Source organism: Amycolatopsis sp. Poz14 (assembly GCF_006704225.1).
Taxonomy (GTDB): domain Bacteria; phylum Actinomycetota; class Actinomycetes; order Mycobacteriales; family Pseudonocardiaceae; genus Amycolatopsis; species Amycolatopsis nivea.
On sequence record NZ_JACLHD010000001.1, the window covers coordinates 4,298,842 to 4,412,824 of the forward strand.

At 70.3% G+C, this 113,983-nt stretch carries 103 protein-coding genes and 1 riboswitch (2 of these 104 running past the window's edge); of the genes, 60 read left to right on the plus strand and 43 right to left on the minus strand.

The window, feature by feature from the left end; all coding sequences use genetic code 11:
• The 7 genes from ileS to FKO37_RS20555 all read left to right on the plus strand — a co-directional run.
• On the plus strand, positions 1-3,027 hold the 3' portion of the coding sequence (gene ileS / locus FKO37_RS20525) for an isoleucine--tRNA ligase (RefSeq protein WP_238605459.1). Its footprint begins 135 nt before the window's first position; only the last 3,027 of its 3,162 coding nucleotides appear in the window; the start codon falls outside the window, past its left edge; it ends in the stop codon at positions 3,025-3,027.
• Positions 3,028-3,120: 93 nt separating this feature from the next.
• Positions 3,121-3,711: a helix-turn-helix domain-containing protein gene (locus FKO37_RS20530; protein ID WP_037812410.1), complete on the plus strand. Its 591-nt coding sequence runs from the start codon at positions 3,121-3,123 to the stop codon at positions 3,709-3,711.
• A gap of 59 nt (positions 3,712-3,770) precedes the next feature.
• Positions 3,771-5,162: an amino acid permease gene (locus FKO37_RS20535; protein WP_238605460.1), complete on the plus strand. Its 1,392-nt coding sequence runs from the start codon at positions 3,771-3,773 to the stop codon at positions 5,160-5,162.
• Between the two features lie 127 nt (positions 5,163-5,289).
• On the plus strand, positions 5,290-6,891 hold the full coding sequence (locus tag FKO37_RS20540) for a penicillin-binding transpeptidase domain-containing protein (RefSeq protein WP_238605461.1): 1,602 nt from the start codon (positions 5,290-5,292) through the stop codon (positions 6,889-6,891).
• Positions 6,892-7,162: 271 nt separating this feature from the next.
• Positions 7,163-7,858, plus strand: a complete 696-nt coding sequence (locus FKO37_RS20545; protein WP_238605462.1) for a helix-turn-helix transcriptional regulator — start codon at positions 7,163-7,165, stop codon at positions 7,856-7,858.
• Positions 7,859-7,957: 99 nt separating this feature from the next.
• Positions 7,958-9,436, plus strand: a complete 1,479-nt coding sequence (locus FKO37_RS20550) for a potassium/proton antiporter (RefSeq protein WP_037812405.1) — start codon at positions 7,958-7,960, stop codon at positions 9,434-9,436.
• Positions 9,437-9,531: 95 nt separating this feature from the next.
• Positions 9,532-9,646, plus strand: a riboswitch (SAM riboswitch).
• Positions 9,647-9,686: 40 nt separating this feature from the next.
• Positions 9,687-11,018, plus strand: a complete 1,332-nt coding sequence (locus FKO37_RS20555) for an aminotransferase class V-fold PLP-dependent enzyme (protein ID WP_238605463.1) — start codon at positions 9,687-9,689, stop codon at positions 11,016-11,018.
• A gap of 160 nt (positions 11,019-11,178) precedes the next feature.
• On the opposite strand, the gene FKO37_RS20560 is transcribed toward FKO37_RS20555, so the two are convergent.
• Entirely contained in the window at positions 11,179-11,505 is a 327-nt protein-coding gene (locus tag FKO37_RS20560) for a hypothetical protein (protein WP_238605464.1), read from the minus strand.
• Positions 11,506-11,593: 88 nt separating this feature from the next.
• On the opposite strand from FKO37_RS20560, the gene lspA reads away from it, so the two are divergent.
• Both lspA and FKO37_RS20570 read left to right on the plus strand, forming a co-directional pair.
• On the plus strand, positions 11,594-12,202 hold the full coding sequence (lspA, locus tag FKO37_RS20565) for a signal peptidase II (protein ID WP_134670196.1): 609 nt from the start codon (positions 11,594-11,596) through the stop codon (positions 12,200-12,202).
• Positions 12,199-13,125 carry an RluA family pseudouridine synthase gene (locus tag FKO37_RS20570; protein WP_107051029.1) on the plus strand — a complete coding sequence of 309 codons (927 nt, stop codon included), beginning with the start codon at positions 12,199-12,201 and terminating at the stop codon, positions 13,123-13,125. Before lspA ends, FKO37_RS20570 begins: the two co-directional genes overlap by 4 nt.
• Here the strand turns inward: FKO37_RS20570 and FKO37_RS47785 are convergent.
• Complete coding sequence (locus FKO37_RS47785) at positions 13,122-14,618, minus strand: AsnC family protein (protein ID WP_374204361.1); 1,497 nt, start codon at positions 14,616-14,618, stop codon at positions 13,122-13,124. The two genes, FKO37_RS20570 and FKO37_RS47785, sit on opposite strands and share 4 nt — an antisense overlap.
• A gap of 340 nt (positions 14,619-14,958) precedes the next feature.
• Between FKO37_RS47785 and FKO37_RS20585 the strand changes: the two genes are divergently transcribed.
• The 5 genes from FKO37_RS20585 to FKO37_RS20605 all read left to right on the plus strand — a co-directional run bounded on the left by FKO37_RS20585 (position 14,959) and on the right by FKO37_RS20605 (position 21,961).
• Positions 14,959-18,273, plus strand: coding sequence for a DUF885 family protein (locus FKO37_RS20585; RefSeq protein ID WP_037812399.1), 3,315 nt, complete (start codon positions 14,959-14,961; stop codon positions 18,271-18,273).
• A complete protein-coding gene (gene fahA / locus FKO37_RS20590; RefSeq protein ID WP_051728905.1) occupies positions 18,270-19,469 on the plus strand; it encodes a fumarylacetoacetase in 1,200 nt (399 codons plus the stop codon). Before FKO37_RS20585 ends, fahA begins: the two co-directional genes overlap by 4 nt.
• Positions 19,470-19,553: 84 nt before the next feature.
• Positions 19,554-20,594, plus strand: coding sequence for an LLM class F420-dependent oxidoreductase (locus tag FKO37_RS20595; protein ID WP_037812396.1), 1,041 nt, complete (start codon positions 19,554-19,556; stop codon positions 20,592-20,594).
• A 159-nt stretch (positions 20,595-20,753) separates the two neighbouring features.
• The gene (locus FKO37_RS20600; RefSeq protein ID WP_037812394.1) at positions 20,754-21,716 is read left to right on the plus strand and encodes a Ppx/GppA phosphatase family protein; all 963 of its coding nucleotides are present in this window, start codon (positions 20,754-20,756) and stop codon (positions 21,714-21,716) included.
• 41 nt (positions 21,717-21,757) lie between these two features.
• A complete protein-coding gene (locus FKO37_RS20605) occupies positions 21,758-21,961 on the plus strand; it encodes a hypothetical protein (protein ID WP_238605465.1) in 204 nt (67 codons plus the stop codon).
• Between the two features lie 39 nt (positions 21,962-22,000).
• Here the strand turns inward: FKO37_RS20605 and FKO37_RS20610 are convergent, their stop codons facing one another.
• From FKO37_RS20610 to FKO37_RS20630, 5 genes are all read right to left on the minus strand, one after another.
• On the minus strand, positions 22,001-24,370 hold the full coding sequence (locus FKO37_RS20610; RefSeq protein WP_043838518.1) for a glycoside hydrolase family 65 protein: 2,370 nt from the start codon (positions 24,368-24,370) through the stop codon (positions 22,001-22,003).
• A complete protein-coding gene (locus tag FKO37_RS20615; RefSeq protein ID WP_238605466.1) occupies positions 24,367-25,098 on the minus strand; it encodes an HAD family phosphatase in 732 nt (243 codons plus the stop codon). Before FKO37_RS20615 ends, FKO37_RS20610 begins: the two co-directional genes overlap by 4 nt.
• 370 nt (positions 25,099-25,468) lie before the next feature.
• Complete coding sequence (locus FKO37_RS20620; protein WP_199817639.1) at positions 25,469-26,626, minus strand: ROK family protein; 1,158 nt, start codon at positions 26,624-26,626, stop codon at positions 25,469-25,471.
• 229 nt (positions 26,627-26,855) lie between these two features.
• Positions 26,856-28,160, minus strand: coding sequence for a carotenoid oxygenase family protein (locus FKO37_RS20625; RefSeq protein ID WP_134670145.1), 1,305 nt, complete (start codon positions 28,158-28,160; stop codon positions 26,856-26,858).
• A gap of 4 nt (positions 28,161-28,164) precedes the next feature.
• Positions 28,165-28,725 carry a hypothetical protein gene (locus tag FKO37_RS20630; RefSeq protein ID WP_037812383.1) on the minus strand — a complete coding sequence of 187 codons (561 nt, stop codon included), beginning with the start codon at positions 28,723-28,725 and terminating at the stop codon, positions 28,165-28,167.
• A gap of 89 nt (positions 28,726-28,814) precedes the next feature.
• On the opposite strand from FKO37_RS20630, the gene FKO37_RS20635 reads away from it, so the two are divergent.
• Together FKO37_RS20635 and FKO37_RS20640 are read left to right on the plus strand one after the other, a co-directional pair.
• Positions 28,815-29,339 (plus strand): PadR family transcriptional regulator, encoded by a 525-nt coding sequence (locus tag FKO37_RS20635; RefSeq protein ID WP_107051028.1) that lies wholly within the window; start codon positions 28,815-28,817, stop codon positions 29,337-29,339.
• Positions 29,340-29,341: 2 nt separating this feature from the next.
• On the plus strand, positions 29,342-29,899 hold the full coding sequence (locus tag FKO37_RS20640) for an NUDIX hydrolase (protein ID WP_238605467.1): 558 nt from the start codon (positions 29,342-29,344) through the stop codon (positions 29,897-29,899).
• Positions 29,900-29,922: 23 nt separating this feature from the next.
• On the opposite strand, the gene mgrA is transcribed toward FKO37_RS20640, so the two are convergent.
• Positions 29,923-30,951 carry an L-glyceraldehyde 3-phosphate reductase gene (gene mgrA / locus FKO37_RS20645; protein ID WP_308196536.1) on the minus strand — a complete coding sequence of 343 codons (1,029 nt, stop codon included), beginning with the start codon at positions 30,949-30,951 and terminating at the stop codon, positions 29,923-29,925.
• A 168-nt stretch (positions 30,952-31,119) separates the two neighbouring features.
• Here mgrA and FKO37_RS20650 point away from each other — a divergent pair, with 168 nt between their 5' ends.
• From FKO37_RS20650 to FKO37_RS20675, 6 genes are all read left to right on the plus strand, one after another.
• Positions 31,120-31,479 (plus strand): hypothetical protein, encoded by a 360-nt coding sequence (locus FKO37_RS20650; RefSeq protein ID WP_051172698.1) that lies wholly within the window; start codon positions 31,120-31,122, stop codon positions 31,477-31,479.
• Entirely contained in the window at positions 31,476-32,219 is a 744-nt protein-coding gene (locus FKO37_RS20655; RefSeq protein WP_037812380.1) for a hypothetical protein, read from the plus strand. Before FKO37_RS20650 ends, FKO37_RS20655 begins: the two co-directional genes overlap by 4 nt.
• Positions 32,220-32,237: 18 nt before the next feature.
• Positions 32,238-32,999 (plus strand): hypothetical protein, encoded by a 762-nt coding sequence (locus FKO37_RS20660; protein ID WP_238605468.1) that lies wholly within the window; start codon positions 32,238-32,240, stop codon positions 32,997-32,999.
• On the plus strand, positions 32,992-33,480 hold the full coding sequence (locus tag FKO37_RS20665) for a hypothetical protein (protein ID WP_158691474.1): 489 nt from the start codon (positions 32,992-32,994) through the stop codon (positions 33,478-33,480). Before FKO37_RS20660 ends, FKO37_RS20665 begins: the two co-directional genes overlap by 8 nt.
• 148 nt (positions 33,481-33,628) lie before the next feature.
• Positions 33,629-34,510, plus strand: a complete 882-nt coding sequence (locus tag FKO37_RS20670) for a MoxR family ATPase (protein ID WP_009080300.1) — start codon at positions 33,629-33,631, stop codon at positions 34,508-34,510.
• Complete coding sequence (locus FKO37_RS20675; RefSeq protein ID WP_037812376.1) at positions 34,507-35,880, plus strand: VWA domain-containing protein; 1,374 nt, start codon at positions 34,507-34,509, stop codon at positions 35,878-35,880. The genes FKO37_RS20670 and FKO37_RS20675 overlap by 4 nt, the downstream gene beginning before the upstream one ends.
• Here FKO37_RS20675 and add read toward each other — a convergent pair.
• A complete protein-coding gene (add, locus tag FKO37_RS20680) occupies positions 35,858-36,841 on the minus strand; it encodes an adenosine deaminase (RefSeq protein WP_238608304.1) in 984 nt (327 codons plus the stop codon). The two genes, FKO37_RS20675 and add, sit on opposite strands and share 23 nt — an antisense overlap.
• 119 nt (positions 36,842-36,960) lie before the next feature.
• Here add and FKO37_RS20685 point away from each other — a divergent pair, with 119 nt between their 5' ends.
• Complete coding sequence (locus tag FKO37_RS20685; RefSeq protein WP_037812373.1) at positions 36,961-37,164, plus strand: antitoxin; 204 nt, start codon at positions 36,961-36,963, stop codon at positions 37,162-37,164.
• A 62-nt stretch (positions 37,165-37,226) separates the two neighbouring features.
• Here FKO37_RS20685 and FKO37_RS20690 read toward each other — a convergent pair whose 3' ends face one another.
• Together FKO37_RS20690 and recQ are read right to left on the minus strand one after the other, a co-directional pair.
• Positions 37,227-38,537 carry a serine hydrolase gene (locus tag FKO37_RS20690; RefSeq protein ID WP_238605469.1) on the minus strand — a complete coding sequence of 437 codons (1,311 nt, stop codon included), beginning with the start codon at positions 38,535-38,537 and terminating at the stop codon, positions 37,227-37,229.
• A 139-nt stretch (positions 38,538-38,676) separates the two neighbouring features.
• The gene (gene recQ, locus FKO37_RS20695) at positions 38,677-40,521 is read right to left on the minus strand and encodes a DNA helicase RecQ (protein ID WP_037812369.1); all 1,845 of its coding nucleotides are present in this window, start codon (positions 40,519-40,521) and stop codon (positions 38,677-38,679) included.
• Positions 40,522-40,763: 242 nt separating this feature from the next.
• On the opposite strand from recQ, the gene FKO37_RS20700 reads away from it, so the two are divergent.
• Positions 40,764-41,198, plus strand: a complete 435-nt coding sequence (locus tag FKO37_RS20700) for a DUF6314 family protein (protein ID WP_238605470.1) — start codon at positions 40,764-40,766, stop codon at positions 41,196-41,198.
• A 77-nt stretch (positions 41,199-41,275) separates the two neighbouring features.
• On the opposite strand, the gene FKO37_RS20705 is transcribed toward FKO37_RS20700, so the two are convergent.
• A complete protein-coding gene (locus FKO37_RS20705; RefSeq protein ID WP_238605471.1) occupies positions 41,276-41,425 on the minus strand; it encodes a hypothetical protein in 150 nt (49 codons plus the stop codon).
• Positions 41,426-41,673: 248 nt separating this feature from the next.
• Here FKO37_RS20705 and FKO37_RS20710 point away from each other — a divergent pair, with 248 nt between their 5' ends.
• A complete protein-coding gene (locus FKO37_RS20710; RefSeq protein WP_037812365.1) occupies positions 41,674-42,180 on the plus strand; it encodes a DUF664 domain-containing protein in 507 nt (168 codons plus the stop codon).
• 916 nt (positions 42,181-43,096) lie between these two features.
• Here FKO37_RS20710 and soxR read toward each other — a convergent pair.
• Positions 43,097-43,564, minus strand: coding sequence for a redox-sensitive transcriptional activator SoxR (gene soxR / locus FKO37_RS20715; RefSeq protein ID WP_037812758.1), 468 nt, complete (start codon positions 43,562-43,564; stop codon positions 43,097-43,099).
• Positions 43,565-43,659: 95 nt separating this feature from the next.
• Between soxR and FKO37_RS20720 the strand changes: the two genes are divergently transcribed.
• Positions 43,660-44,220, plus strand: coding sequence for an NADPH-dependent FMN reductase (locus FKO37_RS20720; protein ID WP_134670126.1), 561 nt, complete (start codon positions 43,660-43,662; stop codon positions 44,218-44,220).
• A 551-nt stretch (positions 44,221-44,771) separates the two neighbouring features.
• On the opposite strand, the gene FKO37_RS20725 is transcribed toward FKO37_RS20720, so the two are convergent.
• On the minus strand, positions 44,772-46,007 hold the full coding sequence (locus FKO37_RS20725; RefSeq protein ID WP_238605472.1) for an FAD-dependent oxidoreductase: 1,236 nt from the start codon (positions 46,005-46,007) through the stop codon (positions 44,772-44,774).
• Between the two features lie 56 nt (positions 46,008-46,063).
• Here FKO37_RS20725 and FKO37_RS20730 point away from each other — a divergent pair, with 56 nt between their 5' ends.
• A complete protein-coding gene (locus FKO37_RS20730; RefSeq protein WP_238605473.1) occupies positions 46,064-46,657 on the plus strand; it encodes a TetR/AcrR family transcriptional regulator in 594 nt (197 codons plus the stop codon).
• Here the strand turns inward: FKO37_RS20730 and FKO37_RS20735 are convergent.
• From FKO37_RS20735 to FKO37_RS20745, 3 genes are read right to left on the minus strand one after another with little or no spacing between them, the layout of a single operon-like run.
• Positions 46,654-47,136 carry a hypothetical protein gene (locus FKO37_RS20735; protein WP_037812357.1) on the minus strand — a complete coding sequence of 161 codons (483 nt, stop codon included), beginning with the start codon at positions 47,134-47,136 and terminating at the stop codon, positions 46,654-46,656. The genes FKO37_RS20730 and FKO37_RS20735 overlap by 4 nt on opposite strands.
• Positions 47,133-48,479 carry a HAMP domain-containing sensor histidine kinase gene (locus FKO37_RS20740; protein WP_238608305.1) on the minus strand — a complete coding sequence of 449 codons (1,347 nt, stop codon included), beginning with the start codon at positions 48,477-48,479 and terminating at the stop codon, positions 47,133-47,135. The genes FKO37_RS20735 and FKO37_RS20740 overlap by 4 nt, the downstream gene beginning before the upstream one ends.
• A 59-nt stretch (positions 48,480-48,538) precedes the next feature.
• Complete coding sequence (locus FKO37_RS20745; protein WP_308196537.1) at positions 48,539-49,219, minus strand: response regulator transcription factor; 681 nt, start codon at positions 49,217-49,219, stop codon at positions 48,539-48,541.
• A gap of 112 nt (positions 49,220-49,331) precedes the next feature.
• Between FKO37_RS20745 and FKO37_RS20750 the strand changes: the two genes are divergently transcribed.
• Positions 49,332-50,237 (plus strand): phosphatase PAP2 family protein, encoded by a 906-nt coding sequence (locus FKO37_RS20750; protein ID WP_134670430.1) that lies wholly within the window; start codon positions 49,332-49,334, stop codon positions 50,235-50,237.
• 33 nt (positions 50,238-50,270) lie between these two features.
• Here the strand turns inward: FKO37_RS20750 and FKO37_RS20755 are convergent, their stop codons facing one another.
• The 3 genes from FKO37_RS20755 to FKO37_RS20765 are packed head-to-tail and all read right to left on the minus strand — an operon-like array spanning position 50,271 to position 53,253.
• The gene (locus FKO37_RS20755; RefSeq protein WP_238605475.1) at positions 50,271-51,245 is read right to left on the minus strand and encodes a pirin family protein; all 975 of its coding nucleotides are present in this window, start codon (positions 51,243-51,245) and stop codon (positions 50,271-50,273) included.
• A 21-nt stretch (positions 51,246-51,266) separates the two neighbouring features.
• A complete protein-coding gene (locus FKO37_RS20760) occupies positions 51,267-52,085 on the minus strand; it encodes an alpha/beta fold hydrolase (protein WP_238605476.1) in 819 nt (272 codons plus the stop codon).
• A gap of 10 nt (positions 52,086-52,095) precedes the next feature.
• On the minus strand, positions 52,096-53,253 hold the full coding sequence (locus FKO37_RS20765) for a hypothetical protein (protein WP_238605477.1): 1,158 nt from the start codon (positions 53,251-53,253) through the stop codon (positions 52,096-52,098).
• Here FKO37_RS20765 and FKO37_RS20770 point away from each other — a divergent pair.
• A complete protein-coding gene (locus FKO37_RS20770; RefSeq protein WP_238605478.1) occupies positions 53,252-54,172 on the plus strand; it encodes a hypothetical protein in 921 nt (306 codons plus the stop codon). The genes FKO37_RS20765 and FKO37_RS20770 overlap by 2 nt on opposite strands.
• Before the next feature lie 6 nt (positions 54,173-54,178).
• Here the strand turns inward: FKO37_RS20770 and FKO37_RS20775 are convergent, their stop codons facing one another.
• Positions 54,179-54,646, minus strand: a complete 468-nt coding sequence (locus FKO37_RS20775; protein ID WP_037812343.1) for a MarR family winged helix-turn-helix transcriptional regulator — start codon at positions 54,644-54,646, stop codon at positions 54,179-54,181.
• Positions 54,647-54,782: 136 nt separating this feature from the next.
• On the opposite strand from FKO37_RS20775, the gene FKO37_RS20780 reads away from it, so the two are divergent.
• The 5 genes from FKO37_RS20780 to FKO37_RS20800 all read left to right on the plus strand — a co-directional run bounded on the left by FKO37_RS20780 (position 54,783) and on the right by FKO37_RS20800 (position 60,543).
• Positions 54,783-55,970 (plus strand): FAD-dependent monooxygenase, encoded by a 1,188-nt coding sequence (locus tag FKO37_RS20780; protein WP_238605479.1) that lies wholly within the window; start codon positions 54,783-54,785, stop codon positions 55,968-55,970.
• A 175-nt stretch (positions 55,971-56,145) separates the two neighbouring features.
• Positions 56,146-57,978, plus strand: coding sequence for an FUSC family protein (locus FKO37_RS20785; RefSeq protein WP_238605480.1), 1,833 nt, complete (start codon positions 56,146-56,148; stop codon positions 57,976-57,978).
• Positions 57,979-58,050: 72 nt separating this feature from the next.
• Positions 58,051-58,818, plus strand: a complete 768-nt coding sequence (locus FKO37_RS20790; RefSeq protein ID WP_205670206.1) for an NPP1 family protein — start codon at positions 58,051-58,053, stop codon at positions 58,816-58,818.
• A 69-nt stretch (positions 58,819-58,887) separates the two neighbouring features.
• On the plus strand, positions 58,888-60,081 hold the full coding sequence (locus FKO37_RS20795; RefSeq protein WP_238605481.1) for a CaiB/BaiF CoA-transferase family protein: 1,194 nt from the start codon (positions 58,888-58,890) through the stop codon (positions 60,079-60,081).
• A 33-nt stretch (positions 60,082-60,114) separates the two neighbouring features.
• Complete coding sequence (locus FKO37_RS20800) at positions 60,115-60,543, plus strand: MarR family winged helix-turn-helix transcriptional regulator (RefSeq protein ID WP_037812335.1); 429 nt, start codon at positions 60,115-60,117, stop codon at positions 60,541-60,543.
• A gap of 25 nt (positions 60,544-60,568) precedes the next feature.
• Here the strand turns inward: FKO37_RS20800 and FKO37_RS20805 are convergent, their stop codons facing one another.
• From FKO37_RS20805 to FKO37_RS20825, 4 genes are all read right to left on the minus strand, one after another.
• Complete coding sequence (locus FKO37_RS20805) at positions 60,569-61,495, minus strand: LysR family transcriptional regulator (RefSeq protein ID WP_043835726.1); 927 nt, start codon at positions 61,493-61,495, stop codon at positions 60,569-60,571.
• A 465-nt stretch (positions 61,496-61,960) separates the two neighbouring features.
• Positions 61,961-64,336, minus strand: coding sequence for a CoA transferase (locus tag FKO37_RS20815; protein ID WP_238605482.1), 2,376 nt, complete (start codon positions 64,334-64,336; stop codon positions 61,961-61,963).
• Between the two features lie 21 nt (positions 64,337-64,357).
• Entirely contained in the window at positions 64,358-65,539 is a 1,182-nt protein-coding gene (locus FKO37_RS20820) for an acyl-CoA dehydrogenase family protein (RefSeq protein ID WP_238605483.1), read from the minus strand.
• Between the two features lie 2 nt (positions 65,540-65,541).
• Entirely contained in the window at positions 65,542-66,603 is a 1,062-nt protein-coding gene (locus FKO37_RS20825; protein ID WP_134728618.1) for an acyl-CoA dehydrogenase family protein, read from the minus strand.
• A 218-nt stretch (positions 66,604-66,821) separates the two neighbouring features.
• On the opposite strand from FKO37_RS20825, the gene FKO37_RS20830 reads away from it, so the two are divergent.
• The 6 genes from FKO37_RS20830 (at position 66,822) to FKO37_RS20855 (ending at position 73,200) form a co-directional block, all read left to right on the plus strand.
• Positions 66,822-68,006 carry a thiolase family protein gene (locus FKO37_RS20830; RefSeq protein WP_238605484.1) on the plus strand — a complete coding sequence of 395 codons (1,185 nt, stop codon included), beginning with the start codon at positions 66,822-66,824 and terminating at the stop codon, positions 68,004-68,006.
• The gene (locus FKO37_RS20835; protein ID WP_134667710.1) at positions 68,003-68,422 is read left to right on the plus strand and encodes a Zn-ribbon domain-containing OB-fold protein; all 420 of its coding nucleotides are present in this window, start codon (positions 68,003-68,005) and stop codon (positions 68,420-68,422) included. Before FKO37_RS20830 ends, FKO37_RS20835 begins: the two co-directional genes overlap by 4 nt.
• A complete protein-coding gene (locus tag FKO37_RS20840; protein ID WP_238605485.1) occupies positions 68,412-69,206 on the plus strand; it encodes a crotonase/enoyl-CoA hydratase family protein in 795 nt (264 codons plus the stop codon). The genes FKO37_RS20835 and FKO37_RS20840 overlap by 11 nt, the downstream gene beginning before the upstream one ends.
• 79 nt (positions 69,207-69,285) lie before the next feature.
• Positions 69,286-71,937: an FtsX-like permease family protein gene (locus FKO37_RS20845; protein WP_238605486.1), complete on the plus strand. Its 2,652-nt coding sequence runs from the start codon at positions 69,286-69,288 to the stop codon at positions 71,935-71,937.
• The gene (locus tag FKO37_RS20850; protein WP_037812325.1) at positions 71,924-72,586 is read left to right on the plus strand and encodes an ABC transporter ATP-binding protein; all 663 of its coding nucleotides are present in this window, start codon (positions 71,924-71,926) and stop codon (positions 72,584-72,586) included. The genes FKO37_RS20845 and FKO37_RS20850 overlap by 14 nt, the downstream gene beginning before the upstream one ends.
• Entirely contained in the window at positions 72,583-73,200 is a 618-nt protein-coding gene (locus tag FKO37_RS20855) for an ABC transporter ATP-binding protein (RefSeq protein ID WP_238605487.1), read from the plus strand. The genes FKO37_RS20850 and FKO37_RS20855 overlap by 4 nt, the downstream gene beginning before the upstream one ends.
• 1 nt (position 73,201) lies before the next feature.
• On the opposite strand, the gene catC is transcribed toward FKO37_RS20855, so the two are convergent.
• The 4 genes from catC to FKO37_RS20875 are packed head-to-tail and all read right to left on the minus strand — an operon-like array spanning position 73,202 to position 76,378.
• Positions 73,202-73,480 carry a muconolactone Delta-isomerase gene (gene catC, locus FKO37_RS20860; protein WP_037812322.1) on the minus strand — a complete coding sequence of 93 codons (279 nt, stop codon included), beginning with the start codon at positions 73,478-73,480 and terminating at the stop codon, positions 73,202-73,204.
• A gap of 15 nt (positions 73,481-73,495) precedes the next feature.
• Positions 73,496-74,338: a catechol 1,2-dioxygenase gene (gene catA, locus FKO37_RS20865; RefSeq protein WP_037812320.1), complete on the minus strand. Its 843-nt coding sequence runs from the start codon at positions 74,336-74,338 to the stop codon at positions 73,496-73,498.
• A gap of 31 nt (positions 74,339-74,369) precedes the next feature.
• Positions 74,370-75,473, minus strand: coding sequence for a mandelate racemase/muconate lactonizing enzyme family protein (locus tag FKO37_RS20870; protein ID WP_037812318.1), 1,104 nt, complete (start codon positions 75,471-75,473; stop codon positions 74,370-74,372).
• Positions 75,470-76,378 (minus strand): LysR substrate-binding domain-containing protein, encoded by a 909-nt coding sequence (locus FKO37_RS20875; protein WP_037812316.1) that lies wholly within the window; start codon positions 76,376-76,378, stop codon positions 75,470-75,472. The genes FKO37_RS20870 and FKO37_RS20875 overlap by 4 nt, the downstream gene beginning before the upstream one ends.
• 229 nt (positions 76,379-76,607) lie before the next feature.
• Between FKO37_RS20875 and benA the strand changes: the two genes are divergently transcribed.
• From benA to FKO37_RS20900, 4 genes are read left to right on the plus strand one after another with little or no spacing between them, the layout of a single operon-like run.
• Positions 76,608-77,978 (plus strand): benzoate 1,2-dioxygenase large subunit, encoded by a 1,371-nt coding sequence (gene benA, locus FKO37_RS20880; RefSeq protein ID WP_037812314.1) that lies wholly within the window; start codon positions 76,608-76,610, stop codon positions 77,976-77,978.
• Positions 77,975-78,484, plus strand: coding sequence for a benzoate 1,2-dioxygenase small subunit (benB, locus tag FKO37_RS20885; RefSeq protein WP_037812312.1), 510 nt, complete (start codon positions 77,975-77,977; stop codon positions 78,482-78,484). The genes benA and benB overlap by 4 nt, the downstream gene beginning before the upstream one ends.
• 12 nt (positions 78,485-78,496) lie before the next feature.
• Positions 78,497-80,986, plus strand: coding sequence for a benzoate 1,2-dioxygenase electron transfer component BenC (gene benC, locus FKO37_RS20890; RefSeq protein ID WP_134728624.1), 2,490 nt, complete (start codon positions 78,497-78,499; stop codon positions 80,984-80,986).
• 29 nt (positions 80,987-81,015) lie between these two features.
• Positions 81,016-83,652 (plus strand): LuxR C-terminal-related transcriptional regulator, encoded by a 2,637-nt coding sequence (locus tag FKO37_RS20900; RefSeq protein ID WP_238605488.1) that lies wholly within the window; start codon positions 81,016-81,018, stop codon positions 83,650-83,652.
• A gap of 596 nt (positions 83,653-84,248) precedes the next feature.
• On the opposite strand, the gene FKO37_RS20905 is transcribed toward FKO37_RS20900, so the two are convergent.
• Positions 84,249-85,160, minus strand: coding sequence for a DUF5829 family protein (locus tag FKO37_RS20905; protein ID WP_238605489.1), 912 nt, complete (start codon positions 85,158-85,160; stop codon positions 84,249-84,251).
• 211 nt (positions 85,161-85,371) lie between these two features.
• Here FKO37_RS20905 and FKO37_RS20910 point away from each other — a divergent pair, with 211 nt between their 5' ends.
• Positions 85,372-86,211 (plus strand): GH25 family lysozyme, encoded by an 840-nt coding sequence (locus tag FKO37_RS20910; RefSeq protein ID WP_078870432.1) that lies wholly within the window; start codon positions 85,372-85,374, stop codon positions 86,209-86,211.
• Here FKO37_RS20910 and FKO37_RS20915 read toward each other — a convergent pair.
• The 3 genes from FKO37_RS20915 to FKO37_RS20925 are packed head-to-tail and all read right to left on the minus strand — an operon-like array spanning position 86,168 to position 88,350.
• Complete coding sequence (locus tag FKO37_RS20915; RefSeq protein WP_238605490.1) at positions 86,168-86,836, minus strand: DUF3159 domain-containing protein; 669 nt, start codon at positions 86,834-86,836, stop codon at positions 86,168-86,170. The genes FKO37_RS20910 and FKO37_RS20915 overlap by 44 nt on opposite strands.
• Entirely contained in the window at positions 86,833-87,444 is a 612-nt protein-coding gene (locus FKO37_RS20920; protein ID WP_238605491.1) for a TetR/AcrR family transcriptional regulator, read from the minus strand. The genes FKO37_RS20915 and FKO37_RS20920 overlap by 4 nt, the downstream gene beginning before the upstream one ends.
• A gap of 39 nt (positions 87,445-87,483) precedes the next feature.
• The gene (locus FKO37_RS20925) at positions 87,484-88,350 is read right to left on the minus strand and encodes a LysR family transcriptional regulator (protein ID WP_238605492.1); all 867 of its coding nucleotides are present in this window, start codon (positions 88,348-88,350) and stop codon (positions 87,484-87,486) included.
• A gap of 98 nt (positions 88,351-88,448) precedes the next feature.
• Here FKO37_RS20925 and FKO37_RS20930 point away from each other — a divergent pair, with 98 nt between their 5' ends.
• A complete protein-coding gene (locus tag FKO37_RS20930; RefSeq protein ID WP_037812305.1) occupies positions 88,449-88,805 on the plus strand; it encodes a DUF488 domain-containing protein in 357 nt (118 codons plus the stop codon).
• Positions 88,806-88,808: 3 nt separating this feature from the next.
• Here the strand turns inward: FKO37_RS20930 and FKO37_RS20935 are convergent, their stop codons facing one another.
• Entirely contained in the window at positions 88,809-89,141 is a 333-nt protein-coding gene (locus tag FKO37_RS20935) for a helix-turn-helix domain-containing protein (RefSeq protein ID WP_134667726.1), read from the minus strand.
• A 74-nt stretch (positions 89,142-89,215) separates the two neighbouring features.
• On the opposite strand from FKO37_RS20935, the gene FKO37_RS20940 reads away from it, so the two are divergent.
• Together FKO37_RS20940 and FKO37_RS20945 are read left to right on the plus strand one after the other, a co-directional pair.
• Positions 89,216-89,980 carry a group II truncated hemoglobin gene (locus FKO37_RS20940; protein ID WP_134667727.1) on the plus strand — a complete coding sequence of 255 codons (765 nt, stop codon included), beginning with the start codon at positions 89,216-89,218 and terminating at the stop codon, positions 89,978-89,980.
• Positions 89,981-90,365: 385 nt separating this feature from the next.
• A complete protein-coding gene (locus FKO37_RS20945; RefSeq protein ID WP_238605493.1) occupies positions 90,366-91,274 on the plus strand; it encodes a LysR family transcriptional regulator in 909 nt (302 codons plus the stop codon).
• Between the two features lie 544 nt (positions 91,275-91,818).
• Here FKO37_RS20945 and FKO37_RS20950 read toward each other — a convergent pair.
• From FKO37_RS20950 to FKO37_RS20970, 5 genes are read right to left on the minus strand one after another with little or no spacing between them, the layout of a single operon-like run.
• Complete coding sequence (locus FKO37_RS20950) at positions 91,819-92,094, minus strand: hypothetical protein (protein WP_238605494.1); 276 nt, start codon at positions 92,092-92,094, stop codon at positions 91,819-91,821.
• Positions 92,095-92,118: 24 nt separating this feature from the next.
• The gene (acnA, locus tag FKO37_RS20955) at positions 92,119-94,662 is read right to left on the minus strand and encodes an aconitate hydratase AcnA (RefSeq protein WP_238605495.1); all 2,544 of its coding nucleotides are present in this window, start codon (positions 94,660-94,662) and stop codon (positions 92,119-92,121) included.
• Positions 94,659-95,501: a citryl-CoA lyase gene (locus FKO37_RS20960; RefSeq protein WP_238605496.1), complete on the minus strand. Its 843-nt coding sequence runs from the start codon at positions 95,499-95,501 to the stop codon at positions 94,659-94,661. The genes acnA and FKO37_RS20960 overlap by 4 nt, the downstream gene beginning before the upstream one ends.
• The gene (locus tag FKO37_RS20965) at positions 95,498-96,703 is read right to left on the minus strand and encodes a CaiB/BaiF CoA-transferase family protein (protein WP_238605497.1); all 1,206 of its coding nucleotides are present in this window, start codon (positions 96,701-96,703) and stop codon (positions 95,498-95,500) included. Before FKO37_RS20965 ends, FKO37_RS20960 begins: the two co-directional genes overlap by 4 nt.
• Positions 96,700-97,476 (minus strand): IclR family transcriptional regulator, encoded by a 777-nt coding sequence (locus FKO37_RS20970; RefSeq protein ID WP_037812737.1) that lies wholly within the window; start codon positions 97,474-97,476, stop codon positions 96,700-96,702. The genes FKO37_RS20965 and FKO37_RS20970 overlap by 4 nt, the downstream gene beginning before the upstream one ends.
• 155 nt (positions 97,477-97,631) lie before the next feature.
• On the opposite strand from FKO37_RS20970, the gene FKO37_RS20975 reads away from it, so the two are divergent.
• From FKO37_RS20975 to FKO37_RS20985, 3 genes are read left to right on the plus strand one after another with little or no spacing between them, the layout of a single operon-like run.
• Entirely contained in the window at positions 97,632-99,017 is a 1,386-nt protein-coding gene (locus tag FKO37_RS20975) for an FAD-binding protein (protein ID WP_238605498.1), read from the plus strand.
• Positions 99,018-99,034: 17 nt separating this feature from the next.
• A complete protein-coding gene (locus FKO37_RS20980) occupies positions 99,035-100,345 on the plus strand; it encodes an MFS transporter (protein ID WP_238605499.1) in 1,311 nt (436 codons plus the stop codon).
• 24 nt (positions 100,346-100,369) lie between these two features.
• Entirely contained in the window at positions 100,370-101,854 is a 1,485-nt protein-coding gene (locus FKO37_RS20985; protein WP_238605500.1) for an aldehyde dehydrogenase, read from the plus strand.
• Between the two features lie 45 nt (positions 101,855-101,899).
• Here the strand turns inward: FKO37_RS20985 and FKO37_RS20990 are convergent, their stop codons facing one another.
• The gene (locus FKO37_RS20990; RefSeq protein ID WP_238605501.1) at positions 101,900-102,430 is read right to left on the minus strand and encodes a flavin reductase family protein; all 531 of its coding nucleotides are present in this window, start codon (positions 102,428-102,430) and stop codon (positions 101,900-101,902) included.
• 156 nt (positions 102,431-102,586) lie between these two features.
• On the opposite strand from FKO37_RS20990, the gene FKO37_RS20995 reads away from it, so the two are divergent.
• The 6 genes from FKO37_RS20995 to FKO37_RS21015 all read left to right on the plus strand — a co-directional run bounded on the left by FKO37_RS20995 (position 102,587) and on the right by FKO37_RS21015 (position 108,659).
• On the plus strand, positions 102,587-103,447 hold the full coding sequence (locus tag FKO37_RS20995) for an alpha/beta fold hydrolase (protein ID WP_238605502.1): 861 nt from the start codon (positions 102,587-102,589) through the stop codon (positions 103,445-103,447).
• The gene (locus FKO37_RS21000; protein WP_238608307.1) at positions 103,447-105,093 is read left to right on the plus strand and encodes an FAD-binding protein; all 1,647 of its coding nucleotides are present in this window, start codon (positions 103,447-103,449) and stop codon (positions 105,091-105,093) included. Before FKO37_RS20995 ends, FKO37_RS21000 begins: the two co-directional genes overlap by 1 nt.
• Positions 105,090-106,094, plus strand: coding sequence for a ferredoxin--NADP reductase (locus tag FKO37_RS21005; protein ID WP_238605503.1), 1,005 nt, complete (start codon positions 105,090-105,092; stop codon positions 106,092-106,094). Before FKO37_RS21000 ends, FKO37_RS21005 begins: the two co-directional genes overlap by 4 nt.
• A 7-nt stretch (positions 106,095-106,101) precedes the next feature.
• Positions 106,102-106,227 (plus strand): hypothetical protein, encoded by a 126-nt coding sequence (locus FKO37_RS47195; protein ID WP_255807020.1) that lies wholly within the window; start codon positions 106,102-106,104, stop codon positions 106,225-106,227.
• 87 nt (positions 106,228-106,314) lie between these two features.
• A complete protein-coding gene (locus FKO37_RS21010) occupies positions 106,315-107,799 on the plus strand; it encodes an MFS transporter (protein WP_238605504.1) in 1,485 nt (494 codons plus the stop codon).
• Positions 107,800-107,831: 32 nt separating this feature from the next.
• Positions 107,832-108,659 carry an alpha/beta fold hydrolase gene (locus tag FKO37_RS21015; RefSeq protein WP_238605505.1) on the plus strand — a complete coding sequence of 276 codons (828 nt, stop codon included), beginning with the start codon at positions 107,832-107,834 and terminating at the stop codon, positions 108,657-108,659.
• A gap of 23 nt (positions 108,660-108,682) precedes the next feature.
• Here the strand turns inward: FKO37_RS21015 and FKO37_RS21020 are convergent, their stop codons facing one another.
• The 3 genes from FKO37_RS21020 to FKO37_RS21030 form a co-directional block, all read right to left on the minus strand.
• Positions 108,683-109,474: an SDR family oxidoreductase gene (locus FKO37_RS21020; RefSeq protein WP_238605506.1), complete on the minus strand. Its 792-nt coding sequence runs from the start codon at positions 109,472-109,474 to the stop codon at positions 108,683-108,685.
• A gap of 247 nt (positions 109,475-109,721) precedes the next feature.
• Positions 109,722-110,870 carry a Rieske 2Fe-2S domain-containing protein gene (locus tag FKO37_RS21025; protein ID WP_238605507.1) on the minus strand — a complete coding sequence of 383 codons (1,149 nt, stop codon included), beginning with the start codon at positions 110,868-110,870 and terminating at the stop codon, positions 109,722-109,724.
• A gap of 105 nt (positions 110,871-110,975) precedes the next feature.
• Positions 110,976-111,800 (minus strand): IclR family transcriptional regulator, encoded by an 825-nt coding sequence (locus tag FKO37_RS21030; RefSeq protein ID WP_037812275.1) that lies wholly within the window; start codon positions 111,798-111,800, stop codon positions 110,976-110,978.
• Between the two features lie 159 nt (positions 111,801-111,959).
• On the opposite strand from FKO37_RS21030, the gene FKO37_RS21035 reads away from it, so the two are divergent.
• The 3 genes from FKO37_RS21035 to FKO37_RS21045 all read left to right on the plus strand — a co-directional run.
• On the plus strand, positions 111,960-112,808 hold the full coding sequence (locus tag FKO37_RS21035) for an LLM class F420-dependent oxidoreductase (RefSeq protein WP_238605508.1): 849 nt from the start codon (positions 111,960-111,962) through the stop codon (positions 112,806-112,808).
• 1 nt (position 112,809) lies between these two features.
• The gene (locus tag FKO37_RS21040; RefSeq protein WP_238605509.1) at positions 112,810-113,295 is read left to right on the plus strand and encodes a nuclear transport factor 2 family protein; all 486 of its coding nucleotides are present in this window, start codon (positions 112,810-112,812) and stop codon (positions 113,293-113,295) included.
• 89 nt (positions 113,296-113,384) lie between these two features.
• On the plus strand, positions 113,385-113,983 hold the 5' portion of the coding sequence (locus FKO37_RS21045; RefSeq protein WP_238605510.1) for a class I adenylate-forming enzyme family protein. Its footprint extends 1,009 nt past the window's final position; only the first 599 of its 1,608 coding nucleotides appear in the window; the start codon lies at positions 113,385-113,387; its stop codon lies beyond the right edge, outside the window.

The following is a 113,983-nucleotide window of genomic DNA, read 5'->3' on the forward strand; positions in this document are numbered from 1 at the left end:
GGCACGAACGGCGACAACGAGTACGTCTTCTACGACGGCCCGCCCTTCGCCAACGGCCTCCCGCACTACGGGCACCTGCTCACCGGGTACGTCAAGGACATCGTCCCGCGCTACCAGACGATGAAGGGCAAGCACGTCGACCGGCGGTTCGGCTGGGACACCCACGGCCTGCCCGCCGAACTCGAAGCGATGCGGCAGCTCGGGATCACCGAGACGACCGAGATCGAAGAGATGGGCATCGCGAAGTTCAACGAGGCCTCGCGCGAGTCCGTGCTGCGCTACACCGACGAGTGGCGCGACTACGTGACCCGCCAGGCCCGCTGGGTCGACTTCGACAACGACTACAAGACGCTCGACGTCACCTACATGGAATCGGTGCTCTGGGCGTTCAAACGGTTGTGGGACAAGGGACTCGTCTACGAGGGCTACCGCGTCCTGCCCTACTGCTGGCGCGACGCGACGCCGCTGTCCAACCACGAGCTGGGCATGGACGCCGACGTCTACCGCAACCGGCAGGACCCGGCCGTCACGGTCGGATTCCGCCTGGAGGGCAACGACAACGACCTCGACGGCACGTACCTGCTGATCTGGACCACGACCCCGTGGACGCTGCCGTCCAACCTCGCCACCGCGGTGCACCCCGAGGTGCAGTACGTCGTGGTGGAAAGCGACGGCAAGCGGTTCCTGCTCGCGGAGGCCCGCGTCGCCGCGTACGCGCGTGAACTCGGCGAGGAGCCGGCCGTCGTCGCGCGCTACACCGGCGAGCAGCTGCTCGGATCCCGTTACGCGCCGCCGTTCCCGTACTTCGTCGGCACGGAGAACGCGCACCGCGTGCTGTCTGCGGACTACGTCACCACCGACGACGGCACCGGCGTCGTGCACATCGCGCCCGCCTACGGCGCCGAGGACAAGGTGGTCACCGACGCGGCCGGGATCGCCCCGGTGACGCCGGTGGACGACCACGGCAAGTTCGACGAGACCGTTCCGGACTACGCCGGGCAGCTGGTGTTCGACGCGAACCCGAACATCGTGCGGGACCTCAAGAACGGCACCGGCGGCGCGGAGCGCCAGGGCGCGGTGCTGCTGCGCCACGAGACCTACGACCACTCGTACCCGCACTGCTGGCGCTGCCGGAACCCGCTGATCTACCGCGCGGTGTCGTCGTGGTTCGTCGCGGTGACGCAGTTCAAGGACCGGATGGTCGAGCTGAACCAGCAGATCACCTGGTACCCGGAGAACGTCAAGGACGGCCAGTTCGGCAAGTGGCTGGAGAACGCCATCGACTGGTCGATCTCCCGCAACCGCTACTTCGGCACGCCGATCCCGGTGTGGCGCTCGGACGACCCGGCCTATCCGCGCATCGACGTCTACGGCTCGCTGGACGAGCTGGAGGCCGACTTCGGCGTGCGGCTGGACAACCTGCACCGGCCCTACATCGACGAGCTGACCCGGCCGAACCCGGACGACCCGACCGGCAAGTCCACGATGCGCCGCGTGCCGGACGTGCTCGACGTGTGGTTCGACTCCGGGTCGATGCCGTACGCCCAGGTGCACTACCCGTTCGAGAACCGCGAATGGTTCGAGCACCACTACCCGAGCGACTTCATCGTCGAGTACATCGGGCAGACCCGCGGCTGGTTCTACCTGCTGCACGTGCTCGCGACCGCGCTGTTCGACCGGCCGGCGTTCCGCACCTGCGTGTCGCACGGCATCGTGCTCGGCTCCGACGGCCAGAAGATGTCGAAGTCGCTGCGGAACTACCCGGACGTCAACGAGGTCTTCGACCGCGACGGGTCCGACGCCATGCGGTGGTACCTCATGGCGAGCCCGATCCTGCGCGGCGGCAACCTCGTCGTCACCGACCGGGGGATCCGCGACGCGGTGCGCCAGGCCGTGCTGCCGCTGTGGAACTCGTACTACTTCCTTGCCCTGTACGCGAACGCCGAAGGCAAGCAGGGGCAGTGGCGCACGGATTCGACGCATCTGCTCGACCGGTACGTGCTCGCCAAGACGCACGAACTCGTCACCGACGTCGAGTCCGCGATGGACGGCTACGACATCGCGGGCGCGTGCCAGACCGTGCGGGACTTCCTCGAGGTGCTCACGAACTGGTACGTGCGCCGGTCGCGCGACCGGTTCTGGGCGGGCGAGCAGGACGCGATCGACACGCTGCACACCGTGCTGGAGGTGACCTGCCGGGTCGTCGCGCCGCTGCTGCCGCTCACCACGGAAACCGTGTGGCGCGGGCTGACCGGTGGCCGTTCGGTGCACCTGACCGACTGGCCGAACGCGCTCGACCTGCCCGCCGACGCGGCGCTGGTGACCGCGATGGACAAGGTGCGGCAGGTGGCGTCGTCGGCGCTGGCGCTGCGCAAGGCGAACAAGCTGCGCGTGCGGCTGCCGCTGGCGAAGCTCGTCGTCGCGGCCGAGGACGTCGAAGCGCTGCGCGGGTTCACCGAGATCCTGCGGGACGAGGTGAACGTGAAGTCGGTGGAGCTGACCACCGACGTCGCGGCGCACGGCACGTTCGAGGTCGCGGTGAACGCGCGGGCGGCCGGGCCGCGGCTGGGCAAGGCCGTGCAGCAGGTGATCAAGGCGGTCAAGGCGGGCGACTGGACGACCAACGCGTCCGGCGCGGTCGTGGCGGCGGGCGTCGAACTGGTCGAGGGCGAGTACGACCGGCGCCTGGTCGCGTCCGGCGGCGGCGCGGCGGCCGAACTGCCCGGCGGGGCCGGCCTGGTCGTGCTGGACACCGAGGTCACCGGGGACCTGGCGGCCGAGGGCCTTGCCCGCGACCTGGTCCGCGTGGTCCAGCAGGCGCGCCGCGAGGCCGGTCTCGACGTCGGCGACCGGATCTCGCTGACCGTGGACGCCGCCGGCGAGGTGACGGCCGCGGTGCGCAAGCACGAGGAGTTCGTGGCGTCCGAGACGCTCGCGACGTCGGTGTCCTACGGCGAGGTGGCCGAGGGCTTCGACGGCACGGTCGGCGAGGGCGTGAAGGTGCGCGTGGCGGTCGCTAAGGCGTGACGTGCCGCGGTCTTGCTCCGGGCCTCCGGGGCAAGACCGCGGTTTCGGCAAAATTCTTGGCGGAAACCGCAAAGCCGCCCGCACCATGTGGGCATGAGCGAAGAGTTCGACGCCGTGCTGGCCGCGGTCGGGCCGCGGCTGCGGGAGCTGCGCCGCCGGACCGGGATCACCCTCACCGCGTTGTCGGAGACCACCGGGATCGCGGTGAGCACCCTGTCCCGGCTGGAATCCGGGCAGCGCAAACCGGGCCTGGAACTGCTGCTCCCGCTGGCCAAGGCCTATCAGGTGCCGCTCGACGAACTCGTCGACGCCCCGCCCAGCGGCGACCCGCGCGTGCATCTCCGGCCGTTCGACCGCAACGGCATGACCGTCCTGCCGCTGACCCGCAAACCCGGCGGGCTGCACGTGTACAAGCAGATCCTTCCCGCTGGGCGGACCGACCGGCTCGACCCGGATCCGCGTTCGCACGAGGGATACCACTGGCTGTACGTCCTGAGCGGGCGGCTGCGGATGATCCTCGGCGACCAGGATTTCGTGCTGAAGGCCGGCGAGGTCGCCGAATTCGACACGCATCTGCCGCACTGGTTCGGCAACGCCGACGAGCACGCGGTGGAATTCCTCAGCATCCTCGGGCCGCAGGGCGAACGATTCCACCTCAGGGCCCGCTACCGGCCCAGCCGGTGACTCCGGACGGACGGGCCTCGGCTCCTGCGCCGCGGAACGCGTCTGCTAGGGATTTCCCCATGACTTCGAAAGCCGCCGCCGAACCGGCCGCCGAGGGGCTGGCCGCCGGCCTGCGCCAGCGGCACCTCGCCATGCTCGCGATGGGCGGCGTGATCGGTTCGGGACTGTTCGTCAGCTCCGGCGTCGGGATCAAGCTCGCCGGGCCCGGCATCGTGCTGTCCTTCGTGCTCGCGGGCACGCTCGCGATGCTGGTCATGCGCATGATGGCGGAAATGGCCGCCGCGATCCCGTCCAGCGGGTCGTTTTCGGTGCACGCCGAGCGCGCGTTCGGGCCGTGGGCCGGGTTCGCCATCGGCTGGCTGTACTGGGCCGCGCTCGTGGTCGTGCTCGCCGTCGAGGCCACCGCGGCCGCGATCATCGTGAACAGCTGGCTGCCCGGCATTCCGCAGTGGGCGCTGGTCCTGCTCTTCATGGCCGTGCTGACCGCGGTCAACTTCACCGCGGTGTCCCGCTTCGGCGAGCTCGAGTTCTGGCTGGCGCTGATCAAGGTCGTGGCGGTCGTGGCCTTCCTCGTCCTCGGCGTGCTCGCGTTCCTCGGCGTGCTCCCAGGAACGTCCTTCGTCGGCACGGCCAATCTCCTCGGCAACGGCGGACTGCTCCCGAACGGCTGGGAAGGCGTCGGCACCGGCTTGCTCGCGGTGGTCTTCACCTTCGGCGGCCTGGAAGTGGTGACCATCGCGGCCGCCGAATCCGACGACCCGGCGCACGCGGTCGGCAAGGCGGTCCGCAACGCGGTCGTGCGGATTTCGGTGTTCTACATCGGTTCCATGCTGGTCATCGTGTCGCTGCTGCCGTGGTCGAGTGTCCACATCGGACAGAGCCCGTTCGCCGCGGTGCTCGAGCGGATCGGGATCCCGGCGACCGGGCAGATCATGAACGTGGTCGTGCTGTTCGCCTTGCTGTCCACGCTGAACACCAACATGTACGGCGCGGCCCGCATGGTGTACTCGCTGGCGCAACGCGGCCACGCCCCGCGCGCACTGACCAAAGTGGACCGCAACGGCGTACCCGTCTTCGCGGTCGCGGCTTCGGTGCTCTTCGGGTTCGTCGCCGTGGCGCTGAACGCGCTCTGGCCGGACACCGTCTTCCAGTACCTGCTCAACGCGGTCGGCTCGGTGCTGCTGATCGTGTGGATCCTGGTCGCCTGCACGCAGTTGCGGGTGCGCAAGCAGCTGGAACGCACCGCGCCGGAGAGCCTGACCGTGCGCATGTGGGGCTTCCCGTGCCTGACCTGGGCGACGCTCGCCGCGATGATCGCGATCCTGGCGGTGATGACCGGCGACGCCGACGCCCGGATCCAGCTGATCAGCTCAGGCGTCCTCGTGGCGGCGCTGGTCGTGGCCGGGATCTGCTGGCAACGCGCCCGCCGGGCGGCTGACCAGACTGTATAACGACCTATACGGCCCGGCGTTGATCACGAATCCGTCGCGTTCCCCGAGGTAACGCCCGGTCCCGCGATGCGATGGGCAAGCTGAGCCACGGACGCGGGCGGACCGCGTGGGCGAGGGGGAGGCGACGGTGAGTCCTGCCGGGAAGAAGGGCGTGCTGATCGGGGGCGCGCTGGTCGTGGTCGCGATCGTCGTGGCCGCGGTCGTGCTGCTCAACGGCAGCGGAACGACAGCGGCCTCACCAGGCACGGAGCCGGCCTCGACGGCCGCGGAGCCGAGCGACCCGACGTCGGCGGCCCGCACATACCTGCTCGCTTTCGCGGGGAAGGACGCCGACGCCGCCAGCAAAGCCACCGACGCTCCGATGGACGCCTCTACCGCACTGCAGGACGCGTGGGCGACGCTCAAGCCCAAGGAACTGACCGCGAAGCTCGGCGACGTCGGCGCGGCGCAGGGCGACAAGGCCACCGCCGGCTACACGATCACCTGGAACCTCGGGTCGGGCCACGTCTGGACGTACACCGGCAGCCTCGGGCTCGTCCAGGCGCAGGGCAAGTGGCGGGTCCACTGGGCTCCGACGGTGCTGCACCCCAAGCTGGAAGCGGGGCAGCGGCTGGCGATCGCGTCCTCGGATGTCCCGGCGGTCGTCGACCGCGACGGCAAACCGCTCGTCGTCTCCGGCGGCGGGGGACTGAAGCTGGCTGACGACAAGGCGTTCCCGCTGCTCCGTTCTGCGCTCACCGGGCACGGGCAGTCGTCCGAAGCGTTCGCGGTCGAGCGCGTGGACGCCTCGGGCAAGAACCTCGAAGCGCTGTTCGGGAACCCCGAAGGAGACCACAAACCGGCCGCCACCGGGCTCAGCGTCGCGACGCAGAACGCGGCTCAGGCCGCCGTCGACGGGTATCACGGCAAGGCTGTCCTGGTCGCCATCCAGCCGTCCTCCGGCGACTTGCTCGCGGTGGCGCAGAACGCCAGCGTCACCAACGCCGCGTCGGCGTTCAGCGGCCAGTACGCGCCGGGGTCGACGTTCAAGATCGTCACCGCGACCGCGGCACTGGAGGCCGGGATCGTCACGCCGGATTCCACAGTTCCGTGCCCGCTGACCGACCGGATCGGCACCCGCACGCTCTCCAACGAGGGGTTCGACCTCGGCACGACGACCGTGCACAAGGCGTTCGCGAAGTCCTGCAACACCACGTTCGCCCGGCTCGCGTCGCAGCTGCCCGCCGACGGGCTCGCGAAGGCGGCCACCCAGTTCGGCCTCAACGCCGACTTCTCGATCGAGGGCCTGTCCACCGAGATGGGCCGCGTCGACCCGGCGGCGAACGCGGACGAACAGGTCGAGGACGGCATCGGCCAGGGAAAGGTGCAGGTCAGCCCGATGGGCGCGGCGGTGATGGCGGCGACCGCGGCGTCCGGGCGCGCGGTCGTGCCGCGGCTGTGGGAGGACGGCACCAAGGTCAACACCGGCTACCACCCGCCGTCCGGCCCGGTCCTGGCGGCGCTGCGCGGGATGATGCGCGAGGTCGTCACCGGCGGCACAGCGACCGGCCTGGCACACTCCGGCCCGGTGTTCGGCAAGACCGGCACCGCGCAGTTCGGCGACGGCGCGGAGGCACACGGCTGGTTCGTCGGCTACCGCGGCGACCTGGCGTTCGCGGTGTTCCTGGAGGGAGCCAACGACTCCAAACCGGCCGTCTCGCTGGGCGCCAAGTTCCTCGACGCGCTGTAGGGACTCAGCAGCGCGGGTGTGCGGCGGGTTCCTCTCCCGTTGAAAGTCCGTGAAGGGCTCCTTGAAGGAATCTGATTCCCTCAAGGAGCCCTTCACGGACCTCGCAACCGCGCCAGCTCCGCGAGCGAGATGCGTGAAGCTGTCCCGGTCCGATGGGCGTGATCCGGCCGGTGCTGGTTGCCGCGCATCGCGGCAACCAGGACGCACGCCGCGGCTGCCGAGAAACCTCACTTCGGCCGCGGCCGAAGCGTCCCCGCTCTACCGTGGGCACATGGAAACCGTCGCATTGGCCGAGGTCGCCGCCGTGCTCGCCGACCCGAGCCGCGCGACCATGTGTCTCGCCCTGCTCGACGGCCGGGCCTGGACGGTCGGCGAACTGGCCGCCGCGGCGCGGATCGCGGTGTCGACGGCCAGCGAGCACGTGACGCGGCTGGCCGAGGCCGGGTTCGTCGCCCGGGTGAAGCAGGGGCGGCACGCGTACGTGCGGCTCGCGAATCCGCGGGTCGCGGAGCTGATCGAGCATCTGGCGCAGCATGCCGAACTGAAACGGCCGTCCGGGCTCCGGACTTCGTTGCGGGTGCAGCGTTTGTCGTTCGCGCGCAGTTGCTACGACCATCTCGCCGGGACCCTCGGCGTCGCCTTGCGGGACGGGATGGTCGAGCGGGGCCTGATCGACGTGTCGGACGGGCTCGCGCTCACCGACTCCGGACGCGACGTGCTGGCCGATCTCGGTGTCGCGGTGCCGGATCGGCCGCGGCGGCCGCTGTTGCGCGACTGTCTGGATTGGACAGAGCGGCGGGAGCACCTCGCCGGCGCGGTTCCGGCGGCGGTGCTGGAGCGGGCGGTCGAAGCGGGATGGCTGACGCGGGACCAGCAGCGCGCGGTCCGCGTCCTGCCGGGCGCGCGGGGGCCGTTCGCCGCGCTCGGTGTCGATCTCGCGACGGTGAGTGCCGCCGAGGCTTCGTAACACACCGGCGAGGTCCCCCGGACCGGTGGTGCGCGCTCGGGAACCGGACACTGCCTCACTATTCTGGACGCCTGCGGGCGACCGGGAGGGAGGCGGAGGGTGAACGAGCTTCCCCTGGTGCTGGGCGTCGGAGCGCTGGTTCTCGTCGTCTCGGTCGTCGCGGTGCGGGTGTCCATCCGGCTCGGATTCCCGTCGCTGCTGCTGTATCTCGGGATCGGCGTCGTGCTCGGCGAAGCCGGGTTCGGCATCCGCTTCGACAATCCGGCGCTCACCCAGTCCCTCGGGCTCGCCGCGCTCGTCCTGATCCTCACCGAGGGCGGGCTCACCACGCGCTGGTCCGCGGTGAAACCCTCGCTGGGGCCCGGAATCCTGCTGTCCACAGTGGCCGTGGTGATCAGCATCGCGGTCACCGGCGCGGCATTGCACTGGCTGCTCGGCCTCGACTGGCGGCTCGCTCTGCTGTGGGGCGCGGTTCTCGCGTCCACCGACGCGGCGGCGGTGTTCTCCGTGCTGCGCACGGCCGGGGTCGGGAAACGGCTCGTCGGCGCGCTGGAACTGGAATCCGGCATCAACGACGCGCCCGCCTACATCGCGGTCGTCGTGCTCGCGTCCGGCGAGGCGGTCGACTGGTCGCTGCCGCTGCTGGTGGTCTACGAACTGCTCACCGGCCTCGTGCTCGGCCTCGCGTTCGGCTGGCTGGGCGCGCAGGCGCTGCGCCGGGCAGCGCTCCCGGCGACCGGCCTCTACCCGCTCGCCACGGTCGCGGTGTGCGTGCTCGCGTACTCCTCGGGTCAGCTGGCGCACGCGTCCGGCCTGCTCGCCACCTACGTCGCCGGCCTGGTGCTGGGGAATTCCAAGCTCCCGCACCGGTCGGACACCCTGTCGTTCGCCGAAGGGCTCGGCTGGCTCGCGCAGATCGGGCTGTTCGTCTTGCTCGGCCTGTTCGCGTCGCCGACCCGGCTGCTCGAAACGCTCATCCCCGGCCTGGTCGCGGGCGCGGTGGTGCTGCTGCTCGCCCGGCCGCTGTCGGTGGTCCTGTCGCTGCTGCCGTTCCGTTTGCCGTGGCGGGATCAGGCGTTCCTGTCCTGGGCGGGGCTGCGCGGTGCGGTGCCGATCGTGCTCGCGATGATCCCGCTGTCCGAGGGCGTGCCCGGTGCGCAACGGCTCGTGGACGCGGTTTTCGTGCTCGTCATCGTGCTCACCGTGCTGCAGGGCGCGACGCTCAGCCCGCTCGCGCGGATCCTCGGGCTGGCGAAGGCGACGCAGGCGCACGAGATCGAGGTCGACGCCGCCCCGCTCGACGAGCTCGGCGCCGAACTGCTGCAGGTGCGCATCCAGAAGGGGTCGAAGCTGCACGGCGTGTACCTGTCGGAGCTGCGGCTGCCCGCCGGGGCGACGGTCAGCCTCGTGGTGCGCGGCGGGACGGGCTTCACCCCGCAGAAAACGAGCCGCTTGCAGGTCGAGGACCAGCTTCTGGTGGTCACGACCGCCGCTGACCGCGACGCGACCGAACGGCGCATCCGGGCCGTCGACCGGGCCGGCCGCCTCGCGCGCTGGCACGGGGAATCCGGAGCCTGATCTTCTGTCCTTTGTGGACGCACCCTGTGACTGCCGTCTCAGATCACGAGACGGGTCTGGTTTCTCCCGGGGGTCGTCCGCTATCTTCGGTTCCAGGTCATGAGTGCCAGCGCGAAGCCCCGGCTTGCTGGCCGGCAACCCTCCTACCGCGGTGGGGTGCCCCGGGTGAGGACCAGGCCGGTCGCGCAGTGCGGCGGGCAAGCGCGGGCCCCTCGCCGGGGGTCCCCCGGAACGCCGAGGAGGCGCCGTCATGACTCTCGCACTCGACCGGTCCACGGAAACTGTTGCCGCTGCCGTTCCCGCTGTCGCCGGTGCGACGCTGCGGGTCCCGCTGGTCACCGGCGGCGACATCGGCTACGCCAACCTCGACCACGCGGCGAGCGCGCCGTGTCTGGACGCGGTGCGTTCGGCGGTCGACGAGTTCCTTCCCTGGTACGCCAGCGTGCACCGCGGCGCGGGCTTCGCTTCGCAGGTCTCGACGCGGCTTTACGAGCGGACGCGCGACGTGCTGCGCCGGTTCGTGGACGCGCGCAACGGCGACTCGGTGATCTTCACCCGCAACACCACTGACGCGTTCAACCTGCTGGCGAAAGCGTTGCCGCGCAAGACTTCCGTGGTGGTTTTCGACAGCGAGCACCACGCGGCCTTGCTGCCGTGGCGCGGCCCGAACGTCCGGCGCGTGCAGCTGCCGCGGACCCGGCTCGCCGCAGTGTCCGTTGTGGACGAAGCGCTCGCGGAATGCCCGCAGGGGCCGCGGTTGGTGGTCGTCGCCGGTGCGTCCAATGTGACCGGCGAGCTGCTGCCGGTGGCCGAGATCGCTGCGGTGGCCCGGAAACACGGCGCCCGGGTGGCCCTCGACGCCGCGCAGCTCGCTCCGCACCGGCAGATTTCGTTGCGGGAGCTGGATGTTGACTATGTCGCGCTGTCCGGGCACAAGCTGTACGCGCCCTTCGGGGCCGGTGCGCTGATCGGGCGCAGCGACTGGTTGCGGGCGGCCGAGCCGTACCTGGCCGGTGGTGGCGCTACGAAGCTGGTGACCGAGGAAGCCGTGGTGTGGAACAGCGGCGAGGAGCGGCACGAGGCCGGGTCGCCGAATACCGTTGGCGTGTATGCGCTCGGGGTGGCTTGCGAGCAGCTGGCGGCTCAGTGGGATGCTGTGGGTTCGCACGAGGCCGCGTTGCTGGATCGGTTGCGCAAGGGGCTTGAGAGCCTGCCGGGTTTCGCCGAGCTGCGGTTCTTCGACGCGCCGGTGGACCGGGTCGGCACGGTGAGCTTCGTGGTCGACGGGTTCGAGCCCGGGTGGCTGGCCGCGGTGCTCTCGGCCGAGTACGGAATCGGCGTGCGGGACGGGGCGTTCTGCGCGCACGTGGCGGCCCGGCGGCTGATCAGGGAAGCCGGAAGCGAAGGCCAGCAGGCGGTCCGGGTGAGCCTCGGGCTGGGGAGCACCGAGGAACACGTCGACCGCTTGGTGCTGGCGCTGCGGCGGATCGTCGCCCGGGGAGCCCGCTGGGAGTACGCGAAGGTGGACGGGCGGTGGGCACCGGTCGGGGACCCGCGGGAGCTGCCGCCGTTCTGCGCCTGACGGGGCGGGTGCTGGGACTGGCGCGACAGGAAACGTGACCACAACGCGGGATCGCGCCGACGTTTGGGCTGAGCGGCGTGACAGGCCGAAGGCCCCTCGCGTCGCTCAGCCCAAACGTCGGCTTAAGGGCGATCCCGCCGCGGCGGCGGAGCCGACGCCATCAAACACAGTCCGCGTGCAGGTCGTTCAGCAGGCCGCGTTCGCTGAGATGGCCGTTGAGGAACAGCCGGGCCAGATGAGTGAACGCGGCTTCAGCTGCGTCGGCCACCGCAGGAATGGGCGTGCGGCAGTCCGCTAGCGCGGCCTCCTGCACGTCGTGGATTTCCCGCGGTTCGCTGCGGGACAGCCCCGCCAGGTGACGCAGGTGCTCGCCGTCCTCGCCGTCGGCCAGCCAGTGGGCGGCCCAGAGGGGGAGGTCGCTCGTGGGGGAGAGGTCGAGGGCGATCCAGGCCGCGGCCGCGGCGGGGGCGGGGATCTCGGCGGGCATGGCAGCGATGATGGCGGGCGAGGGGCCTCCGGGGCGACTGAATTCGGCCGCTGTGACCTGCTCGGGCGCGGTTGTGGACAATGGGGGTGTGAGCACCGATCCTTCGCCGTCCGAGTCCGAGGTCGAGCCGTCTGCGGAACCGCCTGAGCAGGAGGCCGCCGGGGACGGCGCGCCGCTGCCCAAGCGGCGGGTCTGGGTGGTGTTCGCGGTCGCGGCGCTGCTGTGGGCGATCGACCTGATCACGAAGAACCTCGTGGTCGCGAACCTCGAGGGCAAGGAGCCCAAGCCGATCCTCGGCGGGCTGATCTACCTGCAGGTCATCCGCAACCCGGGCGCCGCGTTCTCGATGGCGACCGGCATGACGTGGGTGCTCGCGCTGGTCGCGATCGGCGTCGTGATCGCGATCGTGTGGATCTCGCGCAGGCTGCGCTCGGTCGGCTGGGCGATCGGCCTCGGGCTCGTGCTCGCCGGCGCGCTCGGCAACCTGACCGACCGGTTCTTCCGCGAGCCCGGACCGCTGCGCGGCCACGTCGTCGACTTCATCTCCGCGTTCGCGCCCAACGGCCAGGGTTTCGCGATCTTCAACATCGCCGACTCCGCGATCTGCGTCGGCGGCGCGCTGATCGTGCTGCTGTCCCTGCTCGGCAAGGACTACGACGGCACCTCCACCCGCGGCAAGAAGAAGGACTCCGAGTGAGCGCGCGCATGCTGCCCGTCCCCGACGGGCTCGACGGGATGCGCGTCGACGCCGGGCTCGCCAAACTGCTCGGCCTGTCCCGCACCGCGGTCGCGGACCTCGCCGCGGCGGGCGACGTCCTCCTCGACGGCCGTCCGGCGGGCAAATCGGACCGGCTGTCCGCGGGCGGGCTGCTCGAGGTGACGCTGCCGGAACCGGAACGTGCGGCGGAAATCGTCGCGGAGCCAGTCGAAGGCATGAAGATCCTGCACGATGACGACGACATCGTGGTGATTTCGAAACCGGTCGGCGTCGCCGTGCACCCCAGCCCGGGCTGGACCGGTCCGACGGTCGTCGGCGGACTCGCCGCGTCCGGGCTGCGCATCTCGACCTCCGGCGCGGCCGAACGACAGGGCGTCGTGCACCGGCTCGACGCGGGCACCACCGGGGTGATGGTGGTGGCGAAGAGCGAGCACGCGTACACCGTGCTGAAGCGGGCGTTCAAGGAACGGACCGTCGACAAGGGCTATCACGCCGTCGTGCAGGGCCACCCGGACCCGACGCGCGGCACCATCGACGCCCCGATCGACCGCCATCCGCGGCACGACTACAAGTTCGCCGTCGTCGCGGGCGGACGGCCGAGCGTCACGCACTACGAGGTGGTCGAGGCGTTCCGGGCGGCGTCGCTGGCGCACGTGAAGCTGGAAACCGGGCGTACGCACCAGATCCGCGTGCACTTCTCCGCGCTGCGCCACCCGTGCGCGGGCGACCTGACCTACGGGGCGGACCCGGTGCTGGCCCGGAAACTCGGCCTGACGCGCCAGTGGCTGCACGCGCGGACGCTCGGTTTCGCACACCCCGCGGACGGCCGGTGGGTCGAGTTCGAGGCGGAGTACCCCGACGATCTGGCCAGTGCGCTGGAGATCCTGCGCGACGGGAACTAGTCGACGGCCCAGGTCAGGGTGCGCTCGTCCGGCTCGGGCCGCGGGCTCCAGCGCACCGAGACGACGCGGGTCGCGGTGGGGAGCACGTAGACGGTGTGCCCGCCGAGCGTCTCGCCCGGCTGCACGCCGATCTTGTGCGGCGGCCGGGACGTCAGCGAAACCGGGGCCTTCGCGACCGTCTCGCCGCTGTCGGTGACGAGCTCGAGATAGTTGTCGGGCAGCGACGCGAACGGGATCGGCCCGCGATTGGTGATCTCGGTGTGCACGACGACCGCGCGCTCGCCGTCCTCGAGCCGGTAGCCCGCCGCGCCGAAGAGGAAGTCGGCGGGATCCTGGACCTCCAGCAGCTGCACGGAAAGCTGTTCCCCTTCGAGCCCCTGCGACTGCATCGTCTCGCCGATCCGCCCCTGCTTGGCAGGCGCCGCGGCGGGCCGGGGTTCGTCGCCGCGGGCCCAGGAAGCGGTCTGCGGGACGCCCCACGTGCTGACGACCGGGTCCGGAGCAGGGTACGGCCCGGAGGGTCCATTGTGGACATTCGCGCCGACGGGAACCTGGTGCGGCATCCCGGTTTGCCCGGGGGAGTACGCGCCGGACACCCCCGGCCCGGCGGGGATCCCGTTTGATCCCGGGGGATAGGCACCCGATACCCCCGGCCCGCCGGGAATTCCGTTCGGTCCCGGGGGATACGCGCCGGAAATCCCGGCCGGTCCGGGGGCGTACGCGCCGGACACGCCCGGACCTGGCCCGGTCGCCGGTAGGCCGGTCTGCCCGGGCGGGTACGCGGCGGAAGTCCCCGGGCCGGGCATGCCGTGCTGCCCCGGACCCGCGGGGATCCCGGTTTGCCCTGGCGGGTAGGCACCGGAGGTTCCCGGGCCGGGCATGCCGTGCTGTCCCGGCGGATGCGGTCCGGAGTGCCCCGGCATCCCGGCGGAATCGGGGATCCCGTTCGGCCCGGGCGGATGCGGACCGGAGCCCTGCGCGCCCGGCATTCCCGCCGCCCCGCCTCGCACGGGGACTCCCGCCGACGCCGGGCCGGCGCCTGGCGCCGCACCCTGGCCGGACGTCATCGGCCCCGGCATACCGCCCTGGTTGGGCCCGGGCATCCCGCCCTGGTTGGGCCCGGCAGCCCCTGGCATTCCGCCCTGGTTAGGTCCAGCAGCCCCGGGCATCCCGCCCAGGTTCTGTCCCGCCGTCCCGGGCCCCGCGTTCGGTCCGCCCGCAGCGGGGAACGGCACCGACCCGGGCCCGCCCGGATAGCCGCCCGGGGGACGCTGCCACGAAGCCGGAGCCCCGGAAATCGCCGCGCGGAGGCCGTTCGGGTCGCTTTCGACCCCGACCAGCAGCGGCAATCCGCTCCCGGACAGCGCGACCAGCCGGTACGCGACCTCCCTCGGGTCCATCCCGACCTTCGCCGCCAGCTCGTGCACAGCCCCCTTGCCCAGCTCGGCGAGCGCGGCGAGCAGGCGGATGTCGGCGGGATCGGTCACGGCCACTCCGGCAACGCTACCGCCTCGCCCGCCCGGCCCGGCCGCACCACGCGCCCGGCGTGCCCCGCGCCACCGCGACCTCGGCGATCGGCGCGTCCCGGGGCGGGCGCGACCGCGCGAGTTCGACGCCCTGGCACGCCGGTACGGCCTGCCGCGCCACCGCGCCACCGCGCCACCGCCGATCGGCGCGTCTCGGAAAGGCGGGCGGGACCGCGCGAGTTCCACGCCCCGGCACGCCGATACGGCCTGCCGAGGGACCGGCCGCCGAGGACACGGGCGTCGGCGCCCCTGTCTCGATTAGGGTCGGGAGCAGCACTCGCTCCGCCTACCCTGGGGGTCCACGCCGATGACCGTCGTTTCCGATCTCGCCGACGAACTCGTCGAGGTGTCGTTCGACCACGAGCCGCTCGACGCCGCCATTCTCGGCATCCGGCCGGACGCGCCGGGGCTCGGCGATCCGTCGGCCGCGGCGGAGGCGGCGCTGCGCGGGAAGCTCGCCGGGATCCGGGAGCGGGCCGAGGCGGTCGACCCGGCCGGGCTCGACGACGTCGACCGCGTCACCCGCGACGTCCTGCTCAGCTCCGTCGACGGCACCCTCGACCGGATGGACAGCCGGGTCGTCGACTTCACCGTCACCGACCTGTTCGTCGGGCCCGCTTCCGGGCTGCTGTCCGCGCTGCCGATGGTCACCGTCACCGCGGAAACCGCCGAGGTGCATCTCGGCAGGCTCCGCGAGATCCCGGAGTACCTCCGCGCCGTCGCGCAACGGCACCGCGACGGCATCGCCGCCGGGCTGCTGCCGATCGAACGCCTGGTCAAGGCCGCGATCGCGCACCTCGACCGCTACCTCGCCGAGCCCGAGAACGACCCGCTGCTGCGCCAGCCCGCCCCGGACGACGAGTTCGCCGCGCGCCGCAGGCAGATCCTCGAAGACGTCGCCCGGCCCGGCTTCCGCGAGTACCGCGACTTCCTCGAGGCCGAGGTCCTCCCGCACGGCCGTCCGGACGACAAGGCAGGCGTCTCCTGGCTTCCCGGCGGCGACGAGATCTACGCCCGTCTCGCCCGCACCCACACCACCAGCGACCGCACCCCGCAGGAGCTGCACGACACCGGCCTCGCGGTGATCGCCGGCCAGGTCGAGCAGTACCAGGCGCTCGGCGAGCGCGTGTTCGGCACGCGCGAGCTGCCTGAGATCTTCGAGCGGCTGCGCACCGACCCGAAGCTCCGCTGGACGAGCGCCGAGGACCTCCTCGAAACCGCCCGCACGGCCATCTCCCGCGCCGCGGCCGAGGCGCCGAACTGGTTCGGCAAGATCCCGGAGCACCCGTGGACCGTCGAGGCGGTGCCGGAGGACTCCGCGCCCGGCGCGCCCCCGGCGTACTACATGCCGCCCGCCGCGGACGGGTCCCGGCCGGGCGTCTACTTCGCGAACACCCACCAGGCCACCGAGCGGTTCCGGCACACCGCCGAGGTCATCGCGTTCCACGAGGCGATCCCGGGCCACCACTTCCAGCTCAGCACCGCGCTCGACCTCGCCGACCTGCCGCTGCTGCGCCGCATCGGCAACTTCACCGCGTACGCCGAGGGCTGGGGCCTCTACACCGAGCGCCTCGCCGACGAGATGGGCCTGTACTCCGACGACGTGTCGCTGCTCGGCATGCTGACGATGGAGTCCATGCGGGCCGGCCGGCTGGTCGTCGACACCGGCCTGCACGCGCTGGGCTGGAGCCGGCAGCAGGCGGTCGACTACCTGCTGGAGCACACGCCGATGGCGCAGGTCGAGATCGAATCGGAGGTCGACCGGTACCTCGGCTACCCGGGCCAGGCGCTCGCGTACCTGGTGGGGCGGCTGGAGATCGAGCGGTTGCGCAAGCAGGCCGAACAGCGGCTCGGCAGCCGCTTCGACGTCAAGGCCTTCCACGACACGGTCCTCTCCGGCGGCTCCCTGCCCCTGTCGGTGCTGGACGCCGTTGTCACCGAATGGGCCGCGGGCTACGGCGACACCGTCGTCGGTCTGGCGGACGAGCTGGTCGAACTGGACTTCGAGCGGGAACCGCTGGAGCGCACCGTCCTCGGCCTCCCCGGCGACCACACGAAGCTCGCCGACCCGAGCCTCGCCGCGGCCGAGCGCGACCGGGCCAAGTACGCCGCGATCGCCGAACGCGCCGACGCGATCGACCCGGCCGGGCTGACTCCGTCCGAGGTCATCACTCGCGAGGTGGTGCGCACGCACGCCCGCGGCGCGATCGACACGATCGACTCGCGGCTGTCCGGCTTCGCGGTGAGCGACGGGTTCAGCTCGCCCGCGCTGAACCTCATGACCATCCTTCCCGCGCTGGCCCCGGACGACGCGGACAAGGCACGCGACTACCTCACCCGGCTGGCGGCGATCGGCGGCTATCTGGACGCGGTGATCGAGGCGCAGCGGACGACCGTCGCGGACGGGTTCGCGCCGCCGGACTTCCTGGTGCGCATCGGGATCGAGTACGTCGAGCGGTACCTCGCGAACGAGGACGGCGACCCGTTCCGCGTCACGCCGTCGGTCGAGGTCGAGGGCTTCGCGGCGGAGTGCGACCGGCTGCTCGCCGAGGTCGTGCGGCCCGCGTACCGCCGCTACCGCGACTTCCTCGCCGAGGACGTGCTGCCGGTTTCGAAGACGGACAGCCAGCCGGGCATCAGCCACCTGCCGGGCGGGCTGGAGAAGTACCAGGGCCTGATCCGCGCGCACACCACCACGGACCGCACCGCGCAGGAACTGCACGACACCGGGCTGCGGCTGGGCGAGAAACTGGCCGAGGAGTACCGCGAACTGGGCTCCCGCGTGTTCGGCACCGGAGAGCTGCGGGAAATCTTCGACCGCCTCCGCACCGACCCGGAGCTGCGCTGGCGCGACGGCGAGGAACTGCTGGAAGGCGCTCGCACCGCGATCGCCCGGGCGGAAACCGTTGCGCCGCAATGGTTCTCCCGGGTGCCGGACGCGAAGTGCGCGGTCGAGCCGGTCCCGGAGGCGGACGCGGCGAGCGGCACCATCGCCTACTACCTCCAGGCCGCGTTCGACGGTTCCCGGCCCGGCACGTACTACGCGAACACTTACGAGGCGAGTTCGCGGCCGCGGTTCACCAGCGAGGGGATCGCGTTCCACGAGGCCGTTCCCGGGCACCACTTCCAGCTCACGTTCGCGCAGGAACTCACCGATCTGCCGCTGCTGCGCCGGATCGCGCCGTTCAACGCCTACATCGAGGGCTGGGGCCTGTACGCGGAGCGCCTCGCCGACGAGATGGGCCTGTACTCCGACGACGTCGCCCGCTTCGGCATGCTCGCCCAGGACTCGATGCGGGCCGGGCGGCTCGTCGTCGACACCGGTCTGCACGCGCTGGGCTGGACCCGGCAGCAGGCGGTCGACTACCTGGTCGAGCACACGCCGATGGCGAAGATGGAGATCGAGGCGGAGATCGACCGGTACGTCGCGAATCCGGGCCAGGCGCTCAGCTACATGGTGGGGCGGCTGGAAATCCAGCGCGTCCGCGCCGAGGCCGAACGGGCGCTGGGCGACCGGTTCGACATCCGCGCGTTCCACGACGTGATCCTGGGCAACGGGATTCTCCCGCTGTCCGCTTTGGACACCGTGGTCGGCGCGTGGATCGCGGAGGCGTCCGCGTGACCTGGCTCGACCTTCCGGCCGACACCCTCTTCGGCCTCGACAACCTGCCCTACGGCGTCTTCTCGCACGGCGAGCGGACCCGCCGGGCCGGCGTCGCGGTCGGGGACCAGGTGCTCGACCTGACCGCGGCGGCCGAGGGGGAGTCCTTCGGCCGCCTGCTCGGCGCGGGCGTGCTGAACCCGCTGCTCGCCGCCGGCCCGGACATCTGGGCCGATGTGCGGGCGCGGGTCCGCGAATGGCTCTCCGAACCGCGGCACGCCGACCGGATCCGGCCGCATCTGGTGCCCCGCAACGAAATCACGAGCCATCTGCCAGTAGAGGTCGCGGATTACGTCGACTTCTACTCCAGCGAACAGCACGCGATCAACGCCAGCCGGATCTTCACCGGCGGCGACGATCTGGTGCCGGCGAACTGGAAACACCTGCCGATCGGCTACCACGGCCGCGCGGGCACCGTCGTCGCGTCCGGCACGCCGGTGATCCGCCCGGCCGGGCAACGGAAACCGCGCAAGGCGACGCAACCGTCGTTCGGCGCGGCCAAGCGGCTCGACTTCGAGGCGGAGGTCGGCTTCGTCGTCGGCGTGGGATCGGAGCTGGGCGCGCCGGTGCCGATCGACGAGTTCCCCCGCCACGTCTTCGGTGTCTGCCTGGTCAACGACTGGTCGGCGCGCGATCTGCAGGGCTGGGAATCGCAGCCGCTCGGGCCGTTCCTCGGCAAATCGTTCGCCACGTCGATGTCGCCGTGGCTGGTTCCGCTGGCCGCGCTGAAGCACGCCCGCGTGCCGCAGCCCGCGCAGGACCCGGAGCCGTTCGAATACCTGCGCGCGGCCGAGCCGTGGAGCCTGGACCTGACGCTGGAAATCCGGATCAACGGACGGCTCGTGTCCAGTCCGCCGTTCGCCACGCAATACTGGACGGGCGCGCAGCAGTTCGCGCACCTCACCGTCAACGGCGCGAGCCTGCGCACCGGCGACCTGTACGCGTCCGGCACGGTCACCGGCCCGGCGAAGGACCAGCGCGGCTCGCTGCTGGAGCTGAGCTGGGGCGGGCGCGAACCGCTCGCGGTCGGCGAGGAGACCAGGACGTTCCTGGAGGACGGCGACGAGGTCGTCATCACCGCTTCCGCCCCAGGTCCAGGCGGTGCGCGGATCGGGTTCGGCGAGGTGCGCGGGACGGTGGCGCCCGCTGTGGTGTGACCCACGCCGTAGCGTCGTCACCCGGGCGGCCGCATAATGAGCAAACGCTTAGTCACAGTCGACCGGCACGGGAATGAGGGATCGATGAGGATCGGCACCGGCGTCAGCTACTCGGGCGGGTTCGCCGAAAGCGTCGCGGACATCGTGGAGCTGGAACGGGTCGGGCTCGACATCGTGTTCGTCCCCGAGGCCTACAGCTTCGACGCGGTGAGCCAGCTCGGCTTCCTCGCCGCGAAGACCGAGCGCGTCGGACTGATGTCGGGCATCTTCCAGATCTACACCCGCACGCCGAGCCTCACCGCGATGACCGCGGCCGGGCTGGACTTCGTGTCCGACGGCCGGTTCACTCTCGGCCTCGGCGCGTCCGGACCGCAGGTCATCGAGGGTTTCCACGGCGTGAAGTACGACGCGCCGATCGGCCGCACCCGCGAGATCATCGAGATCTGCCGCCAGGTGTGGAAGCGCGAGCGCGTCGTGCACGACGGCAAGCACTACACGATCCCGCTGCCCGCGGACCAGGGCACCGGGCTCGGCAAGCCGCTCAAGCTGATCAACCACCCGGTGCGCGAGCGGATCCCGGTCGTGCTCGCCGCGCTCGGGCCGAAGAACGTCGCGCTCGCCGCCGAGGTCGCCGAAGGCTGGCAGCCGATCTTCTTCCACCCGGAGAAGGCCGCCGACGTCTGGGGCGCTTCGCTCGCCGAGGGCAAGGCCAAGCGCGACCCGCAGCTGGGCGAGCTGGACGTGTTCGCCGCTCCGCCGCTGGCCATCGGCGACGACGTCGACCACCTGCTCGACTGGGTGCGCCCGGTGTTCGCGCTGTACATCGGCGGGATGGGCGCGCGCGGCAAGAACTTCTACAACACGCTGGCCTGCAACTACGGCTATGAGGCCGAGGCCAAGCAGATCCAGGACCTCTACCTCGACGGCAAGAAGGAAGAAGCCGCCGCGGCGGTCCCGACGGAGCTGCTGCGCGCCACGTCGCTGGTCGGTCCGGCGGGGTATGTGAAGGAGCGGCTGGCGGCGTTCAAGGAGGCCGGCGCGACGACCCTGGCGGTCAACCCGCTGCAGCCCGGACGCGAGGCGCGAGTGGCCGCCGTCGCCAAGCTGAAGGAGCTGCTCGGGTAGGTCCGCTATGATGCGGGCTACTGAGAGTGTGAAAAAACCGCACCTCAGGTCGATGCCGCCGTCGAAATGCCGTCAACTCCCCGCGCGGGACGCGAATTCGGGAGTAAGAACGGGTTCAACGGGGAATCCGGGCGGGGCGAAAGCGAGGTAGGCCGGGCTGTGCGCAGAATCGAAGGACCCGCTGCTGCGGTGCTGGACGTCGGGTCGTTCAGCGCCCGGCTTGTCGTGCTCGAACCCGGCGGATCCCCGATCGACCCGGCCTTGACGCACCAGACCCGGCTGCGGCTGGACCGCGAACTGGACGACGACGGACGGCTCAGCAAGTGCGGCATCGCCGCCATCGCCAAGGCCGTCTCGAACGGGATGGAATTCGCCCGCGAGCACGGCGTCGAAGACGTGTTTCCGCTGGCCACGTCGTCGATCCGGGACGCGGTCAACTCCCGCGACGCGGTCCGCGAGGTCGCTCGTGAGACCGGGGTCGAACTGCGGTTCCTCTCCGGCCGCCGCGAGGCGGAACTGACCTACGTCGGCGCGCGCCGCTGGTACGGCGCGTCCGGCGGCCCGCTGCTGGCGCTCGACATCGGCGGCGGCACGGTCGAGCTGTCCGCGGGAGCGGGCGAGCAGGCCACGTTCGCACGGTCGCTGCCGCTGGGCGCCCGGTCGGTTACGCGCGATTGGCTGCCCGCCGAACCGCCGGTGCGCAGCAAGCAAGTGCGTGCGCTGCGTGACCACGTGCTGGAGGAAGTCTCCGCCGCACTGGGCGACGTGAAGGACGAGCTGGCCGAACACCGGGTGGTCGGCTGCTCGAAGGTGCTGCGGCAGCTGGCGCGGCTGGCGGGCGACCGTCCGGGCAAGGCTCGCGAGCTGCACCTGGACGACGTGCGCGCGTGGATTCCGCGGCTGTCGGCGATGCCGTTCGCGCGGCGCGCGCAGCTGCCGGGGATTTCGCGGCAGCGGGCCCAGCAGGCGCTCGGCGGCGCGGTCGTCGCGGAGGCGCTGCTGACGGTCGCGGGCGGGAGCCTGTCGATCTGCCCGTGGTCGACCCGGGACGGGCTCCTGCTGACGCTGCTGGACCAGCTCACGGACGCGACCGGAAAGCAGCGCTCGCGTCCGGCCGCGTGAACTCCCTGGTGCGGGCGCGGTAAACCGGGTATCCCGGAGAGATGACCCCGCGCAGCGAATTCCATCCCCGCGACCGGTCCGAGGACGACGACGAGGAAGCGCCGTTCCCCGCGCGCCGCAAACGCGAGCTGCCGGACTCGGACGAGCTGCCCGGCGAGGTGGCGAACGCGCCGGGGCCGGATCTGAGCCCTTCCCGGACCGACGAGGTGCCGCGGGTGCCGGGCACGGACGAAACGCCGTCGTGAGCGGCAATCGCGGTTCTCTCCGCGATTGCCGCGCACGAGTCAGGCCCGGTCGAACTGCCGCACCTTCGACGGGTCCCGGCGCGCCGGGGCCCGGCCGATCGGCTGGACCGGCGCGGGGCCCGGGTCGAGCTTCGGGATCGGCAGTTCCACCGGCTCCTCGGTCACGGTGAACCGCTCTCCGTGGTGGAGCAGGTCGAGCGGCGGGCCGTTGAGCACCCGGTACGTCGCCGCGCCGGGACGGATCGACACCTGGAACCGCGTTTCCCGGAACGCGAGGCGGAAGGTGAGGCCGCCGAGCTCGTCCGGCAAGCGGGGCGCGAACGACAGCTGGCCGCCGTAGTCGCGGAAGCCGCCGAATCCGGCCACCGCGGCTTGCCAGGCGCCGGCCAGCGACGCCATGTGCAGGCCGTTGCGGACGTTGTTGTGCACGTCGTGCAGGTCGGTCAGCGCGGCTTCGGCGAGGTAGTCGTACGCCAGCTGCAGGTGCCCGACCTCGGCGGCGATGACGGCCTGCGTGCCCGCGGACAGCGAGGAGTCGCGGACCGTCCGTGCCTCGTAGTAGGCGAAGTCGCGGGCTTTTTCCTCCGGGCTGAACGAATCGCCGCAGAGGTGCAGGGCGAGCACGAGGTCGGCCTGCTTGACGACCTGCTTGCGGTAGAGGTCAAAATACGGGTAGTTCAGCAGCAGCGGGTAGAAATCCTCGTCGGTGGCGGCGAAATCCCACTCGTCGTGCTGCAGGAAGCCTTCCGACTGCGGGTGCACGCCGAGTTCCTGGTCGTACGGCAGCGCCATCGCGTCCGCCGCGGCGCGCCAGGAATCGATCTCCGGAGCGTCCACTTCGAACTGTTCGGCGACGTCCGGATGCCGCTGGCACACCTCAGCCGCGGCGAGCAGGTTCCGGCGCGCCATCAGGTTCGTGTAGACGTTGTTGTCCGCCACCGCGGAGTACTCGTCCGGCCCGGTGACGCCGTCGATGCGGAAGTGCCCGTGGTGGTCGAAATGCCCGAGGGACGCCCACAGCCGCGCGGTTTCCAGCAGCAGCTCCGCGCCGCAGGTGCGCTCGAAATGCTCGTCCTGGGTGGCGTTGACATAGCGCACGACGGCATCGGCGATGTCCGCGCTGACGTGGAACGCGGCGGTGCCGGCGGGCCAGTACGCGGAGCATTCGGCCCCGTTGATGGACCGCCACGGGAAAGCCGCGCCGCGCAACCCGAGCTGGGTCGCGCGTTCCTTGGCTTTGTCTATTGTGGAGTGTCGCCAGCCGAGTGCGTCGCGGGCGGCGTCCGGCATCGTGTACGTCAGCACCGGCAGCACGAAAGTCTCGCTGTCCCAGAACGCGTGCCCGTCGTATCCCGGTCCGGTGAGGCCTTTTCCGGCGATAGCGCGGGTTTCGCCGCGGGCACCGGCCTGCAGCAGGTGGAAGAGCGCGAACCGGACGGCCTGCTGGAGTTCCGGGTCGCCGTCGATTTCGATGTCCGACGTGGCCCAGAAATCGTCCAGGAACTGGCGCTGCTCGGCGGCGAGCCCCTTCCAGCCGGTCTGCCTCGCGCCCGCGAGCGCGGCTTCGACCTGCGCCCGCAACGCCGGTGCGGAGCGTTGCGCGGACCACCCGTAGGCGAGGAATTTGGTGACCCGCAGCCGTCCGCCCTTGGGCACGTCGACCGCGGCGGTGAGCCGGGCGAGGTCCTCCTCGGCGTGGATGCGCGTGCGCAGGCCGTCGTCCACCTCGATTTTGTGGTCCATCGCGGCGGCGACCCGCAGCCCGGACATCCGGGTCTGGTGCACCAGCACGGCCTGGTAGCCCGCGGCGTGGCTGAACTCGCCGACCAGCGGCGCGTCGAGCGCGGCGGCGACGCGCGGATCGTGCGTGTCGGACTCGACCGGCTCGTTGGCCAGCAGGTCGGACTGCACGACGAGCTGCAAATCCTCGTCCAGCGGTTCGACCTCGTAGCGGATCGCGGCGACTGCGCGCTGGGTGAAGGAAACCAGCCGTTCGGTGGTCACCCGCACCCGCCGGCCGGTGGGCGAGGACCATTCGGTGACGCGCCGCAGCGTGCCGCGGCGGAAATCGAGCACACGGTCGTGCGCGGTCGCGATGCCGTAGCGCATGTCCAGCGGCTCGTCCTCGACCAGCAGCCGGATGATCTTGCCGTCGGTCACGTTGACGACGGTCTGGCCTTCCTCCGGATAGCCGTAACCGCCCTCGGCGTAAGGGAGTTCGTGCTGTTCGTAGAAGCCGTTGAGGTACGTACCGGGCAGCCCGCGCGGTTCGCCTTCCTCAAGCGTGCCGCGCAGTCCGATGTGTCCGTTCGACACCGCGAAGGCGGATTCGGTGCGCTGCAACGCATCCACGTCGAGCCCGCGCCAGCGCAGCTCCCACGGAGCGCATTCGTAACCGGATTCCGTCACTTGTCCTCCAGCAGGTCGGCGAGGTCTTCCACCACGACGTCGGCGCCGTGCGCGCGCAAGGCGTCAGCCTGGTTTTCCCGGTTCACGCCCACGACGTAACCGAAACCGCCGGCTTTGCCTGCTTGGACGCCGGATTGTGCGTCCTCGAACACCGCGGCCTGCTTCGGGTCCACGCCGAGTTCCTTGGCGCCGGCGAGGAACGAGTCGGGTGCGGGCTTGCCTTTGAGGTGGTCACGGCGGATGACCAGGCCGTCTACGCGGGCTTCCACGAAGCGGGACAGGTCTGCTGCGTCGAGGACTTTCGCGCCGTTCGCGGAGGAGGTCACTACGGCGATCCTGAGTCCGGCTTGCTTGGCGGCTTCGAGGTAGCGGACGGAGCCCGGGTAGGGGTTTACGCCGCGTTCGTCGATGATCTTCAGGACTAACTCGTTTTTGCGGTTGCCGATGCCGTTCACGGTCGGGGCGTCGACGGGGTCGTCCGGGGTGCCTTCGGGGAGGTCGATTCCGCGGGAGCGGAGGAATTCCCGGACGCCGTCGGCCCTCGGGCGGCCGTCTACGTAGGTGGCGTAGTCGGCGTCGGTGAATTCCTGGAAGTTCGCGGTGTCGCGGGTGCGGAGGTATTCGTCGAACGTCCGTTTCCACGCCTCGCGGTGGAGCACGGCCGTCCCGGTCAGTACGCCGTCCAGGTCGAAGAGGCAGGCGGTGATGGTGTCGGGCAGTCCGATCATGCCTGCAAGGTACCGGTCTCCGGCTTTGTTCGCGGGTTCCTGGGGGTGGGTGGGTCTCGTCGCCTGGGGGCGACATTGGCCCGTTGGTTGCGTGGGGCACCCCGAAGCTTGATTGTGCTGACGGGCGGTGGGTGCTTGTCAAGGCGGGAAAGATGCCTTGACAAGCACCCACCGCCCGCAGGGAGGCTTCGTATCGGGGTGCGGGGGAGGGGCTGGGTGCCTCGCTCGTGGGTGCATCGGCTGCGGTTTGGGTGGGGGCTAGCGCCCCAATGTGGCATTGGGTGCGTGGGATGCACCCAATGTGGCGTTCGGTGCGTCTGACGCACCCAATGCCACATTGGGGCGGCATCCCGGTGGCTGCGGCGGAATGCTAGGCGGCGCCTACTCGGCGGTCGAAGACCAGGCGTTCCGCTGCGCGTAAGCCGACGCTGATTGCGCCGGTTAGTACGCCGTCGTCGCCTAGTTCGCCTTGTACCACTGTGGTGGTCAGGGGGGTGAAGGCGCGGAGTGCTCGGTCGATGGGTTCCAGCAGGAGGTCTGCTGCCGTTCCTACGCCGCCGCCCAGGACGATGAGTTCTGGGTCGATTACTGCGGCTACCGAAGCGACTGTGTAGGCGAGGCGGTCCGCTTCCGCGGAGACTGCGCGTTGGGCCAGTTCGTCGCCTTCGCGGGCTAGGCGGAAGACTTCGCGGGCGGATCGTGCTGTGCCCAAGCCTAGTTCTCGTGCGCCGCGGACTACCGACTGTGCGGCGGTGGCTTCTTCCAGGTGTCCGCGCGCGGGTGGTTCGGCTGGTTCGTCGGCGACGCGGGTGCGGCCGTAGGGGAGGTAGCCGATTTCGCCTGCGGCGCCGGTGGCGCCCCGGAAGACTCGGCCGTCGACCATCAGGCCCATGCCTACGCCGGTGCCGATGGTGATGCAGCCGACTACCGATGCTCCGCGGGCGGCGCCGCTTTCCCATTCGCCGACGGCGGTGAGGTTCGCGTCGTTTTCCACCACCAGTTCCGGGCCCAGGACCTGCTCCAGGTCGTCGAGCAAGCCCGGGCGGCCCCAGCCGGGCAAGTTCGGGGCGTGCCGGAAACAGCGTTTCACCGGGTCCGCGACGCCGGGGGAGCCCAGTACGCGGACCACGATGTCGTCGTTGGTCAGGCCCGCCTCGGCCACGATGTCGGCGGCCAGTTTGCCCAGTGCGGAGATCAGTGCGCTGCCGGAGCGGGCCGTGTTGCGCACGTCGCGCCGGGCGACCGTGGTGCGGCCCAGGTCGGCGACCGCGACCCGGATGTGCTCGCGGCCGATGTCCAGGCCCAGCACGTACCCCGCGGTCGGGTCCGCCTCGTAGAGCACCGCCGAACGGCCGGTGCCGGTGGACGTGTGCCCGGTCGCGCGGGCGAGCCCGGCGGCCTCCAGCGCCAGCAGCGCCTGGCTCACCGTGGGCTTCGACAGCCCGGTGTCCTTCGCCACCTGCGGCCGCGTCGCGGGCCCGCCGCGGCGCAGCAGGTCGAGCACCGCCCGCTGGTTGATCATGCGCATCCCGGCCGGGGTGCCGACCGGTGGTGTACCCGACCCTGCCACCTGCTGAGTTTCCTTCCCGTTCGGACTTCCGTCCTGCCACGGTAACCGGATTCGCCCCGCTTTGGCAGGAAAGTTTCTTTTCTTCCGGCTCGGGAGGGCAGGCGGGAGGTCTTGCCCGACGATACGGGCTCGGCGGGCAAGACCCGGGGACGGCACGCGGAGTGTGCCGTCCGCTGATCGAGGCGGATCAGGCGTCGGGCAGCCAGTTGCCGTGGAACCCGGCGGGCACGCGGCCGGGCAGGTGGACCGTCGCGACCGGATCGGCTTCGAGGTCCTGTGCGTCGAGCACGACCAGATCGCTGCGGTCGTTGGGGCCGTCGTAGACGTAGGCGAGCAGCCAGCCCGCGCCGTCCGGACGGTCGTCCGCCGGTACGAAAACCGCTTCGCCCGGGATGTGCCCTTCCGGGAACAGGTGCTCGCGCGACGCGTTCGTGTGCAGGTCGTACCGGCGCAGCACGAGCGGGCCTTCCGGGCTGTGCCATCCGGTGACGTGGCCGAAGCGAGCGTCGAGCCCGGCGAGCCGGTCGTCGATGCGGGGGAACTCGCCGTCTCGGTCGTCGAGCAGATCCTCGGCGACGGTGCCCGCGCGCGGGTCGATCGTCCACCGCCACAGCACGCCCTTCGGATTCGGGACGTCCGGCTTGGACAGATGCCCGTACCGCACGACGTGCACCACGATCCGGCCGTCGGCGGTGTCGTGCGCGTTGAGGGTGTGGAAGACGTAGCACGGGTCGATTTCGAACCAGCGCACGCCGTCCTCCGGCCGGTCGCGGCTGAGCAGGCCGAGCCGCGCGCCGTACGTGTCGCTCCAGCGGTACGGGATCCCGCCGTCGGTCGCGTGGTCGAACACCACCGGGAGGTCGAAGAACACCACGTGCCGCCGGGTGAGCGCGAAGTCGTGCATCATCGTCAGCCCGGGAACGTCGATCGGCTGCTGCACCACGAGTTCCCCGGCGGCGTCGGCACGGTAGTAGCTCACGTGCGGGGCGGTGATGCTGCCGTAGCCGAAGAAATGCAGTTCGCCGGTTTCCGGGCAGATCTTGGGATGCGCGGTCATCGCATCGGCCAGCTTGCCGCCGAAATCGTAGACGCCGACAGTGTCGAGATCCGTGGTGATTTCGTACGGCAGCGAGGATTCCACGAGCGCGAGCGTGCGTCCCGCGTGGTTGACGACGTGGGTGTTGGCGACGCTCCACCGGAGATTCCGGGTTCCGTCGGCGTTGTAGAGCGCCGGATCCGGAAGATCGAAGCTTTCGGTGCGCACCCAGCGATTGCGATACCAAGCGGCGCGGCCGTTTTCCAGCCGCACGCCGTGCACCATTCCGTCGCCGGTGAACCAATGCGCGCTGTCCTGGCGCGGATTCGGCCCGTTGCGCAGATACCAGCCGGTGAGTTCCGGCGGCAGCGCACCGGTGACCGGCAGGTCGTAGGCGGTGAGTTCATCGTGGACCGGGGCGTAGTGGCCCTTGAGGTGGAAATCGGTGGTGGTCATGGATTCACGCGGCTTTCTGGGCACGGGCCCGGACGATGCGCGGATAGCGGATGGTGAACGAGATCGGAATCGCGAAGCCGAGCACCTTGATGACGACCAAGCCGACGGTGTCGTGCGGCGCGTAATGCAGCAGGACGGCTTCGGCGATTCCGGCGACCGTGAAGCTGGCCGCCCATACCGCGGTGATGACGACGTTGACGCGGCGGAACACCGCGGTCGCGGCGATTTCCGGCGGGACCATCGTTTTCGCGATTCCCAGGGTGAACGGCCGTTTCGCGGCGACCGACCCCCAGGCGGTCGCCGCGAGCCACAGATCGGTGAGCGCGCCGACGTAATCCCGGAGCGGCGAGGCCGGGTCGCTGAAGGACCAGATCGACAGCGCCGCGAAGAAAACGACCGCGGAGACCTCGATGACCAGCGTGTCCCAGCCCTTGCCGCGCCGGCGTTCGAGCAGGAGCAGTCCGCCCGCGAGCACCAGCCCGGTCAGCCCGGACCAGCGCCAGTCGGCCTGCGTCGACACGACCGCGAAGGCGATCCACGGAAGGAAACTCTTCAGGTAGTTCATCGGTGCCCCTCGCTCACGTTCCTGTGGTGACATGTCAAAGCTAGAACGTCCGGCGTGCACATGTCAATAGTGGAAGGTAGGGTGAGCGCATGACCTTGCGACACGCGGTGCTGGGGCTGCTCGCCACTGCCCCCGGCAGCGGCTACGACCTGCTGAAACGCTTCGAAACGGCGATGTCGAGCGTCTGGACGGCCACGCAGAGCCAGCTGTACGGGGAACTGGGCAAGCTCGAGAGCGCGGACCTGATCGAGGTCTCCGCAGAAGGCCCGCGCGGCCGCAAGGAGTACGCGATCACCGACGCCGGCCGGTCGGAACTGCGCAAGTGGCTGCTGGAAGAGCGGCCGCCGGCGGCGCGGCGGAACGAGATGCTGCTGCGGGTGTACTTCCTGGGCGAGGTCACGCCGGAGGAGGCCCGCGGATTCCTGCGCAGGCACGGGGCTTTCGCCGAGGGACTGGTCGACGAACTGGCGGCGATCGACGCGTCGGTGGACTGGGACGACAGCGATCCGTCGCTGTACGGCCGCCTCGCGCTGGAGTGGGGCAAGCGCTACGCGGCGATGGAACGCGATTGGGCGGAGTGGGCGGCGGAGACGATCCGCGCGGCCCGCGGCTGATCATGACTGACAGCCGGGCCCGCCATTGCGGCGACGACGCGGTTTTCGCGCGCGATCTTCGGGACGAGGGCGAACCGGAGGCCGAGTTCAACCCGGGCATCGCCGAACGGTTTCCGCGCAAGAACGCGGCCGCGGGAGCGCTCGTCCGAGACGAACACGGCCGGATCCTGTTCGTCTGCCCGACCTACAAGCCGTTCCTGGAAATCCCGGGCGGCTTGGTCGAAGACGGCGAATCACCGTTGGCGGCGTGCCGTCGGGAGGTCCGCGAGGAACTCGGCATCGAAGTGCCGGTGGGGCGTCTCCTCGTGGTCGATTGGCTGCCTGCGCACGGAGTCTGGCGGGACAGCCTGCAATTCGTCTTCGACGGCGGCGTGCTGAGCCGCGAGCAGATCGGCGCCATCCGCCTGGCAACGGACGAGGTGAGCCGGTTCGAGTTTCTTGACCTCGAGGCCGCGCAAACGCAATTGCGGCCCTCGAAGGCACGGCGGATCGCGCTGGCGCACCAAGCGTTTCTGACCGGGGAGACGGTCTACGGCGAGTTCGGCCGGAGGCTCGGGTAGCCCTCGCCTCCGGCCGTGCCGGGTCATCCGTCGGAAGACCGCTTCCAGATGTTGATGCCTTCTTCGGTGGCGTTCTGGTCGATCTCGGCCAGCTCCTCCGCGGTGAACGACAGGTTGTCCAGCGCGGCGACGTTGTCCTCCAGCTGCTTCACGCTGCTGGCCCCGATCACCAGCGACGTCATCCGCGGATCCCGCAGCGCCCACGCCAGCGCGAGCTGCGCCAGCGTCTGCCCGCGCCGCGCCGCGATCTCGCCCAGCGCCCGGATCTTGGCGAGCTTCTCCTCGGTGATCGTGTCCGGGTTCAGCGATTTCCCTTGCGCCGCACGAGAATCCGAGGGCACCCCGGAAAGGTACTTGTCGGTCAGCAAGCCCTGCGCCAGCGGCGAGAACGCGATGCACCCGGCCCCGGCCTGCTCCAGCGTCCCGAGCAGATCGTCCGTCTCGGTCCAGCGGTTGAACATCGAATACGACGGCTGGTGGATCAGCAGCGGCGTGCCCAGTTCGCGCAGCAACCGCGCGGCTTCCGCGGTCCGCGCGGAGTTGTAGGACGAGATCCCGACGTACAGCGCCTTGCCGGACCGGACCGCCCGGTCGAGCGCGCCGACGGTCTCCTCCAGCGGCGTCTCCGGGTCGAAGCGGTGCGAGTAGAAGATGTCGACGTAGTCCAGGCCCATCCGCCCGAGCGACTGGTCGAGGCTGGCCAGCAGGTACTTCCGCGAACCCCATTCGCCGTACGGGCCGGGCCACATGTCGTAGCCGGCCTTGGTGGAGACGACCAGCTCGTCGCGGTACGGCTTCAGGTCGCTGGCCAGCAGCCGGCCGAAGTTCTCCTCGGCGCTGCCGTAGGGCGGGCCGTAGTTGTTGGCCAGGTCGAAATGCGTGATGCCGAGGTCGAAGGCGCGCCGGACGATGTCGCGCTGGACGGTGAGCGGGCGGTCGTTCCCGAAGTTGTGCCACAGCCCCAGCGAGATCGCGGGCAGCTTCAGGCCGCTGCGCCCGCAGCGGCGGTAGGGCATCGAGTCGTAACGGGCGTCAGCGGCAGCGTAAGTCACGCCGCGATGCTAGCCCGCGACCCGCCGCCGGAGCCCGCACACTGCCGGTGACCTCCTGATCGGTGGCAAAAGGCGGTTTTGCGCGCGACATCCCATTTGGCTCCGTACTATGCGGGCTGTGGCGCCCGTCACGGCCGGGCAGCCCGACGGCGAACGAGGGAGGAACGCATGGCCGGTTACAAGGTCATCACCGGCGCTTTGCGCACCGAAGCGAAGAAGTGGGATCCGCACGCGGAGAAGATCGCCGGCGTGCACACGGCGGTTTCCGGCATGACGCTCGACATCTCGGCGTTCTGGATCGGCGACGGCGTGAACTTCCTCCTCACCGCCGGGGTCGCCGCGATCGACAAATCCGCCTACGACAAGCTCCAGCAGTTCATGGAGCAGAAACTCTCCACGGCGGGCGCGGACATGGGCCACATCGGCGACGTGCTGGTCAAGGCGGCCAACACCTACGACCAGAACGAAGAAATCGTCGAACTCGACCTCAAGGACTGGTCGAAGAAGATCCCGGAGGGCGGCTCGTGAGCGAGGACGCGGAAAGCACCACCGCCGAGTTCAAGAAACTGATCGACCAGCTGGTCCAGTGGGTCAACGACATGGTCAACGGGTTCCGGGAGTTCGTCGGCAAATGGGCGGACTCCGCGTGGCGGTACGTCCTGGGCCCGGCGGTCATCGCCTTCGACCGGGGAATGAAGGCGCTCAGCGAGAAGCTGACGAAGATCGTCGAGGACATCAAGAAGATCCTGGAGCATTCGACCCCGATCGTCTCGATCATCGTCCAGGGGTTCTCCTGGCTGGAGGACGCCCAGCGTCCCGCGTCCCAGCTCCAGGGCGTCGTCAAGGAACACCCGGACGCGAACTTCGGGTACTGGGAAGGCGCGGCCCGGAACGCGTACAACGACGCCGTCGACCTGCAGCACGCCGCGCTGGGCGCGATCAAGACCAAAGCGGACAACATCAGCAGCTGGCTGCTCGACATCGCCAAGGCGAACATCATGTTCGTGAAGGAACTCGGCGACGCCTTCGCCGCCATCGCGGGGGAGTTCGTCGCCGTTCTGGTCGAGGCCGGGACGATCGTCGGCGCGCTGGAAGCCATCGGGGAAGCGGGCAAACTCGTCGAGAAGCTCGTCACCACCGCGGGGCAGCGGCTCACCAAGGTGGTCGAGATGTACAGCGAGGCGGTCGGGCGCACGCGCGACGCCACCAGCATCCAGTACGACGCCGCGGAATTCCCGCACGACAAATGGCCGAGCCTGGCCGGCTAGCCGCACGGAGGAACGACAATGACCGATCCGGTCGCCTCGGCGAACACGCTCGACGCGGGGCTGGAAGCACTTCGGGACATCAGTGCACGGCTCGATCGGGCCCCGGAGCCGCAGGCACTGCCGACCGTCGCCGAACCCGTGCTGGTCGGCACCGGGCACGCGCGCGGTTTCCGCGCGTCCGACCGGACCGGCGTCGTCACGATCACGCTGGACGAGGACCTCAAGCTGGTCGAGGCGACGGTCCTGGACCACTGGAAAGACCGGGTCGAGCCGGCTTTCCTCGGCGAAGCGCTGACGGAGGCGTACCTGTCCGCGCTAGACGCGGCGGTGCAGGCCAGATCCGAACGCCTGGCTTCGGAACCGCCGCCCGCCGAGGCCCCGGGCGACGCGGACGGTCCCGTGGTGGTCCCGACGCTCGACGAAGTGGTCGCGGCAGCCAGGGCCAGCCGGGAGCGCAACGAGAACGAACGGCTCCGGCAGCAGCGAGAACGCGCTTCGGCGGCGGAGCCCGAAGCGCCGCGTGAGGTGCGCGGAAGCTTCGGCTACCTGACCCTGCGCGTCCAGGGCGGCGCGATGATCTCGGCGACCCCGAACGCCAGCGCGCTGGACAACGCCGGCACGGCCAACATCCAGGAGGACATCGAAGCCGCGTTCGGCAACGCGGGGCTGAAATCGCCGCACGCCGTCTCGGAATCGGGCAGTGTCCGCCCGGACAAGGCGGCCGGTCGCGAGTTCGACGACGAAGAGGACGCGTGGCAGGGGTTCCATGGCAATGATTAAGCGGCTCGTGCCCGTGCTGGCGGTCGCCGTCTCGGTGGCGGGATGCGGCGGCGCCGGCCCGGAGGAGACGTTCGCGAAAACGAACGCCTGCGAGTTGCTGGCGACCGCCGCGCGGGGCACGCCGATCGACCCGCAGCACAGCGAGTACAAGCTGGCGGACTCCGGGGCGTCGGGAGGCGTCGGCGGCTGCCGCACCGAGTGGAACCCGCCGTCGGGCAAGCTGACCGGCGGCGACCTGGCCGCGACGCTGGAGCTCGGCGAGGCGGAGGACTGGAGCGGGCACAGCGAATCGAGCACCCAGAGCGGGCACGAAGTCCGGAAGGACACCACGAAAGCCGGCGGCGGCTGCCGTTACCAGGTCCAGATCCCGGGCACGGACTCGGCGGTGCGCATCTGGTACCTCGACCGGTCCGTGAGCAACGAAGGGTCCTGCCCGGTCGCGAAACGGCTGGTGGACCAGGTCATTCCGAGCCTGCCGTGAACCGGCTCCGGCATACGTCGGAGGAATCTCGGGATTTCCGTGTGTCTTCTAGGTGGTGAGCGCGCTTAGATCCGATGTCTGGTCGGCAGGAAGCCGTTGGCGTCCGCCGCCCAGTACAGTGCGGGTGAGCGATCGCTTAGGAGGCCACGTGGGCACCGGGTTTTTCTCGTCCGTCGACGACGTGTCGGCGCAGCTGGCCGAGGCCGGGTACCTCGCGTCGACCGCGGTCGCGACCACGGTGTTCCTCGCCGACCGGCTGGGGAAGCCGCTGCTGGTCGAGGGCCCGGCCGGGGTCGGCAAGACCGCGCTGGCGACGGCGGTCGCCGAGGTCACCGGCTCGCGGCTGGTGCGGTTGCAGTGCTACGAGGGCATCGACGAGGCCCGCGCGCTGTACGAGTGGAACCACGCGAAGCAGCTGCTGCGGATCACCGCGGGCCGCGACGAGACGTGGGACGAGGCGCGCACCGACATCTTCGGCGAGGAATTCCTGCTGCGCCGCCCGCTGCTCACCGCGATCTCCGGCACCGAGCCGACCGTGCTGCTGATCGACGAAACGGACAAGGCCGACGTCGAGATCGAGGGCCTGCTCCTGGAGGTGCTCGGCGATTTCCAGGTGACCGTGCCCGAACTCGGCACGATCACCGCGACGCAGCAGCCGTTCGTGGTGCTGACGTCGAACGCGACGCGCGAGCTGTCCGAGGCGCTGCGGCGGCGGTGCCTGTTCCTCCACATCGATTTCCCGGACGAGGACCTGGAACGCGAGATCGTCCGGCTCAAGGTGCCCGGCATCGAGGCCGCGCTGGCGGATTCGGTGGTGCGGGTGATCGCCGCGCTGCGGGCGATGGACCTGCGGAAACTGCCGTCGGTGGCGGAGACCGTCGACTGGGCGCGCACGCTGCTGGAGCTCGGCGCGGGCGCGCTCGACGAACGGGTGGTGCGCGAAAGCCTCGGCGTCGTGCTGAAGCACCAGGACGACATCGCGAAGGCCGGGGCCGGGCTGCGTCTCGACCAGGTGCTGGACGCGTCGTGACCGCCGCGCCGGGCCTGACCGGACGGCTCGCCGAGTTCGTGCGGGCCTTGCGGGCGCAAGGCATCCCGGCCGGTCCGGGGGAGACGGCCGACGCGGCGGCCGCGCTGGAGGTGCTCGGCCTGGACGACCGCGAACTGGTCCGCGAAGGGCTCGCCGCCGCGCTGGTCCGCCGGGGCGGGCAGCGCACGGTGTTCGACGCCGCGTTCGACCTGTACTTCCCGGCCGGCGTCGGCGCCCCGGAGCTTGCGCGCGAAAACCCGCCGCGGGACCGGGAAGAGCTGCGGGAAGCGCTCGCCGCCGCCCTGGCCGAAGGCGACGACCAGGCGCTGGACCAGCTCGCCGGACTCGCCGTGGACCTGCTGGGCCAGTACGGCGTGGGAACCGGCCCCGGCGGCGGGTATTCGGCGCACCAGACGCTGGACCGCCTGCAACCGCAGACGCTCATCGCCCAGGTGCTGGCCGCGATGCGTGCCGCGGGCGCCCCGGACGAGTTCACCGACCGGCTCACCCGCGACGAAATCCGCCGCCGCGTCGAGGGTTTCCGCGGCCGGGTGCGCACCGAAGCCCGCCGCCGGGCCGCCGAGGTCCGGGGCCGCGAACGGATCGCCAAGCACGCGATCGCGCCCGCCGCCGACCGCGTCGACTTTCTTCTGGCCAGCCGCACGCAATTGGCCGAACTGCGGCGCACGATCCAGCCGCTGTCCCGGAAACTCGCCACCAGGCTTGCCGCACGCCGCAAACGCACCACACGCGGCCAGATCGACTTGCGCCGAACGCTGCGTCGTTCACTCTCCACTGGCGGCGTGCCCTTGCGTCCAGCCTACCGGCACCGGCGTCCCGGCCGCCCGGAAATCATCCTCCTGTGCGACCTTTCCGGTTCGGTGGCGGGTTTCGCGAACTTCACGATGCTGCTGGTGCAGGCTTTGCGGGACCAGTTCAGCAAGATCCGCGTCTTCGGCTTCGTCGACAGCACCGACGAGGTAACACATCTCGTGGACACCGGCGCCGCCGATCCCGAACAGCTGGGCGCGCGGATGCTCAGCGAAGCCGCAGTCGTCCGCTGGGACGGCCACAGCGATTACGGCCGCGCACTAGGACAATTCACTTCGCACTGGCTCGACGCCGTCGGCCCGCGAACGTCGGTCCTCATCCTGGGCGACGCCCGGACGAACGGCGGCGACCCGAATCTCGAGGCCGTCCGCGCGATCCGCTCGCGTGCCCGGCACGTCCACTGGCTGAATCCCGAACGCCGATCCCTGTGGGGGACCGGCGATTCGGCCGCGCCGGACTACGCGGACCTGGTGGAGATGCACGAATGCCGGAACGCGCAGCAGCTGGGCGTGCTCGTCACGCGCCTTCTGCCGACCTGAGCCAGTCGTTAATCTCCTTGCGCAGCAACACTTTGGTCTCCTCCGGTGCGAACGATGCCTCGACCGCGTTGCGGGCCAGCCGCGCCAAGGTCGCGTCGTCGTACCCGAAAACTTCCCTCGCCCGAGTGAATTCGTCGGTGATGGTGGTGCCCGTGACGTCCGGGACATCCGTGTTGAGCGTGACCCGAAGCCCCGCCTCGATCAACCGGGGGAGCGGGTGCCGCGGAAGCGTCGGCACCAACCCGAGCGTGACGTTCGACGACGGACACACCTCAAGTGCGATCCCGCTTTCCGCGACCTGGGCGGTCAGTTCGTGATCCTCGACAATGCGGATCCCGTGGCCGATACGCTCCGCGCCACCGATTTCAATCGCCTCACGGATGCTCTCCGGCCCGGCGTCCTCGCCCGCGTGGTGAACGAGGTGCACTCCCGCCTCCCGCGCCCGGACGAACACCTCCCGGAACGGAGCGAGCGAATGCCTTTCCTCGCCCGCCATCCCGATCGCGACGACCTCTTCATGCTGCTTGGCGAGTTCCAAGGTCTTCATCGCCCGCTCGACTGACCTGCGTCGCGAGTGATCGAGGACCAATCGCCATTGCAGCCCATGCTCTTTTCCGCCCTCCGTCAGTCCTTTGCGGACCGCGTCGAGCGGCAGTTCAAGATCCCCGAGCCGTTCCCCATGCGACGCGGCGGTGAACGTAACCTCGACGTACCGAGTCCCCTGCGCGGCTTCGTCCGCGCAGAACTCACGCGCGATCCGCTCGAAGTCTTCCGCCGCGCGCAGACACGACCGAGTGAGACTGTTGCGATCGGCAAACGCCCGAAACCCGTTGAACGCGGCCGGTTTGTGCGGCACTTCGACTCCGTGGACAGCCGCGAGCTCCTTGAGCGTCCCCGGGCGGACTGTGCTCTCGAGGTGGACGTGGAGATGCACCTTGGGAAGGGCCGAAAGATCGCGCACGCGTCGGATGATGCCTGCCTTCGGCACCTCCTGTCACCCAAGTTTCCCCGGGGGAACTCGCGGCGGCGTGGCGGCGTTGAGAAGGTGACGGATGTTTCCGCAGGGGAAGGCTGTGCGCGATGGCTTTGATGAAGAAACTCACCATGCTGGCCGGTGCCGCGGGCGCGGTGTCGTATGTGCGGAACAACCCGCAGAAGGTCAACGAGGCCGTGGGAAAGGCGGCGCGCTTCGTGGACGAGAAGACCAACGGGCGGTATCACTCGCAGATCGCCGGCGCGGTGCGGAAGGTCTCGGACACCACGCGTCCTCGGACGGCTGAGTGACGCTGCTGGCTGGGACCCGGGTTCGCGCACCTTCCGCAGGGCCGTGCCGGGTCGCGTGAAGATCAATCGACTCGGTAGGCGGCGGCTCCGTTGTGCAGGAAGCGCGCGCGGCCGCGCGCGTCGGAGCCGATCAGTGACCAGACCTGGTGGCCGTCGAACTTCGGTTCGGCGGTGATGATCGCGTGGTCGTCGAGGCGGACCACCTCGACGCGCCGCGCTGGCTTGCCGTGCCGCGATGCGGCGGTCTCCTTGCGGGGACGGTAAGTGAGGAACGCTCGATCGTTGTCGACGGTCAGAGTGATGTCGTCCGAGGTGGTGCGGTAGGTGCCGCACATCCGGTCCACGTCGAGGGGAACGGATTTCGCGGGCGGTACGGGAAGCGGTGCCGTCTCGACGCCGGCGAGGTCCCGGAGCACCGTGCTGAAGAGTTCGTGGGCCAGAGGTTCGGCGCCCGCGCTGTTGGTCAGGACGGCCATCGCCACCCCGGCCGAGGGGACGACGCGCAGGAAAGCCTTCTGGCCTTTGGAGACGCCGGTGTGGCCGACGACGCCGTCGCGGTAGAGCATCCAGCCGAGCCCCCAGCCGAGGACGCCGCCGCCGAAGTCGGGGACGGATTCGAGCTGGGGTTCGCGCAGTCCCGCGAGCGTGTGGTCGGCGAGGTGCAGGCGAACGAACTCCAGCAGATCGCGGGCACTGATCGCGAGGTGCGAGCCGCTGGGCGTGGAGAAATAGCGGACTGCCCAGCTCTTCGTCGGCGCGAGTCTTCCTTCGGTCTCGACGTGGCCGACCGCGGTGCGGTGCAGGATCGCTTCGTAAGTGTCGGAGGCGAGGGTGGAAAGTCCCAGCGGCGTCGCTAATCGATCCCGGAGCACGTCGTGGAAGGTCCTGCCGCGCAAGACTTCGACCAGCCTGCCGAGCACGGCGTATCCGCTGTTGGAGTAGGAGAAAACGCGGCCCGGGGGAAAGAGATGAGCCGCGTCGGCGAGGGCAGCGACGAACTTCTCGATCGCGTCGTCGTTGCGTCCGGTGTCGACGAGGTGGTTGCTGTCGACCCCGCCGGTATGGGTGAGCAGGTGGCGGGCGGTCAGGGTTTCAGTGGCCGCCGGGTCGCTCAGCCGGAACCCGGGCAGGTAGGCGTGAAGAGGGCGGTCGAGGTCGAGCAGATCGTCGTTCACCAGCTGCTGGACCAGGGTGGCGGTCCAGATCTTGGTGATCGAACCGATCTTGAACACCGAGTCGGTCGTGGCCTCGACTCGCGTGCGGAGGCTCAGCACGCCCGCGGCCTCGTCCCGGATCTCGCCGTCGGCCAGCACCGCGACCTGCGCGCCCGGTACGTCGTGCTTCGCGATCAGCTCGCTCAAACCCCACGCCATCCCCGCAATGTACTGCCCGGAACGCTTGGTACGAGCACGAACCAAGCCTTCCGGGCAGCGGCATCGCCAGGCGGAACGTTCTGAAGCTGCTTAGCAGGGACGACTGTCGAGGGGACGCCGCCTGTTCTTCCGGCCAGCCTCACTCCTCGGCCAGCACCGCCAGCACACCCTCCCCGTACTTGGCCAGCTTGCTCTCGCCGACCCCGCTCACCGTGCCCAGTTTGTCGAGCGTCGTCGGCATCATCGCGGCGATCTGGCGCAGCGTCGCATCGTGGAAGATCACGTACGCCGGGACGCCCTGTTCCTTCGCCGTCGCCCCGCGCCAGGCACGCAGGCGCTCGAACACCGGTTCCGCCTCTGGGGGCATGTCGATCGGAGCGGCTGGCGTGCGGCGGGACGTGCGCGGGGCGCGCGCCGGGCGTTCCGGTTCGCGGCGCAGTTGCACTTCCTGGGAACCGTTCAGCACCGCGGTCGAACCTTCGGTCAGCACCAGCGATCCGTAATCGCCCTCGACCGCGAGCAGGTTGCGCGCCAGCAGCTGCCGCACCACCGCGCGCCATTCCGGTTCGCGCAGTTCGGTGCCGATGCCGAAGACCTTCAGCGTGTCGTGCTGGAACTGGGTGACCTTCGGCGTCGTCTTGCCCAGCAGGATGTCGATGATCTGGCCGGCGCCGAAACTCTGCCGCCGCTCGTTGCGCAGACGGACCACTGTGGACAGTAGTTTCTGCGCGGGAATGGTGCCGTCCCAGCGTTCCGGCGGGGCCAGGCAGGTGTCGCAGTTCCCGCACGGCTGGCCGGACTGCCCGAAGTACGCGAGGATCTGCGTGCGCCGGCATTCGACCGTCTCGCACAGCGCCAGCATCGCGTTCAGGTGCCGGGCTTGCAGGCGGCGATGCATCTCGTCGCCCTCGGACTTGTCGATCATTTTGCGCAGCTGCATCACGTCTTGCAGCCCGTACGCGAGCCAGGCGGTGGACGGCTGCCCGTCGCGGCCCGCGCGGCCGGTTTCCTGGTAATAGCCTTCCACGGACTTCGGCAGATCGAGGTGGGCGACGAACCGGACGTCCGGTTTGTCGATGCCCATGCCGAACGCGATCGTGGCGACCACGACGAGCCCGTCCTCGCGCAGGAACCTCGCCTGGTTCGCCGCGCGAGTCGACTTGTCGAGCCCGGCGTGGTACGGCACTGCCCGGATTCCGTTCTGCACCAGGAAATCCGCCGTCTTCTCCACCGATGCGCGCGACAGGCAGTAGACGATCCCGGCGTCGCCCTGGTGCTCGGTGCGGAGGAGGTCGAGCAGCTGCTTCTGCGGCGAGTTCTTCGGGACGATCCGGTACTGGATGTTGGGCCGGTCGAAGCTCGCGACGAAATGCTTCGCGCCGTCCAGGCCGAGCCGCTGCGAGATTTCCTTGTGCGTGGCCTCGGTCGCGGTGGCGGTGAGCGCGATTCGGGGCACGTCCGGCCAGCGTTCGTGCAGCGACGACAGCATCAGGTAGTCGGGGCGGAAATCGTGGCCCCACTGGGAGACGCAGTGCGCTTCGTCGATCGCGAACAGGGCGATTTTACCGCGGTCGAGCAGCCGCACGGTGGATTCGACCGACAGTCGTTCGGGCGCGAGGTAGAGCAGGTCCAGTTCGCCCGCGACGAACGCCTCCTCCACCTCCTGCCGCTGCGCGAAATCCTGGGTGGAGTTGAGGAATCCGGCGCGCACGCCGACGTTGCGCAGCGCGTCGACCTGGTCCTGCATCAGCGCGATGAGCGGCGAGATCACCACGCCGACGCCGGGGCGCACCAGCGACGGGATCTGGTAGCACAGCGATTTCCCGCCGCCGGTGGGCATGAGCACCAGCGCGTCGCCGCCGGAGATCACGTGCTCGACGATCTCCGCCTGGTCGCCGCGGAACGCGTCGTAGCCGAAGACGCGCTGCAAGGTCTCGAGAGCGGGGGAACGGGTGGCCTGCTCGGCCAGATCGGGGTGCGCCACGCGGCCGATTCTAGGGCGGCGAGCCGTCCGGGCGAGCCTGCCCCGCCGGGTTCGGCGCGAGAGTCCCCATCGCACCGGCCGTTTTCGGCGTTCGCGACGGGCCCGGTCGCACAGGGTAAACAGCCTGGCGACTGGTGACACCGGGGATGACGGGACCCTTCACGCCACCCCCGTGACAGACGGTGTCGAGACGACAGTCCCGGTGCCCCTCGCCCGCGGACCGGAGGCGCACAATGGGATCCGTGGCTTTTCCGATCGATGACCTGACCGGGTATTTCTCCGGCGAATGGCAGCTCGCGCGCGAAATCGTCGACGTCGACGGAGCGGCGCTGGGCGAGGCGAGCGGCCGGGCGACGTTCACCTGCGAGGACGGGGTGCTCGTCTATCGGGAGTCAGGAGAGCTGCAGCTCGGAGCGCATCGCGGACCATTTGTCCGGACTCTGCACTACCGTCCGTCCGGCGGCTCGCGCGCCGCGGTCCACTTCGACCACGGCGGGTTTTTCCACGACGTGGACCTGGCGACCGGCGAGTGGACAGCCGATCATCCGTGCGCCGCCGACTGGTATCGCGGGGCGTACCGCGTGCTAGACGCTCGCCAGTGGGAGCAGGAATGGGTGGTGACCGGACCGGCCAAGGACCACGTCATCACCAGCCGGTTCACGCGCGCGGACCGATGATCCTCCCGGTCTGGCGCAGGATTCCGCACTGCCGCACGTGAGATCCGCCGGATATCGCAGCGAACGCGCTGCGTGAACTACTTCCGCCGGTTGCGCAGGATCACCAGCAGCACCGTGATCGCCGAAATCGCGCAGGCGGCGGCGATCACCATGCCCGCCCAGGCGGGAATCGCGATGCCGGCGATGTTGTCGAACCCGGGCAGGGCTCGGGGCGCGGTGACCGCCACGGGTCCCTCCGTTCGCGTCGTCGGCGTGCAGATCGCTCTCGCGCCGGAGTCTACCTGCCGCTGGCCGCGCGCGTCAGGTCCGAAGTGGACAGTTGCGGTCACCGCTGGTAGTCAACGGATTTTCCGTGCCGAGGCCGTTCGATCTGGTGCGAATGGACCCCTCGCGCCGCTCGAGTCACAGTGCTGGGCACAAGCGGATCTTCGAGGCATGATCGAGGCAAGCGCACGACGACGAAGAGGAGCGCGAGATGAATGTGGCCGATCTGCTCGTGGACGGATTCGGCCGGGTGCGGGAAGTGGTGCACCAGGCAGTCGACGGGCTGACCGCGGAGCAACTGGCGGCGCGCCCCGGCCCGGAGGCCAACTCGATCGGCTGGCTGGTGTGGCATTTGGCGCGGGTGCAGGACGACCACGTCGCGGACGTCGCGGGCACCGACCAGTTCTGGACGGCACAGGACTGGCGCGAGAAATTCGCCCTGCCGTTTCCCGCCGGCGACATCGGTTACGGGCACAGCAGCGACGACGTGGCCAAGGTCCAGCCGAAGTCGCCGGATTTGCTCACCGGCTACTACGACGCCGTGCACGAGCACACGGTTTCGTGGGTGACCAGCCTCAACGGGACGGCACTGGACCGCGTGGTCGACGAAGGCTGGAACCCGCCGGTCACGCTTGGCGTCCGGCTGGTCAGCGTGCTCTCCGACGACCTGCAACACGCCGGACAGGCCGCCTACGTGAGGGGGTTGCTGCTGGGATGACCTGGAGCGACTGACGCGCTGAGCGAGTGACCGGCTGACCTGGGAGCTCGCGTCGCGGAACACGCGCACCGTCGCTGCTCTCTCGCTCTGTACCTGACCTACGAGCCGCCGCACAGTTCGCCCGGCGGGCCGAGGGAGTGATGGCGACGCATGCTGGCCAATGCGCGATGAGGGCGCGTGGTCAGAGTGGGACTGGCGGGTGCGGCGGGCGTGGTGCGAGCGCGCGGCGAGAGCGGAACCGGTGGCTGAGGCGGGTGCGGTGCGAGAGCGGGGCTGGCGGGTGCGGGCGAGGGCACGTGGCGAAAGCAGGGCTGGCGGCTGAGGCGGGTGCGGCGAGGAAAGGTGGCGAGAGAGCGGAGGGTGGCTGAGGCGGCCGCCGTGCGAGCGTGCGGCGTGAGCAGGACTGGCGAGGCCGCGTGGCGAAAGCGGGGCTGGTGGCTGAGGTGGGTGCCGTGCGAGCGCACGGCGGGTGCAGGACTGGCGGGTGTGGTGAGGGGATGTGGTGAGAGAACGGCCGGTGGCTGAGGTGGGTGCAGTCCGCGCGTGCGGCGAGAGCGGGACTGCGGACTGAGGTGCGAGCGTGAAGCGAGAGCGGGGCTGGCGGCTGAAGCAGGCGTGGTGATGGCATGTGGTGAAAGTTGGCTCGTCGCTGAGGCGAGCGCGCGGCGAGAGCGGGAGTGGCGAGGGAGGTGAGGATGTGCGGTGAGAGGCGGGTTGCTGGCCAACGCGCAGTGAGAGCGTGCAGCGAGCTGGTTGCTGAAGTGCGCGGTGAGAGTGCGCCGTGAACACTGGGCTGGTAGCCGAAGCGGACGCGGCCTCGCGGAGGTGCAGTCCCGCGGAGAACCCCCGCAGTCCCACGCGAAGAAGCCTCGGCCGAGCAGCCAGCCAACCTCCCGGAGTCAGCTGCCGAGCGGTCTCACTCGAATCCGGTGCCCCGGTGGTCCGGCAGTCGGCGCGGGCCGGGGCCGTCTTGGCCTAGGCGGTCTTCTGGGTTGGCCAGGCGGCATTTGGCCAGGGACATGCAGCCGCAGCCGATGCAGTCGTTCAGTTGGTCGCGGAGTTGTTCCAGTTGGCGGATGCGCTGGTCCAGGTCGGAGCGCCAGCAGGACGAGATGCGGGACCAGTCGGCGCGGGTCGGGGTGCGGTCGTCCGGGAGGAGGGCCAGCACGTCGCGGATCTGCGCCAGCGGCATGCCCACCCGCTGCGACATGCGGATGAACGTGACCCGCCGCAGGGTGTCGCGGCGGTAGCGGCGCTGGTTGCCCGCGGTGCGCCTGCTTTGGATCAGGTTCTCGTCCTCGTAGAACCGGAGGGCCGACGCGGGTACGCCGCTGCGGTGGGAGAGTTCGCCCACGGTCAGTTCGGGCAGCTCCGTTTTCGCCATGCGCACAGCATAGCTTGACTTAAAGGGAGCTTGAAGTTCGAGACTCCTTTCCGGAGGCGGGAAACCTGTTCCGCCCCGGAAAAAAGGAGAAAAACGTGTCCGAAGCTCCCGTCCGGCTCGCTGTGCTCGTGGGCAGCGCCAGGGAAGGGCGGTTCGCCCCCACGGTCGTCCGCTGGTTCTCCCGCCAGGCCGACCGCCACGGCGGGTTCGAGGTCGACGTCCTCGACGTCGCCGAGATCTCGCTGCCGCTCGCGATGAACGGCGAGGGGGCCGCGCCCGTCGCTGCCCGGCTCGAAGCGGCGGACGCGTTCGTCGTGATCACGCCCGAGTACAACCACAGCTACCCGGCCGCGCTCAAGAACGTCCTCGACTGGTTCCGCGGCGAATGGCACGCGAAGCCGGTCGCGTTCGTGTCCTACGGCGGGATTTCCGGCGGGCTGCGCGCGGTCGAGCACCTCCGCCCGGTCTTCGCCGAACTGCACGCGGTCACCATCCGCGAAACCGTGAGCTTCCACGGGGTCCACGGGCGGTTCGGGGAGGACGGCGAACCGCTCGACCCTGCCGTCGAGACCGCGGCGAAGGCCTTGCTCGACCAGCTCGAATGGTGGGCTCGCGCGTTGCAGGACGCCCGATCGGTGCGGGCTTACCCGGCGTAGCGGCGCGGGATAGCGCTGGTCGGCGTGGTTGAAGCGCCGGGGTAGCCGTGCGGATGCTGCTCCGGCGGAGTTCGGACGGCTCGCTGCCGTGAACTGCGACGTGTTCCGTTTAGCCGAGGGGTGAGTCCGGGGCGGTGCTGGAAGCCGGTGGTGTGCTGGCTGACGGTGCGGCTCCGTTGGGCGATGCGGTTGCCCTTCCGGAAGAGGGGCGGCCGGACCATGTTCTGGGCCGGAACCGCTGCGATGGAAGAGGAATCCGGCGTTGCGGGAAGCCAGCGCAGTCTTGGTTGGCGACGCTGCGGCTCGGCGGAGCTTCCCGCTGCGATGGCTGAGGCTGGAGCACGCTTCGGTGCGGCCCCGTCCGACAAGGCAGCCAGTTCGGTGCGGCCCCGTCCGACAAGGCAGCGAGTCGGTGCGGCACCGGCCAACAAGGCGCTGAGTTCTGTGCGGCACCGTTCAACAAGGCAGTGCGTCCGGTGCCGCCCACCGGAACAGCAAATCCGGTGCGGTGCCGCAAACCCCCAACGGCACCGCACCGGACCGCCAAACGGTCAGCCAGCGTGACTGTCCACACCAGACCGTCGGGCGAAAGCAGGGGCGTGTTCCGGCCGCAGCCCAACGCCGCCAAGGTAAGCAGTCACCCCGGAAAGCGCCGGGAATCGTTGCACCACCCGCATCGGCGCGGGTAAGCGGTCCAGCGTCCCGGCGAGTGCGGGACGCAGCAGCATTTCGTGTTCACCCCGCTGACTCGACTGCACCGCGACAGTCGGCAACAACCGGCGGCGGCGTACGGCGGCCAGGCGGGACACCGGAACTTCCCCGCGCCGCAACGGTTCCGCGAGGAGTCGTGCGGTGGCGACGGCGTCTTGCACGGCCAGGTTCACCCCGACACCGCCAACCGGCGACATCGGGTGGGCTGCATCGCCGATGCACAACGCGCCGGGGGCGTGCCAGCGCGGCAGCAGGCCCATGGTCACCTCCAGCAACTTCACGTCGTCCCACGAGCGGACGGCGGATACCTGCGCGGGCGTCCAGCCGAACAACTCGGCCAGGCGTGAGCGGAAGTCTTCGATCGGGCCAGAACGCAGGCGGGCGTCTTGGCCTCGCGGGATGAGGTACGAGGTCTGGTAGTAATCGCCGCGGTCCATGGTCACCGAGGCGTATCCGGGGCCGAACCGGGCGAACACCCCCTGTTCGCCCGGTCCGGCTTTCGGCACTCGCACCTGCCAGACGTCCATCGGGACGTCTGTCTCCCGCAATGCGAGGCCGAGTTCTTGGCGCACTTTCGACCAGCGTCCGTCGCAGCCCACGGTGAGCGGGGCTTCGAGTGCGGCGATGGCACCGCTGTCATCGCGGTAGTTGACGCCCGTGACGCGTCCGCCTTCGCGGCGCAGAGAGGTAACAGAAGCGCCCATGCGCAGGGTGAATTTCGGTTCGGCCGCACCGGCTTCGGCCAGCAGGCCCAGGAATTCGGCTTGCGGGACCATCGCGATGTGCTTGTGCGGGCCGCGCAGCCTGCTGAAGTCGGCGGCGATCACCGTTTCCTCGCCGATCTCCATTTTCATCCGTTCCAGGACCGAACGGGACAGCGCGGCGAACCGGGCGCCGAGGCCCAGTTCGTCCAGCAGGCGCAGCGTCGACGGGTGCACGGTGTCGCCGCGGAAGTCCCGCAGGAAGTCGCGGTGCTTCTCCAGCACCACCACCTCGACCCCGGCCCGGGCCAGCAGCAGGCCCAGCATCACGCCTGCCGGACCGCCCCCGGCGACCACGCATCCGGTCCGTTCCATCGGGACCTCCAATCTTAGAGACTCTCTAAGTTTAGAGTAACGCTAAGATTCACGCCATGACCGGGTTGCGGGAAGAGAAGAAGCGGCGGACCCGCCAGGCGCTGATCGAGGCGGCGCTCACGCTGTTCGACGAGCAGGGCTACGACGGCACGACCGTCGCCGAGATCTCCGCGCGGGCGAAGGTGTCCCCGGCGACGTACTTCAACTACTTCGCCGCCAAAGAGGACGTCGTCTTCGCTGACCAGCATCTTTACGACGAGGTGGTGGACGGGGTCTTCGCCGCGGCGGAGCCGGGGACGCCGGTGGCGGAGATGGTGACCAGGACCGTCCACGCACTGGTGACGGCGGACGCGTGGAGTTTTCCGCTGGACCATCCGCTCACCGAGGTGCGCACCCGGCTGCTGGCCGGGGTGCCCGCGTTGCGCGCGGGATACCTGCTGCGCAACGCGGCGGTGGGCGATCGGTGGGCGGAGAAGCTGTACGAGACGTGCGCGCCGCAGCTGGACCGGGTCGAGGCGGCTGGATTGACCGGTGCGGTGTTCGGCGCGTTGGAGGCGGCGTTGCGGCGGGTGCCGCCGGGGGAGAGCGCGACGGAAGCCATGCTGGGGATCGTCGAGCGGGTCGTGCGCGGGTTCGTGCCGGAAGGCTAGTTGCAGTACAGGGATTCGAGCTTGGTGTCCGAGGCGACCACAGTGATCCCCTTGCCGACCGGCTGCCCGGACGCCGCCAGCGACGCGGACACGGTGCAGACCACCTGCTGCAGGCCGACGGGATACAGCAGTTTCATCGATTCGGAGACGGTCACGGTCACCGGCTGGGCCGAGGTGTCGACCGTGACGTGCCGGCCGGGCGAGAGCATCGAGTAGAAGCCCTCTTGTTCTTCCGTACGAGTCGGGCCGCCGAACAGTTCCGTCAGCACCGTCGTGGGGGTCGCGTCCCTCGCCCAGGCACGTTGCACCGGGCTGAGCTGTCCCGCGTACACGAAGTAGAGCGTGATCTGCGGACGCGGCGTGCCCAGCTGGAAACCTCCGGGAGCGTCGCCGGCGGGGACCACACCGGTCGGCTGGATACCGCAACCGGCGAGGGCCAAGACGGCAGCGAAAGCGACGAAGAGCCGCAGAAGTTTCATCGCTCCTCCTTCGCGGTGCGGGGCAGCCGGAGCGTGAACCGCGCCCCGTCGCCGGTGTTCGCCGCTTCGATGTCGCCGCCGTGCAGCCGGGCGTTTTCCAGCGCGATCGACAGGCCGAGGCCGCTGCCGTCGGACCGGGGGCGCGAGGTGTCGGCCTTCGCGAAGCGGTCGAACACCTTCGGCAGCACCTCCTCGGGGATGCCCGGGCCGTGGTCGGTGACAGTGAGGTAGACGGTCGTGTCGTCGGTGCTCAGCCGGATCTCGACCGGCGGCGCGCCGTGACGCAGGGCGTTGCCGACGAGGTTGGCGATGACTAGGTCGAGCCGTCGCGGGTCCGCGGGCACGGTGACGCTCGGCAGGTCGGCCGCGACGGAGTCGGTCCAGCCGCGGGCGGCGACGCTGTTCGCGACTGCCTCGGCCAGGTCGACCTCCTCGACGCGCAGCTCGGCCCGTCCGGCGTCGAAGCGGGAGATTTCGACCAGGTCCTGCACGAGGCGGGTCAGCCGCCGCGTTTCGGCGGACACCAGGCGCGCCGCCACGGCGGTGTCCGCGGGCAGCTGGTCGGCGTCTTCGTCGAGGACGTCGGTGACCACGTTCATCGCGGCCAGCGGGGTGCGCAGTTCGTGCGAGACGTCCGCGACGAACCGGCGCGCGTCGGCCTCCATCTCGCGGAGCGAGCCGACCGTCCGTTCCAGTTCCGCCGCGGTGTGGTTGAACGTGGTGACCAGCTGGGCCAGCTCGTCGGACCCCTTCGCGGGCAGGCGTACGTCGAGCTGCCCGTCGCCGAGTTTGCGCGCCGCCGAGTTCAGCGCGCGCACCGGTCGCAGCACCTGCCGCGCGGCCAGCAGCGCCAGCGCGACCGCGATCGGCAAGGCCAACGCGGTCATGACCCACGCGCGCGTCGCCAGCTGCTCGATCGCGGCCTGCTGGGTGGCGAGCGGGACCGTCTTGTAGACCTCGATGCCGGTGTGTTCGCCCTTCGTCGCGCCGTAGCGCAGCAGCGGCATCCCGATGTAGAGGACCGGGCGCCCGCCCTCGATGACGCGCTGGAACTGGATGCTGGTCCCGCCCGCGACCGCAGTGCGCAGCCCGCCGGGTATCTCCGCCGGGTTCAGCCCGACGCGCGAATGCAGCGACCCGAACACCACGGTCGTGACGCCCTTGAGCGAGCTCGCCATGTTGTCGAGCTGCCGCTGGTCGGGCGGCAGGGTCAGCTGCGGCAGGTACGTCCGGACCTCGTCGCGCAGCTGCACCATCGCCGGGTCCTGCACGCCGGCCAGGATCGTGTTGCGCGCGGACACGTAGCTCGCGCCCGCCGCCGCGCCCGCGCCGACCAGCGTCATCGCCGCGAACGCCAGCACCAGCCGCAGGCGCAGCCCGGACACCCACGACCGGAGCCGTTTCACGAGCGGCCGAACCGGTAGCCGAAGCCGCGCACCGTCTGCACGTGGTCCGGCCGCGCCGGGACGTCCTCGATCTTCGCGCGCAGCCGCTGCACGCAGGCGTCGACCAGGCGGGAATCGCCGAGATAATCGTGTCCCCACACCGACGCCAGCAGCTGGCTGCGGCTGTACATCTGGCCCGGCGTGCGCGAGATCTCCAGCAGCAGCTTCAGTTCGGTCGGCGTGAGCGAGACCGGTTCGCCGTGTTTGCGCACCAGCATCCCGGCCCGGTCGATCACCAGGTCGCCGTGCTGTTCGGGGCCCGCGCCGCCGGGTTCGGCGGCAGTGCGGCGCAGCACCGCGCGGATGCGGGCGTCGAGCACGCGCGGTTCGACCGGTTTCACGACGTAGTCGTCCGCGCCCGCTTCGAGGCCGGCGACGATGTCGAAGTCGTCGCTGCGCGCGGTGAGCATGATGATCGGCACCTGGCCGAGCGCGCGGATCCGGCGGCAGGTCTCGAACCCGTCGATGCCGGGCAGCATGAGGTCGAGCACCACGAGGTCCGGCGCGCGTTCGCGCAGCTGCGCCACGCCGTCCTCGCCGGTCGCCGCGGTGTGCACGGTGTGTCCTTGACGGCGCAGCGCCAGTTCCATGCCCTCGCGGACGGACGCGTCGTCCTCGACCACCAACACCACAGCCACGGTGGCCATTATTCGGAATGCCAGCGGATTCGCGCGAGCCGGGCGGATCTTGTAGCGAAACCATGACACGGCCCTGACGAGATCTCGAAATCCCGCGGCCAGGCTCGAAGGCATGGCAGTACTGACTCCTGATCCGCCGACCGTGCCCCTGTCCGCGCCGCGCCACGCGCTCGCCCCGCCGCGGCGTTCGCGGACCGCGGTGCTGATCGCCGCGGCGATCGGGTTCGCGGGCGCGTTCGTCGTCGCCTACCTGCTGTTCGTGCGGACCGAGGCCGGGCAGCGCGCGGAGGACGGGGTCGTCCGCTTCGCGCAGGGCCTTCCGCGGTCCACTGTGGACTGGGCGCGGCCGCTGGCCGGGATCGACGGGGTCGAGGTGTTCGGCGCGGCCGGGATCGTCATCGTGGCGCTCGCCGTGCTGCGCAAGCGGTTCGCGCTCGGCGTGACCGCGCTGGTGCTGTACTTGCTGCCGCTGGCCGCCGCGCAGCTGCTCAAGATCTACCTGCTGGACCGGCCGGACGTCGGGTCGGCCGGGGCTCCGCACCACAACAGCTTCCCGAGCGGGCACGTGAGCGCGGCCACCGCCGTGCTGCTGGCTCTGGCCGTGGTGCTGCCCGCGCGGTTCCGGACCTGGGTGCTCGCCGTGGGTGCGCCCGGCGTCGCCTGGGTGGCCGCGGCGACCGTCGCGCTCAGCTGGCACCGGCTCTCCGACACCGTGGGCGCCTGCCTGCTGGTGGCCGCGGTGGTGTCGGCGGGCGCGGCGGTCGTCTCGGCGCGGCGGCCGGACGGCAGCCGGATCCCGCCGGTGCGGACGGCGATCGCGCTGTTCGGGCCGGTCGCGGTGGTGCTCGGCGGGTACGCGGTGCTGTCCTCGGCGACGTCGGTTCCGGCCCGGTTCGTGGCGGCGCTGGTGCTCGCGGCACTGAGCGCGGTGGCGGTGGTGCTCTTGGCCGCGGGACCGCTCCGGCGGGTGAACTTCGACCCGTCCGGGGCGCGGAACCGGCTCAGCGGAGGGTCGTGAGCGCGGATCCCCCGCCTACCCCGCGACAGCCGTTCACGACGGGTTCCGGCGCGGTTTGATCCGCACCGCGGGCAGCGGGGGAGCGGGCAGCCGCGCCGGGCCGCCCGGGTACGGCTCGATCGCGCCGAATTGGTCGGAGTTCGCCTCCCAGGCTTCGCGGTATTCGGCGATCTCGTCGTGGCTGCGGCCGACGAAGTTCCACCACATCAGGATTTCCTCGCCGAACGGCGGCCCGCCGAGCACGATCGCCCGCGCCGGGGACGACCCGGGGTTGTGCAGGTCGAGCGCCGTCGCGCCGATGCCGAGGTAGCCGAGCTGGGCCCGCTGCAGCGGGGTGCCCGCGAAGGTGAGCTCTCCGGTGTCGAGCAGGACGCCGTGCTCGAAGGACGGATCCGCGGCGAGGCTGAGCGATGCTCCCGGGTCGAGGACGATTTCCGCGCCCAGCAACGGAGTGAAGGTCTTGACCGGCGAGGTTTCCCCGGCCAGCGTGCCGAGGAAGACGCGTGCGGTGGCCCCGTCGAGGGCCGTGGACGGCGGGACGTAATGCTGGAAGTCGCGGGCGGTGTGCCGGTGCTCGTCCGGCAGCGCTACCCACAGCTGGACCCCGTGCAGCGTCGTGGTTTCCGGCGTCGACACCTCTTCGTGGCAGATGCCGTGCCCGCCGGTCATCAGGTTCAGCTCGCCGGGCCGGACCATCGCGTGCGAGCCGAGGCTGTCGCGGTGCTCGATCTCGCCGGTGAACAGCCAGCTCACCGTCTGCAGCCCGGTGTGCGGATGCGGGCCGACGGACATGCCGCCGCTGACGGAGGTGTCGTCGGGACCGTAGTGGTCGGCGAAGCACCACGCGCCGATCAGCGACCGCTGGCGTTGCGGCAGCGTGCGGCGGACCGGCATCGCGCGCGGGCCGCCGAGCGGCACGGCGCGGGCGTCGAGGATCTCGACCTTGCCGGGGTCAACAGGGTCGCCGCCGCAGGCCAGTTCGGCCGGGTCGGTCTCGACGTTGCTCATGCCCGACACGATAACCGGCGGTCAGCGGGCGGGGAGGTTGCGCAGCCAGTCGAGCGCGGTCGGGAGCGCGTTGAGCACCGAGATGTGCCCGTCGTGCGGGCGGAGCCACAGTTCGGCGTCCGGGAGGTTCCGCAGGAGCCATTCGCTGTGGCTGACCGGGACGATCCGGTCCTTGCCGCCGTGCACCAGCAGCACCGGGACCCGCACGTCGGCGGCGGAGAAGCCCCACGGCGCGACGTACGCGAGGTCGTCGTCGGCTTCCGCGGCCACGTCCGCCGCGGCCCCGGCGTCCTCGCCGAGGGGACCCCACGTGCCGCGCAGCGCCGCCCAGTCCGCGTCGGTGAAGCTCGTCGGGTCGAATTCCTGCGTTTCTCCGTGCTGCAGCCGGGTTTCGCGGCCCTTGCGGGCGGCCCGCAACGAGCTGTCGTCGACCATCCCGCCGTACCAGTCGTACTCCTCGGAGTACGGAGCCAATCCGGCGAGGCACACCGCCGCGGTCACCCGATCCGGCAGCAGCGCGGCGCAAGCCAGCGTGTGCGGTCCGCCGCCGGACGCTCCCATCACCGCGAACCGCGGCAGGTCCAGTGCGTCGGCCAGCTGTCGCACGTCCTCGGCGGCCGAGCCCACCGTGCGGCCGACCTGCGGAGTGGACCCGCCGTATCCGGGCCGCGCATAGGAAACGACCCGGAATCCTCGCGCGGACGCGGCCTCGACCACCGGCGGCAGCAGGCGACCGGATTGCGGAGTTCCGTGGTGCCACACCAACGGAAAGCCGTCGCCTCCGCTGTCGTGGACCCGAAGGTTGCGGCCGCCGGGCAGCGGCAAATCACTCGTCCCCATGCGGAGGACTCTAGCCACCCCGCCGCGCTCGATCGGCGAAATTGTCCCAAGCCTGGCGCACCAGCGCGGGATGCGCGAGGAGGTCCGACGCGGTGCGCGCCAGCGCCGATGCGGTCGCGAGCAGCACCGTCTGGGCTCGCGGCGATCCGGTCGCCTCGGCGAACGCGCGGCTGCCGACGGCGCGCACCGGATCGTGGAGGGCGACGGACGGGTGGATCGTCGGCATCCGCACGCTCAGGTCGCCGACCTCGGGCCGGCCGGGGATCGCCGCGGACCCGGACGGGGACGCGTGGATCCCGCACGCCGCGAGATGCCGGGCGAAATGCCCGGACAGCACCGGATTGTCCTGGAACCGCGCGTGAATCGGGCCGAACCGTTCGACGTTCGCCTTGGTTCCGGTCGCCATCGCGGCGCCTTCGGCGGCGGTGGTCACTTCGGTGACGACGTGCCCGAGCGTTGCGGAGTCCGGCGCGCGCAATCCGAAGCGGGCTTCGGCGAAATCGGGCACCACATCGGTGGATTCCCCGCCGTGCGTCACGATTCCCTGCACCGCCGCGCCGGCGGGCAGCCGGGCCCGCAGCGCGGCGATCGCGGTGAAGACCTGCACCAGCCCGGCGACCGCGTCGGTGCTGTCTTCGGGCGCCGGCCCGGAATTCCCGTGCACGGTCACGCGCAGCTCGGTCCGCGCGGCGAGCGGCGCGGCGGCCCAGGTGTGCACGCCGGGCTGGAAGGTCAGCACCGCGTCGATCTCGTCGCCCGCGCGGTCGGTGACGACGACGGAACCGGATTCCAGCGTCGCGGCGGTGGCGAGCGCGGCACCGAGTACCGCCGCGGCGACGAGGTTGTGCCCGAACTCCCGGTGCCGGTCGGACGGGAGCAGCAGGGCGACGCACGGACGGCCGGAGCCGTACCGCGCGACGCCGCCGTCGACGGCGAACCCGGCCTCGGCGAGCGGGCCGAGCTCCGGCCCCCGCTCGCCGTCCGGTTCGCGGGACCAGGCCCAGAGCCGCTCGGCGAGCAGCTCGATCTCGTGGTCGGTCCGGTCGTGCCGGTCCTCGTCGGACTCCATGCCGCCCAGGTACCCACCGGGCAGCGATTCGATCCCCTTCGAAAGTGGGTAATTCGGCCGTTGGCGCGCCCCGGGCCGGTGCGCGAGGGTCACGGGCATGACAGCGGGAAGCTACCGGGTGCTGCCGGCCGAGGTGTCGGCGATCGTGAAGAGCGTGGAGGGCCTCGGCGCCGCGGCGTTCTCGGCCGTCCGCGACCTCGAGACGCTCGTGATCGACGCCTTGTCGTTCGCGGGCATCGGCAGCGGGGTCGCCGCGGCGAACACCGCGCTGCAGTCGAAACTCGTGTCCTCGCTCGGCGATTTCGTGAAGCTGATCGAACAGGTCAACGGCAAGGTGCAGCACGCGGCGCGGAACTACGCCGACGCCGACACCGCGGTGGCCCAGGGCTACGGCGGCGGCACGGGCGGCGGGGGAGCCGGGGCGGGTGGCGGCGGTGCGGCTGCTGGGGGTGCCGCACCGCAGCAGCTGGACGACCGGGTCGTCGATTCGATCATGCGGTCCGAGGGCGCGACCGGCGAACAGGGCGGTGTGCGCGAGGCGTACGGCTTCCGCGAGAGCATGCACAACGGCTACGACCAGATCATGGCCGCCCGCCGGGAATACGGCCTCGGCAGCGCCGAGGAACGCGCGGTGGTCGCGCAGCTGATGACCGCGAACGCGCGCCGCGCCGGGGCGATGGAGTTCACCGACGCGGGCACCCAGGCCGCGATCATGTCCGGCGCGCACATGCGCGGCGCGGGCGGCGTCCGGGCGATCCTCAACCACATGGGCGGCGCGGACATCGTGCAGAGCGCGCGCATCCTCGACCCGGACGCCGTGCAGCACTTGCAGAGCCTGACGCCGCAGGAATTCCAGCAGCAGTTCCACGACGCGCGGATCGAATACGACCGCGAGGTCTACGGCGACACGACCACCCGCCAGAACGGGCACACGCAGAACTGGTGGGACCGCTACGGAAACGGCCTGACCCAGCGCTACGACCGCGAGCAGCAGGAGTTCCTGCGGATGTCGCGGTAACCCCGTTCAGTCCAAATCGGACAGCCGGGCCGTCAGGTCCTCGACCAGCTTCGTCATCAGCCGGTCGAGGAGCTGGCGGTCTTCGGCGGTCCAGTCGCTCATCGCGTCGGCGAACCAGCCCTCGATGACCGCGACGTAGCGTTCGGCCGCGGTTTTCCCTTCCGGCGTCAGCTCGATCAGCCGCGCCCGCTGGTCGTCCGGGTCGGCCACGCGCCGCACCAGCCCGCGGCTTTCCAGCCCCTGCACCTGCCGCGTCACGTGCGGCCCGACGACGTTCATCCGGTTCGCGATCTCGCCGACCCGCAGCGGCGCGTCCTCGATGTGCAGGATGCCGAGCACGCTCATCGCCGGCCGCTCCAGCGGCAGCCCGGTCGCCTCGACCGCGCGCTCGAACAGCTTGCCCCGGCGCAGCGTCCCGCTCAGCTCGTTCAGCCGGGGGAGCAGGTCCCGGAACAGGGAAGGGACGGCGGACATCGCGGGCTCCTTGAATAGATACCTAACTTAGGTATACAGTTGGGTCACCGGGATCGCGCGAGGCGGTTCCGGCCGGTCTCGAAAATGATACCTAAGGTAGGCATCTATCGCCTGCCGGGGAACAAAGGGGAGAACCATGAGCAGGAGTGTGCTGATCTCGGGGGCGAGCATCGCGGGTCCGGCGCTGGCGTACTGGCTGAACCAGTACGGCTTCGCGGTCACCGTGGTGGAGAAGGCGGCGGCGGTGCGCGGCGGCGGGTACCCGATCGACATGCGCGGCCCGGCCGTCGAGGTGCTGCGGCGGATGGGGCTGGCGGAGCAGGCGCGGGAGCGGCACGTCGCCACCCGGCGGCTCTCGTTCCTCGACGCGGACGGGAGCGTGCTGAACAGCGTCGCGCCGACTGTGATCACCGGGGACGAGGCCGGGCACGACATCGAACTGGCCCGCGGCGACCTCACCAGCCTGTTGTACGACGCGGTCCGCGACGACGTCGAGTTCCGCTTCTCGGAGTCGATCGCCGCGCTGGACGACCGCGGCGACGCGGTCGACGTGACCTTCGCCAGCGGCCGGAGTCAGACGTTCGACCTGGTCATCGGCGCGGACGGCCTGCACTCGAAGACCCGTTCGCTGGCGTTCGGGCCGGAGGAGCAGTTCCACCGCTACCTTGGCTACTGCTTCGCCGGATTCACCATGCCGAACTACCTCGGCCTCTCGCACGAGGGCATGTCCTGGGCGATAGCGGGCCGGTCGGCGTCGCTCTACGCCGCGGGCAACCGCGACGGTGACCACGTGCACGGGTTCCTGGTGTTCACCCGCGCGGACGCGCCCTTCGAAGCGTTCGCCGACCCGGCCGCGCAGCGCGAACTGGTCGCGAGCCGTTTCGAGGGCTGCGGCTGGGAGGTGCCGCGGATGGTCGAGGCGATGCGCTCGGCGGACGACCTGTTCTTCGACGTGGTCAGCCAGATCCACATGCCGGTGTGGTCGAAGGGTCGCGTCGCTCTGGCCGGGGACGCCGCGCACGCGACGTCGTTCCTGTCCGGGCAGGGGTCGAGTCTCGCGATGATCGGTGCGTACTTGCTGGCGTACGAGCTGGCGGACGCCCCGCACGACGTCGCTTTCGCGGCGTACGAGCAGCGGTCGCGGGAGTTCGTGGAGGCCAACCAGGCGTTGGCGACGGGCGGGTCGGCGCTGATGTCGCCGCGGACCGAGGCGGAGGTGGCGGCGCGGAGCGCGGCGTTGCGGGGGCTGGACGGGCTGCCGGGGGAGGAGCACAGCGAGGTGCACAACTTGCTGACGCTGCCGCCGGAGCGCACGACCGTCTGAGTCGTGCGTGCCTGCGCCGGTGAGAACCGGAATTGCCGCGCACGAGGGCGAGCGGTGAGGCGGTCGTGCGTGCCTGCCGGGTTGGAACCGCGCACGGGCTTTCCCCGACGCGCGGCGCCCGGGCGCGGCGTGCGAGGCTACCCGGCGGCATTGCGCGGTGACGGAACGGGGCGGGATGAACGCGATTGCGCGCGGCGGCGGGATGCTCGCGGCGGTTCTGGTGGTCGTCGGCGGCACGGCCGGGCTCGGGGTGGCGCTCGGGCTCGGCGGGACGGCGGTGCTGGCCGGGCTGACCGCGTTGTTCTGCTTCATCGCCGCCACCGGCGGGCCGTTGCGGCCGGATCTGTGGCTGCTCGCGGCGTTCGCGCCCGCGGTGGTGATCGGCGGGGCCGGGCCGCGGTTGCTGGGCGAGGTGTCGCCGGTCGCTTCGATCGCGCTGCTCGTGCTGGTGGTGTTCGCGGCGGCGGTGGTGCCTGCGCTCGGGCCGCGGTACGTGACGGTCGGGCTCGGACTCGGCATGGCCTCGGTCTTCGGTTACGGCTTCCAGTTGAGTGGGGCGGCCAGCCCGGTGCAGATCATCTGCGCGCCGGCGCTGGCCGTCGCGGTCGTGTTCGTGCTGCGGCTGCTGATGGGCCTGAGCGATCCGGGCAAGCCGACTCGCACCGCGCTAGCCGACGCGCTCGCGGGACCGGATCGCGCCAGCGCGGAGAGGGCGGTGCGGTTGTGGGTGACCGATCGGCCGCGCGCGTGGCAGGCGCGAGTTCTCGCTGGCGGCGCCCGGTACCACGGCACTGCTGCGTTGCTCCGGGACCGGCTGCGTGCGTTCGACGAGGAGCAGGCAGCGGCGGTTTCCCGTGTGCTCGACGCCGCGGACGAACAGGTCGCGGCGCTGGCGGAAGCCGTGCGGGCCAAGACCGTTTCGGATCCGCCGGAGATCGAACGGATCGAGCCGGACGTCGCGTTGCCCGGCGACACCGCTGCGCTGCTTGACGAAGCGTGGGCGGGGTTGTTCGCGATCCGGGAAGCCGTGCTGAACCGCGACGAGTCCATTGTGGACTTCCCGCGGCATCTCGTCCGCGAGGCCTTGCGGCGCGAGGCGACCGGGGTGTTCTCGTGGCGGTCCGCGCAATTGCGGCACGCGGTGCGATGCGCGCTGGGGATGCTGGTCGCCGCGGTGATCGCGACGTTCCGGCCCGGCGATCCGCTCACCGTGTCGTTCCTCATGACGACGTTCGCGCTCATGCAGCCGGAATGGCGGGACACGCTGGCGAAGGCGTGGCAGCGCGCGGCCGGTGCGGCGGCCGGGGCCGTGGTGCTGGCGGTCGCGTTGTGGTTGCTGCCGCCGGGCGCGTTGCTGCCGCTGGGGATTGTCGCGCTGCTTGTCGGGTTTCCGTTCATGCAGGTGCAGCCCATGGTGTTCAACGGGTGCATGGTGCTGATGAGCGTCGGGATGAACGCGACGACACGGCATCTGGACGCGGTGTCGGTGCTCGTGGAGTACCTGCTGCTGGTCGTGCTGGCGGTGGTGATCGGCCTGTTGTTCGGCTTCGCCGCGGTGCCCGGGGTGCCGAAACCTTCGGTGGCGCAACGGTTTTCCGACGCTGTCTCCGAAACCGGCGAGCTGCTCGCGTCGGTGGCGGAGCGGTTGCGCGGCGGAGGCGGCCGGCGTGAGGTCGGGCTGCGGTTCCGCGCGGCGGCTCGGACGCATCAGGACCTGCTGAGCCCCGAACCCGGCAGCCGGGAGCCTTCGTCGGAGCAGCGAGAAGCCTTGGAAGAGGCCGGACAGGGGTTGCGCGGTCTCGCGGCTTCGGCGGGCGCGCTGCTGCAGCGGGACGGGCAGTCCCCGACGATGGCGTCCTTCGCGGAGGCCGCGGCGGGTGCGCTGGCCGGAAGCGGGGAACTGCCGCCGCGACCGTCGGAGGCGGACGAGGAGGAACGGCTGCTGGCCGACCTCGTACGGGCTGACCTGCTGCGCGTGCACCGCGGCGCGGAGGTCCTCGCGAGCTGAAGGTCCGTGCGGACACCGGATGCTTCCCCTGCGTCCCTTCACCTTCCGCGTTCGCGGTGTCACCATCCGGACATGAGGAAACTCCCGCTCGCCCGCGTCGCGACGGTGGCAGCCTGCGTCGCGTTGCTGTTCCCGGTGTCCGCGGCGTACGCCGATCCGCCGCACAACCTGCCGCAGAACGCCAACGGATACGAGCAGTCCTTCTCTCCCGCCTACGACTACGACGGCGACGGTTGCTACGCCACCCCCGCGATCGGCCCGGACGGCACCCTCGCGCCCGGCCTCAAGACCACCGGCGCGGTCAACGGCAACTGCCACGACCAGTCCGACCTGGACAACTCCCAGACCTACTCTCGCTCCACCTGCAACCACGGCTGGTGCGCGGTCGTGTACGCGAGCTACTTCGAGAAAGACCAGGCCGTCGACGGCAGCGGCCTTGGCGGGCACCGGCACGACTGGGAGCACGTGATCTCGTGGATCGACCAGTCGTCGAACCAGGTCGAGTACGTGACGACCACACAGCATTCCTCGCAGGTGACGTACCCGCGGTCGAAGGTGAGTTTCGACGGCGCCCACCCGAAGGCGGTGTACCACAAGGACGGCCCCGGCACGCACTTCTTCCGCCTCGCCGACGCCCACGACGAGCCGCCGGAGAACCACTACCACGATTGGCGCTATCCGCCGCTGGTCGGCTGGGACGGGTGGCCGTCGAGCGCGCTGCGCGACCGCCTCATGGCCGCGGACTTCGGCGCCGCGACGATCAAGATCAGCGACGGCCGGTACCAGGACCTGCTGGAGAAGTCGAAGCCGTCCGGCATCCCGTTCGACCCGCGCGGCTAGCTTTCCGGGTGCTCCACGCGACACAACTCACCCGGGCACCCCCGCGAAAACCGGGTAATAGTAATCGGCATGCACTCGGACTCCGCGCTCCCGCTCGACGGAATCACCGTCGTCTCCATCGAACAGGCAGTCGCCGCCCCGCTGGCCACCCGCACCCTGGCCGATCTGGGCGCGCGGGTCATCAAGGTGGAACGCGCCGACGGCGGCGACTTCGCCCGCGAGTACGACCACGTCGTGCACGGGACCGGCGCCCACTTCGTCTGGCTCAACCGAGGCAAAGAATCCCTGGCCGTAGACCTGAAAACGGCGGAAGGCCGCGACGCGGTCCACCGCCTGATCGCCCGGGCCGACGTCTTCGTCCAGAATCTGGCTCCGGGCGCGGCCGCGCGGCTCGGGTTCGGGGCCGAAGAACTGCGCGCCGGCCATCCGGAACTGGTGGCCGTCGACCTCTCCGGCTACGGCGCCGGCGGGCCGCGGGAACAACGCAAGGCCTACGACATGCTGGTCCAGGCCGAAGCGGGCCTGATCGGCATCACCGGCACCCCGGACACCCCGGTCAAGACCGGCATCCCGACCTCCGACATCGCCTCCGGAATGTACTGCGCGCAAGCGGTGCTGGCCGCCCTGCTGCGCCGCTGGCGGACCGGGCAGGGCGCGACGGTCGAGGTGTCGATGCTGGAGGCGACCGTCGAGTGGATGGGCTACGCGATGTACAGCCAGATGTACTCCGGACGCCAGCCCGCGCGCATGGGCTTGAGCCACGCGTCGATCGCCCCCTACGACGCGTACCCGACGAAAGACGGTCAGATGCTGATCGGGGTCCAGAATGACAGCGGGTGGCGGACGTTGGTCACTTCAGTCCTCGAAGCCCCGCATCTGGCCGACGACCCGCGATTCACCACGAACGTGCGGCGCGTTGAACACCGCGCGGAATGCGACGCGGCGGTCGCGGCCGAGACCGTCCGATGGTCCACAGTGGAATTGGACGAGCGGCTCGCGAATGCCGGAATCCCTGCGGCGCAAGTGAAACAGGTCGCCGACGTCGTGGCGGACCCGCAGCTTCGCGCCCGCGACCGCTGGCGCAAGATCGGCACCGAACACGCGGCCGTCGACGCGCTGCTGCCGCCGGTGACGTTCGCGGACGTCGAGGCGCGGATGGGCGACGTGCCCGCGTTCGGGGCGCATACCCGTGCGCTGCTTGAAGAAGCCGGAGTCGACGCGGAAGACCTGCTGCGCCGGGGGATCGCCGCCGAGCCGCGTTGACAGTTGTATGGTGCATCTCTAGCATGCGGGGACATGCCGGGAGAAGACCGCGACGGCGATGCCCTGGACGCTATCCACCGCGCGATGATCCTGTTTTCCCGCGGGTCGCGGGTGCGCTCGAACGAACTGTACGAGGGGCTCGGGTTCGTGCAGTACACGATGCTGTCTTCGATCGACCTCGCGGACTGCGCGCACGCGGCGGATCTCGCCCAGGAGTACGGGCTCGACCCCTCGACGGTGAGCAGGCAGCTGGCGGAACTGGAGACCGCCGGGCTGCTGGTGCGCAGCCCGGACCCGCGGCATTCGCGCAGGCAGCGGCTGGAGCTGACCGAAGCCGGGCATCGCGCGCTGGCGATTACCCGTGCGGCGCAACGGAACCGGCTCGAAGAGCGGCTGCGCGACTGGCCGAGCCGCGACGTGGCCGAGTTCGGGCGGTTGCTGAGCAGGTTCGTCGAGTCCTGACCGGTCCACTGTGGACGGACCCGGCTCAGCCGCGGCGGATCGGGCCCAGTTTCGCGGAAAGGGCCTCGGCGAGGTCGGCCGGACGGGGCGGCCCGGCGGCGCGGTCGGCGGCCCAGGCGAGCGCGAGCCTGCTCGGTTCCCAGCCGTCCTCGTCGATCCGGACCAGCTTGAACTCCGGCGGCGAGAACATCCGGCCGATAAACGACGCCGGCGCGTAGGACACGAGCGCGACCAGCCGCCGGTTGAACACCTGCGCGGCCATTTCGAGTTCGCCGCCGCGCCCGCTGACCGCGCGCACGATGTTCCGGACGCCGCGTTTGGCGAGTCTCCTGGTCAGCGCGGCGAGGATGACCGGGTTCGGCCGGGCGAAGTCGATGACCACCTCGCGGTCGCGCAGTTCCTCGATGTGCACGAGGTCGCGGCAGGCGAGCGGATCGTCCGCGCGGACCGCGATCGCGCCCTGGTACTCGGCGACGGTGCGGGCGCGCAGCCGCTGATCCTCGACCGACAGGTGGATCAGCCCGAGCTCCAGATGCCCGGACACGAGTTTCGCGGTGACCTCGGCGGCGGAACCGGCGACCTCGAACGTCGCCGGAGCGGCCAGCCCGCCGACCGCGGTTTCCAGGTCCTCGAGCAGATCCGACGGCGCGTACGCGGTGGCCCCGACCCGGATCGGCGTGCCGTCCTCGAGAACTCCGGCCGCGATGTCCTTCAGGTCGTCGACCTGGCGCAGGATCGCCCGCGCCGGGCCGAGCAGCGCCTGGCCGAGCGGGGTGAGCCGGACCTCGTGGTAGTGCCGCTCGAACAGCGGCCCGCCGAGCTCGCGTTCGAGCAGCTTGATCTGCTTGCTGAGCGGCGGAGGGGTGATCCGCAGCCGGTCCGCCGCGCGTTTGAAGTGCAGTTCGTCGGCGACCGCGACGAAGTACTTCAGCCGGGTGAAATCGATCTCCATCGTCCAATGTCCAGCGAGGCGAGCGGGTTGCGGCGATCATACGGCGGGCGGCGGAGTTCGGCGGGGCGCCGGGCGGGTTCGCGCGGGGCGGCTGGGCCGGGTTAGCGGGTTGGCGGGAGTGGCTTCGCGGGGCGGCCAGGCGGGCTTGGCGGGGCGCCGGGCGGGTTTCCGGGGTGGCTGGGCCGGGTTAGCGGGTTGTTGGGGCGGCTAGGCGGGGCGGCTTCGTTCGGGCCGCTGGATTCTGGGGTGCCTGGCCACTCGGCGAGGGGCTGGGGCGGGTTCGCCGAGCGGTCGGGCGGATTGTGGCGTGGCGGGGTGCTTTCGCTCGGCTCCGTCGGGCCTGGGGCGGCGGACTGCCAGGCGGGCACTCGGCCCCGCCGCATCCTCGGGCGACAGCATCGGCGAGGCGTCGGATGCGGCTTCGCGGGAAGCAAACGTTCGCCTCGGAGCTCGCCTTGCCGGAAGTCACCCGGCGCGAGCAGCCCGCCCGCCCTGCTCATCAGGCGCCTCCAACACCCCCCGAGCGACCAGCCCAGCCGTCTCCGCCACCCCCAACCCCAGCAGTTCCGCCGCGATCTCGAACGTCTGCTCGCCCAGCAACGGCGCCTGCCCCGTCGGCGGGTCAGCGACATGCGCGGCATGGATCTGCACGTTCTCCAGCACGTACGGCTCCTCCGCGCACGGATGCAACTCCTCCCGAAACACCCGCCGCTCCCGGTACTGCTCCCACTCCGGCAGATCACCCGCCCGCAGCATCGCCCCGGCCGGAACGCCCGCGGCCTGCAGCAGATCCATCGCCTCGAACGGGGAATGCCGCTCCGTCCACTCGGTCACCGCGGCGTCGATCCGGGTCCGGGAAGCGGCGCGGCCGGAGCGGGTGGCCAGACCGGGGTCGGCAGCCAGGTCAGGGCGGTCCAGCACCGAGCACAACGCACCCCAATCCGCGTCGTTCCGTACCGTGACGGCGAGCCAGTCGTCGTCGCCGGCGGTCGGGAACACGCCCCACGGCGCGTCGTGGGCCGGTTCGGTCAGGTGGTGTCCCCGGCGGGCCAGGTCTTCGGCGGCGATCCGGTCCGCGAAGTGGCTCAGCATCACCTCGGACTGCGCGACGCTCACCGAACCGCCCTCGCCGTCGCGTTCGCGCCGGACGAGCAGCGCCAGCGCGGCCAGCGCGCCGATCCGGGCGCACACGTGGTCCGGATAGACCGTGACGGCGTCGCTGAACGTGCCCGGTTCGCCCGGATAGATCCACTCGCTGGTGAGTCCGGTCGCGGCGCGCACGAGCGGGCCGTAGCCGAGCCGGGCGGCCCACGGGCCGGTCGGGCCGAAGGCGGAGCTGTCCACGACGACGATGCCCGGGTTCGCCTCGGCCAGCGCGGCCCGGTCGAGCCCGAGCGAGGTGATGACGCCGGGTTTGAAGTTGGTCAGCACGACATCCGACTGCGCGACCAATCGCCGCACCAGCGCTTGGCCTTCCGGGTCGCGCAGGTTGACGCCGATGGCGCGTTTGTTGCGATGGCCGGCGGCGAAACCGTGCGACATCAGGCCGGGCAGCGCGGCGCGGGAACCGTCCGGGAAAGCCGAGTTTTCGATCTTGATGACGTCCGCGCCGAGGTCGCCGAAGAGCCGTCCGGTGTCGCCGCCGACCACGATCACGCCGAGGTCCAGGACCCGGATTCCCTCCAGCGGACGTCCTTCGCCGCGCCGGGAGCGTCCCGCGAGGATCGGCGCGGCGGCGACGCGTGCGCCGGTTTCGGGGCCGGCGACGGCGCGGTGTCCGTCGATCTCGGTGATTCCGGCCGGGACTGGTACGACGAGTCCGGGGGACAGTTCGGTGTCGCGGAAGAACCCGCGCGCGGCGAGCTGGTCGGTGTGCAGGGCTTCGGCGAGGGTGAGCACGGCAGCGGTCGGCACGCCGTGGCGCTGGCCCTCGCACTCCAGCGCGGCGCGGGTCTGATCGGCGAAGAAGCGGCCGATCGCGGGCAGCAGGTCCGGCGACGCGTAGCGTTCGCGCACCTGGTCGTACTTCGGATCGGCGAATTCGGCCGGGCTGCCCATCCACTCGAACATCCCGCGCCATTGCCGCCGCGACAGCAGGCAAATCCGGATGTACCCGTCCTGGCACGGGAAAATCGGATACCGATGGCGTTCTTCGGTGCGTCCGCGCGGAAGGTCGCTCAACGGCACCCCGGCGGCCGCGCTGCCGACCATGCCGAACGCCGGGTCCAGCGCCTGCATCGCCCCTTCGAGGACGGCGAAGTCGATGCGGTCGCCGCGCCCGGTGCGCAGCCGGTCCAGGTACAGGCTCACTGCCTGGAACGCGGCTTGCGCGGCGGCGACGTGGTACGGGAGTTCGCCGGGCGGCAGCAGCGGCGCGCGGCCGGGGATGCCGGACCGGGAGAGTTGGCCGGTCAGCGCGTGGAACACCGGCGTGGTGGCCTGCCAGTGCCGCCGGGTCGTGGCGCGGCCGAAGTCGCTGATCGACAGGACGACCAGCGCGGGATGCCGGGTGCGCAGGCCGGGGACGTCGAGCCGTTCTTCGGCGGGCGAACCGGGCGGAGTGGTCTCGATCAGCAGGTCGGCGTCGGCCAGCAGCTGTTCCCAGCCGTGCGAGCCGGGTTCGGCGGTGGCGTGGGCGAAGCCGTGCCGGTCGATCGCGGTGCCGATCGCGACGCCGTCGACGACCGGTCCGGTGGTGCGTTCGTCGGTGACGCCGGGCAGGACGACCCGGGTGACGCGCGCGCCGAGATCGGCCAGCAGCCGTGCGGCCGCGGTCATCGGGCCGGACGACAGATCGAGCACGCGGACCCCGGACAGCGGCGGGTCGTAGGTGTCGGGCAAGGGAACCAGCCTCCTCGGGGCTCAGCTGCGGCGGACGGCGCGGAAGGGCAGGTCGCGGTCGATCTCGGGTTCCTTGGGAAGCCCGAGGACGCGTTCGGCGATGATCGTGCGCTGGATCTGGTCGGTGCCCCCGCCGATGGACGTGAAAAACGCGTTGAGCGCCAGGAAGTTCACGTCGTCGGCGACCGGGTTCTCGTCCCCGGCCAGCAGCGTTTCCGGACCGGCGATGTCGGTGCGCAGCCGCCCCTCGGCGTGCAGGATGCCGGACATCGCGAGCTTTCCCAGCGACATCACCGAACTCGACGTGCCCTGTTCGGCGGCCGCTTTCGCCCGGGCGTTGTTCAGCGCGTTGAGTTCGCGCAACGCGAGCACGGTGGCCAGGTTGTCGCGGATGACCGGGTCGGCGAGGCGGCCGCGTTCCCGCGCCAGTTCGACGAGGTCGTCGGCGATCGAACCGTGCCGCGAGGCCCGCGCGCCGTCGCCCATGATCGAGCGTTCGTACGCCAGCGCGGTCTGCAGCACGCGCCAGCCCTTGCCCTCTTCGCCGACCAGGTAGTCCGCCGGGATTTCGACGTCGGTCAGGAAGACCTCGTTGAAGTGCGCTTCGCCGGTGATCTGCACCAGCGGCCGGATGTCGACGCCGGGCTGGTGCATCGGCACGACGAAGTAGCTCAGGCCCTTGTGCTTCGGGACGTCCCAGTCGGTCCGCGCGATCAGCAGCGCGTAGTCCGCGGTTTTCGCGCCGGACGTCCAGACTTTCTGGCCGTTGACGATCCAGCGGTCGCCGTCGCGGACCGCGGTGGTGCGCACACCGGCGAGGTCTGAGCCCGCGCCGGGTTCGCTGTAGAACAGGCAGGTCCGGGAGCGTTCGGTGAGGACGTCGTGCAGCAGGTCGTTCTTGAGTTTCTCGGTGCCGAATGCGAGGACGGTGTTGGCCGGGATGCTGTATTTGTCCTGACGGGCGCCGGGTGCGTCGACGGCGTCGAACTCCGCCGCGATCACGTCGGCGAGTTCGGCCGGGTAGGCGCGGCCGGACCATTCGACCGGCCAGGTCGGCACGGCGTATCCGGCGGCGACGACCTTCTCCAGCCACGCAATGCGTTCCGGGGTGGTGCTCCAGCGATCCTCGGCCGGGGCGAGCCCGGTCCATTCGGCGGCGAGCCACGCGCGGACTTCTTCCCGGAGTTGATCGACGGTGATCATGGTCAGGCCCCCTTCGAGACGAGGTAGCGCTCCCGGTGCAACCGCGAGCCGCCGAACAGCTGTGCGCCGGAGCGGGCGCGGCGCAGGTACAGGTGCGCCGGGTGTTCCCAGGTGAAGCCGACCCCGCCGTGCATCTGGATCGCCGACAGAGCAACGGTTTCGTACGCTTCCGCGCAGGCGAACCCGGCGAGCGCGATCGCGCCGGGACTGCCGTCTGCCGCGGCGTGCCGGGCGGCCGACGTCGCGGATTCGACGTCCAGGAGCCGGTCCGCCGCGAGGTGCTTCATCGCCTGGAAACTGCCGATCGCGCGGCCGAACTGGACGCGGGTTTTGAGGTAGTCGACGGTCGTTTCGAAAATCTGCCGGGCACCGCCTGCTTGTTCTCCGGCGAGTGCGATCACGCTGACGTCCAAGGCTTTTTGCACGGCTTCCCAGCCTGCAGTACCAATTCGTCGCGCTGGTGTATCAGCGAAGGTGAACTGGGACAGCCGCACGGTCGGGTCGAATACCGACTCCGCGGTGCGAGTGAAACCCGACGCGTCGGGTGCGACCTCGAAGATGCCGATGTCGTCGCCGGTGCGAGCCACCACGAGAATGACGTCGGCAACCTGGCCGAAGGTCACATAGGGCGTGGTCCCGGTGAGAGTTCCGTTTGCTTGCACCGCAACGCTTTCGGGCGTCCAGGTGGCGCTGACGGCGACGGTCCCAATCGAGGATCCGTCGGCCAGTGCGGGTAGCAGACGGCGTTTGTCCTCTTCGGACCCGGCGGCGTCGATGAGCGTCGAGGTCAGCACCGCGCTGGACAGGAACGGCGACGGCAGCAGCGCCGCCCCGATTTCCTCCGACACCGCTTCGAGTTCTTCCGCGCCCAGGCCGACTCCGCCGTATTCCGTCGCGATCAGCAGGCCGGGCAATCCCAGTTCGGCCAGTTGTTTCCACAGTTGCGGGTCGTAACCGGAGTCGCTCGCCATCACGCGGCGTACGTCGGACTCCGTGCAGCGGTCCGCGAGCAGGTCGCGCACCGCCTCTCGCAGCTGTTCGGTTTCCGCGGCGCTGATCGCCATCGCCGGACCGCCTTTCCCGTCGTCGGGTCCCGATTCCCATGCTGGGCGCGGAAATCCGCGATGTACATCACGGATTCCGACACCGGCAGGTTTCCGGGAGCGACATCGGCGCACGTGTCGCGGGCGCACATCTGCCGGTGTCCCGACCGGTCGTTTACGCCGCGTCAGCGGGATGCGAACGTGGAGGTGCGACCACCGGTCGGGAACGGAGTGCGATGATGACGAGCAGGCGGGAGACCCCGGCGCGCCGGAGGGCGGCAATCGCCGGTCTCGGGCTCACTGAGCTGGGCAAAGTCTACGGTCCGAGCGCGCGGCAGTTCGCCGCGCAGGCCGTCCGGCGGGCAGCCGCGGACGCCGGGATCGGGCTGTCCGACATCGACGGGCTGCTGGTGTCCGCCGGCACGACGCCCGGCGTGGACCTCAGCCTGCAAGTCGACTTGGGACTGCGCGACCTGCGCCTGTTCACCCAGATGCAGGCGTTCGGCTCGACGGCGGGCGCGATGGTGCAGTACGCCGCGATGGCCGTCGAAGCGGGCATGGCCGACACCGTGGCCTGCGTGTTCGCCGACGCGCCGCTCAAGGAGGGCAAAGCGACCGGCGCGGCCTACGGCGGACGGCGCACGACCCCGACCGGCTGGGGAAGCCTGCTGGGCTCCAGCGGTTTCGCCGGGCCGAACTCCTTCTACGCGCTCGCCGCGCGACGGCACATGAAGACTTACGGCACCACGAGCGAGCAGCTCGGCGCGATCGCGGTCGCGCAGCGCGCGTGGGCGGCGAAGAACCCGCTGGCACAGCTGCGGGATCCGATCACTCTGGCGGACCATCAAGCGTCGCGGTTCATCGCGGAACCGTTCCACCTGCTGGACTGCTGCCTGGTGTCGAACGGCGGCGCGGCCGTGATCGTGACGTCGGCCGAGCGGGCGAAAGAACTCGCCCAGCCCGCGGTGCAGGTGCTGGGCTGGGGACAAACGCACCCGGGCAATTCCTTCCGCCGCAACGACAATCTCGGTCTCGTGAGCGGTGCGGCGCAGTCCGGCCCGGCGGCGATGGAGATGGCCGGAGTGACCATCGAGGACATCGACGTCGCCGAGATCTACGACTGCTACACCTTCACCGCTCTGCTCACCCTCGAGGACTACGGGTTCTGCGGCAAGGGCGAAGGCGGCGAGTTCGTCGCGACGCCGGGCATGCTCGGCCCGGACGGCAAGCTCGCGGTCAACACCGGCGGCGGCCAGCTGTCGTCCTACTACCTGTGGGGCATGACGCCGCTGTCCGAGGCGATCATCCAGGCCCGCGGCCAGGGCGGCGAACGCCAGGTGCCGAAGCACGACACCGTGCTGGTTTCGGGCAACGGCGGCATTCTGGACCACCACAGCACGCTCGTGCTCGGAACGGAGGCATGACAGTGCGGATCAACCCAGTCGCCCGCGACGAGGAGTCCGCGGCGTTCTTCGACGGCACCGCGGCCGGCGAGTTCCGGCTGCTGCGGCGGCGCGGCACCGGCGAATACCTGGACCCGCGCACGGTCCCGGACCCCGACGACGATCTGGAGTGGACGGCCGCCGCCGGAACCGGCACGGTGGTGTCGTGGTCGGTGGTGCACAAGCGGGCGCGCGACGGCGGCGAGCCGGAGCGCGTGGTCGTCGGCATCGTGGAGCTGGCCGAGGGACCGTGGTGGTGGTGCCGGCTCGACGCCGACCCGGACGCGGACCTCTGGCAGCTGCCGGTGCGGGCAGTGTTCGTGCCCTCCGGTCCCGAATCTGACCACGAGAAGGTGCCGGTCTTCGCACCGGCGGAGGAGGACGGTCATGCCCGCTGACGCCCCGGCCGCGCTTGTCGAACAGCGCGGACACGTCCTGGTCGTCACGCTCAACCGGCCGCACGCGATGAACGCGGTCAACGCCGAGCTGAGCGAACTCGTCGGCACCGCGCTGGACCGGGCCGAACAGGACCCGGAAACGCGCGTCGTCGTGCTGACCGGCGCGGGGGAGCGCGCGTTCTGCGCCGGCGCCGACCTGAAAGCCGTGTCGCGGGGCGAATCGCTCGCCGCGCCCGGGCACGAGGAGTGGGGCTTCGCCGGCTACGTGCGGCACCCGATCTCCAAGCCGACGATCGCCGCGGTGAACGGATTCGCCCTCGGCGGCGGCACCGAACTCGCGCTGGCCAGCGACCTGGTGGTGGCGGCCGAATCGGCGAAATTCGGGCTGCCCGAGGTGAAACGCGGCCTGTTCGCCGCGGCGGGCGGGGTGTTCCGGCTGCCGCGGCAGATCCCGCAGAAGATCGCGATGGAGATGATGTTCACCGGCGAACCCCTGGACGCCGCCCGCGCGGCGGCGCTGGGGCTGGTGAACCACGTCGTCCCGGACGCCGGCGTGCTGACCGAGGCGCTGGCGCTGGCGGAGAAGATCGCCGCGAACGCGCCGCTCGCGGTGCAGGCCAGCAAACGCGTCGCACTGGGCATTGTGGACGGTGCGATCGCGGCCGACGACAGCGACTGGGACAACACTCGGGAGAACGCCGTCGGGGTCATGACGAGCGAGGACGTCCGCGAGGGAACCCTGGCGTTCGTCGAGAAGCGCGCGCCGGTCTGGCAGGCCAAGTAAGCGTTCTGTACTCGGGAAAACGCGCTCTGTGCGCATCGACCGGCGCCCGCCGGGGTCGAGATCGTGGCAGACTCGGCAGATGCGCGGGTGGGGGGCGACGCCGTGGACGCGGGCGCCGAAAACGGGGTGGCGGCAACCAGCGGTCGTCGTGGCGGCGATCGCGGCGGCGGTGCTCGTCGCGTTGCCCGCGGCGGCAGTGGCGTTGTTCCTGTCGTCGGCCGGGAACGCGACGCTGCACGACCAGATGAGCCGGGCGTGCCAGTGGGCGGTCGGCGCGGAGTGGTCCGGCGGGCTGCCGATGTCCCAGCCGTACCCGGGCGCGACCGGACCGACCGGGAAGGCGCTCGACGACGCCCGGCTCGCCGTCGCCAGGGACGCGGCTCGCGAGGTGCCGCGGCTGTCCGGCGTGCGGTCGACGCTGACCAGCAGCGCGAAGGTCAACCCGGTCCGGCCGGGCTCGCCGAACCCCGAGCAGTCCGCGATGTGGCTGGTCGCCCAGGACGATTTCGCCGCGCACCTGCAGGTGCTGGAAGGCGGCAAGGGCCAGGGGATCTGGGTGCCGAGCCAGTTCGCGCAGGCGCGCGGGCTGCACGCCGGCGACCAGGTGGCGATCCAGGGCGGCTGGAGCCCGCGGACCGGGGTGCCGCCGGGAGCGCCGGTGGCGACGATGCCGGTCGCCGCGGTGTACCGGGACCTGCGCGAGCTGCCCGACCAGCCGTTCTGGTGCCATCTGCAGCCGCTGTACCGGCCGAATCCGCTGAGCGAGGCTCCGGTCTTCCCGGTGGGATTCGTGTCGCGGGACGCGCTGTTCGGGCTGACCCCGGCCGATTCGGGCGTCGGCAGCATGCTCGAAGCCTCGGTCGACCAGAACGGGCTGACCACCGCGAACGCACCCGACACGATCGCCGGGCTGGAACGGGTGCGCGAGCGCACCGAAAACACTCCCGAACTGTTCGCGCAGCGCGGCCGGATGCAGTTCACGTCGTCGCTGGGCGGCATCGCGGACCGCGCGGACCAGGTCGAATCCTCGCTCGCCGCGACGGTCGTGCCGATCGGCGTCGCCGGGTCGCTCACCGGGCTGGTGATTTCGGCGACGGTCGGGTCGTTCTGGGTCGAACGCCGCCGGGCCGAGCTCGCGGTGCTGTCCGCGCGTGGGGCGGGGCCGGGTGCGCTGGCCGGGAAAGCGTTGCTGGAGCTGGGTTCCATCGCACTGCTCGGCACGGTCTGCGGCTGGTTCGCCGCGCGCGGGCTGGTGAGCGCGCTGGGACCGAGTCCGCTGGTGACGTCGTCCGCGCTCGGCTTTTCGATCGGCGGCGCGGCGGTGGCATTCCTGGCGACGCTCGCCGGGATCGCCGGGTCGGTCGTCTTGCGCACGCGGGCGATGTTCGACGCGCGCACGTCGCGGATCCGGCATTTGCCGTGGGAAATCCTCCCGCTGGTCGCTGCGGTGGTCTGCTACTTCGCGCTCGGCGACGGCACGCAGACCGGGCTCGGCCAGGCGGGCTCGGTCGCGCGGATCCCGCCGCGGCTGATCGTCGTGCCGTTGCTGCTGGTGCTGGGCCTGGCGATGCTGGTGACCCGGATCGTGCGGCTGACCTTGCCGCGCGTGCGTGCGGTGCGGCGGGAACGCGCGGTGGCGTTCCTGGCCTGGCGGCGGCTGGCTTCGGCGCCCGCAGCGGCAGCCGTGCTGGTCGGAGCAACCGCGGTACCGGTGGCGCTGTCGATTTTCGCGACCACCGTCACCAGTTCCGTCCAGCGCACGCTCGCCGACGAGGGACAGCTCGTGGTCGGCTCGGACGTCGTGGTGCATCTGACCGGCCCCGCCGCGATCCCGCCCGGCCTCGCCGGGCAAGCCGCGCTGGTCGACCGCTACGACTCGGCGTACCTGGGCAGCAAGACGGTGAACGTGCTCGGCGTCGACCCGGCGACGTTCGGCTCAGCCGCGTTCTGGGACGACCACCTCAGCGGGCCGACCCTGCCGGAGCTGCTGGACGAACTGGCCGGCGACAATGCGGTCGGCATCATCGCCGGGGTCCCGGACGCACCCGCGCAGGCGACGCTGAGCATCGGCGGCAAAGACCTGCCGTTGCGCGTCATCACGGTGGCGCAGCTGCCCGGGAAGAACGCCGGGTTCCCGGAACTGCTGCTGCGCAAGGATATTCTCGCCAAGTTCGCCGGAGAGAGCGTGCACCGCGAGCTGTGGGCGCGCGGCGATCCGGCGCAGGTGCTGCCGGAACTGGGTAAGGCCGGGGTTCCGGCCGGGACAGTGAGCCGCGCGACCGACGTCACCGCGCACGGCGTCTACGGCGGAGTCACTTACACCTTCGCGTTCTTGACCGCAGTGTCCGCTTTGGTCGGTGTCGTAGTCCTAGTTGGACTGTTGTTGTATCTCAACGCACGGGCTCGCGCGCGCCGCGGGGCGTATGTCCTCTTGCGACGGATGGGCATCACCTCGGGCGCGCATTGGCGAGCGCTCGCGTACGAGGTCGGCGGGTTGCTGGCTGCCGGATTCGCTTTGGGTGTTGGGTTCGCGGCCGTCGCGGTCTCGGTGACTTACGAGGGTTACGACCTCGACCCGGCGACGCCGCCCGGCACCGTGATCCCAGTGCCGTGGGGACCGGGTGGGCAATTGCTGCTCGCGGCGGTGGTCGTCGCGCTTGTCGTTACTTATGCGGCCCAACGCGCGGCTGCGCGGGCGTTGCCTTCGGAGGTGTTGCGTGACACTGCCTGATGCTGTCCGGGGTACCGGTTTGACGCACAGCTATCGCACCGCCGGTCGCTCGCTGACCGCTCTGCACGAGGTGTCGATCGCCGCCGCACACGGCCGGATCACCGCGCTGGTCGGCCCCTCTGGCTCCGGCAAATCGACCTTGCTGCGTCTCTTGGCGTGCCTGGAACGACCGGACGAGGGCCGGGTCGAGGTCGGCGGCACCGACGTCACCGCGTTGTCCGCGCGAGCGCGCCGGGCGGTGCGGCGACGGCGGATCGGTTACGTCTTCCAGAATCCCGTCGACAATCTGCTGGATTACCTTACCGTGCAAGAACATCTGGAGCTGGCCGCGAAAATGCGCGGCACGGGACTTTCCCTGGCCTTGCTGGAGCGGCTGGGTCTGGACCACCGCCGCAGCCACCGTCCGCGTCAGCTTTCCGGCGGTGAGCAGCAACGGACCGCGCTGGCTTTCGCTGCGGTTGGTGACCCGGATGCGGTGCTGGCGGACGAGCCGACTGCGCAGTTGGACCGTTCGTCGGCCGGGTTGGTGGCGGAGGCTTTTCGTGCGCTGGCGGAGTCGGGGCAGACCGTGGTTGTTGCGACGCATGATCCGGTGCTGGCCGAGGCGGCGGATGACGTGGTGGAGCTGGTGGACGGGAGAGTCCGGTGAATGCGCTGCTCAGTGTGTCCGACGTAAGCCGTTCGCACGGCGGGATGCCGGTGCTGCGGCACACGAGCCTGGAGCTGGCGGCGGGCGAACTGGTCGCGCTGACCGGTCCGTCGGGCTCGGGCAAAAGCACGCTGCTGATGATCGCGGGCGGCTGGGACAAGCCGGACAGCGGGACCGTCACCGCGCATCCGCCGATGCCGGACCTGCCGGTTTCGGAACAGCCGTGGCACGCGCTGGCTTTCGTGCCGCAGTCGATCGCGCTCTTCGAGGAGTTGACGGTCTCCGACAACCTCGCGTTCGCCGCGCGGACCGCGGTGGAGCCGCCGGATCAGTCGAAACTGCTGGAAACCCTGGACCTCGCGAAGCTGGCGGATCGGTTGCCGGGCGAGGTTTCGCGCGGGGAACAGCAACGGGGCGCGGTGGCGCGGGCTTTGGCGGCGGGACCGCTGGTGCTGCTGGCGGACGAGCCGACGTCGCATCAGGACCGTGCGCACGCCGAGATGGTGCTGACGGCTTTGCGCCGGGCAGCGGATCGCGGGACGGCGGTTGTGGTGGCGTCCCACGATCCGCTGCTGGCCGGGCACGCGGACCGGGTGGTGACGGTCGGCGAGTGAGTCAGTCCACTTTGGACGGATGCCGCGCGAGCGCGGTCACCTGGATGTCCATGTACGGGAACAGCGGCAGGTTCGACAGGATCTGGTGCAGCTCGTCGTGGTCGGCGACGTCCAGCACCGAGTAGTTCGCGTACTCCCCGGCGATCCGCCAGATGTGCGGCCATTTCCCGCTGCGCTGCAGCTGCTGGCTGTACTCCTTCTCGCGCGCGATGAGGGCGTCGCGGACCGCCGGGTCCAGGTCCGGGGGAATGCGGACGTCCATCCGCACGTGGTAAAGCATGGTTCTCCGATCGAATCAGGCCGGGTCGAGGACGAAGTTGTACTCGATCGTCTCGCCGTTGTCCGCGGGCTTCGGGTCGAGCAGCAGTTCCGGCTTCACCGCGGACGCGATGTCGTCGTCGTTGTGCTCGTCGCCCGGGAAGTACAGCTGCGCGGTGAGCAGTTCGTGGCCCGGCGCGGACACCTTGACGTGCAGGTGCGCCGGACGCCACGCGTGCCAGCCCGCCGCCGCGATCAGTTTGCCGCAGGCGCCGTCGGTCGGGATCTGGTACGGCGCGGGCCGCACGGTGTGGATTTCGAAGCGGCCCTCGTCGTCGGTGGTGAAGGTGCCGCGCAGGTTCCACTCCGGGATGTCCGGCGCGAACTGCGAGTACAGCCCGTCCGCGTCCGCATGCCACAGCTCGACCTTCGCGCCGCCCAGTGCCGCGCCGGTAGTCGAGGTGACCTGCCCGGTCCAGGTGAGCGGCGTGCCCGGCTCGTTTTCCCTCGAGGGAACCGAACCGCGCGCGCCCTGCTCGGGGGCGTCCGGCACGTAGTAGGGGCCTTCGATGGTGCCCTTGTTGCCCTTGCGGTGCTCGGTGGCGACGTCCTCGACGACATGCTCGACCCAGACGTCCAGGAACAGCGGCCATTCGCCGTCCTCGCCGACGCTGATCAGCCACGACTTGAGCGCGTTGTACTCCTCGTAGGTCACCTTGTGCTTGCGGATGGTCGCGTGCACGGCCTCCAGCACCTCGCGGGCGAGCAGGCTGACCCGTTCCTTCGGGGTGCCCGCGACGCCGGCGAGCTTGTCGCTCTTGAACCGTTCGGTGGCGTTGGCTCCGGACGCGGCGGCGGTGGGGGAATGCGTGGCAGTCATGAATCCTCCTTGATCCATCGGGGTTTCCGGCTCAGCGGTCTTGCCGGTAGTGCCGGAGCTTGCCGGGGTCGAGTGCGGCGCCGAGGCCGGCGCCGGGGCGGATGACCAGTTCGCCGTCCGCGATGCACAGCGGTTCGGCGAGCAGGTCGTCGGTCATGTCGAGGAAGTTGGACAGTTCGCCGGGACGGCGCGACGTCAGCTCGTACGCCGATCCGAACGCGACAGTGCACAGTGAACCGATCTGGCCGTCGATCTGGTTGCCCATCACGACTTCCAGCCCGAGGCCCTCCGCGAGGTGGTGCGTGCGCTGCGAACGCGTGAAGCCGGTGCGGGCGGTCTTGATGCTGATCGCGGTGGCCGACCCGCCGAGGATCTCGCGGGTCACGTCGGCCGGGGTCACCGCGGATTCGTCGGCGATGAACGGAACGTCCAATTGCGACACGAGCCAGCGGCGGCCGAGCACGTCGTCGGCGGGGCACAGTTCCTCGGCGTACAGCAGGTCGAGGTCGGCCATTTCCCGCATCGCGCGGGCGGATTCCGCGGCCGTCCAGCCCCGGTTGCCGTCCACGTACAGGTCGACCTCGGCGCCGAAGCGCTCCCGCAACGCGCGAACGACCGCGGTGTCAAGGGAAACCGGACGACGGCCGACCTTCACCTTGAACGTCGTGATGCCGTAGCTGTCGCGAATCCGTTCCGCCTCGGCGACCATCGCGGCAGGCTCGTCGAAGCCGAGCATGTGCGACACCTTCATGCGATCGGTGTAGCCGCCGAGCAGTTCGGTGACCGAGACGTCGAGGCTTTGCCCGAGCGCGTCCCAGATCGCCATGTCCACAGCGGACTTCGCGGCCGGGTTGCCGACCGTGCGCCCGAGCCGCGCGTGCACGGTCTCGCGTTCGAGCAGGCTCAGGCCCACTACCTGAGGGGCGAACACGGTCTCGATGACGGCCACGATCCCGGCTTGCGTCTCGCCGTAGGTGAACGGCCGGGGCGGTGCCTCGGCAACGCCGACCACGCCGTCGTCGGTGTGCACGCGGACCAGCACGTGCTCGGCCGTGTGCACTTCGCCGGAAGCGAAACGCAGCGGTTTGCGGTAGGGGATGGCGAACGGGATCGCCTCCACCCGGGTGATCTTCATCGTGTCCTCCCTGACACGGGCACTTCGACGGGGAACAGCTCGCCGAGCGCGTCGAGCACGGCCGGGACCAGTGCCGAGGCCCGGTCGCGGTGCCAGGCGAGCGCGAGCTGGACGGTGGCCGCCCCGGCGAGGTCGCGGAACACGACCCCGGCCAGCGGCAGCGCCCGCGCGGACGCGGGGACGACGCCGACGCCGAGACCGCCGGCGACGAGCGCGAGCAGCACCGCGGTGCCGGCCGCTTCGTGCTCGCGTTGCGGGGTGAATCCGGCGTCGCGGCAACTGCGCAGGACCGCTTCGTTGACGACGGAATAGCTGGCCGGATAGGTGACGAAAGCTTCGGCGCGCAGATCGCTCATCGCCACGACCGGTTCCACCGCGAGCCGGTGGTCGGCCGGGACGGCGAGCACGAGCGGCTCGGTCTCGACGATGCGCAGGTCGAGGTCTCCGCCGGTGACCGGCGGACGCAGCACGCCGATGTCGAGGGTGCCGTCGCGCAGCTGTTCGCACTGCTCGCCGGTGAGCAGGTCGGCGTGCACCTCGAGTTCGACCTCGGGCAGCCGGTGCTGCAGCGCGCGGGCGACCTGCGGCAGGTGCGACAGCGCGGCGGTGCCGGTGAAGCCGATCCGGGCGAGGCCGCGGCGGCCGTCGGCGATGCGCCGGGCTCCGCGCGCGCCCGCCTCGACGGCGTCCAGGATCCGCTGGGCCTCGGCCAGGAAGAACCGGCCCGCCGGGGTGACCTGCACCTGCCGCGTCGTGCGGCTGAGCAGGGCGACGCCGAGCTCGTCCTCCAGCTGCCGGATCGCGTGGGAAAGCGCGGGCTGGGCGAGGTGCAGGCGTTCGGCGGCGCGGCCGAAGTGGCAGGTCTCGGCGACGGCGGCGAAGTACCGCAGGTGGCGCAGTTCCATCGGGCTGCCTCCTCACCGGCTCCTCGCGTGGTCCCGCTCACCGTAAGTTCCGGCATTGAGTGAAGACAAGGAGCGATTTACGTGCGATTGATAAACGGAATCGAATAATCACACCCTAGGTCAGGACTGGGTCTTGCCCTGGTGTGGCGGCGGCCACGGGCTGGCACAGTGCGGTCAACGCCCTGCTGGGGAGCCGATCAGTGCAGATCAGAGGCCCGTTGGAGGAGTCATGACCGAGACGCTGGACCACGCCGCTTCCGTAGTCGCGGACGCGGTGGTGGAGGACCCGGAGGCGGGCGTCTACCGCGCGAACCGCCGGATCTTCACCGACGAGGAGATCTTCGAACTCGAGATGAAGCACATCTTCGAGGGCAACTGGATCTACCTCGCGCACGAGAGCCAGCTGCCGAACCCCGGCGACTACTTCACCACCACGATCGGCCGCCAGCCCGTCGTCGTCACCCGCGACAAGGCAGGCGAGCTGCACTGCCTGATCAACGCCTGCGCGCACCGCGGCGCGATGATCTGCCGGCGCAAACGCGACAACCGGCCGACGCTGACCTGCCCGTTCCACGGCTGGACTTTCCGCAACGACGGCAAGCTGCTCAAGGTCAAGGACCCGGACGGCGCCGGCTACCCGGAGTCGTTCGACACCGGCGGTTCGCACGACCTGACGAAGGTCGCCCGCTTCGAGTCCTACCGCGGGTTCCTGTTCGGCAGCCTCAACCCGGACGTGCTGCCGCTGACCGAGCATCTCGGCGACGCCACGAAGGTGATCGACATGCTCGTGGACCAGTCGCCGGAGGGGCTTGAAGTACTGCGCGGGGCCTCCACGTATACCTACGACGGCAACTGGAAGGTCCAGGCGGAAAACGGCGCGGACGGCTACCACGTCACCGCGACGCACTGGAATTACGCGGCCACCACGGCCCGGCGCAACACCGGCGAATCGGCGAACGACACCAAGACCCTCGACGCCGGGTCGTGGGGCAAGTCCGGCGGCGGCTACTGGTCGTTCCCGCACGGGCACCTGTGCCTGTGGACCTGGGCGGGCAACCCGCAGGACCGGCCGCTGTGGCCGCGGATGGCGGAGCTGAAGGAGCGCTACGGCGACGCCAAGGGCGAGTTCATGGTGCGCGGGTCCCGGAACCTGTGCGTGTATCCCAACGTGTACCTGATGGACCAGTTCTCGACGCAGATCCGGCATTTCCGCCCGATCGCGCCGGACAAGACCGAGGTCACCATTTACTGCATCGCACCGAAGGGCGAGAGCGCCGAATCGCGGGCGTGGCGGATCCGGCAGTACGAGGACTTCTTCAACGCCTCGGGCATGGCGACGCCGGACGACCTGGAGGAATTCCGGTCCTGCCAGCTCACCTTCCGCGCGACGGCCGCGCCGTGGAACGACATGAGCCGCGGCGCGCAGCACTGGCTCACCGGACCGGACGAGGTCGCGTCGTCGCTCGGGCTGGACGGGGTCGTGTCGGCCGGGCAGAAGAACGAGGACGAGGGCCTTTATCCGGTGCAGCACGGGTATTGGCAGGAAACCATGCGCGCGGCGATCGCCCGCGAGCAGGCCGTTCGAGGAGAAGCCCGATGACCGCCGCCGCCGAGAAGACCATCACCCAGCACGACGTCGAACAGTTCCTCTACCGCGAGGCGCGGTACCTGGACGACCGCGAGTTCGAGAAGTGGCTGGACTGCTACGCCGACGACGTCGTGTACTGGATGCCGTCCTGGGGCGACGACGATCTGCTCACCGAGGACCCGCAGCGCGACATTTCGCTGATCTACTACCCGAACAAGGGCGGGCTCGAGGACCGGGTGTTCCGGATCCGCACCGAACGCTCGAGCGCGACGTCCCTTCCGGAACCGCGGACGAGCCACAACATCACCAATGTCGAACTGATCGAGCGGCACGGCGATCTGGTGGACGTGCGGTTCAACTGGCACACGATGTATTTCCGGTACAACACGGTCGACCCGTATTACGGGACTTCGTTCTACACCGTCGATTTCTCCGGGCCGTCGCCGCTGATCCGGCGGAAGACCGTGGTGCTCAAGAACGATTACATCCACCACGTCGTCGACGTGTACCACTTCTGAGCGGAGGCGGTCATGAACCACCGGATCGCTCTGTCCTTCGAGGACGGCGTCACTCGCTTCGTCACCTGTGCGGCGGACCAGACGGTCGCGGACGCGTCGTACCGGCAGCGCATCAACATTCCGCTCGACTGCCGCGACGGCGCGTGCGGAACCTGCAAGGCGTTCTGCGAATCGGGGGAGTACGAGGGCGGGTCTTATCTCGAAGACGCGTTGAGCGCGGACGAGGCGGAGCGCGGCTATGTCCTGCCGTGCAGCATGAAGCCGAAGTCCGATCTGGTGCTGCAGATCGCGAGCACGTCGGCGGTCGCGAAGACGCAGGCCGCCGAGCATCACGGAACTCTCGTCGCGCTGGAACGGCTTTCGCCGACGACGATGTCGCTGACCGTCGAGATCAGCGATCGGGACCGGCTCGCGTTTCTGCCGGGCCAGTACGTGAACATCACTGTCCCGGGGACCGAGGTGACGCGGTCGTATTCGTTCAGCAACGCGCCGGACGACAAGCGGCTGACCTTTCTGGTGAAGCTCACGCCGGGCGGCGTCATGTCGGATTACCTGACCGGGCGGGCGAAATCCGGCGACGAATTGACCTTCACCGGCCCGCACGGGAGTTTCTTCCTGCGCGAGACGGACCGGCCGGTGCTGCTGCTGGCCGGAGGCACCGGGCTCGCGCCGATTCTGTCCATTGTGCGTACTATGCGCGATTCCGGCGTGGCTCGGCCGGCGCATCTCGTGTACGGCGTCAGCACCGACGACGACCTGGTCGAGACGGCGACGCTGGACAAGCTCGCCGCCGAGGTTCCGGGCCTGACCTGGGACTACTGCGTGTCGGATCCGGGGAGCGCCGCGCCGAACAAGGGTTACGTGACCACGCTGATCCGGGACGAACACCTGCACGGCGGGGATGTCGCGGTGTACTTGTGCGGCCCGCCGCCGATGGTGGAGGCGGTGCGCGGGCATTTCGCGTCCGCCGGGTTCGAGCCGACCGGGTTCTACTACGAGAAGTTCGCGCTGGCGGCACCAGTTCGAGCGCCTGAGATCCCAGTCGAGCCGGTTGCCACGGCACTGCCGGAACCTGAACCGGAGCTGGAGTTCGTCGCGGGCCGCGCACTGGCCGGGCAGGAGCTGTTCCCGGAGGTCGAATTGGCCCCGCTGCGGGCCGGAGCGGTGTTGTCCGCTGCGGAAGAAGCGCGGGTCGCGCGCACGATCGCGGGCCAGGAAATGCTGCCCGCGGCCGATGAAACGCCGGGCGAGTACGAAATCGGCGAGGAGCACCCCTCGGTGCACGAATCGGACGCCGTTTTCGAGGCCAGGCAAGCCCTCGAGCTGGGTGCGCTCGAACTGACCATCGGACGGCTGACCTCGGGCCAGCTCGCCGGGTACCGGCTGCTCGCCGAGTCGACCGTGCCCTATGTGGACGGCGACCGGTTCCTGGACGCTGCCGCCTACACCGAAACCAACGCGGCGTTCCACGACTACCTGTTCACGCTCACCGGCAACGAGCACCTGCTGCAGGCATATCAGGCGCTCGGCGTGAAGGGGCACATGGCCGAGACGCTGCGCAACGCGACCTGGTGCCATCCGCGATGCACGCAAGACCACCTGGACCTGGTCGCCGCGTTCGAATCCGGGGACCGGGCGACCGCGCGACGGCTGGTCGCCGAGCACGCGGAACGGTCGAAGGTCACCACCCGGCGGGCGATGGGCGGCGCGGCGGCGGGACCGAAATTCCTGTCGCCGGGGCGGTTCGCGGGCAAGGTCGTGGTGGTCACCGGGGCCGCGCAGGGGATCGGCGAGGCGACCGCCCGGCGGATCGCCGCGGAGGGCGGCGCGCTGGTGCTCGCCGACCGGTCCGGCCTGGTCAGCGGCCTTGCTGACGAGCTTCCCGAAGCCGCCGCGGTGGTCGCCGACCTGGAGACCTGGGCCGGCGCGCAGGCGGTCGTGGAAGCCGCGCTGGCTCGGTTCGGCCGGATCGACGTGCTGGTGAACAACGTCGGCGGCGCGCTGCGGTTCAAGCCGTTCACCGAGTTCGGCCCGGACGAGATCGAGGCCGAACTGCGCCGGTCCTTGCTGACCACGCTGTTCTCCTGCCGGGCCGCGCTGCCGTCGATGGCGCAGCGGGGCGGCGGGGTGATCGTGAACGTGTCGTCGGCGGCCACCCGGGGCATCCACCGGATCCCGTATTCGGCGGCGAAGGGCGGGATCAACGCGCTGACGGCGTCGCTGGCGTTCGAGTACGCCGACGCGGGCATCCGTGTGGTCGCGACCGCGCCGGGCGGCACCGAGGCCCCGCCGCGGCGGATCCCGCGCGGCGGCCCCGATCCGGCCACTGACCAGGAACGGGAGTGGTTCCAGGCGCACATCGACCAGACTGTCGGGTCGTCATTGCTCAAGCGGTACGGCACCCTGGACGAGCAGGCCGCGGCGATCGCGTTCCTGGCCTCGGACGAGGCCTCGTACGTCACCGGCACCGTCCTGCCCGTGGCCGGGGGCGATCCCGGCTGACGGAGGCATTCGGCGAAGCGGGGAGGACCGTGACGACCGCGGCGGAGGAGCTGGCCGGCCTGCTGTCCCGGGCCGGACGCGCGGTGCTGCTGTGCGGTCCGGCCGGGTCCGGGCGCACCACGCTGGCGCGGCGGGCCGCCGACGCGTTCCCCGGCCCGGTGCTCCAGGGGACCGCGGCCGAATGGGAGAGCGACAGCGCGTTCGCCGTGCTGCGGCAGCTGTTCCCGGACCTGCCGACCGACGGCGGGCCGCTGCCGCTTGCCAGCCGGATCGCGGCGGAGCTGGTGCCCGGGACGTTGCTGGTGATCGACGACGCGCAACTGGCCGATGTGGACTCCGTGCGGACGCTGTCGTCGTTGCTGCGACGCCATCCGGCGACGCGGGCGACGGTCCTGCTCACTGTCGCGACCGGCGATTCTCGCGCTCGTGCGGACGTTCTGGAGCTGCTTGCCCGGATGTCCGGCGACGAGGTGCGCGTTCCGCCGCTTGACGCCGCGGAAGTGTCCGAATTGGCCTCGGCGCGCGGCATCGCCTTGCACCCGACGATGGCTGAACGATTGTGCCGCCACACTCTTGGCCGGCCGCGCAATGTCGTGCAGCTGCTGACCGAAGTTCCGCGTACGACGTGGGCGGGGTTCGATCCGAATCTGCCCGCACCGGCCGCGGTCGCCGCTTCGGTCCGCGAACGGGTCTCGCGGCTTTCCCCTGCGGCGGAACGGTTTGTCGCGGCCGCCGCGGTGCTCGGCACTGGTGCGGCGGTGCGGTCGGTGGCGTCGCTGGCCGATCTCGACGGCGATCCGTTGCCGGTGCTGGACGAGGCGTGTGCGGCGCGGCTGGTCGAACTCGCGCCGCGCGGACTCGCCGAGGTGGGGCCGCCGGATCCGATGGTTCGCGCGGCGGTGCTCGCCGGGCTGGGTCCGGAACGACGGTCGAAGCTGCAGCGGCGGGCGGCGGAACTGGTCGAGGATCCGGCGCGGAGCTTGCGATTGCTGGTCGCAGCCAGCCCGGTGCCGGACGCGAGTGTCGCGGATCGGCTCGACGCGCTGGCGGTCGAGCGGGCCGCGGCCGGGGCGTGGGGGACGGCCGCGGTGCTGCTCAATGACGCCGGGCGGCTTACCGAGGATGCCGAGCTGCGCCAGGCCCGGATCACCCGGGCTGTCGATGCGCTGATCGGTGCTGGCGATGTGTTCAGGGCGGCTGCGCTGGCTCCGGAAGTCGAGAGCGTGCGCGAGACGCCGCTGCGGGACGCGGTGCTGGGTTATCTGGCGGTGGTGCGGGGTCGAGCCACGGAAGCTGGCGGACGGCTGAGCCGGGCGTGGGATATCGTCAACGCCTCGCGGGATCCGGAGACGGCCGCGTTGATATGTCAGCGGTACGTGCTTGACGCGCTTTGCCGATACTCGGCAGAGGATCTCGTGCGGTGGGCGGATCGTGCTCTAGAGCTGGCCGTGCCGGAGACCCCGGCCGCGGTGGAGGCGGCGGCGATCCGGGGTCTGGGGCTCGCTGCTTCGGGGCGGGCTAAGCAGGCTCGGCGGGATTACGCACAATTGGCCGAGCGGATCCGGCATGGTGCGCAGGCGCAGCGGATCGTGATGGCGCGAGGATGGCTGAACCTGCTCACCGATCGGATCGACGACGCCCGGGTGGATTTGGAAAGTGCTGTGCCCACTAGTTATTTGGGTGGTTCGGCGCGGATTTCCTTGTGGGCGCAGGCTTGGCTGGCGCGGACGTTGTTCCTGAGCGGGGAATGGGACGACGCTCTGCGGGTGGTTCGGGAAGCACTCGTGCTGGTAGACCGGACGGGAATTGTGCTTACCGCGCCTTTGCTGCATTGGACTTCCGCCGCGGTGCATGCGTTGCGCGGGGATCAGGCGCGGGCGGAGGAGGCGTTGCTGGCTTGTGCTTCCGGGCCGCAGGATTACGAGATCATGCGGGTTCCTGCTTTGCTGGCCCGGGCGCAGGTCGCGGAGGCAGCGGCGGATTCTGCTGGGGTGTTGCGGGCATTGCATCCGTTGACTCGGTTGTCGTTGCCGACTTCGGTGGATGAGCCGGGGCATTGGCCTTGGCATGATCTGTACGCGCATGCCTTGGTCCTTAGTGGACGGTCTGACGAGGCGGATGCCTTTCTGGCTCCGCATGAGCGGGCAGCCGGGAAGCGGGAGCATGCTTCGGCTCGGGCTCGGCTTGCTGCCGCGCGGGGGCGGCTGCTGGGGGCGCGGAATGATCATGTCGGGGCGGTGGTGGCGTTTGATGCTGCGGTGGAGATGATTTCGGGATTGCCGTTGCGGTATGACCAGGCTCGGATCGCGTTCGCTTACGGACAGACGTTGCGGCGGTTGGGGCGGCGGGCTCGGGCGGATACGCAACTGGTTGCTGCTCGGGACGGGTTCGCTTCTCTGGGGGCGGTTACGTATGTGGCTCGGTGTGAGCGGGAGTTGCGGGCTGGCGGGGTGCATTTGCCGCGGGGCGGGGTGGACTCGTTGACGCCGCAGGAGGAAGCGGTGGCGCGGATGGTGGCTCGGGGGCAGTCGAATCGGGAGGTGGCTGCGGAGTTGTTTTTGTCGGTGAAGACTGTGCAGTATCACTTGACGCGGATTTACGCGAAGCTGGGGATTCGGGGGCGTACTGAGTTGGCTGTGTTGCGGTCTGGGGAGGAGGACGGGTGACTGCTCGTCGCCTGGCGGCGACATCGGCTTTTGGTTGCGTGGGGCACCCCGAAGCTTGATTGTGCTGACGGTTCGGGGGTGCTTGTCAAGGCGGGAAAGATGCCTTGACAAGCACCCCCGAACCGCAGGGGAGCTTCGTATCGGGGTGCGGGGGAGGGCTGGGTGCCCTCGATGGGTGCATCGGTTCCGGTGTGCGCTAGCGCCCCCAACGAGACCTTCTCAGTCGCTGGGGTGCATGGGCTTCGGTCCGGCCGATGCGCAGCAACGGCCGGACTGCGTGGCTTCTCCTCTCCCGCTGACTTCTGCGAGGGGAACCGCCCGGCGGCTCGTCGGCCGGTTCTCCGCCGCGCCCTGACAAACACCGTTACCGCGAACCCACCGCACACCGCGCTCCGGTGAAGACCCCGATGTGGCATTGGGTGCGTCAGATGCACCCAATGTGGCGTTCGTTGCGTCCCATGCACCCAATGCCACATTGGGGCGCACCCCGGCGGCGGGGCGGGGCGGTCCGTGAAGGGGCCCCTCACAACTCGGTAGCGCTCGTGAGGGGACCCCTGAAGGAAGCTGCTTCCCTCAGGCGTCCCCTCACGTACGGGTCAGCTACGGATAGCGAAGGTCCAGCGAGCGTGCGCACCTGGGCCGACAGTGAGAGTCGAGTGCCCCAGCTGCTCGACGTGCCGCGTGCCAGCGGGGCCGTTCAAAGCCAGGTCGAGTTGGCGCAAACCGACTTGGTCTGCGGTTACCGTGTCGAAGCGGATGGTGGTCATGCCGTCGAAAGCCACGGCGCCGGTGGGGAGCTGGCGTACGGTCATTCCTCCGGCGCGCAGCAGGGGCAGGGTGTTGCCCAGGTCGCGCGCGGTGATACCCAGGCGGATGCCGGTGACGTCGCGCATCTGGTGGTTGCGGTAGTCGTCCGGCAAGTACCGGTTGCGGCTGATGTCGCCGGGGTATTGCGCGGGGCCGGTGTTGCTGCGCGGGTCCGCGAAGTACTCCTCGCGGTATTCCATGCCCCAGGCACCGAAGGTGTCGTACTGGTCGGTGGTGAAGACTCCGTTGAACCACGGGACCGGCTTGCCGTCGCCGAAGTCGCGGGTTTGCAGGAATTCCAGCGGGTTCGCGATGCCCGCGTCGTGCAGGCGCTGGACCACTGTGGACAGTTGTCCGGTGTGTTCGACCGAGACTCCCAGGCCCGCCGAACCGAGGTCGCCGTCCTTGCCGGGGACGTCGCCGACACCGAAGAGTTCCACGTAGGTTTCCCGGCCCATCAGGTACCGGCCGGTCCATTTTTCGCTGCCCGCGCCCGTGGTGGTGCGGACCTGGAAGTTCGCGAAGTCCTTGAGATAGGCCGAATGCTCGATGGCGTCGGCGGTCTCGCGGTCGAGGACGCCGTAGCCGTGGTTGAAGTGCAGCAAGGTCTGCTCGCTCGCGTGTGCGGTGCCGGTCGCGGCCAGGGTCAGGAGCACGACCAGGAGCTGGAGGATCGTCCGGGTTCTTCGAGGTTTCGACATGGCCGAGGAGAGTAAGGCGGCGGCGGCCGGACGGCGGCGTTTTCGTGGAACTCGACCGCAACGGCCTACTGAGAATGTCTTTCTCGTTGTCCGGTCAAGTGGAAATTAGTTCACTTGGAGCAGTGACAGTGCATCACATTTAGTAACAGAATCAGGTCCTCGTGCCACCTGATCGGGTGGCACGTCGCGAGGGCATCCGAAAGGACCTGTCATGACCACTCACCACTGGGGACCCGCCGGGAGGGCGCGCCGCCGCCTGACCGGTGCGGTGCTCGCCGCGGCTGCCGCCCTGCTCGTGGCGACCGCGCCGGACGCTGGGGCCGCACCTGCCGCGGCCTCGGGCACCTCGGCCGAGACTCCGGACAACCACCAGATGGGCGCCTCCATCCGGGCGCACGAAGGAGGCGGCACGGGGGTCGCGCCGGCGTCGGTCGAGGCGACCACGTCGGGCATCGACGTGAGCAGCTACCAAGGGGCGGTCGACTGGCAGTCCTATTGGAACCAGGGCAAACGGTTCGCCTACGTGAAGGCGACCGAGGGCACCGGCTACCAGAACCCGGACTTCACCCAGCAATACAACGGTTCGTACAACGTCGGCATGATCCGCGGCGCGTACCACTACGGCCGCCCCGACCTTTCCGGCGGCGCGGCGCAGGCCGACTACTTCGTCGCGCACGGCGGCGGCTGGTCGAAGGACGGCAAGACCCTGCCGGGCACGCTCGACATCGAATGGGGACCCAACTCCGCCTGCTACGGGCTGAGCCAGTCCGCGATGGTGTCGTGGATCAAGGCGTTCAGCGACGAGTACCACGCGAAGACGTCGCGCTGGCCGGTGATCTACACGGCCACCAGCTGGTGGACCCAGTGCACCGGCAACAAGGGCGACTTCAGCTCGACCAACCCGCTGTGGGTGGCGGCGTACTCGTCATCGCCGGGCGCGCTGCCGTACAACTGGGGCTTCTACACCTTCTGGCAGTACACCTCGACGCCGCTCGACCAGGACTACTTCAGCGCGGGCATCGACCGGCTGAAGGTGCTGGCCACCGGCTGAACCGGGCCCGTTCGGGAGTCCGGTCCGGCCGGGCTCCCGGACGGGGCCGTGCCCAGGCGAGGACCGCCAGCCCGGCCAGCGTGCCCGGCAGTCCGGTCGCGACTTTGGCCGCGACCAACCAGGCGTTCGCCGGGTCGAGGCTGAGCAGGCCGGTCACCGCCGCCCGGACGAGAAAGCCCGCGGCGAGGATCGCGGTCGCGACCGTGAACCGGCGGCGGGCGGCGCGTTCGGTCCCGGCGCGGCCGACCGCCGCCCAGCCGATTCCGACGAGCGGCCGCCGCACGACGATCGACCCGGCCAGCACCAGCGCGGCCAGCAGGTACCAGACGAGGTCGGGCAGGAAAAGCCCGCCGCCGGATCCGGTCTGCCACGCGATGAACCCGGCGATGCCGACGCCGACCAGCCCGCCGAACGCCGGTCCCTTCGGATCTCCGCGCCGGATCCGGACCGCTGCGAGCACGGCAGCGAGAGCAGCCGCGGCGCCGACCGCGATTCCGGTACCAGCGACGGCGTTGAGCGGCGCGAGGACCGCCGAGGGGATCGCGGACAGGACGATCCCGGACGGTGTGTCGATCCGCGGTTTCGGCGCGGGATTCGGTTTCCTGCCAAGGAAACGCCGCTTCACTGCAGCGCTCCCGCCACTGACCGCGCCGCCTGGTCCGGGGCGTCGCCGTACCCGATCGCCAGCCGCACCAGCAGATCCGCCAGCGCCGCCCGCCCCGCGGCCTCGGGCAACGCGCCGCTGAGCGCCATCGTCGCCAGCCCGTGCTGCGTGCTCCACACCTGAGCCGCGCACATTTCCGTCTGCTCCGCGGGCACGCCGGGAAACCGGCCGGACCCCACCGCCTGGTCGAGAAGCTTCCGCAGCAGCAAGAAACAGGCCTCGCCCGCACGGTCGTCGTCCAGCGGACGGTCGACGAACATCGCCCGGTACAGGTGCGGTTCGGCCATTCCGAACCGGAAAAACGCCGCCACCGCCGCGGCGAGGGCGGTCACCGGGTCCTCGGCGGGCGGGTCCATCGTCTCTTCGAGCCGGCGAAAGCCCTCCAGCCGCACCTCCCGGCGCAACTGCTCGACGCTGCCGAAGTAGGTGTAGACCGCTGTCGTTGACACGCCCAGCTCGCGGGCCAGCCGCCGAGTCGACAAGGCTGGACCGCCTTCCTCGGCCAGCACCTGGGCGGCCGTCGCCAGAAGGCTTTCGCGAAGCGCTGCATCACGCTGTCTCGGGCTCACATCCCCGATAGTAAAACGGCGTTGCGTAACAGTGCAACACTAAAACTTCGCCAGCACCTCCATGACCGCGCCGACGATCCGCCGGGTCTGCGGCTGGCACGCCGCCCACGTCGTCAGCGGGACGCCCGGCTCGACCAGCTCGCTCCAGGCCCACTCGGGCAGCATCCGGTTCGCGCTGGGGCGGCTGAGCAGCACCGCGTCCGCCTCGACCGCCTCCGCGCAGGCCAGCGCGTTCTCGTTGAACCGCGCGAGCCGCCAGTTCGGCGACACTCCAAGCCCGTGCGCCGCGGCGAGCATCTGGTCGTGCCCGGCTGGGACCTGCGCCCGCGAATGCGCCAGCACCCGGACGTCGTCGAGATCCCGCAGCCGGCACTGCGCGCGTCCGAAAAGCTTGTGACCAGGCCGGATCGCGACGCCGAAGGGATGTTCGAACAACAACCGCCCATGCAGCGTCGACGGCGGGTTCTGGTGGATCAGCCCGATGTCGATCCGCCCCTCGCTGAGCATTCGCAGCTGCTCGGTGCTGCTGGCGTCCAAAAACGACAGTGCGGCGTCCGGCACTTGACGGCGGATTTCCGCGAGCGCCGCGAGCACCCAGTCCTGCGGAATCCCGGGCGGCAACGCGATCTCGACCTGCTCCTTGACCGGAGCCGCAGACCGCGTGACCTCCCGTGTCGCGTCCGCGAGCCGCAGCAACTGCCGCGCGTGCTCGTGCAACGCCCGGCCGGCGACCGTCGCCTGCACGCCCGTCGGCACGCGGTCGAACAACGGCGTCCCGAGTTCGCGTTCGAGGACCCGGATCTGCCTGGTCAGCGCGGGCTGCGACATCAGCAGCAACCCGGCCGCCCGGCTGATCGACCCCTCGGTGAACACGGCCACGAAGTACCGCAGCTGACGCAGTTCCATACCCTGGGGTTATACCCCCTTCGTTTGCGCCGCGGCGGCTGCCGGCGGACGCTGGGTGGCGACGGGAACCGCTGACACCGGAAGGAGCCGCTGCCCCGATGAGCAAACGCCAAGTCCAGGTACGCCGGGTCTACGACGCCCCGGAATCCAGCGACGGCGCGCGGGTCCTGGTCGACCGGCTGTGGCCGCGCGGGCTGAGCAAGGACCGCGCGCATCTGGACGACTGGCTCAAGCAGATCTCCCCGTCGACGGACCTGCGCAAGTGGTACTCCCACGACCCCGACCGCTACGACGAATTCGCCGAACGCTACCGCTCGGAACTGGAAGAACCGGAACGCGCGGAAGCCTTGGACCAGTTGCGCGCACTGGCGAAAAAGGGCCCGCTGACTCTCTTGACCGCGACCAAACGCAGCGACATCAGCGAAGCGGCGGTCCTGGCCGACCTGCTCAGCTAGCGTTCAGCCGCCGACCTGGATACCGTTGCGCTCGGCATACCGGCTGCCCCATTCGTACAACGCGGTCAGCGCCGGGCGCAGTTCGTCGCCTTCGGGGGTCAGCCGGTACTCGACCGTCGGCACCCGGCCGCCCACCTCGGTCCGGTCCACCAGCCCGGCCGCGGCCAGCTCCCGCAGCTGTTCGGTGAGCACCTTCTCGGTGATCGACGGAATGGCCCGGCGCAGCTGGCCGTAGCGGTGCGGGCCTTCCTTGAGCCGCGCCAGGATCACCGGCTTCCACTTCCCGCCCATGACGTCGACGGCCAGCTCGACCGCACAGGAGTAGCGCGCTTTCATCCCTCCATCATCGCCTAGTACGCACCGGAAAGTGCGTACCAGGCGCGCGGCCGGGCGCGTGCTTGGGTGATCCGGTGATCATCGAGTACATCCGGTACCGCATCCCGGACGGCGGGCACGCGGACTTCGAAGCCGCCTACCGCCGCGCGGCCAAGTCGCTCGCCGCGGCGGAACAGTGTCACGAGTACGAACTCTCGCACGCCGTCGACGAGCCGGGTAGCTATGTCCTCCGTATCGTCTGGACCTCCGCCGAGGCCCACCTCAAGGGCTTCCGCGGCGGCCCTCATTTCGCCGCGTTCTTCGCCGAGATCCGGCCCTATGTCGAGCAGATCGAAGAGATGCGGCATTACGAACGCACCGAAGTGACCGGCCCGGGCGGTGCGGTGCCGACGCTCTATGAGTGGGCAGGCGGAGCGCCCGCGCTAGCCAGGCTGACTGAGGCGTTCTACGCGAAAGTGCCCGAGGACGACCTGCTGGCCGAGGTGTTCGCGGGGATGAGCCCGTCGCACCCTGCCCACGTGGCGGTTTGGCTAGGCGAGGTATTCGGCGGCCCGCCCGCGTACACCGAGCGACACGGCGGACACGCGCACATGATCTCCAGGCACACCGGCCGCGCGATCACCGAACCGCAGCGACGCCGGTGGGTTTCGCTGCTCCTGGCCACCGCGGACGAGGTCGGGTTGCCTAATGACCCGGAGTTCCGCGCCGCGCTCGCGGGATATTTGGAGTGGGGCAGCAGGCTCGCGGTGGTGTTCTCCGCCCCGGACGCCGGGCCGGTGGGCGACCAGCCGGTGCCCCGGTGGGGCTGGGGGTCGGCTCCTCCGTGGAGCGGGAGCTGAATCCGAGTTATCCCTTGCGGGGATGAGAAGTGCCGCACAGCCAGAAACGACATCACGGGTACCGTAAACTGCGGGCATTCCACAGTAGACCGTCGGCCGACGGTCACGCTGGAGATTCCCTTCGCCACTCCCGGCAATGACATCGTCCTGTTCCGCACGAATGTTTCGCCCGCTCCGGAAGCCCCGGCGAATTCGGCTGTTCGCCGCAACCTCGATTCGGGCGTTCGGCGGCACCTGCGGCGGGGTAGTTGGGGCACGCTCGGTGTCCTTCGGGGCGCGAAAATCCCGGTTCGATCTGGGTTTCGCGTCGCGGGCCAAGGGAGGGGGCCGCGCTGGCGTCTACTGTGGACGTCCGGGGCCGTTCGTTTCGGATATGGTTGGCGGAATGGCTGATCTGACGCTCACCGGCCTCCGGGTCGTGGTCGAGGTTGCCCGCACCGGGTCGTTCAGTGCTGCCGCGCATCGGCTCGGCTACACGCAATCCGCGGTGTCGCGGCAGATCGCGGCGAGTGAACGCGCTACTGGAACCGCGTTGTTCGAGCGGCATGCACGTGGAATCCGTCCTACGACAGCAGGCGAAGTGCTGATCCGGCACGCCGGTCGGGTGCTGGAAAGCGTGAGTGCGGCCGGAAAAGAGCTCGCCGGACTCCGTGACCGGCTGGCCGGGCGGATCTCGGTCGGCGGATTTCCCGCCGCGTCGGCGGTTTTGCTGCCGCGCGCGGTTTCCCGGCTGCTGCGCGCGCATCCGGGCGTGGAGGTGCAACTCGCCGAATCCGCGACGCCCGCGCAACTCCAGTCGCTGCGCCGCGGCCGGCTCGACGTCGCGGTGGCCGTCACCGGCGACGGTTTGCCGGAATACGATTTCGAAGGCTTGCGTCGCAGCGAATTGCGCAGCGGAATCGGGTACGGAGTGGCGGTCGCGGAATCGCATCCGTTCGCCGGGCGAAGCTGGGTCGAGCCGGACGAACTGGCCGAACAGCAGTGGATCGTCGGCGCGGGCGGTTCGCCGGAATTCGGGACGTGGCCGGGCATCGCCGGGCCGTCGATCGCGTTCGCGGTGCGCACGTGGCCGACCCGGCTCGGCTTGGTCGCGGCGGGGCTGGGAATTTCGCTGGTGCCCGGGTTCGCGGCGGATTCACTGCCTGCCGACGTCCGATGGATCCCCGTACGCGACGAGTGCGGCGGGTTGCGCCGCGTGCTGTGGGCGGTGACGGGGGAGCGGCCGGAGCCTGCTGCGGTGGCGATGGTGCGGGCGCTGGAGGAGGAGGCCGGGTCGATCGGTCGAGGCTGCTAGGCGACGGGTTCGCGAGTGGCTGGATTTGGCGCGATGCGCGCACTATGACTCCGTGCGGTGAGGTGTGCCGTATCGAGTGGGTGACCGGGATTTACCTGGCCGAGCGATGCGGTGTCGAACAGGTGTTCGACATGATGGTGAGGTGTCGAAAGCAAGGTTTCTCCCGGCGCGACAGCCGCGAACCCGGGAGCGAAGAGAAGAGTCTTGGCGGATCCCCCAGCGCGGAGTTCAGCCGAAAACGCATGTGCCGTATGCGTTCCCGCCGTATTTCGGAGCGGGTCGGTTCCCGCTCGGAGGCTTTCGCGGATGGAGGCGACGCTCTCTCGACCCGGAACAGTCGCCGGGCCGAGAGACGCCGTTCCGAACAGCGAGCTGCCGCGCGTCCCGGTGGCCCGGGCTCCGGCGTTGTCGGCTGCGCGCCTGGCTCCGTGTCCTTCGGGGAGTCCGGAGCGGCAGGAACGAGCGTCTCGAAACCCGACGTCGCGGTTACCCGTTTGGCGCGGGGCCGAGTCCGGCGGGCTGGTCTGCGCGTACGGAACCGGCCTTACCGCGGTCCGAACCCCCGGTAGGGCTGAAGCGGGATCACCGTGAACTCCGACAGTCCGGAACTGGCCATCGGCAAAGCGTCCACTGTGGACCTGGCTGTGGATTCGTCCGGTGCTTCGACGACGAAGCAGGCGCCGGGGAGGTCGTCGCGCAGCCAGATCTGGCGGACGACGCCGTCGAGGTAGAGGCGGCGCACCCGGTCCGTCTCGGCGGGGATGACCTCGGCGAAGTCAGTCTCCTCGAACGTCTCGGTACGGCGGCGGCTGAGAACCATGAACTGCATGACATGCCTTTCGAATCAACGGTGGGAGAGTTGCGCGGTCTTGAGCAGCCGGGCGAGCAGACCGCCCGCGCGCATCCATTTGTCCTCGGCGCCGGTGTCGACGCGGGCGACGGCGGGGTGTTCGGACACCGCCCGCCCGCCGCGGCGGACGACGACGGTGAGCGGGGCGTTGACGAGCGGTCCGTGTTCCAGGCCGAGGACGTCGAACTCCTCGCTGCCGTCGAACGCGCCCAGCTCAGGGCATTCGACGGGCAGCACGCCCAATGCGACGAGATTCGTGCGATGGATGCGCTCGAAACTCCGGGCGAGGACCGCCTGCACGCCGAGCAGCCGGGTGACCTTCGCGGCCCAGTCGCGGGCCGACCCGGCGCCGTAGGAATGGCCGGCGACGACGACCGCGGGAGTGCCGCGCTCGGCGTAGGCGGTGGCCGCGACGTGCACCGGTACGAGGTCGCCGTCGGGGAGGAGGCGCGTCCAGCCTCCGGGCCGTTCCTCGGCGAGTTCGTTGCGCAGTCGGGGGTTGGCGAAACCGCCGCGCAGCATCACCTCGTGGTTGAGCCGCCGGGAGCTGTAGGTGCCGAGGTCCTCGCGCGCCACCCCGCGTTCGGCGAGCCACTGCCCCGCCGCCGAATCGGGCAGGATGCGCGAGACCGGGGAGATATGGTCGGTCGTGATGCCGTCGCCGAGCACGAGCAACGGGCGCGCGCCCCGGATGTCCCCCTCCCGGACCGGCCTGGCGATCTCGGCGTCGGCAAACGGCGGCCGCCGGATCGTCCCCGTTTCGTCCTCCCACTGGTAGCTTTCGTCGTCCGGATGAGGCAGGCGCTGCCAGCGATCCGTCGTCATGGGCGAGGACGCGCCGGGAGACGCCAGCGCGGCGGCCGCGTCGATGTCCGCTTCGGCGGGCCAGAGGTCCGCCAGCAGCACGGGATTCCCGTCGCGGCCGGTGCCGAGCGGTTCGCGGTCCAGGTCGATCGTGGTGCGCCCGGCGAGCGCGAACGCGACGACCAGGGGAGGCGAGGCGAGGTAGGCGTTGCGCACGTCGGGGTGGATCCGGCCGGGGAAGTTCCGGTTGCCCGACAGCACGGCGGAAACGGCAAGATCGCGGGCCTCGATTTGCCGCGCGACGTCCGGACGGAGCGGGCCGGAGTTTCCCATGCAGGTGCCGCAGCCGAATCCGGCGACTTGGAAGCCCAGTTCGTCCAGTGCCGGTTGCAGGCCGGCGGCGGCGAGCAGGTCCGCGGTGGCCTGCGAACCGGGGGTCAGCGAGGTCTTCGTCCACGGTGCGACTGCGAGGCCGCGGGCGACGGCGTTGCGAGCCAGCAACCCGGCGGCAGCCATCGCCCGCGGGTTGGACGTGATGGTGCAGCTGGTGATCGCGGCGATCACCACGGCTCCGTCGGGCAGATCGCCAGAGCCGGGCCGGGCCGCCGCGGGGTCGTACAGGTCGGCGGGCCGGAGCGGCTGGTGCGGGCGGGACGGTCCGGCCAGCGTCCGGTCCACCGCGGCGAGGTCCAGCTCGATCACGTCGTCGTAGTCCGGTTCGGCTCCGTACAGCATCCCTTGCGCGGCAAGGTAGTCGCGCACCGGTCCGGCGGGGCGGCCGGTCGCGGAAAGGTAATCGAGGGTGCGGGCGTCGGCGGGAAAATAGGCCATCGTCGCGCCGTACTCGGGTGCCATGTTCGCGATGGTCGCCCGGTCGGGCACGGCCAAGCCGGCGAGGCCGGGTCCGTGGAACTCCACGATCCGCTGCACGACCCCGTGCGTCCGCAGCAGCGCGGCGAGCGTCAGCGCCACGTCGGTCGCCAGCACGCCCGGCCGGACCGTTCCGGTCAACCGGACCCCGACGACCTCGGGCACCCGCAGGTAAAGAGGCTCGCCGAGCGCGGCGGCGGTCGCCTCGATGCCGCCGGCTCCCCAGCCCGCCACGGACAGCCCGTTGACCATCGTGGTGTGGCTGTCGGTGCCGACGACGGAATCGAACCCGGCGAGCGGGCCCGGCGTGACGACGTCGGCGAGCACCTCGAGGTTCAGCTGGTGGCAGATCCCGATGCCGGGCGGGACGACCCGCAGGCCGGGAAACCGGGTCTGGGCCCAGCGGAGGAACCGGTACCGGCCGGCGTGGCGGGCGTACTCGCGGTCGAGGTTCGTCGCGGCGGCCAGGGGAGAGCCCGCGGTGTCGAGTTCCAGCGCGTGGTCGACGACCAGGTCCATCCGCTTGCGCGGGGCGACCGACGCCGGGTCGAGCCCGAGTCCGGCGGCCCGCTCGGCGAGCGCGACCAGGTCGGCGAGGACAGGAATGCCGGAAGCGTCCTGCAGCAGCACCCGTTCCGGGTGGAACGGGATCGCCGCGGCGGTGTCCCGGCGGGCCAGCGCGCGCACGTGCTCGGCCGTCGCCGTGCGGCCGTTCTCGTGCCGCAGCACGTTTTCCGCCAGGACGCGGGTGGAGTAGGGCAAGCGGCCGAGAGGGCCCGCGCCGTTCGCTTCGGCGGCGGGCAGGCTGAAGAGCCGGGTGCCGCCGGGCAGCGGCCGCAGCGCGCGGAACGAATCGAGGGTCACGGCTGCGGCACCGGACGTTCGGAGGCCCCGGTGTAGGCGGGCAGCAGCGGCGGCGGGATCGGCCCCTTGATCCGGCGTCCGGACTGGCTTTCCTCCCAGGCGTGGGACAGGATCCCCACCGACCGGGACAGGATGAACAGCCCGCGGCCCAGTTCCGGCGGGAACCCGAGTTCCGCGTAGACGACGGCGGTCGCCCCGTCGATGTTCATCGGGACCGGTTTGGCCCGTCCGGCCGCCAGTTGCCGTTCGAGTTCCCTGGCGACGGCGAGGAATCGCCCTTCGACCACTCCGGCCGCGACTTGGTCGGCGAGCGCCTCCAGCAGGGGGTCGCGGCGCGGGTCGCGCGGGTGGAACCGGTGCCCGTAGCCGGGTATGTGCTGTCGGCGGGAGCGGAAGTCCGTCAGGGTCTTGGCGACCGCGGTCTCGAGACCGTCCTTTTCGGACTCCGCGCGGAGCTGGCCGAGGAGTTCCATGCACTGCTGTCCTGCGCCGCCGTGCACGTCGCCGAGCAGGCCGACGCCCGTGGACATCGCGCCGTGCAGTCCGACGCCGCACGTGGCCGCCATCCGCGCCGCGGCGATCGACGGGGCCTGCGGGCCGTGATCCACTGCGGCGACGAGGGCCTTCTCCAGCAGCGCGGCCTGTGCCTTGCCGGGCAGCTCCCCGCGCACCATCAGCCAGACCGTCTCCGCGAAGCCCGCGCCGGAGATCAAGTCCTGCACCGGATAGCCGCGCAGCCGGATGCTCCCGGGCTCGATGTCGGAGACCGCGGTGGACCACCATTCGGTCACGTCCCGGGTCGACGTCGCCCGGACCGCTTCTTCGCGAGCGGAGGTCATACCGCCTTCTCCTCCCGCAACCGGGCGATCTCGGGTTCCGCGAACCCCAGTTCCCGCAGGATCGCGTCGGTGTGTTCGCCCAGCCGCGGCGGTCGCGAGCCGGCGGCGACCCGTGCGCCGTCGACCCGGGTGGGGGCGCCGAGCACCCGCATCGCCCCGCCTGCCGCGGCGGGCGATTCGACTGTCGTGACGAGCTCGCGGTGCGCGATCTGCTCCGACGCCAGTGCTTCGGGCACGGAAACCACCGGCGCGGCCGGAACTCCGGTCTCCAGCAGGATCTCGTCCCACTCCGCCGCGCTCTTTTCCTTGAGGGAGGTCTCCAGCTCCGCTCGCAGGGCGTCCCGGTTGCGCTTGCGGTCCTCGCGGACGGCGAACCTCGGATCGCTGATCAGCTCCTCGCGGCCGAGCACCCGGCAGAGGATCTCGAACTGCTCCTGCTTGTTCGCCGCGATGTTGAGCGCGCCGTCGCCGGTCTCGAACGTGCCGGACGGCGCGGAGGTGATGTTCTCGTTGGCCATCGGAGCCGGTTCGCGGCCGCCGATCAGATGATCCGACACCACCCAGCCCATGGCGGTGAGCGCGGCGTCCAGCATCGAGGTGTCGAGGAAAGCTCCTTGGCCGGTGCGGCGCTGGCGGAGCAGCGCCGAGGAGATCGCGAACGCCGCGGCGAGCCCGCCGAAGCTGTCGCACACCGGGAACCCGACTCGCAGCGGCGCGACCTCCGGCGTTCCGGTCACGCTCATGATGCCCGAAAGCCCTTGGACGACCTGGTCGTAAGCCGGCCTGCGCCGCATCGGCCCGGTCGCGCCGAATCCCGAGACGGCGCAGTAGACCAGTCTCGGGTTGATTTCCCGCAGCCGGTCCCAGCCGAACCCGAGACGCTCCAGAACTCCGGGACGGAAGTTCTCCAGCAGCACATCGGCGCGCGCCACCAGCTTCGCGAAGACGTCCTTGCCTCCCTCGCTCTTGAGGTCGACCGTCACGGACCGCTTTCCGGAGTTCTGGGCGAGAAACGAGACGCCGAGCCCTTCGCCGGACAGCCCCGGATCGGCGCCGAGCTGGCGGGCGAGGTCGCCGGTGCCGGGCGGTTCGACCTTGATCACCTCGGCGCCCATCAGCGCGAGCTGGTACCCGGCGAACGGACCGGCCAGCACGTTGGTGAGGTCGAGGACGCGCACGCCCTCGAGCAGGTCGGCGGTCACAGGAACACCTCCACCGGGCCGAGCCCGGCTTCGCTGATCTCGCGGGCGGCCGCGGTCACCGCGTCGACGTAGCGGCCGACGCGATCGGCGGTGAAGCGCGAGGTCGGCCCGCTCGCGGACAGTGCCGCGATCACCCGGCCGTCCTTGGCGAAAATCGGGGCGGCCACCGCCGACGCGCCCAGTTCGCGTTCGCCGTGCGTCACCGCGTAGCCCGCCTCGCGGATGCTGGCGACCTCCCGCCGCAGCGGCTCCAGTTCGAGGCCGGACCGGCGGCCGGCCAGCTCGTGCAGCACCTCGTCCGGCGCGCCGCCGAGCAGGATCTTGGCGCTGGCCCCGCTCGCCAGCGGATACGGCACGCCGACGGCGACCACGCTGCGGACCGTCGCGGTGCCCTCAGCCTGGGCGATCGCGGTCCGGTCGAGGCCGCGGCGGACGTAGACGTTCACGGTCTCGCCGCAGGATTCGGCGAGCCGCGCCATGATCTGGCGCGCCTCCGGGCCCACCTCCCACAGCGCTTCCGCGAGCTTGACCCAGCGGAGGAGACCCGCGCCGGGTCCGTAGGAGGAGTCGCCGCGGTCCACGATCAGCCCCAGGGATTCGAGCGTCGCGAGCAGCCGCACGACGGTGGTCTTCGGCAGGCCGGTGAGTGCGACCAGCTCGCGGAGCTGCCGGATCGGATGCGCCGCGTCGAACAGTTCCAACACCTCGACAGCTCTCGCGATGCTGCGCACGCCGCCGTCGACCCGCGTGGAAGCGGTACCAGTCTCAGCCATGTCCACCACCATAGACCGTCAGATGGTTCGCGTAAACCGCATTGTGGGTTGACTGAGCCTTGAGCGCGTGTTCTCCTACTTTCCGCGATGCTCGGACTGGACAGCGGAATTCTTGAACCGCTCAATGGCGCGCTCGGGACGAGAAAGGGAGTTTCGTGAGTCGACAACAGGCAGATCTGGTCGTGGTGGGGTGCGGCGCGGGCGGGCTCGCGACCGCGGTGCGGTTTCTCGAATGCAGGCCGGAAGGCCGGGTCGTCGTGCTCGAACGGACGTCGAAGGCTCAGCGCGGCGGCAACACCGCGTGGACCGGCGCGTTCTTCCGGCTCGAACCGGACGGCGAACCGGCGGCCGACTTCTCCGTGCGGATGCGCGACCTGAGCGGCGGCCGCACCGACCCGGCGATCATCGGCAGGCTGGCCGCACTGGCCCGGCCCACGATGGAGTGGCTCAACGAGAACGGCGTCGCCACCAAACCGGACCTGACCTACTTCCTGACCTCGAAGGGCCCGCGGCTGATGCCCGTCGGCGGCGGCGCGGCGATCGTCGAAACCCTTGCCGCGCGGGTGGAAACCCTCGGCGGGACCATCCGCTACGACACCGCCGCCCACGACCTCGTCCAGGACGAGACCGGCGCGGTGACCGGCGTCGTCACGGCGGACGGCACGCGCTGGGAAGCGCCGACAGTGGTGCTCGCCTGCGGCGGTTTCGAAGGAAGCACGGCACTGCTCGACCGCCACCTCGGCGACCGCGGGCACGAACTCTCGCCGATTGCCCCCGGCGGGCGCGCCAACCAGGGCGAGGGCATCGAAATGGGCGTGCGGGCGGGCGCGGCGACGGACGGGCAGTTCGAGCGCTTCCACGGCGAGCCGGTCGATCCGCGCACCCGTTCGCCGGAAGCGCTGGTCATGGTCTACCCGTACGGCATTCTGGTCGACCACCGCGCGCAGCGGTTCCTCGACGAGGGTTCCGACACCCCGGACAACACCTTCGAGTCGGTGGCCTACCGGATCTGGCGCGACGCCGATCAGTTCGCCTACGTCGTCGCGGACCAGAAACTGGTGCGCCAGGACATCGCCCGCGCCGTGCTGACCGACCGCGAGCCCGAAACCGCGGACACCCTCGAAGCGCTGGCGCAGCGGCTCGATCTCGACCCTGCCGCGCTCGTGGCGACCGTCGAGGCCTACAACGCCGCGGCCCGGCCGGGCCCGCTCGACGTCACCGCGCTCGACGGGATCGCGACCAGCGGTCTCGAACCGCCGAAATCCAACTGGGCCCGCCCGATCGACGAGCCGCCTTACGTCGCGTGGCCGGTCACCTGCGCCATCACCTTCACCTTCGGCGGCCTCAAAACCGACGAACACGCCCGCGTCGTGGACCGCCTCGGCGCACCGATTCCCGGCCTGTACGCCGTCGGCGAGACCGCCGGGATCTACCACGGCAAATACCCCGGCGCGACCTCCGTCCTGCGGGCCCTCTGCTTCGGCCGGGTCGCCGGGGAAGCGGCGGCGTCCCGTTCCACCACCCCGAGCACCACGGCTTGAGGCCACAGGAGACAGCCATGAACCCGTCCACCCGCAGCATGTCCCGGCGCGCCGCCGTCGCGAGCCTCGTCGGCACCACCATCGAATGGTTCGACTTCTTCATCTACGGGCTCGCCGCGGCCCTGGTCTTCGGCGAGCTGTTCTTTCCCGAGGCCGACCCGCACAGCGGACGGCTGGCGTCGTTCGCCACGCTCGGCGTCGCGTTCGTCGCCCGGCCGATCGGAGCCGCGATCTTCGGCCACCTCGGCGACAAATTCGGCCGCCGGACCACGCTGATTGCGACCCTGGGCGTCATGGGAGCGTCGACCGGGCTGATCGGGGTGCTGCCGACCTACCGCTCGATCGGCATCGCGGCCCCGATCCTGCTGATCGCGTTGCGGCTGCTGCAGGGCCTCGCGGTCGGCGGAGAATGGGGCGGCGCGGTGCTGATGTCGGTCGAGCACGCGCCGCCGTCGCGCCGGCGGCTGTTCGGGTCCGCTCCGCAGATGGGCAGCCCGCTCGGCCTGGTGCTCGCCACGGCCGTCATGTCCGCGGTGTCGGCGCTGCCGGACGACCAGTTGCTCGCCTGGGGCTGGCGGATCCCGTTCCTCGCCGGTTTCGTGCTCGTCGGCGTCGGATTGGTGATCCGGCTCGGAGTCGCCGAACCGGAGCAGTTCAGCGAGCTCAAGTCGGCCGGACGGACAGCGCGGCTGCCGCTGCGCGAAGTCTTCACCGGTGCGCTGCGCGGACTCGCCGCCGGCACCGGCGTGCAGGCGTCGGTCAACGTCGTCTTCTACCTGATCTCGGTGTACTTCCTGACCTACGCGACGGCGTCGCTGGGCATGCCCCGCAACACCGCACTGCTCATCGTGATGATCGCGGCCGCCGTGGACCTGCTCGCACTGCCGCTCGTGGCCTCGGTGAGCGACCGGATCGGCGCGCGCCCGGTGCTGCTCGGCGGAATCGCTTTCACCGCCGTCGCCGTGTTCCCGTTCTTCTGGTTGCTGGACGGCGATCACCCGGTCGTCACCGGGGTCGTGATCACCGTCATGATGCTGGGCGCGCACGCCACCGTGTACTCCGTGATTTCCAGCGTGATCGCCGACCAGTTCGACACCCGCGTCCGCTACAGCGGCACCGCGCTGAGCAACGCGCTCGGGGCGCTGATCTTCAGCGCTCCCACGCCTTTCATCGCCGAAGCCGTGGTCGGCAACGGCACCCGGTGGTGGCCGCTCGCGTTGCTGACCGTTGTCGCCGCTGCCATCTCGCTTGTCGCTGTCGCCGGTACTTCGCGCCGTCGGCGGCCCGCCGCCCCGTCGACCGAACCGGCTGTCTCCGCCTCCGCCTGAACACCTGTTGGGAGAACTGCTTTCATGTCCACCGAGAACTACGAGATGCTGATCGACGGAAAATGGCGCGTCGCGTCCGACGGCGCCACCTTCCCGTCGGTCAACCCGTTCGACGGCCAGGAGTGGGCGCACGTGCCCGCCGCCACGGCCCAGGACGTCGACGACGCGGTCACCGCGGCCCGGCGCGCGTTCGACGAGGGACCGTGGGCGCAGTCGACCCCGTTGCGACGCGCCGCTCTGCTGCGGAAATTCGGCGACCTCATCAAGGAAAACGCCGACGAACTCGCCCGCATCCAGGTGCTCGAAAACGGCAAGCTCATCCGCGAGGTCGCCGGTCAGACCGCCGCCCTGGCCAACCACTGCTACTTCTTCGCGGGAGTGGCCGAAGCTCCGGTGGGGGAGACGCTTGCGAGCAGTGTGCCCAACATGCAGGTCTTCACGGTGCGCGAGCCGATCGGCGTGGTCGCGGCCATCACGCCGTGGAACAGTCCGCTGGCGCTCCTGCTGTGGAAGCTCTGTCCCGCTCTCGCCGCCGGGAACACGGTGGTGGTCAAGCCGTCCGAGGTCACACCGGTGTCCACGCTGGTGCTGGCCAGGCTGATCCAGGAGGCCGGGTTCCCGGACGGGGTCGTCAATGTCGTCACCGGCGCGGGCGAGGCGGGCGCCGCGCTCGCCGGGCACCGCGGCGTCGACAAGATCGCTTTCACCGGATCCACCGCGGTGGGCAAGAAGATCGCGGTGACCGCGGCGGAACGGCTCGCCCGCGTTTCGCTGGAGCTGGGCGGGAAATCCCCGAACATCGTGTTCCCGGACGCCGATCTGGACAACGCGGTCAACGGCGTCGTCGCAGGGATCTTCGCCGCCACCGGGCAGACGTGCATGGCCGGGTCCCGGGTCCTCGTCCACGAGGACGTCCACGACGAGTTCGCCGCCGCGCTGATCGAGCGCACCGAGCGGATCAAACTCGGCGACCCGCTCGACCCGGACACCGAAATGGGCACGGTCGCCTGCCAGGCGCAGTACGACAAGGTGCTGCACTACATCGAGGTCGCCAAGGCCGACGGCGCACATCTGGCGGCAGGCGGCGGCCGGCCCGAAGATCCCGCCCTGAGCAAGGGATTGTTCGTCCGCCCGACCGTGTTCACCGGGGTCGCCAACAACATGCGGATCGCCCGCGAGGAGGTGTTCGGGCCGGTCGCCGTCGTCATCAAGTTCCGGGACGAGGACGACGCCGTCCGCATCGCCAACGACACCGCGTTCGGGCTGGCGGCCGGCGTCTGGACCCGCGACGTCGCCCGCGCGCACCGGATGATCCGCCGCCTGCGCGCGGGCAGCGTCTGGGTGAACAACTACCGCAAGACGAACTACGTGGCCCCGTTCGGCGGGTTCAAGGAAAGCGGCATCGGGCGGGAGAACGGGTTCCACGCGATCGAGGAGTACACCGAGGTCAAAACCGCGTGGATCGACACCGGCAATCGCATCGCCGATCCGTTCAACCCGCGCGCCTGAGCTGCGACCGAGGCCGCGCTGACGAGGCTTCGCCGTCGGCGCGGCTCAGCGGTCGCTCCACCCCCAGAGATAACCCGGAACCTCGTCCGGACTTCCTTCGATGCCGAAATCGCCGCGGTAGAAAATCATCGGCCGGTCTTCGGTTCCGGGGTCGAGGGCGAGCACCCGGCCGAGGACGACGTCATGGTCGCCCGCGCGGTGCACGGTCTCGATGTCGGCGTGCACGCGCAGCAGGACACCGGGCAATTCCGGCGTGCCCCAGCGGGAAAGCTCCCAATCCAGTCCTTCGAAGCGAAGCCCGCGGCGGGATCCGAAGCGGGTGCAGAGATCGGCTTGCGGTTCGGCGAGCACGTTGACGCAGAACCGTCCGGCGGAGCGGATGCGCGGCCACGCTCGGCCGCCGCGGTCGGCGCAGAACAGCACCAGCGGCGGTTCCAGCGACACCGATGTGAAGGACTGGCAGGTGAATCCCACCGCCTCGTCGTGGTCGACGCCGGTCACCACGGTGACCCCGCTGGCGAACCGGCTCAGTGCGCGGCGCATCTCCAGCGGGCTCGGTGCTTCGGTGGCTTGCATGACTTGACGGTAGCTGCCGCATTCGACCGAGCAGGCCGGTGAATCCCGGTCATTGGAAACGGTTTATGTCTCTCGGTGACCGGGACTGCCGGTCACCGAGGGCCGGGCGGCTGGCTAGCTTCGGTGATACCCGCACCCACGAGCACGAGGTCAGGCATGCCGGAACTGAGCCACGACGCGACGCTGCGCGAACTTCGCACCGACCGGGGCGTGCTGCGCTACCACGAAGCAGGCGACGGCCCGCCGGTCGTGCTGCTGCACGGATCCGGTCCCGGCGTCACCGGATGGCAGAACTTCCGCGCGAACCTGCCGTCGTTCGCCGCGCGTTTCCGGTGCCTGATCCTGGAATTCCCCGGCTTCGGCGTGAGCGACCCGGTCGACGCGCCGCCGATGCCCGCCGCCGAACGCGCGGTGCTCGACCTGCTCGACGGGCTCGGCATCGCCGCCGCTGACCTGGTCGGCAACTCCATGGGCGGATTCGTCGCCACCCGCATCGCGATCGAGCATCCGGACCGGGTTCGCCGGCTGGTGACCGTCGGCGGGATGGGCACGAACATCTTCAGCCCGGCGCCGGGCGAGGGCATCAACCTGCTGACCGAGTTCGTCGATGACCCGACGCGCGAGCGGCTCGTGCAGTGGCTGAACTCGATGGTGTTCGACCGCGGCCTGATCACCGAAGAGCTGATCGAGGAGCGGTGGAAGCTGGCTACCGCGCCGGATTCCTTGGCCAGCGCCAAGAAAATGTACGGCAAAGGGGTGCTGCAGGCGCAGGCGGCCGCGGCTTTCGACGTCACCCCGCTGTGGGCGACGCTGCGCAAGATCCGCGCCCGCACGCTCATCACGTGGGGCCGCGACGATCGGGTCAGCCCGCTCGACATGGCGCTGATTCCGATGCGCACCATTCCCCACGCGGAACTGCACATTCTCCCGAACTGCGGCCACTGGACGATGATCGAGCAGAAGGACGCGTGGGAAAGCGCTGTCCTCGCGTTCCTGCTCCGGAAGGACGGCGAGTGATGGTCTGGGACGCCGAATACGACTTCGTCGTCGTCGGCTCGGGCGGCGGCGGGATGACCGCGGCGCTGACCGCCGCGGCGGCCGGGCTGGACGTGCTGGTCGTCGAGAAGGGCGCGATGTACGGCGGTTCCACCGGGATTTCCGGCGGCGGCATCTGGATCCCGAACAACCCGACGCTGCGCGCGGCCGGGCACGACGACAGCCGTGCGTCGATCCGTCGCTACCTCGATCTGCTCACCGAGGGGCGGGTGCCCGCTGAGCGGCTCGACGCGTATGTGGACCACGGTCCGGCGGCGATGGAGCTGCTGGAGAGAAGCAAGTGGCTGCGGTTCTTCTGGGTGAAGGGATACGCCGATTACCACCCGGAGCTGGAGGGCGGTCGCCCGCTCGGCCGGTCGGTCGAGGCGAAGCCGTTCGACACCCGGCAGCTCGGCGAGGACGAGCGGTACCAGCGGCCGAACACGATGAAGGGTCCGCTCGGCCTGTGGGTCACCGCGAAAGATTACCACGATCTGGCGATGGTCAAGCGGACTTGGCGCGGTCGGTGGGCGTCGGTGATCGCCGCTTGGCGAGTGTCGTCCAACGTGGTGCGGCGTCGGCATATGGCGACCGGCGGTCGTGCGTTGGTCGCGCGGTTGCGGATGGCGTTGAAGGACGCCGGGGTCCCGCTGTGGCTGCGGTCGCCAATGACCGAACTGGTCGTCGAGGACGGCCGGGTGACCGGCATCGTCGCCGAGCACGACGCCGCGCCGCGGCGGATCCGTGCCCGCCGTGGCGTGCTGCTGGCGACCGGCGGCTTCGAGCACAGCGCTGATCTGCGGAAACGCTATTTGCCGGAAGCCGCGTGGGACGACTACAGCGGCGGTGCGCGCGAGAACGTCGGCGACGGCATCGAGGCCGGGCTGGGCGTCGGGGCGGCCACCGACCTGATGGACGACGCGTGGTGGATGCCGTCCGTGCGGCACCCGTCGGGTGCAGTCGTGCCGCTGGTATCCGAGCGGTCGATCCCGCGTTCGGTCATCGTGTCGGCTGAGGGCACGCGGTTCACCAACGAGTCCGCGCCGTACGTCACCTTCGTGCACGCCCAGCTCGAGGGCGGACACGTGCCCGCCTGGTTCGTCATGGACGCCAAAGCCCGGGCGCGATACCCGTTCGCACAGATTTTGCCGGGCGCGCCGATTCCGGAGCCGTACTACGCGGCGGGCATCGCGCACCGTGCGGACACTCTCGCTGGGCTGGCTGAGAAGATCGGCGTTCCGGCCGACGCATTGACGGAAACGGTGAAGCGGTTCAACGGCTTTGCCCGCGCCGGAGCGGACTCGGACTTCGGCCGCGGGAATTCCGCCTACGACCGGTATTACGGCGATCCGACGCTGCCGAACCCGTGTCTCGACGTGATCGAGCGAGGTCCGTATTACGCGTTCCGCATCGAGGTCGGCGACCTCGGCACCAAGGGCGGCCTGGTGTGCGACGAGAACAGCCGGGTCCTGCGGGAGGACGGCTCGCCGATCGACGGCCTGTACGCCACCGGCAACACGACCGCCGCGGTGATGGGCAACGAATACGCCGGTCCAGGCGCGACGATCGGACCGTCGATCGTCTTCGGCTATCTCGCGGCGCAGCACGCGGCCGCGCGCTCGGCATGAACGCGATGCGCGTGCGGGTGACCGAGGTGGTCCGCGAGACCGCTGACGCGCATTCGCTGGTCCTGGAACCGATCGACGGCAGTTTTTCCTACCTGCCCGGTCAATTTCTCACGGTGCGGATTCCGTCCACTGAGGACAGTGTCGCGCGGTGCTATTCGCTGTGCAGTTCCCCGCATTGCGACGAGCCAGCGAGAATCACGGTGAAGCGCACCGCGGGCGGGTACGGGTCGAATTGGTTGGTGGACAACGCGGTCGAGGGGACTGTGCTGGAGGTGCTGCGGCCATCGGGCACGTTCACGCCGCATTCGCTCGACGCCGACGTGTTGCTGCTCGCTGCCGGAAGCGGGATCACGCCGATGCTGTCGATCCTGAAGTCCTGCCTGCGGGCCGGGTCCGGACACGTGACCCTGGTGTGCGCGAATAGGGACGAGCAGTCGGTGATCTTCCGGGACGACTTGCTGCGGCTGGCGAAGGAGCATCCGGATCGGTTGACCGTGCTGCACTGGCTGGAGTCAGTGCAGGGCTTGCCGACCGAGGCCGGGGTTCGGGCGTTGACCGCGCCGTACCGAGATCGGGAAGCGTTCCTTTGTGGACCGGGCCCGTTCATGGATTTGGCTTCAACGGTCCTTAATGGACTTGGCGTGGAAAGCATTACGGTAGAACGGTTCACGTCGCTCACGGGCGATCCGTTCGCGGCGGTGGAGGTGGACGATAACGGTCCCGCGAGCACGGTGGAGGTCGAGCTTGACGGGGAAACGCGGACCTTGCTTTGGCCACGGGAGAATGCGTTGCTCGATGTCCTCCTGGCCGCTGGTTTGGACGCGCCGTTCTCGTGCCGGGAGGGTGCGTGCAGTGCCTGTGCTTGCGTGCTCGTGAGCGGTGAAGTGGATCTGGCGCACAACGAAGTCCTGGATGACCGGGATCTTGCGGAGGGGTTGATCCTGGCCTGTCAGGCCCGGCCTAGGACGGACGAGGTCAAGGTTACGTACGAGGTTCAGTGAGGTGGGCATGGACCGGTCCGCGATCTCGGCCGCGGCGGCTGAACTCGGCGGCATCGACGTGGTCCTCAATGTCGCCCATTTGACGCGGACTCCCGGTGAGCGGGATCGTGCGAGGGCGGTGCGGCGGCCGTGATTACGCTCACGTCGATTCCGGCCTCATCAGCGCGGGACCTCGTATTCCGGCGGGGATTCCCCTGATCACTTCTGGAAAGGGACCGGCATGGCACTCGACCTGAATCCGGCGAACGGACCTGTTTCCCGCGGGCGGATCATCGCGGTCTGCGCGCTGATCATTCTGCTCTCCGAAATCGCCACGTTCGAAATCCTCATGGTGTACCCGGCGCTGCCCGGGATGGCCGCGCATTTCCGGACCCTCGACGTGGCGCAGGCGGCCTCGGTGGTGACCCTCGCCGGCGCGGTCGTGCTGCCCCTCGCGGGCAAGGCCGCCGACCGCTACGGCAAGAAGCGGATCATCCTCGTGATGGGCGCGATCTTCCTGCTCGGCAGCATCCTCTGCGCGACGACCGACGTGTTCGCCGTCCTGTTGATCGGCCGTCTGCTGCAGGGCAGCCTGGTCGGCATCGTGAACATTTCCTACGCACTCGTCCGCGACGTCATCCCGCGGTCGTACGTGCCGATCGCGCTCGGTTCGGTGGTCACCGGAATCGGCATGGGTGCGGTAGCCGGGCCGTTTCTCGCCGGTGCGCTGATCGACAATTTCGGTTTCCGCAGCGTGTTCTGGTTCATGGTCATCTACGTCGGCGTACTGCTTCCGCTGCACGCGTGGCTGGTGCCGGAAAGCACGGTGCGGGTGAAATCGTCGTTCGACATCCTCGGTGCCATTCTGCTCGGTGCGGGTCTCGGCATTCTGCTCGTGGCGGTCGGCAAAGGCGGGACGTGGGGCTGGGGCTCGACGACCACTGCCGGCGCGTTCGGTCTCGGGGTGCTGTTGCTGGCCGCGTTCGTGCTGCGCGAACTGAAGGCCAAGGAACCGCTGATCGACCTGCGGGTGCTCGTCGGCCGCAAATTCCTGCCGACGGTGGTCGCGGTCGGGCTGGTGTCGTACATGATGAACGCGCACAGCATCCTCAGCCCGACCATGTTCGAGACGCCGCACATTCCCGGAAACACTTACGGCGTCGGCCTTTCCGCGCTGCAACTGGCACTGTGGACGTTCCCGCTCGGCGTCGTCGGCATGGTCGTCGGCCCGCTCGGCGGCTACCTGTCGAAGCGGATCGGCGCGCGGCAGGTGCTGCTCGCGTCCAGCCTGTGCTTCCTCGTGGTGATGTTCCTCGGCTCGCGGATGTTCACCGTGCAGTGGCAGGTCGCGATCACGAGCTTCGTCGCCGGATTCGCGGTCGGGTTCCTGCATTCCTCCAACGCGAACCTGTTGCAGGACGCCCTGCCCGCGCGGCTCGGCGGCGCGGGCAACTGCATCGCCGGCGTGATCGCGATGCTGGCGGCGTCGGCCGCGGTGACGGTGACCGGGGCGATCATGTCCGGGCACGTCCGGATGACGCTGCCCCAGTCGCACGCGGTGATCTACGGCGACGCCGCGTTCACCCAGTCGTACCTGTGGGCGGGTGTCGTCGGCGTTGTCGGGGTGGCGATCATCCTGGTGATGAGGCACGGGCGCAAACCCGCGCAGGGTGGGCTGGTCGAGGAAAGCGACACGGCTGCCCGGGTGGCGGTCGCGCAGGCCTGACAGCGGCCATACTGCGTCGCGTGGAGCAAGCGGTGCGGACAGAAGACGGTATCCGGCTTTGGGCGGCGAAGACGGGCGACGGCGAACCGGCCGTCTTCTGTCACGGCGGCCCGGGGCTGTGGGACATGATGGCGGACGTCGCGGCTGACCTTTCGGCAGCCGCGACCGTCTGTCGCTGGGACCAGCGAGGATGCGGCCGGTCGGAGCGGCGGGGACCGTACTCGGTGGAGACGACAGTGGCCGATCTCGACGCGGTCCGAGCCCATTTCGGCTGGGACCGCGTCGTGCTGCTCGGCCACTCGTGGGGTGCGCAGCTGGCGTTGCGCTACACGCTGGCGCATCCGGATCGGGTGACGAAGCTGGTTTACGTCTCCGGCACCGGAATCGACGACGACTCGACCTGGCACGCGGACTACGAACGCAACCTCCGCAACGCTCTGGGAAGCCGCCTGATGCGCTGGGAATCGTTGGCAGCCAAGGACCGCACCGCGGAGGAAGACCGGGAGTACTGCGTCCTGCAATGGTCAGCGGACTTCGCCGACCGGGAACGCGCGCTGGCGCACGCCGAAGCCATCGCTGACCCGTGGTTCGGCGTGAATTTCGAGTGCAACGCGGCGCTGAACCGCGAGCGTTGGCCGGACCTGTGTGGTCAGTGCGAAGCGCTGAAGGTGCCGACCCTGATCGTGGACGGAACGGCGGACATCCGGCCGCGCTCAGCAGTGGACTCGCTGGAACGCGCCTTGCCGGTGGTGTCGCGCGTCCAGTTGCCAGCCGGTCATCTGCCGTGGGTGGAGGACCCGGCTGGCTTCCACGCCGCGGTCAGCGGGTTCCTGACGAAAGAAGGGGCGGACTCGGCCTGAGTCCGCCCCTTCCTCCGCGTGAATTACCGCGTCGGGAGCAGCTTTCGCGTTGCCTCGTGCGCGGCGAGCGCCAGTTCGGCACGCGGGAATCCGCTGCGCTTCTCCGCGGTGGCGAGGTTCCCGCCCGCGACCCATACCGGCCCGTCCGCGAGGTGCGCCAGGCCCTCCCGCGCGACGTCCTCCGGTTCGGCCACGTTCAGCCCTGGCAGGTCGAACGCCAGCCCGGCCCGCTCCATCGCCGGAGTCCGCGTGACCCCCAGCACCAGTTCGAGCACGTCGACGCCGCGGTCCCGCATCTCCAGCCACAGCCCCTCGGCGAACACCCGGCCGAACGCCTTCACCGCGGAATACACGCTGATCTCCGCCTGCCCGAGATACCCCGCCAGCGAGCCGACCAGCAAGATCCCACCTCGCCCGCGTGCTGCCATCAGCGCGCCGAAGTGATGTGTCAACGCGAGCTGCGCGGTGATGTTCAGATCGATTACTCCGCGCACCTTCGACAAATCCCCGGTCACGAACTCGTGCCCGTAACTGTTCGCGCCAGCGTTGAAGATCAGCAAACCGACCTCAAGCCCGTCTGTCACTTCCCGGATCGCCGAAAGCGACTTCGGATCGAGCAGATCCGCTTGCACAGTGCGGACTTCCACCCCCCGAGCTTCGACCGCGGCCGCAGTTTCCGCCAACGGCTCAGGCTTGCGTGCGATGAGCACCAGATTGATCCCGGCCTCGGCGAGCTGGTGCGCGAACGCCGCCCCAACACCCTCCGAACCGCCCGCGACGACCGCCCACGGCCCGTACTTCTCGTGCGTGCTCATTCGCCAGCCACCGGAATTCCCCCGTCCGCAACCGCCCGGTCAATTGAATCCTGGAGCGCGTGACAGCCGCGGAACAGGTCCTCAGCACAGGCGGATCGTTCGACACAGCGCTCGGAAGCCGTGGTATCCCACTGGATGCTCGTCTGATACCAGCTGCTCTTGCGCACCTTCAGCCAAGCCTCGCACGTTCCGCATCGGACCGGCCGCATCGGCTCGTCCAGCAGCCGGTTGTCGGGGCGGACGGCCATCAGACGCGCTCGCCGGTCCGGCGGCCGAGGTTCTCCTCGACCTCCTTGCGCCACGCGGCATTCGGCTTCGCGGTGTCCAATTCGAACTCGAACCGCTCGGTCATCTCCGGCGTGACGTCCGCGACGTCCACATAGAACTGTTCGTACCAGCGCCGCAGCTGGTAGACCGGACCGTCCTCCTCGCACAGCAACGGGTTCTCGATCCGGGTCTTGTTCTTCCAGATCTGCACGTCCTGTTCGAAGCCGATCCGGATGAAATCGCCCATCTTGCGCGCGGTTTCCTCCGCCTCGGCGCCGGAAAGCTTGTCGGTGCGCTTCACGATGATCCCGTACTGCAGCTTGAACGAATTCGCCGTGACGGGGTAGTGGCAGTTGATGAGGACGGCGTCGATGTCCATGCCCTCGTAGTGATATGTCAGCTCGTCGATCATGAAAGACGGCCCGTAGTACGAGGCGACGGAGGTGTTGCCAAGCGCCTTCGGCTGGCCGTCCTTCGCGGGCGGGCGCACGTCCTCCCGCGAAGTCCCGCGCTGCAGCTGGGTGGCGACGTGTCCTTCGAAGATGTTCTTGAAGTAGGTCGGAAAAGCGAAGTGGACGTAGAAGAAGTGCGCCATGTCCACGACGTTGTCGACGACCTCGCGGCAGTTCGTGTCGACGTGCGTTTCGTACCAGGTCCAGTCGGTCCAGTCGGCGCGCGTGGCGCCCTCGATGCGCGGGATGACGACGTCGGCGGGCGGCGGATTGCCCTCGGGGTCGTTCCAGACGAACAACATTTTGTCCTGCACCATCGTCGTCCACGCGGCGGTGCGCGCCCGCAGCGGAACCCGGCGGCTGTAGGGGATCTGCTTGCACCGGCCGTCGCCGCCCCAGCGCCAGTCGTGGAACGGGCAGGCGACCTCGTTGCCCTTCACCGTGCCCTGCGACAGATCGCCGCCCATGTGCCTGCAGTACGCGTCGAGCACGTTGAGCTTGCCGTCCTCGCCGGCGAACACCACGAGCTTCTGCCCGAACGCGGTGATCGGATGCGGCTTGCCGTCGGCGAAGCTCTCGGCCAGCCCGAGACAGTGCCACCCGCGGGCGAACCGCGTGGGCGCCGCGCCGGCCTCGATCACGCGGACCTCGTCCGGTGCCGGCTCCACTGTGGTCATCGTCGGATCTCCTTCCAGTGCCCCGCTTCTGCGAGGCTGAACGTAGAACGGCGGGCCGTCCCGGCGCCGGTGACGTCCCGGTGACCGAGAGTCCTCTGTGGACGGTCAGTTCCAGGCGGGTTCGGCGGTGCGCAGCCGGACCATCGGGTACAGCTCCTGGGTGACCTGCCGCGCGGCGACCACGACGAGCGGTGCGACGCGCTCCAGTGCGGTCTGGGCGTCGCCGACGAGAGAGATCGCCGCCTCGGGTCCTTCCGGGCCTCGGATGGCAGCGGCGACGCAAGAGATGTCAGAGAAGCATTCGCCGCGTTCGAAGGCGAGGCCGTTGCGGTCGCGGATCCGGCCGAGTTCGCGGTGCAGCGTCACCATGTCGCAGATCGTGCGGCTGGTCTGGCGGCCGAGCGTCGGCATGACCCGGTCCTCGACCTGTTCGGCGGGCAGCCACGCGAGCATCGCCTTGCCGAGCGCGGTGCACTGCGCGGGCGCCCGGCCGCCGACGCGGGACGGGACGACCGCGGCGAACCGGCCGCCGACCTTGTCGAGATACCGGACGTCGGCGCCGTCGAGGATCGCCAGGTGCGCGACCATCCCGGTGCGCAACTGCAGTTCGTGCAGCACGGCCGCGGTCGCCTCGCGCAGTTCGAGGTGGTTGCCGCCGGTGCCGCCGAGGTTCAGCGCCCGTGCGCCGAGCGCGTAGCCGAACGACGAATGCGACAGCCACTGCAGCCGTACGAGCTGGTCGAGGATGCGGTGCGCGGTCGAACGGGGGAGATGGGTCGTGCGCGCGACCTGCTCGAGGGTGAGCCGGGTGCTCGGCGCGTCGAAGGCGTCGAGGATCAGCGTCATCCGCTCGACCATCGACGGCGGCAGGGCGCGGTCCCGCGCGACATCCGTGCCGAGGGAGTCCGTTTCGATCGCGACCACCGTCATGCTGTGCTCCTCGCGGACGAATTGAAATCATTTCTAGTTTTGACGGTAACACGGCGGCCTCCCGGAGCGTCAACACGCGGCGGGTCACGAGTGCGGCACGGCTCCCGATCAGCGGGAGGACCCGCTCGCGCCGGCGCGGCGGCCGGTAGGCATGGCGGCATGGACATCGGCCTCGTGAGCCCCGTGGTGACCCGGCTGCCGGGGGATCCGAACGCCTGGGAGGACAGCGCGGGCATCGAAGACCTGGCACGGATCGCGGAGACCGCGGACCGCCTCGGCTTCCATCACCTGACGTGCAGCGAGCACGTCGCGGTTCCGGTGGAGGTGGCGGAGCAGCGCGGCTCGACGTACTGGGATCCGCTCGCGACGTTCGGCTACCTGGCTGCTCGCACCAGCCGCATCCGGTTGGTCACGCAGGTGCTCGTGCTGGGATATCACCACCCGCTGGAGATCGCGAAACGCTACGGAACGCTCGACACGGTCAGCGGCGGACGACTCGTGCTCGGCCTGGGCGTCGGATCGCTGCGGGAGGAGTTCGACCTGCTGGGCGCGTCGTTCGAACAGCGCGGCGAGCGGGCCGACGACGCGCTGCGGGCGCTGCGGGCCGCGTTGTCGCAGCGGCTGCCGGAGTATCACGGGCCGCACTACGACTTCGCCGGGATGATCGTCGAACCGCATGCCGTCCAGGCGAAAGTCCCGCTGTGGATCGGCGGCCGAACCAAGCGCTCGCTCCGGCGGGCGGTGGAGCTGGCCGACGGCTGGGTCCCGTTCGGATTGTCGCTGGAAGATCTGCGCCGGATGCTCGGCACGGTCGCGCTGCCGGAGGGCTTCCAGGTCGTGCTGTCGCCCGGACGGCCGCTGGACCCCGGCGCGGCTTCCTGCCGGGAACGGCTGACCCGCGTGGTCGAGGCCGGGGCGACGACGGTCAGCGCGCGGATCGCCGCGCACTCGGCCGACCACTACCGCGAGCAGCTCGAAGCGCTCGCCGAGCTAGGAAGCGAGGTCTGAAGTGGACCGGATCGCCCAGTTGGAGGCGCGGCTCGCGCGGCTGGAGGACGAACGCGAGATCAGCAGGCTGATCGCCGCGTACGGTCCGCTGGTCGACGCCGGCGCGGCCGAGGACGTCGCCGCGCTGTGGACCGAGGACGGCGCGTACGACGTCGACGAGATCTACCTCGAAGGCCGGGAGCAGCTGGCCCGGATGGTGCGGTCGAGCGCCCACCAAGGCTGGATCTCCGGCGGATGCGCGCACTTCGTCGGCCCGCCGCACGTGACCGTCGACGGCGACACGGCGATCGCGGTCTGTCACTCGCTGATGGTGGTATATCAGGAAGACCGCTTTGTCATCCGGCGCGCCACCGCGAACCACTGGGCGCTCGCCCGCACCGACGAGGGCTGGAAGGTCACCCGGCGCACCAACCGGGTTCTCGACGGCCGGGCCGAGTCGCCCGGGCTGCTGCGGCAAGGCGCGTACGGCGAGCCAGCGTTCCGCTGAGCCGGTCCCGGTCACTGGAATCGGCCCGGCGCTCCCCGCTGCGAGCAGGCACAATCACGCCCGCACCGGTGCGAGGAGGGAGACCTTGGATGAGCCTCTCCGCTGATCCTCGGCAGGCACTGACCGCGCCCGGCGGGCCGTGCGAACTGCGCACCGAAGAGGTGCTGGGCGTGCCGATGACGGTGTTCGCCCATCGCGCGCGGTCGCTGGGGGAGGTGCTCGCGGCTTCGGCGCGGCACGGTGAACGCGAGTATCTGGTGACGGCTGACCGTCGGATCACCTTCGCCGAACACGCCCGGCAGGTGGCGTCGGTGGCCTGTGCGTTTCGCGACGAGTACGGGATCGGCAAGGGCGACCGGGTCGCGATCGCGGCCGCGAACAGTCCGGAGTGGGTGGTCGCGTTCTGGGCGACCGTGTCACTGGGCGCGATCGCGGTCGGCTACAACGCGTGGTGGTCACGGCGGGAGCTGGCGTACGCGCTCGGGCATACGCGGCCGTCTCTGGTGGTCGCCGACGCGAAGCGGGCCGCGCTGCTGGACGGCGTGCCGGTGCTGACCGTCGAGGAGGACATTCCCCGGCTGGCGCGCCGGGAGGTACCGCTGCCTTCGTGCGTTGTGGCCGAGGACGATCCGGCAGTCATCCTTTACACCAGCGGCACGACCGGACGGCCGAAAGGCGCGGTGCACAC

Bases quoted from the DNA above. Each gene is read 5' to 3' on its own strand.
- FKO37_RS20530 (WP_037812410.1), top strand. From the start codon at position 3,121: ATGAGCGAAGAGTTCGACGCCGTGCTGGCCGCGGTCGGGCCGCGGCTG.
- FKO37_RS20535 (WP_238605460.1), top strand. From the start codon at position 3,771: ATGACTTCGAAAGCCGCCGCCGAACCGGCCGCCGAGGGGCTGGCCGCC.
- FKO37_RS20545 (WP_238605462.1), top strand. From the start codon at position 7,163: ATGGAAACCGTCGCATTGGCCGAGGTCGCCGCCGTGCTCGCCGACCCG.
- FKO37_RS20555 (WP_238605463.1), top strand. From the start codon at position 9,687: ATGACTCTCGCACTCGACCGGTCCACGGAAACTGTTGCCGCTGCCGTT.
- FKO37_RS20560 (WP_238605464.1), bottom strand. From the start codon at position 11,505: ATGCCCGCCGAGATCCCCGCCCCCGCCGCGGCCGCGGCCTGGATCGCC.
- FKO37_RS20585 (WP_037812399.1), top strand. From the start codon at position 14,959: ATGACCGTCGTTTCCGATCTCGCCGACGAACTCGTCGAGGTGTCGTTC.
- FKO37_RS20595 (WP_037812396.1), top strand. From the start codon at position 19,554: ATGAGGATCGGCACCGGCGTCAGCTACTCGGGCGGGTTCGCCGAAAGC.
- FKO37_RS20605 (WP_238605465.1), top strand. From the start codon at position 21,758: ATGACCCCGCGCAGCGAATTCCATCCCCGCGACCGGTCCGAGGACGAC.
- FKO37_RS20615 (WP_238605466.1), bottom strand. From the start codon at position 25,098: ATGATCGGACTGCCCGACACCATCACCGCCTGCCTCTTCGACCTGGAC.
- FKO37_RS20620 (WP_199817639.1), bottom strand. From the start codon at position 26,626: ATGCGCATGATCAACCAGCGGGCGGTGCTCGACCTGCTGCGCCGCGGC.
- FKO37_RS20625 (WP_134670145.1), bottom strand. From the start codon at position 28,160: ATGACCACCACCGATTTCCACCTCAAGGGCCACTACGCCCCGGTCCAC.
- FKO37_RS20630 (WP_037812383.1), bottom strand. From the start codon at position 28,725: ATGAACTACCTGAAGAGTTTCCTTCCGTGGATCGCCTTCGCGGTCGTG.
- FKO37_RS20635 (WP_107051028.1), top strand. From the start codon at position 28,815: ATGACCTTGCGACACGCGGTGCTGGGGCTGCTCGCCACTGCCCCCGGC.
- FKO37_RS20640 (WP_238605467.1), top strand. From the start codon at position 29,342: ATGACTGACAGCCGGGCCCGCCATTGCGGCGACGACGCGGTTTTCGCG.
- FKO37_RS20650 (WP_051172698.1), top strand. From the start codon at position 31,120: ATGGCCGGTTACAAGGTCATCACCGGCGCTTTGCGCACCGAAGCGAAG.
- FKO37_RS20660 (WP_238605468.1), top strand. From the start codon at position 32,238: ATGACCGATCCGGTCGCCTCGGCGAACACGCTCGACGCGGGGCTGGAA.
- FKO37_RS20665 (WP_158691474.1), top strand. From the start codon at position 32,992: ATGATTAAGCGGCTCGTGCCCGTGCTGGCGGTCGCCGTCTCGGTGGCG.
- FKO37_RS20685 (WP_037812373.1), top strand. From the start codon at position 36,961: ATGGCTTTGATGAAGAAACTCACCATGCTGGCCGGTGCCGCGGGCGCG.
- FKO37_RS20690 (WP_238605469.1), bottom strand. From the start codon at position 38,537: ATGGCGTGGGGTTTGAGCGAGCTGATCGCGAAGCACGACGTACCGGGC.
- FKO37_RS20710 (WP_037812365.1), top strand. From the start codon at position 41,674: ATGAATGTGGCCGATCTGCTCGTGGACGGATTCGGCCGGGTGCGGGAA.
- soxR (WP_037812758.1), bottom strand. From the start codon at position 43,564: ATGGCGAAAACGGAGCTGCCCGAACTGACCGTGGGCGAACTCTCCCAC.
- FKO37_RS20725 (WP_238605472.1), bottom strand. From the start codon at position 46,007: ATGGAACGGACCGGATGCGTGGTCGCCGGGGGCGGTCCGGCAGGCGTG.
- FKO37_RS20730 (WP_238605473.1), top strand. From the start codon at position 46,064: ATGACCGGGTTGCGGGAAGAGAAGAAGCGGCGGACCCGCCAGGCGCTG.
- FKO37_RS20735 (WP_037812357.1), bottom strand. From the start codon at position 47,136: ATGAAACTTCTGCGGCTCTTCGTCGCTTTCGCTGCCGTCTTGGCCCTC.
- FKO37_RS20740 (WP_238608305.1), bottom strand. From the start codon at position 48,479: ATGACGCTGGTCGGCGCGGGCGCGGCGGCGGGCGCGAGCTACGTGTCC.
- FKO37_RS20750 (WP_134670430.1), top strand. From the start codon at position 49,332: ATGGCAGTACTGACTCCTGATCCGCCGACCGTGCCCCTGTCCGCGCCG.
- FKO37_RS20755 (WP_238605475.1), bottom strand. From the start codon at position 51,245: ATGAGCAACGTCGAGACCGACCCGGCCGAACTGGCCTGCGGCGGCGAC.
- FKO37_RS20760 (WP_238605476.1), bottom strand. From the start codon at position 52,085: ATGGGGACGAGTGATTTGCCGCTGCCCGGCGGCCGCAACCTTCGGGTC.
- FKO37_RS20770 (WP_238605478.1), top strand. From the start codon at position 53,252: ATGACAGCGGGAAGCTACCGGGTGCTGCCGGCCGAGGTGTCGGCGATC.
- FKO37_RS20765 (WP_238605477.1), bottom strand. From the start codon at position 53,253: ATGCCCGTGACCCTCGCGCACCGGCCCGGGGCGCGCCAACGGCCGAAT.
- FKO37_RS20775 (WP_037812343.1), bottom strand. From the start codon at position 54,646: ATGTCCGCCGTCCCTTCCCTGTTCCGGGACCTGCTCCCCCGGCTGAAC.
- FKO37_RS20780 (WP_238605479.1), top strand. From the start codon at position 54,783: ATGAGCAGGAGTGTGCTGATCTCGGGGGCGAGCATCGCGGGTCCGGCG.
- FKO37_RS20785 (WP_238605480.1), top strand. From the start codon at position 56,146: ATGAACGCGATTGCGCGCGGCGGCGGGATGCTCGCGGCGGTTCTGGTG.
- FKO37_RS20790 (WP_205670206.1), top strand. From the start codon at position 58,051: ATGAGGAAACTCCCGCTCGCCCGCGTCGCGACGGTGGCAGCCTGCGTC.
- FKO37_RS20795 (WP_238605481.1), top strand. From the start codon at position 58,888: ATGCACTCGGACTCCGCGCTCCCGCTCGACGGAATCACCGTCGTCTCC.
- FKO37_RS20800 (WP_037812335.1), top strand. From the start codon at position 60,115: ATGCCGGGAGAAGACCGCGACGGCGATGCCCTGGACGCTATCCACCGC.
- FKO37_RS20805 (WP_043835726.1), bottom strand. From the start codon at position 61,495: ATGGAGATCGATTTCACCCGGCTGAAGTACTTCGTCGCGGTCGCCGAC.
- FKO37_RS20820 (WP_238605483.1), bottom strand. From the start codon at position 65,539: ATGATCACCGTCGATCAACTCCGGGAAGAAGTCCGCGCGTGGCTCGCC.
- FKO37_RS20825 (WP_134728618.1), bottom strand. From the start codon at position 66,603: ATGGCGATCAGCGCCGCGGAAACCGAACAGCTGCGAGAGGCGGTGCGC.
- FKO37_RS20830 (WP_238605484.1), top strand. From the start codon at position 66,822: ATGACGAGCAGGCGGGAGACCCCGGCGCGCCGGAGGGCGGCAATCGCC.
- FKO37_RS20835 (WP_134667710.1), top strand. From the start codon at position 68,003: ATGACAGTGCGGATCAACCCAGTCGCCCGCGACGAGGAGTCCGCGGCG.
- FKO37_RS20840 (WP_238605485.1), top strand. From the start codon at position 68,412: ATGCCCGCTGACGCCCCGGCCGCGCTTGTCGAACAGCGCGGACACGTC.
- FKO37_RS20845 (WP_238605486.1), top strand. From the start codon at position 69,286: ATGCGCGGGTGGGGGGCGACGCCGTGGACGCGGGCGCCGAAAACGGGG.
- catC (WP_037812322.1), bottom strand. From the start codon at position 73,480: ATGCTTTACCACGTGCGGATGGACGTCCGCATTCCCCCGGACCTGGAC.
- catA (WP_037812320.1), bottom strand. From the start codon at position 74,338: ATGACTGCCACGCATTCCCCCACCGCCGCCGCGTCCGGAGCCAACGCC.
- FKO37_RS20870 (WP_037812318.1), bottom strand. From the start codon at position 75,473: ATGAAGATCACCCGGGTGGAGGCGATCCCGTTCGCCATCCCCTACCGC.
- FKO37_RS20875 (WP_037812316.1), bottom strand. From the start codon at position 76,378: ATGGAACTGCGCCACCTGCGGTACTTCGCCGCCGTCGCCGAGACCTGC.
- benA (WP_037812314.1), top strand. From the start codon at position 76,608: ATGACCGAGACGCTGGACCACGCCGCTTCCGTAGTCGCGGACGCGGTG.
- benB (WP_037812312.1), top strand. From the start codon at position 77,975: ATGACCGCCGCCGCCGAGAAGACCATCACCCAGCACGACGTCGAACAG.
- benC (WP_134728624.1), top strand. From the start codon at position 78,497: ATGAACCACCGGATCGCTCTGTCCTTCGAGGACGGCGTCACTCGCTTC.
- FKO37_RS20905 (WP_238605489.1), bottom strand. From the start codon at position 85,160: ATGTCGAAACCTCGAAGAACCCGGACGATCCTCCAGCTCCTGGTCGTG.
- FKO37_RS20910 (WP_078870432.1), top strand. From the start codon at position 85,372: ATGACCACTCACCACTGGGGACCCGCCGGGAGGGCGCGCCGCCGCCTG.
- FKO37_RS20925 (WP_238605492.1), bottom strand. From the start codon at position 88,350: ATGGAACTGCGTCAGCTGCGGTACTTCGTGGCCGTGTTCACCGAGGGG.
- FKO37_RS20930 (WP_037812305.1), top strand. From the start codon at position 88,449: ATGAGCAAACGCCAAGTCCAGGTACGCCGGGTCTACGACGCCCCGGAA.
- FKO37_RS20935 (WP_134667726.1), bottom strand. From the start codon at position 89,141: ATGAAAGCGCGCTACTCCTGTGCGGTCGAGCTGGCCGTCGACGTCATG.
- FKO37_RS20945 (WP_238605493.1), top strand. From the start codon at position 90,366: ATGGCTGATCTGACGCTCACCGGCCTCCGGGTCGTGGTCGAGGTTGCC.
- FKO37_RS20950 (WP_238605494.1), bottom strand. From the start codon at position 92,094: ATGGTTCTCAGCCGCCGCCGTACCGAGACGTTCGAGGAGACTGACTTC.
- FKO37_RS20960 (WP_238605496.1), bottom strand. From the start codon at position 95,501: ATGACCTCCGCTCGCGAAGAAGCGGTCCGGGCGACGTCGACCCGGGAC.
- FKO37_RS20970 (WP_037812737.1), bottom strand. From the start codon at position 97,476: ATGGCTGAGACTGGTACCGCTTCCACGCGGGTCGACGGCGGCGTGCGC.
- FKO37_RS20980 (WP_238605499.1), top strand. From the start codon at position 99,035: ATGAACCCGTCCACCCGCAGCATGTCCCGGCGCGCCGCCGTCGCGAGC.
- FKO37_RS20985 (WP_238605500.1), top strand. From the start codon at position 100,370: ATGTCCACCGAGAACTACGAGATGCTGATCGACGGAAAATGGCGCGTC.
- FKO37_RS20990 (WP_238605501.1), bottom strand. From the start codon at position 102,430: ATGCAAGCCACCGAAGCACCGAGCCCGCTGGAGATGCGCCGCGCACTG.
- FKO37_RS20995 (WP_238605502.1), top strand. From the start codon at position 102,587: ATGCCGGAACTGAGCCACGACGCGACGCTGCGCGAACTTCGCACCGAC.
- FKO37_RS21000 (WP_238608307.1), top strand. From the start codon at position 103,447: ATGGTCTGGGACGCCGAATACGACTTCGTCGTCGTCGGCTCGGGCGGC.
- FKO37_RS21005 (WP_238605503.1), top strand. From the start codon at position 105,090: ATGAACGCGATGCGCGTGCGGGTGACCGAGGTGGTCCGCGAGACCGCT.
- FKO37_RS47195 (WP_255807020.1), top strand. From the start codon at position 106,102: ATGGACCGGTCCGCGATCTCGGCCGCGGCGGCTGAACTCGGCGGCATC.
- FKO37_RS21010 (WP_238605504.1), top strand. From the start codon at position 106,315: ATGGCACTCGACCTGAATCCGGCGAACGGACCTGTTTCCCGCGGGCGG.
- FKO37_RS21020 (WP_238605506.1), bottom strand. From the start codon at position 109,474: ATGAGCACGCACGAGAAGTACGGGCCGTGGGCGGTCGTCGCGGGCGGT.
- FKO37_RS21025 (WP_238605507.1), bottom strand. From the start codon at position 110,870: ATGACCACAGTGGAGCCGGCACCGGACGAGGTCCGCGTGATCGAGGCC.
- FKO37_RS21030 (WP_037812275.1), bottom strand. From the start codon at position 111,800: ATGACGGTGGTCGCGATCGAAACGGACTCCCTCGGCACGGATGTCGCG.
- FKO37_RS21035 (WP_238605508.1), top strand. From the start codon at position 111,960: ATGGACATCGGCCTCGTGAGCCCCGTGGTGACCCGGCTGCCGGGGGAT.